This window comes from Nonomuraea sp. NPDC049129, from assembly GCF_040648495.1.
In the GTDB taxonomy this organism is placed as follows: domain Bacteria; phylum Actinomycetota; class Actinomycetes; order Streptosporangiales; family Streptosporangiaceae; genus Nonomuraea.
Genome location: NZ_JBEZDU010000001.1, coordinates 1 through 115343, shown reverse-complemented (window position 1 = coordinate 115343; position 115343 = coordinate 1). Strand labels below are relative to the sequence as shown.

Below are 115343 nucleotides of genomic sequence, written 5' to 3'. Positions count from 1 at the left end.
GCTCGCGTAACGACCCGGCGGTCCTCAACCTTCAGTACAGCCCGCTGCTCGGCAACGTCACCTACCTCACGAAGGACTCCTCGGGGATCGACGTGGACGAGGTCACGCGGACCGTGGGCAAGCTCGACCTCACGCTCGACCCGGCCACGCGCAAGCAGTACGCCAAGGCGGCGCAGGACCTCTTGCTCGACAAGTACGCGCTGGTCAACCCGGTCTACAACCCGGCGCAGGTGATCGCCCACGCCGCCTACGTCCACGGGATCGTCTTCGACGCCCAGTCACGCAACCACTTCGTGGACGCGTGGAAGAGCAACGGGAAGTGACGATGGCCCGCTACCTGGTACTGAAGGCCGGTCGCGCCCTGTTCGTGGTGTGGGCCGCGTTCACCCTGACCTTCGTCCTGCTGTTCGTGCTGCCGGCCGACCCGGCGGACCTGCTCTTCGACCCCGCCGAGATCAACAGCATCCCACCGGAGGTCCGCGAGCAGGTGGCGGCGAGCTACGGCTTCGACCGGCCGGTGCTCCTGCAGTACCTCGCCCGGCTGGGTCACGCGTTGACCGGCGACTTCGGCGACTCGGTGCAGTCGGGGCGATCGGTCACCGCCACGATCCTCGACGCGCTCCCGAGCACCCTCGTCCTGGCGTCCGGCGCCCTCGCGCTGGCGGTGCTGATCGGCTTCGTGATCGCGCTCGCCGCGACCGCGACCCGCCGTGAATGGTTGCGCAACCTGGTCGAGGCACTGCCGTCGGGCGCGGTCTCGGTGCCGGTCTTCCTGTCCGGAATCCTGGTGCTGCAGATCTTCTCGTTCCGGCTGGGCTGGTTCCCGGCCTTCGGCGACAGCGGTGCGAAGAGTGTCGTCCTGCCGCTGATCACGCTGGCCGTCCCGGTCTCCGGTCCGATCGCGCAGCTCCTCGTCCGCAGCTTCGCGACCGAACTCCACGCCGGGTATGTCACGACGAGCCGAGCGAAGGGCGCCACACGCGGCGGCATCATCATCCGCGACGTCTTCCGCAACGCCAGTCTGCCGGCGCTCACCATCGCCGGCATCACGTTCGGCAACCTGATCGCCGGGTCGGTCATCACCGAGACCGTCTTCGCCCGCAAGGGCATCGGCCGGATGACGCAGGCCGCGATCAACACGCTGGACGTCCCGCTGGTGCAGGGGATCGTCGTGCTCGTGGCGGCGGGCTTCGCGTTGATCAACCTGACCGTCGATCTGATCTACCCCCTGCTGGACCCGCGGCTGCGGGCCACCCTGGCTGCCACGTGAGGAGGATCTCATGACCGTCGCACTCGCCACGAACGGCCGGCCCGGCGCCATCCAGCGTTTCGGTGAGCTCGCGCGGCAGCCGGCCCTCGTGGCCTCGTGGATCATCGTGCTGGTCGTGATCGGCTGGGCTGTCGTCCCTGGCCTGTTCACCTCGTACAGTCCCTATGACGGCGACCCCGCCGCGAGCTTCGCACCGCCGAGCGCGGAGCACTGGTTCGGCACCGACCGGCTGGGCCGGGACCTGTTCGCCCGCAGTGTGTACGGGGCGCATACGACCCTGACCGCGACCCTGCTGGCCGTCCTCATCGCCTTCGGCGTCGGCACGGCGGTCGGGCTGGTCGCGGGCTTCGCCAGAGGGGGTGTCGACACCGCCATCATGCGGGTGATCGACGTGTTCCTGGCGATCCCCAGCCTGCTGCTCGCGATGGTGGTGGTCTCGGTCCTGGGCTACTCCACTCAGAATATCGCCCTGGCGGTCGGCATCTCGTCCATCGCGTCGTTCGCGCGGGTGATGAGGGCGCAGGTGCTCGCGGTCGTGTCCCAGGACTACGTCAAGGCGGCGTACGGCCTCGGGGTCGGCCGGCTGGGCGTGATGCTCCGGCACGTCGTACCCAATGCGCTCAGCTCGGTGATCGCACTGGCGGCGCTCGAGGTCGGAACGGCCGTGCTCGCCGTCGCCTCGCTCGGCTTCCTCGGCTACGGCGCACCTCCGCCGCAGCCGGAATGGGGCCTGCTGGTGGCCGAGGGCCGCGACTACGTCGCGGTGCACCCATGGGCGTCGATCCTGCCCGGCGTGGCGCTCGCGATCGTCGTCATCGCCACCCACCGCATCAGCACCTCGTACCGGAAGGAACACCGCCGATGACCGATCCGTCCAAGGACCCGCTGCTGCGGATCACCGGCCTCGCGATCGACTATCGGACGGGGCACCGTCAGTGGACGCCCGCTGTCCGCGGCGCCGGCCTCCATGTGGAGCCGGGGGAGTTCGTCTCACTCGTGGGAGAGTCCGGCTCGGGCAAGACCACGCTGGTCCAGGGCGCGCTCGGCCTGCTGCCGGCCGCCGCGCGGATCCGCGCCGGCTCGATCGCCTACTCGGGCGTCGAGGTCACCGGCTGGAACGACCAGCGAATGGCGCGGGTGCGGGGCAACTATGTGGGCTTCATCCCCCAAGACCCCAACACCTCGCTCAACCCGGTCAAGAAGATCGGCAAGCAGGTGACCGAGGCGGTCCGGTTCAACCAGCGCGCGGCCGGGGACGCGGCTCAGCACGCGCTGGAAAGTCTGCGCACCGCGGGCCTCAAGGACGCCGAGCGGGTGTTCCACCAGTACCCTCACGAACTCAGCGGCGGCATGAAGCAGCGGGCGCTCATCGCGATCGCGCTGGCGGGCCAGCCGAAGATCATCGTGGCCGACGAGCCCACCAGCGCGCTCGACGTCACCGTCCAGAAGGTCATCCTTGACCACCTGGTACGGCTGCGCGAGGAGCTCGGCATCGGCATTCTCCTGGTCACCCATGATCTCGGCGTCGCGCTGGACCGCTCCGACCGGATCCTGGTCATGCGCGACGGCGAGATCGTGGAGGAGGGCCCGGTACACCAGGTGCTGGAGCACGCCACCGACGACTACACCCGCCGGCTGCTCGACGCGGCTCCCGCGCGGCACGCCGGTCGGCTGGAGCCGAGGTCAGGCCCGCGGCCGGTCCTCGACGCCGCGCCGGTGGCGCTGCGGGCACACGCGCTCACCAAGACCTACCACCTGCGCGGCCGGGGCGGGCGGCGTGAGCTGCGCGCACTGGACGGCGCCGACCTGGTCGTACGCAAGGGCACCACGCACGCCATCGTCGGCGAGTCGGGAGCGGGCAAGTCCACGCTGGCGAGCATCCTGGTCCGCTTCACCTCCGCCGACAGCGGCACAGTGCACGTCGGCGACCGGGAGCTGACCGGCCTGCGCCACAGGGAGCTGCGGGAGCTCCGCCGGGACCTGCAGTTCGTGTTCCAGAACCCGTTCACCTCGCTCGACCCGCGGTTCACGGTGGGCAAGATCATCGCAGAGCCGTTGCGCGCCTTCGGGCAGGAGCGGACGGCCCGGGTGGTGGAGCTGCTGAACGCGGTGGCACTGGACGAGAGCTATCTGGATCGGCTCCCGAGCCAGCTGTCCGGCGGTCAGCGGCAGCGGGTGGCGATCGCGCGGGCGCTCGCGCTCAACCCCGAGATCCTCGTACTCGACGAGGCGGTGAGCGCGCTCGACGTGTCGGTCCAGGCCCAGATCCTGCGGTTACTGGTCGATCTGCAGGCGGAGTTCGGGCTCAGCTACGTGTTCGTCACCCACGACCTCGGCGTCGTACGCCTCATCGCCGACGACGTCACGGTGATGAAGGACGGCGCCGTGGTCGAGACCGGTCCCGTCGAGCAGGTGTTCCACGCACCGCGGCACCCGTACACCCGGGAGCTGCTGGAGGCGATCCCGGGAGCCCGGCTCGCCCTCGCACATCAAGGCGCGCATCAAGTGGCGCATCAAGTCGCAGGTCAAGTCGCACGGTAGGTCGCACGTCAGGGAGAGATCGTGCTGCACATCAACGTCAACATCCTCAACGCGGGCGTCTTCGGCGGCTCGTGGCGGTTCCCGGGCACCGACGGCACCGCCAGCTACACGATCGAGCACTACACCTCGATCGCGCGGAAAGCCGAGGAGGCCAAGCTCGACGCGGTCTTCCTGGCGGACGGCCCGTCGCTCGACCCGAACATCAGACACCGCACTGCCAACAACCTGGAGCCTACGACGGTACTGGCGCGGATCGCCGCCCAGACCGAGCGAATCGGGCTGATCGGGACGTTGTCGTCGTCCTACAACGACCCGGTGGAGCTCGCGCGCCGGCTCGGCGACCTCGACCACATCAGCGGGGGCCGCTTCGGCTGGAACGTGGTGACCACCGCCGGGCCCGTGGCGGCGCGCAACTTCGGCCGGACCGGCGAGCCCGAGCAGGCGCTACGCTACCGCCGCGCCGCCGAGTTCACCGAGCAGGTCGTCACCGGCTGGGCGGGCCGGACCGAGCTCGTCTCCCCGCAGGGCAGACCGGTCGTGGTCCAGGCCGGTGGCTCCAGCGACGGCCGCCGGCTGGCCTCGCGGATCGGTGAGGTGATCTTCTCCGCCGACCAGGATCTCGACCACGCCCGCGCGTTCCGCACCGAGATCCGCGCCGGCGCGGCCGAGTTCGGGCGACGCCCTGACGAGATCGTCGTCCTGCCCGGACTGTCCACCGTCGTAGGCGGCACCGAGGCCGAGGCCAAGGCCCGGCGCGAACTGCTGGACGAGATCCTGCCCGACGCCTATGCCCGCGGCCGGCTGGCCGCCCAGCTCGGGATCTCCCTCGACGGGCTGCCCGATGACGAGCCGATCCCGGCCGAGCTCCTCGTCGATCCCGACGAGGCCGGTGGTTCACAGACCTTCTACCGGGTCGTCAAGGCGATCATCGACACGGAGCGGCCGACACTCGGTCAGTTGCTCAAGAAGCTGTCCGGCGGCGGTGGCCACCGGATCGTCGTGGGCACGCCGGAGCAGATCGCCGACGACATGGAGCGGTGGTACCGCGAGGGGGCCGCGGACGGCTTCAACGTGATGCCCGACGTGCTGCCGTCGGGGTTCGCCGACTTCGCCGAGCAGGTGCTTCCCGAGCTGCGGCGTCGTGGCCTGTTCCGGACCGAGTACGACGGGACGACCCTCCGCGACCACCTCGGGCTCGGCCTGCCCACGGCGCCGGCCGGGGCCTACCAGGGCCGTCCCCTTGAAGCGGCTCGCTGACCTGTTCCACAACCGAAGGTGATCTTTTCATGAGCACAACCATCCAACTCGCCCTCGCGGTCGGGGCACCGACCGGCCCGGCGCTGGTGTCACTCGCCGACGCCGTGGTCATCGCGGCGGTGGCCGAAGAGCTCGGGGTCGCGGCGATCCGGCTCGCCGACGGTTCAGCTGATGATGGGGCCACGGGTCGCACGCTCGACCCGACCGTGGTGGGCGCCTACCTCGCCGGCCTCCACAGTGGCATCGGTTATGTCGCCGATGTACCGACCAGCCACAACGCGCCGTACAACGCCGCGCGCAGGGTGCTCTCCCTCGACCGGGCCACCGGCGGCCGGGCCGGCGTCGCGCTGCGGGCGGGCGGGGGCGATGAGGTGAGTGAGGCGACCGCTCCTGACCCCGGCGCGTCCGACCCCGTCCGGCGCTGGAGGGAGTACGCCCACGTGCTGACCCGGTTGTGGGAGTCCTTCCCGCGTACAGCGCTGATCGGCGATCAGGAGGCCGGGATCGTGGTGCGGGATTCGCAGATCAAGCCGATCGGCCACGAGGGCGCCTTCTACCGGGTCGCCGGGCCGCTGGACGGGCCGTCGTCGGTGCAAGGACGCCCGGTCGTCGTCGCCGACCTGGGAGTTCTCGACGCGACGGCGGTCGCTGAGTCGGCAGACGTCGTCGTGGTGGATCGGGAGCGTGCCGCCGGTGCGGACGCCGCGCTGGCGAAGGCGTTGCGGGGAGCCGGCCGGTCCCGGGAGGACGTCGCACTGCTCGGCCGGGTCGAGGCAGCCCTGGACGACCCGGCCGACCTTCTCGCCTGGGCCGCGGAGCACCGGCTGGACGGATTCGAGCTGGTGCTCACAGGCGGCGCCGCGGCGGCGCTCACCACACTGCGGGCGCTGGTGCCGAGGCTGACGGCCGTCGGCTCCGCGCATCCCACATCCGCGCACTCCACCCTGCGGTCCGCACTGGGCCTGCCCGAGCTCGCGGCGGTGGCGGCATGACCGCCGAGCGCGCCGGCCTCGAAGGCGCCATCGTTCCGGGGCCGACCGTGCCGAACTCCATCGTGCCGAACTCCATCGTGCCGAACTCCATCGTGCCGGAGACTCCAGCAGGAGTCGGGTACACCGTCGAAGGCATTCGCGCGGCCGTCGCACCCATCCTGGGGCGCCTGCGCGCCGGAGCCCGTGCGCGGGAGCTCGCCCGCGACTACGCGTTCGACGACGTCCGGGCGCTCGCCGAGCACCGCATCACGCTGGTCGGCATCACCAGGGAGGACGGCGGCGCCGGCGGCTCGGTGCGAGACGTGATCGACCTGGTCATCGCCATCGCCCGGGCCGACTCCAACGTGGCGCAGGCGCTGCGCAGCAGCTTCCTCACCGCCAACCAGGTGGCGAGCCGGCGCGACCTGCCCCACCGGGCGCTGACCCTGCGGCGGCTGCGCGACGGCGACCTGTTCGCCGGCACCGCCAACGAGCGCACCGGCGGCGCCAACGGGTCCGTCAACACCACCATCCGGCGTGACGGTGATGGGTACGTCATCGACGGCGAGAAGTACTACTCGACGGGCGCTCTGTACGCCTCGTGGTTCTCGGGCCTGGCCCAGAAGGAGGACGGCACCGTGCTCGGCTTCACGGTGCCGGTGGATCGTCAGGGCGTACAGCGGCTCGACGACTTCGACGCGATCGGCCAGCGGCTGACCGCGAGCGGCACCACGCGGCTGGTCAACGTGCGCGTCCGCGAGAGTGAGGTCGTAGCCCGCGACAACTCCCTGCTGGACAACCCGTGGCTGGGCTCGTTCGCCCAGCTCTACCTGGCGGCGGTCGAGGCGGGCATCGCCGCCGCGGCGCTCGACGACGCGATCTGGTTCGCCCGTGAGAAGGCCCGGCCGATCAAGCACAGTACGGCGGACAGGAGCGTCGAGGACCCGTATGTGCGCGAGACCGTGGGAGAGATCGCCGCACGGGCCCAGGCCGCCCGGTCGGTGGTGCTGCTCGCCGCCGAAGCGCTGGAGAGCGTACGTGGCCTGACCGGCGCGCAAGCGCGTAGCGCCGGTGCGGAGGCCGCGGTCACCGTGGGGCAGACCGGTGTGATCGCCATCGAGTCCGCGCTGCGAGCCGCCGAACTGCTCTTCGACGTCGCGGGAGGCTCCATCACCAACCGCGAGCTCGGCTTCGATCGGCACTGGCGCAACGCTCGCACGGTCGCCAACCACAACCCCAGGCAGTGGAAGGCCGCGGTGGCGGGCGCTTATCACCTGACCGGCGAGGCTCCGCCCACGACCGGCCTCTTCTAGGACGCCCGGCCGAAGACCGGCAGCCTCTTCCAGAACCCCGACCGAAAGACCGGCCGCTCCTGGAGCAGCCGACTGAAAGGAATCCGATGACCGTCAAGGTCGACCGCATACTGGGCCGCACCGGTGTCCTGCTCAGTCCCCTCACCCTCGGCACCATGAACTTCGGCCGGTGGCAGGAGGAAGGCGAGAGCGTCAGGATCATCCACGCCGCCCTCGACGCCGGCATCACGGCCGTCGACACCGCCGACGTCTACGCCCAGGGCGTGTCGGAGGAGATCGTCGCCAAGGCGATCAAGGGCCGCCGTGACGACCTCTTCCTGGCCACCAAGTTCCACGGGCAGATCGGTGACAACCCCCAGCACGCCGGCAACTCCCGGCGCTGGATCATCCGCGCCGTGGAGGACAGCCTGCGCCGGCTCGGCACCGACCACCTCGACCTCTACCAGGCGCATCGTCCGGACCCGCACACTGATCTGCTGGAGACGCTGCGGACGCTCGACGATCTGATCCGCCAGGGCAAGATCCGCTACTACGGCACCTCGGTCTTCCCGGCCCACCAGCTCGTCGAGGCGCACTGGCTGGCCGAGAAGCACGGGTTGATCGCCCCGCACACCGAGCAACTGCCGTACTCCCTCCTGGTCCGCAGTGCCGAACGGGAGGTCTTTCCCGTCACACGGAAGTACGGCATCGGCGTGCTGAGCTACGGCCCGCTGGCCGCCGGTTGGCTGTCCGGAAAGTACCGCGTCGGCGGCGAGCAGCCGGAGTCGGCGCGCGCCGGGCTCATCCCCGGCCGGTTCGACATCGACCTCGACAGCAACGGGCGCAAGCTGGCCGCCGCCGACGCGCTGGCCCGGCTCGCGGAGGACAGCGGGCTGACGCTGGTCGACCTGGCCCTGGCGTTCGCGCTCAACCACCCCGCCGTCAGCAGCGTGATCATCGGCCCGCGCACGTTCGAGCACCTGGAGGGCTATCTCAAGGCGGCGACCGTCGAGCTCGGCGCGGACATCCTCGACCGCATCGACGAGATCGTCGACCCGGGCACCCATTTCGTCGAGCGCGACACCGGCCGTGACACTCCGTCACTCCAGCCGGCCGCGCTCCGCCGCGACCTCACGAAGAGCGTTCAGTCATGACCTACGGAACTTTTGAGCAGACCTACGCGGCGGCCGAAGATCGCTACAAGAACCTGGAGTATCGGCGGGCTGGAAACTCCGGTCTCGACCTGCCAGCCGTCTCCTTCGGCCTGTGGCAGAAGTTCGGCACCGACCACCCGTACGAGACCCAGCGCGAGATCGTGCTGCACGCCTTCGACCTGGGCATCACCCACTTCGACAACGCCGACCGGTACGGCCCTCCGCACCGCGCCGCGCAGCAGCTCTTCGGGAAGGTGCTCAAGCGCGACCTGGCCCCGTACCGGGACGAAATCCTTCTTTCCACCAAGGCCGGCAACCCCATCGGCCCCAGCCCGTACCACAAGGGCGGCTCGCGCAAGTCGCTGCTCACCTCGCTGGAGCACAGCCTGCGCGACCTCGGTACCGACTACGTCGACATCTTCTACAGCCACAGCCCCGACCTGACCACGCCGCTGGAGGAGACCGTCGGCGCTCTCGTCAGCGCGGTGCGGCAGGGCAAGGCGCTCTACGTGGGTCTGTCCAACTACGCACCCGAGCGGGCACACGAGGCGGCCGAGCTGCTGCGTCGGGAGGGGGTGCCGCTGCTGGCGCACCAGCCGCGGTATTCGATCTTCGACCGTCGGCCCGAGCTCAACGGCCTGCTCAAACTGGCCGCCGAGGACGGGTTCGGCCTGATCGTCTACTCGCCGCTGGCGCAGGGCCTGCTCACGAACAAGTACCTCGACGGCATCCCGGCCGGTGCTCGCGCCCAGAGCAGCACGTTCCTGTCGCCCGACGTCATCGACGACGTCTACCGGCAGCGGGTCACCGCGCTCAACCGGATCGCCGAACAACGCGGCCAGTCGCTGGCGCAACTCGCGCTGCAGTGGGTGCTGCGGCAGCCGCAGGTGACCTCGGCGCTCATCGGGGCCAGCTCGACGTGGCAGCTGGACCACAACGTCAAAGGGCTCGATTTCCCGCCCCTGACGGAGGAGGAGCTGACGCTGATCGACGAGCACGGCGTGCACGGAACCGGACTGAGGCTCTGAGATGACGAACTTTGAGATCAGCGACTTTGGGATCAGCGACTTTGGGATCAGCGACTTTGGGATCAGGGACTTTGGGATCAGGGACTTTGGGATCAGGGACTTTGGGGTCAAGGACTCCGAGACGACAGGGTCGATAGGGGCCGGCGTCGAGGACGGCCGACCGTTCCGCCTGGGCTTCCTGCTGCACCTCGACAGTGACCTGCCGCCGGCGCGGGCCTACCGGGAGGCGATCGACCTGTTCGTGGCCGCCGAAGAACTGGGCTACGACTCCGGCTGGGTCATCCACCGGCACTTCCGGCAGGGCAATGAGCACGTCTCCGCGCCGCTGGTCATGCTCGCCGCGATCGCCGAGCGCACCACCCGGATCCGGCTGGGGACCGGCGTGCTGGTGCTCCCGCTGGAGGATCCCCTCAAGGTCGCCGAGGACGCGGCCACGCTCGACGAGCTCAGCGGCGGCCGGCTCGAGCTCGGGGTGGGCTCGGGTCCCTTCCCGGGAGCGTGGGAGGCGTTCGGCAAGGACCTGGCCGACAGGCACCGGCTCTTCGACGCCTCGGTCGCGCGGCTCCACGAGGTGCTGGAGGGTGTCGCTCTCAACAGCCTCGGCGAGGCGCTCCACCCGCCCGGGGCCGGTGTGCGGCGACGGCTGTGGCAGGCGACCACCGGCGACCCGGAGCTGGCTCATGCGGCAGCGGCCGCCGCCGGTCGCGTCGGTGACGGGCTGCAGCTCTCCCGCGCCACCGGCTGGCGGGGCAGCACTGTACGCGAGGCACAGCGGCAGCAGGCCGAGTGGATCGCGGCCTACCGCGCGGCGGCCCGTCAGCCCCGGGTGCAGGTCTCCCGGGCCATCTATCCCCACCCCGACCGAGCGGAGGCCATCCGGCTGGTCACGCCCGGGGCTCGCCGCTGGCAGAGCTGGCTGTCCTCTCGGCGCGACGTCGCGGGCCTCAGCGTCGAGGAGTACCTGGAGGCCGACCGCGCCCTGCTCGGCCCATCGCAGGAGCTGGCCGCCGAGCTGGCGGACGATCCCGCACTGCGGCAGATCACCGACCTGCTGGTGAGCTTCGCCCCCGGCGTGCCTGACTTCGACGAGCATGTCCGGCTGCTCGCCGCCGGCGCTCAGGAGCTGGCACCCCTGCTCGGCTGGCGGCCCGCGCCATCTCGAAGGACCTCATCGGGCCCGCTGAACGGTGTGGCTTAGCGGCAATGTTGGTAGGAATTTAATGAAATGCCGGCCTGTTGACGCAGCGGCGCGATCGACCCTGGAGGCTTATCCATGAGCGGCCCCACACAGCACACTCCGGCCTACGCCACCCCTGCGGACGTCCAGGTCCATGGCCCCTACGGTCCCGGCCGCCTCGACGCCGCCCCCAAGGGCGTTCGCGCGCTCTACCCCTTCCACGGGCGCATCACCGCCGACGGATCCAGCGGCTACCCGGCAGCGCCCGGCCGCTACCACATCTACAACGCGTGGCACTGCCCCTGGGCGCACCGCTCCGCCATCGTCCGCAAGCTCGCGGGGCTTGAGGACGTAGTGTCGCTGTCGTACGTCGACGACGAGCGCGACGCCCGCGGCTGGGCCTTTCGGGAGCGCCGCGGCCCCGACCCCGTCAATGGCTTCACGCTGCTCGCCCAGGCGTATGAGGCGAGCGAGCCCGGCTTCGCCGGCCACATCTCGGTCCCTACTCTCTGGGACCGCGTGACCGGCCGAATCGTCAGCAACCACTACCCCGACATCACCCTCGACCTGGCCACGGAGTTCGAGGAATGGGCCGATCCATCTGTCCGGCTCTACCCCGCCGAGTCCCGCGCCGAGATCGACGAGCTCAACGAGCAGATCCTGCGCGACGTCAACACCGCGGCCCCCAAGATCGCGGGGGCGGCCACGCAGGAGACCTACGAGCAGCTACGCGGTGAGACCGTCGCCGCCCTCGAACGCCTCGACGAGCGCCTGGCCGACCGCCGCTTCCTTCTCGGTGACGCCATCACCGAGGCCGATGTACGGCTGTGGGTCACCCTGGCCCGATTCGACCTCGCCGACAACCCCGCCGCCCGCATCAGCGAGCGCGGGCTGACCGACTTCACCCACCTGTGGGCCTACGCCCGCGACCTCTACCAGCACCCCGCCTTCCGCGACACCACCGACTTCGCCACCTACCGCCATAGCGCCTTCGCTCGCGCGGAGGGCGTCAAGCGCATAGACGTGGAGCCGTTCCAGGGCGCCTGGGACTCACCCCACGGCAGGGAGAGCCTCGATGTCCAGCGCCGTTTGACGGGCATGGGCCTTGGCCGAAAGGAGCCCGAGAGCCCGGTTACAGCGCTGGGTCATTGACCGTGCGGAAGGTTACTGACACGCGTCGCGTGCGTGGCATGCGGCCTGCCGCAGTGGGGTCGCTCTTGCGTGCGGCAATGCTGTGACGCCAGGTGTATCGGGCAGGTCCTGACATGACGCACAGGCTGCCGGGGGCGAGAGATATCGCCGCCTTCGTGCCGTCCGCAGGATGGGTGAAGTCCATGACACAAGCGGAGCCCAGAGAGATCGCGGCGACGACCGGGCCAAAGCAGGGCACGCAGTCGACGTGTGGGCTGATGCCCTGTCCCGGCTGATACTCGTTGATGATCACTTGGTTCGCTTCGCTTTCCATGATTCCTTCGCGGACCAGGCGCATGGCCTGCTGTTGTGCCCATGCCGGAATCGGTGGAGCGGCGGGAACAAGGGGATTCCTCGCCACACTTCGACGGCCGTAGTCGTAGCGATGGCCGTAGTGTTGCACTCGTCGTCGCAGTTGTGCCGACCACTCGGCGGCGTCGATGAATGAAAGCAACGACGCGCAGGCGTCGGGAGTAAGCCAGTCGGCGATGTAGCGCAATCCCGGCACCATCTCATCGCGAGATGCCGGCGGGAGGCCGTCACCAGCGTCAAAGGACAGTTGTTCTAAAGACTCCGGCATGCCGAAAACAGTAGCCAGCACGACTGTCAGACTGTGCTGTTTTGCGGCGTTCGTATCAGGCCAAGCCTCACTGCGGGCCGCGGTCCATGGCGGGCCGCCAGCCGAGTTCGGGGCCCAGCTTCGTGGCCATGTCGGTGAGGATCTGCACGTAATCGTCGTGCTCGAAGGTGAACGGCAGCGCGAACGCCACCTCGTCGATCTCCCGGAAGGCGGCGTGCGCGTACAGCCGCTCGGCGATCTCGGCGGAACTGCCCACGAGGTCGGGTGCGAACATCATGCGGGCCGGTCCCTGCGGCGTGGTGGTGCGGGGCGTGCGCTTGTCGGCGTACGCCTGATACCTGGCTCGCTGCTCCGGCGTGGCCGTGTCCGTGGGGATGACGACCAGGCCCTGGGAGACGCGGGCCCGCTCGCCCTCGGGGTGCCGCGCGCGGAACGCCCGTACGTGGGAGAGCTGGATCTCGGCGAAGTCCGCCGACTCCTCCGCCTTGACGACGCTGCTGGTCAGGAAGTTCATGGCGTGCTCGCCCGCCCAGGCGGCCGAGCGGAGGCTGGCGCCGCCGTACCACATGCGGGCGCCCAGGCCGGGCGCGTGGGGCTGGACCCGATCGGAGAAGACCTCGAAGCCCTCGACGCCGCTGAAGTCGGTGGCCGGCTCGCCGCGGACGAAGGACAGCAGCCGCCGCACCCGTTCGTAACTGAAGTCCTCCTGGTCGGCGGTGCCGGGATGGAGCGCGTCCTTGACCTGGTCGTAGTGGAGCGGCGGGCCGACGCTGACGCCCGGGTTGAGCCGGCCGCCGGACAGGATGTCCACCGTGGCCAGGTCTTCGGCGAGCCGCAGCGGGTTCTCCCAGCCGAGGGGGATGACCGCGGTGCCCAGCTCGATGCGGGTGGTGCGCTGGGAGGCCGCCGCCAGGACGGCGACGGGGGAGGAGATGCCGTACTGGAGGTGACGGTGGCGCACCCACGCGCTGTCGAAGCCCAGCCGCTCGCCCAGCTCGATGATCCGCAGCGTCGACTCGTGGCCGGGGCGCGGGTCGTCACCGTCGAACAGCCCGATCGTCAGGAAACCCAGCTTGCGCAGCGGTTGCGTGGGTAGCGGCACGGTGGTTCCTCCTCCTCGTCATTCCTGGCAGCGGAGAATAGTCGCGGGCTCAGCGCGTCCGCGTCACCGGGTCGCCGATCGCGGGCCGCTCCGGGCGAGGTCAGAGGCCCGCGTCCACCTTGACCGTGGCGTCATTCGGCACCTTGACCAGGGGCTTGGGCACGTTCCTGACCAGGTTTCCGGTGGAGGCGACGGTCAGTGACGCGCCGCTCTTCTTCTCGTAGGCGCTGCCTCGCGCCGGCCTGCCCGCCGCCTCGGGCCGGCCGAGATCGTAGGCTGGGCCGTTGTGGGAGATGGTCGGCCGGGGTGGCGAGATGTGCTGCTGCCGGGGATCCTGGCCGTCGCGCTGATAGCGCTGACGGTGTCGCATCGCTTACCGGCGGCGCTCACGTGGGTGGCTGAGCCGGGGTCGCCGCTCGCGGCGGACAGTCCTCTCGCGACCACGTACGCGATGCTGGGCTCGGGAGCCGCCTGCGTCGCCCTCGTCTTTCGCCGGATCACGCCGGTGTGGGCCTTCGGGGGCACGCTCGCGGCAGCGGTATTGAGCATCAGCGCAGGTGGCGGTGGCGTCCTGTCAGGGATGGTCACCGTGATGGTGGCGCTCTACGCGCTGTCCCTGCATCGCACGGCTGGTGTCGCCGCGGTCGGAGCCTGCGCCGTAACGCTGGTCGGTGCCGCGCTGACGCTCGCTGCCGGCGCAGGGGCGAAGATCGTTGCCGGGGTCGCGTTCCAGGCGGCCGCCATGGCGGCGGTGGTCTGGGTCATGGGGAGGTCTCGACGGCGGAGGGGAGCCGGCCGATCGGCTGTCTCGGCCTACCACGCGGGCTCGGCGTCGGTGCCTCGCCTCGCCGCCGATGCGGAACGGCGGCGGCTGATCGCGGAATTGCATGACGTGGCCGCGCATCGGCTCACCGGCATCGTGGTGTCGGCCGCCACCGCCACGCGGCTCACCGATCCCGAACTCGCCGCCGCCGCCACCCGGCACGCCGCCGAGGCCGGGCGCCAGGCTGTGATGGAGCTGGACCGTCTCGCCGGGACCGGGCATCGGGCCGCGACGGAGCTCGATCGCCTTGGCGAGGCCGTCGAACCCATGGCTGCCGTCGAACCCATGACCATGGAGGACATCGACGTACTCGTCGCCGAGCACATCGGCCTCGACTATCGGCGCACCGCCGTTGGCGCGCCTCCGGAAGTCATCTCCATCGCCTACCGGGTGGTCCGCGAGGCGCTGACGAACGCGACCCGATATGCCGCGGGTGCTTCCCGGGTTCGGCTCGACATCCTGGCCGGACACCTGGTCGTCACGGTCACCGACGAGGGTGGTGACGCGGCGGCCTCGGACCTCGGGACGGGCAACGGGCTGGCCGGACTGCGCTCCGCCGTGCATTCCGTCGGCGGCACGTTCTCGGCAGGGCTCAAGGACAGCGGCTGGGAGGTGCGGGCCGATGTACCCCTGGACCCGTCTGTTCCTACGCGACGAGTGAGCTATGTGCGACCACGGCTGAGACGTCGCATGAAGGCGGCGGCAGATGCGGCGACAGATGAGCCGGTCATGGCCAGGGCGAGGCGGATGGCCGATTGGCGGGGGCCCAGGGCGCTCGACGGAGCGCTGGTCGTCCTGGCGATCGCGCTGACGCTGGGCGCGAACCTGCTGCCCGGCGATGACCTCGACCCCTTCGCCACGCCCCTCCCCGGCCTGCTGCTGGCGCTGCTGTTCGCCCTGCACGCGCTGCCCCTGGGGTGGAGGACGAACGCGTCCCGCCGCGGCCTGGCGGTCACGCTGGCCTCCGTCCTGGTCTGGCTGTGTCTCGACCTGGCAGGGTGGGCGGGGCCGCCGGTCAGCGACATGTTCCTGTGGTGCTGCTGGATGGAGCTGGCGCTGCTGTACGCGATCGGCGCCCGTACACAGTCCCGGGACTGGCCCGCGCCGATCGTGATGGCCGGGGTCGGCGGCTTGGCACTCGTCAGCGGGGACGGCATCACGGGCGATCGGCCGGCCGCGTGGCTGGTGCTGACTGCCATGCTGGCCGTACCGGCTGTGGCGGCCTGGGGCTTGGGGAGGTTCGTCGCGGCGCGCCGCAGACGGCGCGGGACGGCGGTCACGCGGGAGCGGGACCTGCTCGAACGCGTGGCGGCCGTGGCGGCGGCGGCCGAGCGGCGGCGAATCGTCGGTGGGTTGCGTAGTACGGCACGTCGGCACGCGCAGCGGGTGGTCGACGGAGCCGAGGCGGGGCGGTTGGACGTCGTGCTCGCCGAAGCCCGAGCCGGATTGACCGCTCTGCGGGAGCTCATGGAGCAGGAGCGGGACGATGGCGGCGAGCCGCCGCACACGGTGAGCGGCATCGCCGTCCTGACCGCGCGACGCGGTGGCGCGGCCCGCTACGTCGGGCTCCGCAGGCCGCTGCATCCGGCCGTCGAGGTCACCGCCTATCAGGTCGCGAGGGAACTGCTCGCCGAGGGCGCGGCCGTCGCCGTGACCTTCCTCGACGGGGGCGTCACGGTGTCCGGTCAGTCACCGACGAGCGGGGGGCGACTGCGCGCGCTGGTCGACGCCGCGGACGGTACGCTCATCGTCGCCGACGACGGCTCGGCACGAGTGTGGCTGCCGGAGGTGTCCCCCACATGATCAGAGTGGTGGTCGCCGACGACCAGGCCGTGGTCCGGGCGGGGATCAGCGCCTTCCTGGACGCCGAGCCAGACCTGACCGTGGTCGGCCAGGCGGCCGACGGGGAAGCGGCCGTGGCCCTCGTGACCTCGCTCCGACCCGACGTCGCTCTCATGGACATCCGGATGCCGGGCATGAACGGACTGGCCGCCACCACCAGGATCACCGCCGAGGTCCCGGCGACGCGGGTCGTCGTCCTGACCACGTTCAATCTCGACGACTATGTGTTCGCGGCCTTGCGCGCCGGTGCCGCCGGATTCCTGCTGAAGGACACCGACCCCGAGCGGGTGATCGACGCGGTACGCGTGGCCGCGGGAGGCGACGCGCTGCTGGATCCGGTCGTGACCCGGCGGCTGATCGACCATTTCGCCACCAGCCCGGGTCCGGCCGACGCCGGGCGGCTGTCCGTTCTCACCCCCCGCGAGACGGAGGTGCTCCTGCGGGTGGCGCGCGGCCTGACCAACGCCGAAGTCGCGCTCGCGCTCGGCCTCAGCCCCGCGACCGTGAAGGACCACGTCGCCGCCGTACTCGGCAAGCTCGGCGTGCGCGACCGGGTTCAGGCCACGATCGTGGCCTACGAGACGGGCCTGGTACGGCCGGGGGTCGTCTGACCCGGGAGGCGGGTCCCACTACGGCCGGGAGCCGTCTGAACCACCTGCTCGGAAGCCTGGGCGGCATCCGCCGGGAAGCGGGGTCGGCATCCGCCGGGAAGCGGGGTTCCGGCAGGTGAAAAACGGTTCTGAAGGGCCAGGGAGCGGCCTCTTCCCGCTCCTAGCGTGATCTCCATGGCACGAACCTTTCCGCGCCGCCTCCTCGGAGGCGCTCTCCTCTTGGCCGCTCTTGTGGTGGCGCCGCCCGCCGGGGCCGCCAGCTTCCTCGCCACCGCCGCCATAAGCGCACATATCCCGATACTTGCGGCCGCTGGGCTGGTGACGATGGCCGGCACCGGTTTCCTGCTCGCCGCTCCGGCGTTCAAGCTGCTCGGCGTGCGCCGGAGCCGGATGGTCGCGCTGCCGGCCGCCATCGGCTTGACGGCCGTCATCGCCGGGCTCGCGGCGGCCACCGTCTTCCGGCCAGGCCCGGTCCCGAGCACCGCCCCGGCTCCCGGAGGCGTCCGTTTCTGGGATCTGCCGACCGGGTCCAGGATCGCGTACGTCCACGCCGCCGCGGCCGGCAAGCCCCGCCCGACACCAGTGATCTTCCTCCACGGCGGCCCAGGTACGCCAGGAGAGGGGATACCGGTGGGCGGCGAGGCCCTGGCCGCGGCGGGTTTCGACGTGTACGCCTACGACCAGGTCGGCGCGGGACGCTCCACCAGGCTGGACGACGTCACGGGCTACACCGTCGCCCGGCACGTCGCCGATCTCGAAGCGATCCGCCGCGTCATCGGCGCGGACAAGGTCATCATCGTCGGCCAGTCGTGGGGCGGGTCGCTCGCGGCCCAATACCTGGCCGCTCATCCCGGTAACGTCGCCAAGGTGGTCTTCACCTCGCCGGGCACGCTCTGGCCGGGCGCGAACCCCGACCGCGATCTCTCGCAGCTGCTCACTCCGGCGCAGCGGGAACGCCACGACGAACTGACCGAATCACCCCGGATGCTCACCACGTTCCTCCTGCTGGGCATCAACCCCGAGGCCGCGCACGCCCTGCTCGGCGATCGGGAGGCGGACGAGCGCTTCCACGAGCTCGCTCTGGTGAGCAAGGACACCGGCTCGTGCCCCGGCACTCCCTCACGCGAGCCCCATCACAACCGCCAGGGCTTCTACGTCAACCAGGTCACCAGCGACGACTTCCGCCAGGTCCCCGACCCCCGGCCCAAGCTTCGGCGGATCGGGACGAAGGCGCTGATCATGCGTGGTAGCTGCGACTTCATTCCCTGGGAGAGCACGTACGAGTATCGGCGTACGCTGCCTGGCTCGACGCTCGTGCCCATCGCGGGGGCGGGACACGCCATCGCGGGCGACCAGCCCGCCGCCTACACCAGGCTTCTCCAGGCCTTCCTCACCGACCGGCCCCTGCCCCTGCCCGCCCACGACTCGGCCGACCCACCCCGCTGACCGGGCGCGGCGGCGTTACCGGCCTTCGTGGCGAGCCTGCCTGCGGTGTCTCAGCCAGAAGACGAGCAGCAGCAGGGCGACCGCCGACGGGCCGGCGAGTGCGAGATGGCCGGTGATGCGGTGGATGACCTCCGGAGCCAGGAAGCGGCTCAGGCTCACGAGCGTCGCCGCCCACGCTGCGGCGGCCGGCAGACTCGCGCATGCGAAGGCCCGGTACGACATGCCGGACCATCCCGCGAGACGGGGAACCAGCGTGCGGGCGCTGCCCAGCCATTGACCGGCCAGGACGGCCCAGACCCCACGCCGCACCAGCAGGCGGCGGCCGTGCTCCCAGAATCCCGCCAGAGCGTCAAGCCGCCTTGGGGCCAGGCCGTTGCGCCGCCTTCCCAAGATGCGCCGCCCTCCTAGGGCGCGCTCCCGTCCTAAGGCGCGGCGCCGTCCCATGAGGAAGGACAGTTGCGTACCGGTGATCGCCGCGAACGCCGCCACCGCGACCGTCGTGCCCAGCGGCACCACACCCAGATGAGAGAGATAGCCGAGGGCCACGAGCACGCTCGTCCCCGGAAGGAAGACCCCGATCAGCAGGCCGGCCTCAGCCACGATGAGCAGCCAGCCGACGATGAGCACCAGCGGCGGTGAAAGCTGCCCCAGCAGCTCAGACATCGAGGACCGGCCGCCGGCACACGTACGTCAATCCGGGCGGGAGGTTGCGCCAGACCGGCCCGGTGGTCAAGACCTCCTCGAAGGCGGACCGGAGCCGCCGCCGGAACGCCCTGGACCTCGGGAGCGGCATGGCGTACAGGTAGGTCACCGTGGTGAAGGCGGCGCCCGGAGCCAGCACGCGACCGATCTCGTGCAGGATGCGCGCCTGGCGGTGACCCGGGAACAGTGACCACGGGAGCGTGCTGACCACCGCGTCGACCCGCGTCACGCCGGCCGCCGCCAGAAGGGCGCCCAGCTCCACCGCGTCGCCGTGGATCACCTCCAGCCATGGCTTGGCGCGGCGCAGGTGGGCGACCATTGAGGGCTCGACGTCGATCGCGAGCTGGCGTGCGCCGGGCGGCAGCCTGCGCCGGATGGCCTCGCTGATCGACCCCGTACCCGGGCCGAGCTCCACCACGACCGGGGTCCCCGAGGCCGGCACCACCGCCGTGAGCGCCCGCGCGAGCGACGGCGAACTCGGCGCCACGGCGCCCACCACACCCTGGTTGCGCACGGCCACCGACATGAAGGCCCGCAGGTCGGCGGCCCCGTTGGTAGCTCTTGCCGGCCGCAAGGCAGCTGTCTCGTTCATGGAGCAATGACAGCGGTGGCGACGCCGAGTGCGCAGGGAGAGAGGGCCTAGTCTTCGAGGTAGGGCTGGGTATACCTCCGAAGTGGTGCGGGGCCCATCGGAAGCGTCCCGCCACCCCCTTATCTTTTGGGAGTGCGACCACGACAGGCCTGGCAGGCGCTCGCCCGGAGAGATCTGATCCTCTCCTCCTTGCCATGGCGCGCGATGGCCTACCTCGTCACGGGGGTGGGCGTCGGCGTGATCGTGCTCGCGCTGTGCCTGGGCTTGCTGGTCACCGGTTCCGTGCTGAACCTGGTGCTGATCGGCATCCCCGTGGTGCTGGCGCTCGGGTTCGGTGGCGTACCGGTGGCCGCGCTGGAGCGCAGGCGCCTGCGGATCATCGACGGGGAGCCGGTCACCACTCCCCATCGCGTGCCCGCCCGGCCCGGCCCGCGCGCGTGGCTGGAGTTGCGTTTCAGGGAGCAGGCCACCTGGAGGGAGCTGGCCTACACCGGGCTCCTGGCCGTGGTGCTGTGGCCGGTCGAGTTCGCCATCGTGCTCTACGGGCTGGTGGTGCCCGTCGTGATGATCTGCACGCCGCTCGCCGTCGGTGAAACGGGTGCGATCAACGTGCTCAAGCTGTGGCACGTCGAGGGCTATCCCCAGGCGTTCCTCGTGGCGGTGCTGGGCGTCGTCGTGCTGGTCCTGACCATCTATCCCCTGACGGCGCTGGCGCTGGCCCACGCCATGCTGGCCCGTTTTCTCCTCACTCCTCGAGACGACGAGCAACTGGCCGAGCTCACCCGTTCCCGTACCCGCCTGGTGGAGGCATTCGAGGCCGAGCGGCGGCGCATCGAGCGGGATCTGCACGACGGGGCTCAGCAGCGGCTCGTGTCGTTGACGATGACGCTCGGCCTGGCGAAGATGTCGGACGGCGAGGAGGCCGCCGAGCTCGTCGACGAGGCGCACAAGCAGGCGAAGCTGGCACTGGCCGAGATCCGCGACCTGATCAGGGGCATCCACCCGCGCATCCTCACCGACCGAGGTCTGCCCGCCGCGCTGGCGGACGTGGCCGACCGCTCTCCGGTGCCCGTGGAGGTCTCCGTCGCGTTCTCCGAGCGCCTGCCGGGGCCCGTGGAGTCGATCGCCTACTTCGTCGTCTGCGAGGCGCTGGCCAACGTCGCCAAGCACAGCGAGGCCCGGCGGGCCACGGTCGACGGGCGGTTCGAGGGCGGGCGGCTCACGGTGGAGATCCGGGACGACGGCGTGGGCGGCGCCGACGCCTCGGCCGGTACGGGGCTGGCGGGCCTGGCCGACCGCGTCTCCGTGGTCGACGGCAGACTGATGCTGTCCAGCCCCACCGGGGGCCCGACCCTGTTACGGGTGGAGATCCCTTGCGCGTCGCACGTTCCCTCAAGATAGTCGTCGCCGAAGACGCCGTGCTGCTGCGCGAGGGGCTGTCCGGGCTGCTGGCCCGGTTCGGCCACAAGGTGGCCGCCTCCGTCGGAGACGCCGACGCCTTGATCACGGCCGTCGCCGAGCACCGGCCTGACATCGTCGTGACGGATGTACGGATGCCTCCAGGTTTCTCCGAGGAGGGGTTACGCGCCGCCGTCGCGCTGCGCACCGCCGACCCGAGCCTCGCCATCCTGGTGCTCAGCCAGTACGTCGAGCAGACCTACGCCTCCGAGCTGCTCGACTCCGGAGACGGCACCGGGGTCGGCTACCTGCTCAAGGACCGCATCGGCGACATCGAGGAGTTCTTCGACGCCCTGCACGCCGTCGCGGCGGGCGGCACCGTCGTGGACCCGGAGGTGGTCAGGCAACTGCTGCGGCGGCGTCGCGGCCCGCTTGAGCGCCTCAGCCCGAGAGAACGAGAGGTGCTCGCCCTGATGGCCGAAGGGCGGTCCAACACCGCGATCGCCCGGGAGCTGGTCATCTCGGAGGCCGCCGTGGGCAAGCACATCGGCAATATCCTCACCAAGCTCGACCTGCCCCCGGCCGAAGATGACCATCGCCGCGTACTCGCGGTCGTCACCTACCTACGAGGCTGATGCCGCCACTCGACGTGGCGGCCACCGACCCGGCGGCCCGCCGGCGGCGCTGACCCTGTGCGAGGGCCGAACGCCGCCAGCGCGCCCGCGTCAGCGGAAGTCGGAGACGCGGAACACGGCCATCATGTCCTTGGTCCTGACCCCGGAGTAGAAGGACGCCTCGGCGCCCACCCAGCCGCGGAAGGCGCCGCTGTCGTCGATGATCTGCTCAAGCGGTTTGATGTGGGAGTTGCCCGAGTAGCAGAACTGCTTGGCTTCCATGGCCAGGCAAGTGCACCAGTGCCACAGGGTGTCGCGGCGATCGCGGTTGGAGACTTTGACGAGGTAGTACTGGATGGAGCTGACGTTCGCCTTGGTGCCGCCGCCGACGTTGGGGCAGCCGCCGGACTTCTGGCAGGCGCCCGGCGACGACGGCTGCAGGTATGTCAGGCACCAGGTCGTCGTGGCGCAGTTGCGGAAGGAGGACTGCTTGAAGACCTGGCCGTCCGACTTCACGATGCGGTTGCCCGCCCAGGAGACCAGGTCCTGCTTGAGTGTTCCGGAGAAGGCTCGCACGGAGCTCATCGCGCGGCGGGTGGTGAGCGAGGCGTTGCTCCCGTAGCCGTACCCGTTGGTGGCCAGGCTGCCGCCGGCGAACTGCAGCTGGGCGAGCTTGCCGTCAGGCGACAGCTTCACGCGCCACTTCTCGGTCCAGGTCTGGGCGATCTTCCACCTGATGCTCAGCACGTCGCCGGTCAAGGTGTACGTTCCCGTGCGGGATTCGTCCGGGGCGCCGGTGAAGCCGGCGGCGGTCAGCACGTCGCAGGCGCGTACGCGGGTGCTGGAGCCGCCCGCCTTGGTCGCGCAGCTCGAATCCGGGACGACACCGGTTTTCTGCCTGCCCTCGGGGTTGCGCTGCCACCAGAGGTAGGTGTTCGCGCTGACGGTGCCGCCGGACTTGAACTGGTACGTTCCCAGACGCACCCAGTTCTGGGTGGACCCGGCGCGCAGGAAGCCCTGCGAGACCACAAAGTTGGCCTTCCCGCCGGGCAAGGATGACTGGGATGGTGCGGCGCTGGCCGAACTGGCCACGGTGGCCAACATGGTGAGCGTCGCGAGCACGGCGGTGAGAACTGCGCGCACGGAGAACCTCCTCTAATACGGTCTTTGCCGATTCTTGCCTATGCGGCCCTCCGGTACCTCACTGTTTGACTTATGTTCATAGCCGAAAGTCACGATTGTTGGAACTCCCGGTCTGCGGCTTCAGGCCGGCAGACCGGCGAGCCAGCCGGTCAGGATCTCGTTGACCTCCGCAGGGCGTTCCTGCTGAACCCAGTGGCCGCAGCCGTCGAGGATGTGTGAGGAGAGCAGGCCCGGCAGGGTCGCCGGGAACGCCTTGATGGCGCCGGCCAGCCAGGTGGCGGTGGAGGCGTCCAGCGCGCCGCCGATGAACAGGGACGGCTGGGTGATGGGGGCGCCGTCGAAGCCGGCGAGGTCTTCCCAGTCCCGGTCCATGTTCCGGTAGCGGTTGAGCGCCCCGCTCATGCCGGTCCGTTCGAACTCCGCGGCGTAGACGTCGAGGTCGTCCTCACTGAGCCAGGCGGGCAGCCGATCGGTGGGGAAGCGCTCGCGCAGCGTCCCGCCCCGGGAGACGAGAAGCGGATGGGGGGCGTCAGCGGGCGGCATGGTGTCGGCGGACAGGGCGGCGTAGAGGCCGGCGAGCCAGCCGCGGACGTCGGGCTCGATCTCCGCCTCGGCCCGGCCGGGCGCCTGGAAGTAGCTGACATAGAACTCCTCTTCCCCGCCCATGCGCGCGAACATCTCGCTGGGCCGCGGCCCGCCGCGCGGGGTGTACGGCACGCTGAGCAGCCCGACCGCGCGGAAGACGTCCGGCCTGACCAGGGCGGAGTTGGCGGCGATGGGCGCGCCCCAGTCGTGGCCCACGATCACCGCCGTCCGCTCGCCCAGGGCGTGCACCACGTCGACGTTGTCCTCGGCCAGGTCGAGCATCCGGTACGCGGCTATGTCCGCAGGCTTGGAGGAGCGGCCATAGCCTCGAACATCGATCGCGACAGCCCGGTAGCCGGCCGCGGCCAGCGCCGACAGCTGGTGGCGCCATGAATACCAGGACTCAGGGAAGCCGTGCACCAAGAGCACCAGCGGCCCGGAGCCCTGCTCCACCAGATGGATGCGGCCGGCGCGCGTCATGACCAGCCGATGTGTAAGCTCCGTCATCGATCCTCCAAGGCTTGTGAGCTCCGTGTCCGAAGCGGGTCGCACCATCGATCTTCCAAGACTTTCGGTCCTCCCCGGCCGGCGGCTTTCACGGGAATCATCCGGGAGACCGTGAGGCCACCGCGAATCGTGTTGCCGCTTCGGCAAAGCCGCTCGGGATACCGTGCCCGTGTCGATTCGGGATCAATGCGCTCGGCGCCAGAGAGACGGGCTGACGCCGCGGGCGCGCTTGAAGGCCACGCTGAAGGCGAACGGGTCCTCGTACCCGACCGCACGAGCCACTGCGGCGATGCTCATGTCGGTGTCGCGGAGCAGGTCCGACCCCAAGGTCATCCGCCAGCCGGTGAGATAGGTGAGCGGAGGTTCGCCGACCAGGTCGGTGAAGCGGGCGGCGAAGGCGGCGCGGGACATGCCGACCTTGGCGGCCAGCCCGGCGACCGTCCACCGGTGCGCGGGATCCTCGTGGAGCAGGCGCAGCGCGTCGCCGATGGCGGGCACGGTCAGCGCCCGATACCAGGCGGGGGATGCCGCCTGTGGTGTGGCGCACCAGGCCCGCAGCGCCAGTACGAGCACCAGATCCAGCAGCCGGCCCAGGACGGCGTCCTGGCCGGGTTCCTCGCGGGCGATCTCGGCGGCGAGCAGATCCAGCGCCGCCCGGGTACGGGGACCGGCGGGGATGACCGCGAGCGGCGGGAGCATGGTCAGCAGGCGGTCGCCCACGTCGCCATAGAGGTCGTAACCGCCCCGGATCATGGTCGTGGCCCCGGGCAGACCGTCGCCGTAGGTGCGGGGAGCCAGCCTCCGCTGGGCCCCAGGCGGCACTTCGCTCCCGTCGAGAAGGTGTTTCCTGCCCTGGTACAGCATGACCTGGGGCGGGGTGGACGGGTCGTCGGCGATCGTGTGACGACCGGTGCCGCTGATGAGGGCGAGGTCGCCCGCGGACAGGAGCGCCGGTGCGGCATCGGCCTCGTCGAGGCGGACCGACGCGTGACCGCCGAGCGTGGCCACGATCGTGAGCGGAGGAGCGTCGGCGAAGGTCAGCGACCACGGTGGCCGCTGGATCAGCTGCCTGATCGTCGCGTTGCCGGCGCGGGCCCGATGCAGCAGATCGCTCAGGACGTCCATGGGGCCCACCGTAGACGATCACAAAGGTATCGCGGACTTTCTCCCATGGACCGTCTTGGCCTCCCTGGAGTTCGCTAGGCACATGACGAACATCCTCATCTTGGGCGGCGGCAACGGGAAGACCGGCCGCCGCATCGCCCAGCGCCTCCGGGCCGCCGGCCAGCCGGTACGCACAGCGTCACGCGCCACCGGTGACATGCGCCTCGACCTGGGCGACCCGGCGACCTGGGCACCCGCGCTCGACGGCGTCACCGCGGCCTACGTCATGGAGCCCAGCCTGCAGACCGGCGCCGAGGGCCGGGAGCGCATCCCCAGGTTCGTGTCCGAAGCGGTCGCCGCCGGTGTACGGCGGCTGGTGCTGCTGACCGCCTCCGGCGTCGACCAGATCGACGATCATCCCCTCAAAGCGGCCGAGCAGGCGGTGCGCGGCTCCGGTGTGAACTGGACCATCCTGCGGCCGGACTGGTTCGCGCAGAACTTCAGCGAAGGTCCCTGGCTGCCAGGGGTCATGGCGGGCACCCTGGCCCTGCCCACCGGCGACGGGCGCGTTCCGTTCATCGACGCCGAGGACATCGCCGCGGTCGCCGCGGCGGCGCTGACGGAAGACCGCCACAATGGCCGCATCTACCAGCTGACCGGCCCGCGGGCGATCGGCTTCGGTGAGGCGGCGGACCTGATCGGCAAGGCAGCCGGGCGCACGGTCCGGTACGTCGACGTCGCGCCCGAAGTCTTCGTCGAGCGTCAGGTCTCCGTCGGCGTTCCGCCCGAGGTCGCGCGGCTGCTCGCCGGCGTCCTGGTCGCCATCCGCGACGGCCGGGGCGCTGAGGTCTCCGACGATGTGGAACGAGCTCTCGGTCGTCGGCCCAGGCCCTTCGAGGACTACGTCACCGAAACCGCCGCGGCCGGCCACTGGAACTGATCGAGCGCCTGACCGGACCCTCGGACGGCGCACAGCGCCATGTGCCGCGCTTCGACCCGGATGATCTCCATCTTCCACACCTTCGAGGAAAGCGGAAGCGTCGACTATATTGCAAATGCAGCATAGTCATTGCAGATAATGCAACATGGAGGGTCGATGCGGGTAGTCACATGGGCGGGGGTGGATCGGCTCGCCCAGGAAGAGGTTCCGGCTCCGGAGATCGCGAGCGGTCAGGTGCTCGTCAGGGTGTCGAGAGTGGGCATCTGCGGGTCTGATCTGGCGATCCTGCGCGGCCAGGAGCTGGCGCGCATGCTGAGCCCCGACGCCTGCGAGGGATGAGCGGCCGATGAGACCCGCAGACGTGCTCGCGATCGGCGAGACCATGGTGATGGTCACCCCGACCGCCGGCGGCCGCCTCGACGCGGACAGCAGCTTCATCCTGCGCCCCGGCGGCGCGGAGTCCAACGTCGCCGCGCTGCTCGCCCAGCTCGGCCACACCACGGCCTGGGCCGGCGCGGTCGGCCGCGATCCGCTCGGCGACCTCGTGGTCGACTCGCTCCGCGCCCGCGGCGTGGACGTCGGCCTCGTCCACCGCGACGACGAGCGGCCCACCGCCGTGTACTTCAAGGACCCGACCGCCTCGGGCACCGCCGTCTACTACTACCGGCGTGGCTCGGCCGCCTCGGTCATGACCGCCGCCGACGTCGCGGGCTGGGCCGCGTGGCCGGCGAGGGTGACGCACATCTCCGGCATCACCGCGGCGATCTCCCCGCAGTGCCTGGAGCTGACCCGGCACATCGTGTTCGATCGGCCGCTGCGGCCGTCCGTGGTGAGCTTCGATGTCAACCACCGGCCGCGCCTGTGGGACGGCGCCGACGCCGCGTCGGTGCTGCTGGAGCTGGCGCAGCGGGCCGACATCGTCTTCGTCGGCCGCGACGAGGCGGCGGCCCTGTGGGGCACCACGGACGCCGAAAGCGTGCGTGCGCTGCTCGACGGGCCCACGTACCTGATCGTCAAGGACGCCGCGATCGAGGCGGTCGGCTTCACCCCGACAGGGGTGCACCGGGCGCCGTCCCTGCCGGTCGAGGTCATCGACGCGGTCGGCGCGGGTGACGCGTTCGCGGCCGGGTGGCTGAGCGGCTTCCTGGACGGCCGCGACGAGGTCACGCGGCTGCGCCTGGGGCACTACGCGGCCTCCCGGGTGCTGATGTCCCCGGCCGACCTGGCCGATCTTCCCCCCGCTGACGAGGTCGTCTCGCTGCTCGCAGAAGCAGGAGGAGGGCACCACCATGTCGCAGACCGTCGCTCGTGCCATTGACATCATCGGGTTCGTCTCCGTACGACATCGCACGCTCGGTGAGATCGCCGAGCATCTCGGCGTGCACAAGTCGACCGCGCTGCGGCTGCTGCAGACGCTGGAGGAGGGCGGTTTCGTGCGGCGCGTCCCCGGCGGCATGTACGGCATGGGCTTCCAGCTCATCGCGCTCGGCCAGCTGGCCCTCGACCAGGTCGAGGCCCGCTCGCTCGCGCACCCGATCCTGAATGAGCTGAGCGAGCGCTACGGCCACACGGTCCACCTCGGAGAGCTGGCCGGAGACCAGGTCGTGTACGTCGACAAGATCGACGGCCGGGGCAGCGTGGCCATGGGCTCGCGCATCGGGCTGCCCGCCCAGGCGCACACCGCGGCCGTCGCCAAGGTCATCCTCGCCTACCAGGACGACAGGACCCGCGCCCGCGTCCTGGAACACGCCGCCTTCACCCGCTTCACCCCCACGACCATCACCGACGCCGCCGCCTTCGAAGCCGACCTCGCGCTCACCAGGGAGCGGGGCTGGGCCGAGGACGACGGCGAGCACGAGGACTACATCAACTGCGTGGCCCTGCCGCTGTTCGACGCCCGCGGCAAAGTCATCCACGGCATCTCCATCACCGCCCTGCGCGCGGTCGCGCCGCTGGGGCAGCTACGTGCGCACATCGACGACTTCCGCCAAGCGGCCCACGAGATCTCCAAGACTCTGGGCTGGACAGGAGATGACCATGGACGCCGCTGAGTTCTTCGGCAGCCACCTCGACCGCAACCCGGTCCTCGGCATCTTCCGCAACCTCGACCCCGAGGCCACCGTGCGGATGTGCGAGCGCGCCTGGGAGACCGGCATCGAGCTCATCGAGGTGCCTGTGCAGACGGCCGACGCCTACCCGTCGCTGCGCGCGGCGCTGGACGCGGCCAGGGCCAACGGAAAGAGCGTCGGCGCGGGCACGGTGACCACGGCCGAGCAGTTGGCGGCCGTCAGCGAGCTGGGCGTCGCCTTCACGGTCGCGCCAGGGCTGCATCCCGAGGTCGCGACGGAATCGCTGCGGCTCGGACTGCCGCACCTGCCGGGTGTGGCCACCTCCACGGAGATCGCCGCCGCGCTGGCCCGCGGCTTCACGTGGCTGAAGGCGTTCCCCGCGGCGCAGCTCGGCGCCGATTGGATCAAGGCGCAGCTCGCGCCGTTCCCCGGAGTCAGCTTCGTCGCGACGGGGGGCATCGACGCGTCCAATGCCGCCGCTTTCCTGGCGGCCGGATGCCGGGGTGTCGCCCTGGGCTCGGCGCTGAACGACCCGGACGCCCTGGAACGGCTGCGCAAGGTGACGGATGGTTGACCGCCGTACTTCTCCCAGCCTCTAGGGGCTTGACCCATGACCGGATGCGGATGCCGAGTCCTGGGCCGGGCCGCCGGGAGGCGCGGTGGAGCGGCGGACGACCAAGGTCGGCGTGACGGAGAAGTGCACCGCCGCCGTGCGGCCTTCGATGCGTTCCAGCAGCAGTCGTCCCGCCGTCCGGCCCATGACCGCTCCGTCCTGATCGACCGTGGTCAGCGCGATGTTGGGGTGGGCGGCCAGCCGGGTGTTGTCGTAGCCGGCGACGGAGACGTCGCCGGGGACAGAGAGAGCGACCTCATGGAGGGCGGCCAGGACGCCGAGAGCCGCCTCGTCGGAGCCCGCGAAGATCGCGGTGGGGCGTGGCGACCGGCTCAGCAACTCGTAGGCGCCGCGATGGCCGCCCTCCTCGGAATATGAGGTCGCGACCACGGCGATCTCCTCGGCCAGGCCGTGATCGCGCATCACGCGCTCGTAGCTCTCGGCCCTGATGTGCGGCACCTGGTCGGCGGGCTGCCGCTGGTCCTGCTGGAAGGTGATGTGCCCGATGCGCCGGTGGCCGAGTGCGATCAGGTGCTCCATGACGAGCTCGGAGCCGGTCCGGTCGTCATCGACGATCGAGTCGTACGCCGGCGACCGGTCGTGCCTGCCGAGCACCACGGTGGGGATGTCGCGGGCGACCTGCTCCAGCCGGGTGCGCCTGGCGAGCGGGGCGATCATGAGGATGCCGTCCACCTGCCGATCTATCAGGGCGTCGATCGCTCGTTCCTCGGTCTTGTCCTCGGTGCCGCCCTGGATCATGATCGCCTGATAGCCGGACTCCGCGAGGTGCTCCACCAGGCCGGTCATGATCTCGGCGTAGAACGGGATCCCGATGTGCCGCAGGAGCACGCCGATGGTGTACGCCCGTCCGCGCAGCGCTCGCGCGGCGGCCTGGGGCCGGTAGCCCAGCTCCTCGATGGCCCGCTGGACGCGGTCGCGCATGGCCTCGCTGACCCCGTAGTCGTTGCGGATGACCTTCGAGACCGCCGCCTTGGAGACCCCGGCGTGTTTCGCCACGTCGGAAATGGTCACTCGTCGTCGTCGCTCGGGCGCGACCATGGGGTATCCCTTCTCGCCAAGTCCTGCGGACGTCAGGATGGCCTGGTGCGCGGGGCCAGTGCCGCCTGGATGCGGTCATGGATCCCGGCCGCCTCGGCCGAGAGCGGTGGCCTGCGCATCGTGGGAAGACGGCCGGCGTGTCGCAGCACCAGCATCGCGAACCGCTCGGCCTCGTGTTCCTGCGGCTCGGAGTATGTCGTCCGGCCGAGCACCGAGCGGACCATGGCCGGGTCCAGCGTCGGCAGCAGGATGCGCAGCAGGTCGTCGGGGGCGATCGGCGCCGAAGCGTGCTCGCACAGCATGTGGCCCAGTTCGTGCAGGATGATGTGCTCCTGATGGGAGCGGCTGGTCCGCTGCTCATAGCAGATGTAGTCGACCGTGTCGGTGGCCAGCCACATGCCGCTGGGGCCGTCCGCGGCGGTGTCGACGGGCCTGAGCTCGATGCGGCGCTCCCGGGCCCGGGCCACCTGGTGGGTGAACTCCACGATGTCGAACGGGTGCGTGATCTCGAACCGCTCGACGATCTCTTCCAGGCGTTCGCCGCTCACGAACCTCCTCATGGGCGCACCGGCCACAACACCCACATCATAAGCGCTCGCGATGCTTCAACAGATGTTTAAGCGCATCTGCGCCCTTCGTAGCTTAGATTGATAGGGCGGCGGCTTCGCGGCCTCGTGGCGCACAACTGCCGTTTATCCACCATCCATGCCTCGGCAAACGTAGCTCGTCCCCGTGGGAGGTCAGGCATTGGCAGGCGCGTCATCCGGAACGGCTGTGGAAGCACATGGCGGCGATGTCAGCTTCGGCGTCCTGGGGCCTTGGGAGGTGCGGGTCGGTCAGGGCGCGGTGGCGGTGCCCGTCGGGCAGCTGCGGACGGTCCTCGCGTCGCTGCTGCTGTCGGTCGGCCAGTCGGTCTCGACGTCTACACTCGCCGAGCGGCTCTGGCCGGGCGAGGGGCCGGGCTGGCCGCGCGGCGCGGTGCACACCTATGTCACCAGGCTGCGGCGGCTGATCGGGGCGGACCTCATCCAGACCGAGCCGGACGGCTACCAGCTCCAGGTCGAGCCCGACGCGGTGGACCTGCACCGATTCCGCGGCCTCGTGCGCCGCGCCGACGACGCCGGCTCCGCGCAGGAGGAGATGGCCCTGTTACGCGAGTCGCTGCGGTTGTGGCGCGGTCAGCCCTTCGGCAACGCCAGCGGGCCCTGGCTGGAACACGAGGTGATACCACTCCTGACCGAGGAGTGGTTCGGCGCCACCGAACGCCGGATCGACCTGGAGCTGGCCAGCGAGCCGCCGGGGCGCCTCATCGCCGAGCTGACGGAGCTGACCAAGCGTTACCCGACCCGCGAGCCGCTGTGGACGCGCCTGATCACCGTGCTGCACCGCAGCGGCAGGCGGGCGGAGGCGTTGAGCGCCTACCAGCGCGTACGCACGGTGCTGCGCGAGGAGCTCGGCCTGGACCCGAGCGAAGAACTGGTCCAGCTGCACCAGACGGTGCTCCTGGGCGACACCGACGACCACCCGGTCGGCACGGCCGTCCGGCGAAGGACGCCGAGCCCTCGGCAGCTGCCCCACGGCATCGCCCGCTTCACCGGCCGGGAGGAGGAACTGGCGGCACTGGACCGGCTGCCCTCAGGCGTGGCGGCATCGGGCCGGAGCGGGGGAGGCGCGAACGCCCCGATCATCGTGACCATCGACGGCGCTCCGGGGACCGGCAAGACGACGCTGGCCGCGCACTGGGCCCACCGGGTCGCCCATGACTACCCCGACGCCCAGCTCTACCTCAACCTGCGCGGCTACGGGCCGAGCGAGCCGATGACCCCGGCCGCCGCGGCGGAGAGCCTGCTGCGCGGTCTCGGCGTGGAGAGCGACGCCATCCCCGTCGACGTGGACGAGCGGTGCGCGTTACTGCGTACCATCCTCGCCGACCGGCACGCGCTCATCCTGCTGGACAACGCCCGCAACGCCGACCAGGTGCGCCCGCTCCTGCCGGGCGCCAGCGGCCTGGTCATCGTGACCAGCCGCGACCAGCTACGGTCTTTGTCGATCCGGGACGGCGCGCACCGCGTCACGCTGGGCGCGATGCCGGAATCCCAGGCCGTCGAGCTGCTGGCGGCGGCCGTCGGCCCCTCGCGGGTCGCCCGGGAGCCCGCGGCGGCCTCCCGGCTGGTCGAGCTGTGTGACCATCTGCCCCTCGCGCTGGCCATCATCGCCGAACGCGCGCAGCGCGCCGCCACGCTCGCCGAGGTCGTCGACGGGCTGGCGGACGAGAAGGCCCGCCTCGACAACCTGGGAACCGGCGAGAACGATCCGAACATCGACCTGCGCGCCGTTCTGTCCTGGTCCTACGGAGCGCTCAGCCCGGCGGCGGCCGCCACGTTTCAGGCGCTGGGCCTGCACCCCGCCAGCGACATCGCGCTGGAGACGGTCGAGGCGCTGGTCGACCTTCCGCCCGCCGAGGTCAAGCGGGGCCTGGACCAGCTCGTGGCGGCCCATCTGGTCGAACAGCGCCGCCCCTGCCGCTACCAGCTGCATGACCTGATCCGGCTGTACGCCGTCGATCAGGCGCGGTTGCACATGCCGCCCGGCGAGCGGCAGGCCGCCGTACGGCGATTCCTCGATCACTACCTCTTCGCCGCCGTGAGCGCCGACCGGCACCTGGTGCCGTACCGCCGCCGCGACTTCCTCGCGCCGCTGCGGCCGCGCCGGCGCCCGCTCGCGTTCGCCGACGCCGACGAGGCGATGGCCTGGCTGGAGCTGGAGTACGACTCCCTCCGGGCGGTGATGTCGTGGGCGGCCACGAACGGGTGGGCGCACTACTCATGGCGTACGACCATGGCCATGACCAGCTTCTACGACGCGCGCATCCCGTGGTCCGACGGCCTGGACAGCCTGAAGTCGGCGGTACGCGCGGCTCGGGCCGCGAGCGAGCCCATCGGCGAGGCCTACACCCTCAACTCCGTGGGCTGCATCTACTCCGACAGAGGTGACGTCGATCTGGCGGAGCGGCATTTCCGCGAGGCGCTCATTCATTTCAAGCGGAGCAAGAGCCCGTACGGCGAGGCCATGGCGCTGTGCAATCTCGGCATGACATATGGCGAGGCCGGAGAATACGAAAAAGCCCAGCGGCATTTGATGCGCGCGCTGGATCTGCACGTGCGCAACGAATATCCCCGTGGCATCGCCCTGGCCCTGGATAACATCGGAATCGCGCAGACCGTGGCGGGCCATTACCGATGCGCGGTCAAGGCGTTCAAGCAGGCACACCGGATCAACCTGCGGCTCAGGGAGTACACCTCCGACGCGATGTGCCTGCGCCACCTGGGCCGCGCCTACGTCATGACGGGCGACACCCGCGAGGCCGTCCACGCCTTCCGTCAGTCCATCGACCTGTTCCGCCGTACGAGGAACCAGCGCTGGGAGGCGATCACCCTCGCCGATCTCGGCCACGCGCTCAACGGGGCAGGCCACGACGTGCTGGCCCGCGGCATCCTGCGGACGGCGCTCGACCTGATGACCGGGCTGGCCGACCCGCGAGCCCACGACATCGAGGCCGTTCTCGCGTCCACCGGGTGAGAGCGGCCCTTTCCAAGGAGCGTTTCAGCGCGCCGACAGGTCGGTGACAGGTCGGCGAAAGGCGGTTCTCCGTGCGTCGGGATTAGCCTTCTGTCGGAAGCCATTAGCCGCATGTTTTCCTGGCGGATTATTCGCGGCTATGGGTACTGCGATTTTCTCCCGAGAAAGGCTGAAAAGAGAATGAGCGTTTCCCAGAAGCTCGACTTCGACCTCAAGAACCTGCCGATGGACGTTTTCGACCTCGCCGACAGCGGCCTCGCCATCGAGTCGCTGACCGCGGGCCACGGGATGGCGGAGAACGGCGCGTCCGTCCTCTGCCCGAGCGTCTGCAGCACCTCGACGTCGTCGACGAGCTCGAGCAGCAGCTGACTCCCGGCCGGGCCGTCGGCGTGGCGCGGGCGGCCCGGCTCTGGCGCTTCCGGAGGAAATGGTGATCTTAACGAGCGGCGCCCACGTGGAGTCGTCTGTCGTGGTGCGGGTCGCGGGTGTGCCTGTGGCGGCGTTGTCGCGACTGCGCCTGGACAGCGCGTACGGCCGGGCGGAAGAGCTGGCCCGGCAGGCGGCCACGTTACGGCGCGACGGCGAGGCGTTGGCGGAGGCACTGTATCCCCTGATCGGAGCGCTGGATCCCGGCACGGCCAAGCCGGCTCTGGTCGGCCTGCGCCGGGCGCTGCACCAGCGACGACTGCCCCGCGACACCGAATGGAACGCGCGTGTCGCCGCGCTCGTCCCCGCCGACATCGGCGACGCGATCGAATCCTGGATCGTCACCAGGCACCGCCTGGATGAGGGGCGACGCGCGCTCGACGACGTGTTCGCCGCCGAACTGCGGGAGAAGGAGCTCGTCCTGCGTGACGTGGCCGGTCATCCGGGCTTCCGCCGGGCACTGTCCCAGGCCAGCCCGGCCCTGTTCGGCGAGCTGGCCAAGTGGCTGGCGGACCCGCGGCGGCGACCGCGCAGGCAGTCCATGGCCCGCCTGGCGAAGTACCTGGCGAGAGCGGCCGCCAAGACGAGCCCGTACGGCACCTTCATGGCCAGTGGCACGGGGACGTGGGCGGACGGTGAGTCACCCGTACGGTTCACCCCCGCCGAGGTCCATGGAGTGCTCGAGATCCACACCTTCCTCCTCCAGCGGATCGGCGAGACGCTCACCCGCGATCCCCGCCTGGCCCGGCACCTGGCCCTGCGGGTCAACCCGAGCGCGACCTTCCGGGACGGAACCGTCAGCTTCATCGGGCGCTCCGCCGAGGAACCCATCGTGACCCTGCCGGCCACCGCCGCGGTCGAGGCATGCCTGAACCTGGCGGCGCGCCGACCGGGATCCACGCTGGCCGAGCTCCGCTCCCGCCTGGCGGGCGGCGCCACCGACGAGTCCCCGGTCGAGGCGTTCCTCCAGGCGTTGGTGCGGGCCGGGCTCCTGGAGGAGCAGCACCCCGTCGCCGACCAGTCGGCCGATCCGCTGGGCGACCTGGCCGAATGGGTCGCCGACCATGGGGGAGCCGAGTTCGCGGACGTCGTCCAGGCGTTGCGGCGGGTACGCCGGCAGGCGCGGCTGCCCGTGGTCGTGGACGATGTCGAGGGGCATTGGAAGCGGCAGCACGAACTGGAAGCCGCGCTCACCGACCTGGCGGAACCGCTCGGCTTCGAGCCGGCCGCGCTCGACGGGCAGGGCCGGCACACCTTCCGCGAGAACGCCGTCTTCACGGGTTCGGTGGCGGAGGCCGGGTCGGCGGCATGGCGTCCGGCTCTGGAGGATCTGGACGTGGTACGGCGCTGGCTGGGCGCCTTCGACCTGACGCTGCCGTTCCGGATCGCCCTCGGCGCCTACTTTTCCGAGCGCTTCGGCCCGGATGCCCACGTGCCCCTCCTCGTCCTGCACCGAGCGCTCCAGGAGGTGCTCGCCCAGGACGGCGAGTCCGCCGAGCCGAGCGACGCGGCGCGCGAGGTCGCCCGGCTGATGGGCCCGTCCATGGGGGCGGGCGGCGCGCTGTCCGAGAGCCCGCTCCCGCGGCTGCGGGAGCTGGCCGCGATCCAGCGGGAGGCCCGTCAGGCGGTGCTCGCCCAGCCGGAGCGGGACGGTGTCGTGAGCGTCCCCGCGGAGCTGATCAGGAAACTGGCGGACGACTGGCCGTCATGGGTGGTCCCGCCGCGCTCCCTCGCCTGCTATGTGCAGGTCGTCCCCGGCCACGGCGGGATCGGCTTGGTGCTCAACGCCGCGCACACCGGTTACGGCCGTGGACGGAGCCGGGTGCTGGCCCTGATGGCGGAGGCCACGGGCGAGAGCCGGGCCACGGAGCACCGGCCGAGTGGCCGGGTGCTCGCCGAACTGGGCGGAGTGGCCGCCTCGGCGTTGAACAGACGCGTGCCGCACGTGGCGTACGAGATCGACTATCCGTTCGCGGTCAGCAGCCGTCCCACGGAGGAGCGCATCCCGCTGGGAGACCTCGGGATGGTCCTCGATCCGCGCAATGGCCTGCTCAAGGTGGTCTCGGAGCGGCTGGGCGCCGATCTGTCCGCACTGCATCTGGGCATGATGTCCGACCTGCTGCTCCCACCGGCGGCTCGCCTGCTGATCCAGGTCTCGGGAGAGACGCACTACGTACATCCCAGCATTCCGCTGCTGGCGGATCCGGCCGATCTGGACCTTCCCTCGTCGTTGGTGGCCTATCCCCGCGTGGAGATCGGCGGCGTGGTGATCCAGCGCGCCCGCTGGATCGTGCCGAAGGAGACGCTTCCGGAACGGGCCAAGGGCGAGACCGACGCCGCCTATCTGCTGCGCCTGGCGTCCTGGCTGCACGAGCACGACATCCCGGTGCGATCCTTCGTCCGCTTCGCCCGCCCGGACGGGGGCGCGGGCGAGGGGACGGGGGACTGGACGCAGTGGATTTTCGACAAGTCCCGCAAGCCCGTCTACGTCGACTTCGCCAACTGGTTCCTGGTCACGGCCTTCGAGAAGATGCTGGCGAGTTCGGGGCCGATGGTGATCTTCGACGAGGTGCTGCCCGACTTCGAGGACGCGCTGGGGCCGGACCCCGATGACCCCAGCGTCACCGAATTTCTCATCGAGATCTCTGACCAGGACGGCCGGCATGCATGAATCGGACTGGGTGAGCGCCCACGTCTTCTATCACGAGAACCTGGACCCGCTGCTGACGAACGCGGCCGGTCCGCTGATCGCCGAGCTGGCCGGGAGCGGGCTCGCGGAGGCCACGTTCTTCCTGAGGTACTGGGACGGGGGACCGCATCTGCGCTTCCGTGCGCTGCCTGCCGACCCCGCGCACCGGGCCGAGGTGGAACGGGTCATCGCGGAGCGGTTCGAGAAGTATCTCGCCGAGAATCCGGCGGGTCGCTCCATGAGCCAGCGGGACTATGCCGGCATAGGCGAAGCCCTGGCGCAGTGGGAGGGACTTCCCGGCCATACCGAGCGGCTCTTCCCGAACAATTCCGTGGCGTTCATCCCGTACCGGCGTGAGCACGACCGCTACGGCACCGGGGCCTCGATGGAGGCGGTGGAGCGGCACTTCGCGGAGTCCAGCCGCATCGCCCTCGGCCTGCTGCGCGACGGCCTGCGGCCGGCGGACCGCACCACGGCGGGAGCCGCGATGATTCTGCTCACCTGGTTCTGCGGTGAGCGGGATGTGGTCCGGCTGGCGCCGTGGGTCAGCGTCGACCAGGACCGGCGCGGCGACATGACCGCCGATCTCGTGCAACCGACCGCGCAACCGACGGGGCGTCAGCGTGATCGCGTCATCGGCCTCGCTCGCCGGATGAGAGGGCTCGCCACGCACCTGGAGCACGTCTCCGGGCCGGGTTCCCTGGCGGAGTGGGCCCGATCGGTGTCCACGCTCCGTGACGCGCTGGCCGCCGAGGCCGCCGCCGGCCGGTTCGAGCCGCCGCCCCGAGGCTGGGAGGGGGCGGGCGCGGTCAAGACGCGGCAGGTCCTCACCGTTCTCGACATCTGCGCCCACCTGGTCTGCAACCGGCTGGGTGTGACCGTACAGGAAGAGGGGGCCGTCCGGCTGCTGTGCGCGGACGCGGTGGCCGTGCTCGCGGGGGAGGGGAGATAGTCCGTGCGCTGGAACAGCATTCACGTCCGCTACTACGACCACGACAAGGATCCATTGATCCTGCACGGAGTACGCCCGCTCTTCCGTGAGCTGGCCGGGCAGGTGGCGGGGCTCTCCTACACCCGGCACTGGCGCCAGGGACCGCACCTGCGGCTCAATTTCCGCACCGACCACGACACCTTCACGCACGTGGTGCGGCCGGCCGCGGAAAAGATCATCGGCGACTGCCTGGCCGAGCACCCTTCATCGCTGCCGCTCGACCCCCAGCAGGAGCTCTCCTCACATCAGCGGCTGGCCGAGCTGGAACGGGACTCCGGCCCCCTGACGCCGTGGTTTCCCGACAACACCCTCCGCGTCGCCGAATACGACGACCGGACAGAGGTGCTGGGCGGGCCGCACATGGCCGACCTCGTGGCGGACTTCTACGCCGACACCACCGACCTCGCCTTCGCGATGACCGAGGCCGGGGGCGGCGCGCGACGGCGGCAGCTGGCGTTCAAGCTGATGGTGGCGACGGCGCACCGCCTGTCGGGCACCGACATCTCCCAGGGATACTTCACCTTCAGGTCCCACGCCGAGGCGTTCCTGTCGACCTTTCCCGAAGCGCGCGGGATGAGGCCGATGTGGGACGGCTACTACGGCGAACACCGCCTGACCCTCCTCGCCCAGCTGCGGGCGGTGCTCGGCGGCGACGACGTGGACGCCGCGCTGCTGGCGGACTGGGAGGCCGCGCTCGTCCCGTATCAACGGCGGGGGGCGCGGCTCCTCGAACAGGGCGCGTTCGTCGTGCCGACCGTCAGCGCCGAGCAGGAGTCGAAGCTGGCCGAGTCGAGTCCCTTTCATCGGGCGGGTTACGCCGACCCGGTGTGGGCGGAGATCCGGGACGCACCCGAGTTCCTTTTGTACAGGCTGATGCTCAACCTCACGTATCTGCACATGACCCGGCTCGGCCTCGTGCCGGTCGAGCGCTTTCTCCTGTGTCATCTGCTCGCCAACACCGTGGAGGCGTACCTGGAAGGAAATGGATCATGAGCGGCGAGGCTCCGGCGTACGAGGAACATCTGCGGCTGCGGCCGGGGGTCTACAGCGCGACGGGCGCGAACGGCGAGCTGCACCTGTTCCGTCATGATCTGTGGCGGAGGGTGGCGTCGTTCGGGCCGGTGGGCGCGGGCGGTCGGGCCGTACTGCGTCGCCTGGCCGAGGGGCCGTGCCCGCCGTCGGAGCTGACGGAGATCGGCGCGTCCGACCCGGAATTCCTCGGGGCCCTGCGGAGCGGGGGATGGGTGACGACCACGCTGAGCCATCTCGGCAGGCAGCTGTACACGGTGCAGCCCGTCCGAGCGCCCGACCCCGACGTGGAGCAGGACATCGACCACGAGGTGAGGCTGTCCGGTTTCGCGGTGTTCCGGCGTGAGGGGGAGGACATCCTCGCCGAGGCGCCGACCTCGTGGGCGCAGGTGCTGATCCATGACCCGGAAGTCGCGGCCATGCTCACGGAGATGGCGCGGCCACTCTCGGCCGCCACGTTGAAGGGCCCGCTGCCCGAAGAGCTGATCGCCAGGCTGCTGCGGGACCTGCGCTGGACCGGCATCGCGATCCCCGCCGGGAGCGACGCGGAGTCCGAGTGGCGACTGCGCCAGTGGCGACCGCACGACCTGTGGTTCCACTCGCGCAGCCGCAACGGGAACGGCGGCTACTTCGACGCCGGATTCGGCCGGACGAAATGGGGACAAGGACAGTTCCCGCCGCTCCCCGCGCGCCGGGAACCCTATCCGGGTGCCGCGATCGACCTGCGGGTACCGGACCTGGACGAGATCCGCGTACGCGACCTCGGGCTGACCGACGCCATCGAGGAGCGCCGCTCGATCCGCGAGCACGACGACGAGCACCCGATCACGGTCGATCAGCTCGCGGAGCTGCTCTACCGATGTGCCCGGGTACGCCAGGTCAACGTGTGGGAGGGCGTGGAGTACGTCGACACGCCCCGTCCCGCCGGCGGCGGGGTCGACGAGCTGGAGTTGTACCCGGTCGTCCGGAATGTCGCGGGCCTGGCGCCGGGCATGTACCACTACGACGCGCACGAGCACCGGCTGCGCCTCGTCAGCGACCCCGGCCCGGCGGTCGGGCGGCTGCTCTCGACCGCGAGCCGGGCGGCGGCCACCACCACGTGGCCCCAGGTCCTGATCGTGGTGTCAGCCAGGTTCGGGCGGGTGATGTGGACGTACGAGGAGATGCCGTACGCCCTGATTCTCAAGCATGTCGGGGTGCTCTTCCAGACCATGTACCTGGTCGCGACCGCTATGGGGCTGGCCGCCTCCGGGCTTGGCGGAGGTGACGCGCCGGCCTTCAACGAGGCCACGGGAGCCGATCCGGCGGTCGAGGCCAGCGTGGGCGAGTTCATGCTCGGGAGCCGGCCGAGCCCGGCCGCCGACGAGGAACAGGAGTAAACGAACGTGGGCCTACTGCTACGCCCGGATGCGTTCCATGCCCCGGATTCGGCGGGGATGTACCTGCTCACGTATCGGGGATCCAGCCATCTGAAAGGCCGATCCGTCGGTCCGCTGCTCGACCTGCTGAAGCCCTACCTCGATGGGCGACACACGCTGGCCGAGCTGACGGAGGAGCTGCCGCCCGAGCGCCGGGCCGCCGTGGAGAGCCTGCTCACTGCGTTGGTAGAGCGGGATGTCGTGAGAGAGGTCGGCGCGCTGCCGGAGCGGGACGTGGTGAGAGACGTCGGCGCTGTGGGTCCGGAGGCCGCCCTGGAATATCCGGAATATCGCCATGAGGTGGCTTTCATCGGGCATTTCCGAGACTCGCCTATAAGTATATTTCGGGCATATCGGGATAAAGTGGTGCTCGTTCTGGGGGCGGGGGACATGGTGCCGTGGGTGGCGCGTGCCGCCGTACGGACGGGATCGCGCCTGGTGAAAATGGCGAGCCTGGAGCACTTGGCCGTCGAATGGGTCGAGCGCGGGCGGCGTACCCCTGACCAGACGGTCGAGCGGCACTTCCTCGCCGACTTCAGCGAGGAGGGGTTGCTGCCCCTGCTCGACAGCGCGGACCTCGTTCTGCACGTCTCCGGCGACGCGGCGCATGAACGGCTGCTCGACCGGCTCTGCGCGGAGCGGGGAATCCCCCTGGCGCAGGCGGTCGTGCTGGATGCTGAGGTCTGGCTCGGCCCCGAGGACCTTGGCACGCGGTCGGCGGCGAACTGGACGGCGGGCCGCCGCCGGGTGGCCGCCCGGCCCGCGCCACGCCCGCCCATCGCCGCCACCGAGCCGGGGGCCGCCGCCGGGGTTGTCGACGAGACGCGGGCCGCCGCCATCGCCGCCGCCTTGGTCCAAATGGCCTTTCGGACCGCCACCGGGTTGCTGGACGACCGCCGTGCCCGGCTGACCAGGATCGACCTTTCCACGCTGCGCCGGACGTCACATGCCTTCGTCCCGCACCCCTACGCCCGGTCGGCCGAACCCGCGCTTCCCGGGTCCGCGCTCTCCGGATCTGCGCTCTCCGAACCCGCGCTCTCCGAACCCGCGCTCTCCGGATCTGCTGACCCGGCCCGCGACGGTGCGGTTCTCGGTCGGGAGGCGTTCTCCCGGCGGGCGGTGGTGTGTACCGACGATCTCCTGGGTGTGTTCGGGGAGCCGACCGAACGCGATTACGCGCAGATTCCCCTGCACGTCAGCGAGGTGGAGGTGCCCGACCCGGTCGGGCTGCTCGGTGGCGCTGTCTCAAGGGTCGTCGGCACGGGTCTCGACTTCGAGTCCGCGCGCCACCAGGCCGCCCTGAAGGCGTTCGCCGTCTACGCCTCGCTGATGGTGGATCCGCGCCGGCTGCTCTCGGCGGACGGCCGCACTCCGCTGGCCGCGCCGGAGTCCGACCCCGATGTCCTGCTCGCGGACCTGCGGGCCGGCAGGATCAGCGGGTTCGTCCTCGGCCACCGGCTCGCCGACGGCGGGACGCTAGTCGTCGCCGCCGACGTCGCCTTCCCCGTGCTGTCCGGCACGAGCCTGGCCGACGGCCGGGCGCCGAGCCGGACTGTGGGAGTCACTGGGGGCATAGCCGGGGGAGTCCCTGTGGGAGTCACTGGGGGGATTGCCGCGGGAACCACTGCGGGAGCCGCTGCGGGCATTGCCGCGGGAACCACTGTGGGAGTCACTGCGGGCATTGCCGCAGGAATCACTGCTGGAACCACTGCGGGCATCGCCGCCGGATACAGCTGGCAGGAGGCCGTCGACGTCGCGCTGGCCGAGCAGGCGGGACGGCTGGCGCTCGCCGATCTGGAGCACCGGACGACGCCGTTGCCCCGGTTCGACCTGGACAGCGGGTGGCTTCCACCGCGCGGCGAACGGTACAGGTCCATGATCCAGGCCACGGGCGAGGCGGTCACCTGCTACGACCTCACCGGGCCGGCGGAGATTCCGGCCGCCATGAGTTACCTGGGTGACATACCTGTCGGATACGCCGGTGGCTTGTCGGCGGCCGAAGCCGTGACCGGCGCGCTCGAACAGGCCCTCCTCCATTACCAGGCGCGGCAGAACGCCCAGCCCGCCTACGCACCACCCGCGCCGCCGGGCATACCGCCCGAGCTGCGCGGTTCGGCGATCCGACGCCTGCCCGACGCCTCCCGTACCGACTCGGCGAGTCTGGTGTCCGCGCTGGTCAGACGCGGCCTCTCGCCGGTGGCGGTGCCCCTCGACCACGATCGTGAGGTTCATTCGATCATGCCGTACACCGTCCACGTGGTGCTGACCCATGCATGAGATCGCCGTCCTCGGTGAAGGGCTGCTCGCGGAGAGCATCGTCGCGGCGCTGTCCGGCGGTGGATTCTCCGTCTCGCCCCTCGTGACCTCCGGTGCGGTCGCGGCCGTCGTGGCCCATGACCGCTGGGACCTGTCCGGCTATGCCGAGGTCAGAGCCGCCGCCGCAGAGGCGGGCGTGCCCTGGTTGCCGGTACGGGCTGAATTGGGGCGGGTCGTCCTCGGTCCCCTGGAGGAGGCCGGGCTGCCGGGCTGCGTGGACTGCGGCGAGTTCCGGCGGCGACTGGCCCATCTCCAGCCAGACGGGCACGAGACGGTGTGGCGAGAGCAGGGGGCCACCCTGTCCGCGCTGCCGTCGGCCTGGCTCACTGGACTCGCGGCCGACCTCGCCGCCACCTTGGTCACCGAGGAGATCGCCCGGCTGGTCAACCGGGAAGCCGTGGTCACCGCGCGCACGAGAAACCGGGAGACCGCGCGCACGAGGTCCGCCTTCGTCTACCTGGATCTGGAGACGCTGGCCGTCGAGCCGCACCCGTTCCTGCCCGACCCGCTCTGCGGCACCTGCGGGACGCTGCCGCCCGACGACCGGTCGCGGGCGAACATCTCCCTCCAATCCCGCCCCAAACCGGCCCCGGACGTCTACCGGCTCCGCTCGATGACCGGCGAGGTGGACACGCTCAAAGCCAGGTACGTCGACGGCGAGAGCGGTCTCATCCGATCCGTGCTCAAGAGCACCGAAGGCGGCATCGTGGTCGCCGCGGCGCCCATGGGCCTGCGCCAGGGCTCCACCGAGTACGGCTTCGGACGTACCCGTAACTACCAGGGCAGTCAGGTCACCGCCATGCTGGAGACGCTGGAACGGCACGGCGGCATGGAGCCCGGGGGAAAGCGCACCACGGTGTCGGCCGGTTACGCCGAAGTCCGCCACGACGCGATCGACCCCCGGACGCTCGGCCTCTATCCGGCGGAGCGGCATCGGCTCCCCGGTTTCCCGTACCGTCCGTTCGACGAGGAGCAGGTATGCCGCTGGGTCTGGGGGTACTCCTTCGCCCGCAGCGCTCCCGTGCTGGTCCCCGAGACCTACGCCTACTACCGGGCCCGCCACCATGACGCCGAACGCCCGCCGTTCGTCCAGGAGGTCTCCAACGGCTGCGCCCTGGGCGGCAGCCTGGAGGAGGCCGTCTTCCACGGGATCCTCGAAGTGGCCGAGCGCGACGCCTTCATGATGACGTGGTACGCGCGCATGCCGGTCCCGCGGATCGACGTGACCTCCGCCCGCGACTCGATGATCCCGCTGATCATCGAAGCCATCGAAACCGAGAGCGGCTACCAGGTGATGCTCTTCGACACCACCCTCGAACAGGGCATCCCCTGCGTCTGGGCGATGGCCGTCGACCCCGGCGACGACGAGAAACGCCCGAAGGCGGCCTGCTCGGCGGGCGCTCACCCGGTCCCGGAACGCGCGATCGAGAACGCGCTCAACGAGCTCGGCCCGCTCCTCGCCGACCTCATCAAGCGCTATCCCGACCACATGGACGAGGCCGGCCGGATGGTGGACGACTCGTCGCTGGTGAAGGAGATGGAGGACCATCGCCTGTTGTACGGCGACCACCGGACGTACGACCGGCTGCGCTTCCTGACCGAGACGCCACGGCGGCGGCACATCGACGACCTTCCGTCGCCGGCGCGACTCCGCAACGCCGATCTCCGGGACGACCTGATCGAGCTGGTCGACCGCTACCTGGTCACCGGTGCGGACGTCATCGTGGTGGATCAGACGACCCCCGAGCACGAGGTGTCCGACCTGGCCTGCGTGAAGGTCGTCATCCCCGGCACCCTGCCGGTCACCTTCGGCCACGACTACCGGCGGGTCGACGGTCTGCCGAGGTTGTACGAGGTGCCGTACCGGCTCGGCTACCGGGATCGGCCTCTGGAGCCGCAGGACGTCAATCCGTATCCGCACGCGTTCCCGTAGAAGGGCCGGCCATGTTCGTATCGATCGTCGCCTGGGATCTCAGCAGGTCAACGGAGACCGTGGAGAGCCTGCGCGACTACCTGCGGGACTACGCCGTCGACGCCTACGCCACGCTCGAGGGGATGCGGCTGAAGGCGTGGTTCTCCAATCCCGCCCGCCAGACCTGGGGGGCGGTCTACCTCTGGGACTCCGCCGAGGCCATGGACGGGCCCGCCCGGGTGAGCCGCGTCATCGAGCTCATCGGCTATCCGCCCACGTCGGTGAGCGTCTTCCAGCTCGAAGCCATCGCGGAGGGCATCAGTGTGTACGAGAGCCTCGCAGGGCTCGGCGCCGCGCTGGAAGGAGACCACTTGACCGCAGGCTGAGCGGGTTCGCCTGCCGTTCGTCGGCCCTGACTGCCGCTGCCAACCGGATCAGCCAGTCGAGTTCGGCGTCAGGGTCGGCCGGGCTGTTGCCGGGGATCGCCGGTCCGGGCGGGTCCGGCCGCTCGCCGAGCCTGCTGCGGCGCAGGGCGGAGGTGATCAGCGCGGCCTCGACGGCGATCGCGCGCGCGTCATCGGACAGGCCGGTGGCCCGCGCCCCTCGCGTTTCGGCGACGCGTGGGTCGAAATAGGGGAGGAGCAGCAGGCGGCCGTCCCAGATTTCCACGATCCGCCGGTACAGGGCCTGCTCCGGTTCCCGGAAATCGACGTGCCGGGTCCCCGGCGGATCGAGGGCGATGGCCGGGAATTCGTCGTACAGCACTTTCCAGAGCGGGAAGAGCTTGCGATAGGAGCGGTCGAGCGACCACCACCGCGCGAGATGGTCCATGCCCAGTCGCGGGCCCGTGACGGGCAGCAGGATGCCGGCCACGACGAACAGGATCGCGAGGCGGAACACATCCCCGATCAGGTTGCCGTACAGCCACGGCACGGCCCATCCGAGAAGGTGGGCGGACATGGCGGCGAACCGCAGCCCGGCGTAGGCGATGGTGCAGGCGAGACCGAGCAACAGCAGCCGCAGGCCGTTGCGGAGGGAGAAGCCTCTCGCGGCGCTCGCGCGGTAGTGCGTGGCGCGCGCGATCTCGGTGACGGTCAACGCCAGATAGGCGACATAGACGTAGGCGGCGGCCGAGATCACCGGGACCTGCACGGCCAACACCTGACTGGCCAGAGCCTCCGCGTAGTTCGACGGGGTCGTCGCGTGCAGAACGCCGATCAGTGCCAGGACGCCGGTCAGCTGCCGCAGACGTAGCCGGGCGCTCCGCATGGCCTGCTCCGCCGGATAGACCATGTGGAGGAACGCGCATTGCCCGGATGTCGCGGCGATCAAGGTCAGGCAGTTGGAAAGGGTGCCCGCGGTGTTGAGCGCCGTGTGGCCGTCGATGACCTCGTGGACGGTCTGGTCCTGCAAGCAGATCGACACCGAGAGCGCCAGCAGCGCGGCACACAGCCAACGCGTCGACCGGCAGCCGGGTTTGGCGCGGAGGTGGAACAGCTTGATGCCCACCGCGATCCAGCCGGCGACGGCCAGGCCGATCAAGATAGGCGCGCCATGGCCGGCGGCGGATATCGAAGATCGGCCGCCAAGAGATCATTCATCGGAGGGATTCTCCAGCTTCCAGAGCTGATTGACCATTTCGGTGATGGCGGCGCGGCTGCCCTGGGTCAGCTCGGCGCTGCGCAGGGCGATGTGCGTGACACCCGCCTTCCGCATGCCGGCCAGCAGCTCCAGATCCTTGTCGATCTTGGCGGTCTCCGCGTCGTCCAGGAAGTAGGCGACCGGCACCCCGAAGAACGTGGCCAGCGCCGTCAGGTGCATGATCGTGGGATTGACCCGCCGGCCCGTGCGCAACTGCCAGATGTAGGTGTGCGAGATCTGTACGTCCTGGCCCTTGCTGATGGCCTCCGCGACCGCGACGTTGCTGTATTCGGCCTCACCTTGGCGCCGGACCGTCTGGAACAACCGGTTCAGCTTGTCGGCCAGCGTCCGGGGAGTCTCATCAACGCTCATCGGAGTGCCGATCCTTAACAGCCAGAATTTAGCGACTTTGTCGTCATCCTACACAGAGGTTGACGGGCGGGTCCTGGCAAGATAGCGGCATGGAACGTGTGCTTGGAATCGGCGGATATTTCCTGCGGGCCGCCGATCCGATGGCCTTGGGCGCGTGGTATCGCGATTGTCTGGGCTTGGAGGCCGATGAGAACGGCCTGTGGCGCCAGCAGACCGGGGAAACGGTGTTCGCGACTTTCGAGTCCGAGACCGAATACTTCGGCTCCCGCGCCCAGCAGACGATGCTCAATTTCCGGGTTCGCGACCTGGACGCGATGCTCGCGCAATTGCGCGACAAGGGCGCGGACGTGGCCAAGGAGACTCAGGACATGGAGGGTGTCGGCCGGTTCGGCTGGGTCACCGATCCTGAGGGCAATCGGATCGAGCTGTGGCAGCCCAGCTGACGGCGTCTCACGCAGGGGGAATGAGCTCGTAGTTCGGGATCGTGGGTCTCACCCGCTGATACTCCTGCTCCCCCGAAGCCGCCGCGGCGGCTTCGGGGATCTCCACGCGGTCGAGGTACGGCCCCTGCAGGCAGTGGTCGCACCAGAAGTGGGCGTCACCGATGAGCAGGTGGGGGATCCGGAGCCGATACACCAGGCGCAGGCAGGCCCGTCCACAGTTCGGGCAACGCCTGGTGATCGGTCCGGGCAGCTCGTCCCGCGCCTGCTCATAAGCGCGCAGCCAGCTCTCCCATCGGAGCGCCTCGTCATGAGTGTTCGACACTGGGGCCACCTCGGTGCTCGAGCCGTTTCGCCTATGGTCCCTTACTGGTTACGTGGATGGTTGTCCCACCAGTCGTCCTCGAAGGCATAGGCCCGGTCCTCCCATGGTCGCGCCTCTTCCAGCGTCTTCGGGAAGTCGCCGCCCCCGCGTATGTCCTCCACGTGGAACCGCTCGTGGGCGAGGGTACGGGCCAGCAGTTCCTCGCTGCGGAAGGCGGCTCGCCGCAGCAGGACCGTCTGGTTGGGGAAGGTCACGCCGGCCAGCCCGTCCTTCACCTTGTCGATCTTGATATCCAGGTCGTCGATCCGGATGTCCCAGTCCTGGGCCACCCGCCGGACCGTGTCCATGTTCATCGGGAGCCTCTCGCTCCACTTCGGCCGATCGCCGGGGCGGCGGGCCAGCGTCAGGAAGTCGTCGCCGAAGCCGGCGCCTTCGCTCCCCAGGGCCGCCGCCGTCTCCTCGGAGGAGGAGCAGGCGGCGCCGGCGCCCGTCACGCCACGGCAGGGGGCCAGTTGCACCGTCGGGTCCGGCGGGACGCCGGGGCCCGGGTCGACGCGGCAGTCCTGCATCGCGTCCGCGCCGAACACCCCCGAGCACTGGCCGACGACGTGCGGGGCTGGGTCGAGGCCGCCGTTGGGCTGCCCGTCGCCGGCCCTGGCCTCGATCGGCGTGAAGGCCACGCCGACCTTGTCCAGGATCTTGTCGATGGCGTTGTCGACCCGGTGGTTGAGCCCCTTGTCGAGCGCGTCGGCGAGCGAGGTGCCCGCCGGGCCGGGCAGCCGGTCGTGGTCGATGGGGCCGGGCCTGGTCGCGCGCGTCTTCGCCGCGATGTCGGCCAGCTCCTGGGGCGTGGGCGGCGGAGGCGGCGGCGGATCCGCCTTGGGCGGGCCGTTCGTGCCCTTGCCGGGCGAGGCACCGGGATCGCCGTCGTCGCCGGGCGTGCCGTCGGACTTGCCCTTGCCGGGCGAGCCGCCGCCGTCCGGATACTGGATGTACGGCCCGCTGCCGTCCGGCCAGCCCTTCCACCAGTTGTTCTTCCACCACTTCGCCGCGTAGTAGGCCACGCCGGCGGTGACGCCGGCCGCCGCGAGGCAGTAGAGCCAGGCCGGACCGCAGAACCGTGAGCCGCGCGCGGCCGCGCCGAACTCCCCGCCACCGGTGAGGACGTAGTCGGCCGCGCTCCAGGCCGGCCTGGCGATGTCCCGATAGACGACCTTGATCGCCTGCTTGGCGGTGCCGCACACGAAGGCGGGGCAGCCGAAGTGACCGGTCGGGTCCACCTGGTTGAGCGGGTCACCGTCCGCGTAGGTGAAGCGGTTGCCCTTCATCGACGGCATCGGGTTCACGTCGAGCGTGTCCCTGCTGGGGAACGCGCCGGTTCCGGGGTCGTACCAGCGGGCGGCCATGTTGACCTTGCCGGTGGCCGGGTCGGTCCAGCCGCCCTGGTAGCCGACGTCCCGCTTGGTGCCCGAGTTCGCGACGACCTTTCCGTACGGGTCGTAGGCCGCCGAATCGGTCAGCGCACCCGCGCCGGTGAAGGTGGCGGTGAGGTCGCCGTGCCGGTCGGTGTAGGCGTACAGGCCCGCGACGGAGACGATGTCACCCGCCGGGTCCCTGCCGTAGAGCTCGGCACCCGCCGCGGCCGGGGTGTTGCCCAGGCCGGAGTAGCTGAACGTGCGGCCCGCGGCGGACGCGAGCCGGTCCAGCCCGTCATAGGCGTAGGTCGAGGCGCCGTCGGTGATCATCCGGTCGAACGCGTCGTAGCTCGTCGCGCTCGCGCTCCCGCCGTTCGGCGTCCTGGACTTCAGGGTGCCGCGCGCCGAGTAGGCGTAGCCGGCCGATCCGTCGGAGACCAGCTGGTTGCGCGCGTCGTAGACGGAGGCGGCCGCGTCGGCCTTGGTCCGGTTGCCCGCGTCGTCGTACTCGTAGGCGGCCGAGTTCCACGATGTCAGCCGGCCCGCCAGGTCGTAGCCGTAGGTGTTGGCGGCGGCGCCCGCCGTACCGGTCGTGGTCTTGGTGGTGAGCCGGTCGGCGTCGTCGTAGCCGTAGGTGATGCCGGCCAGCGCCGTGCCCGTGGTGGTCTTGAGCGTGTCGGAGGTGGGCCGGTGCAGCGCGTCGTAGTCGAAGGAGCGCTTGGCGCCGCCGTAGTCCACGCCCTTGAGCTGGTCCATCGTGTCGTAGGAGTAGATCGAGGTGCCGCCGGTGAGCGGGTCGCGGACCGTGGTGAGGCGGCTGCCCGCGTCGTAGTCGTAGGCGGCCGTGCCCGCCTTGTCGGTACGGGTCTTCATGCGGCCGTCGGCGTCATAGGTGAAGGACGCCGTGCCGGACGGCCCCGCCGTGCTGACGAGATGATCGCGATCGTCGTAGCCGAAGGTGTTACCTCCGGCCGAGGTCAGCCGGCCCACGGTGTCGTAGCCGAAACTGTGGGCGGTCGTGGCGGTCTCGGCGCCCGCGCCGGTCTCCGCGGTGAGCCGGTTCAGCGGGTCGAAGGTGCGGGCGATGGTGACCCCACCCGGCTTGGTGACCTGGACGGGGCGGGCGGCCGCGTCGTAGTCGGTGATCGTCTGGCGGTCGGCGAGCGTGGTGTAGGCCGTGGTCGGCGGCACGAACATCGCCACCTGGAGATTCCACGGGTTGAAGGCGTAGGAGGTCGCGTTGCCGTTGCCGTCGGTGAAGCGGGTGCGGTTGCCGACCGCGTCGTAGCCGAAGGTCGTGTTGATGGTGTGCGTCGCCGTGGTCTTCTCGTGCTGGCCGGTCAGCCGGTTCAGCGCGTCGTAGTCGTAGGTGGTGACTCCGCCGCCGGGTCTGCTGACGGTGACCGGGTTGCTCGCGTCGTCGTAGCCGATCGTCGTGGACCGCAGCTGCTTGCCCGCCGCGTCGAAATCGGCCGTCGCGGTCGCCCGGCCGGCGCCGTCGAAGGTGAGCGTGCTGCTGGTGCCGTCCGGGTTGGCGATCTTGGTCGCCCGGCCGGCGTGGTCGCGGGTGTACCAGTGGGCCTGGGCCAGCGGGTTGACGTCGACCACGACCTCGCCCGCCGCGTTGTAGCCGTACTGGCTGCGCGCGCCCGACGGTGTGGTGACGTAGGTCAGGTTCCCCGCGTCGTCGTACTCATAGGCGGTGGTGTATCCCGCCGCGGCCGGTGTGCGGTCGACGGCGGTGCCGGAGATCCGGCGGCCGAGGTCGTCGTACGTCGCCCCGGTCACCCGGCCCGCCTGGTCCCGTGTCCAGAGCCATTCCCCGGCCACGTCGAAGCCCGAGCGCGACTGGTTGCCCGCCGCGTCGGTGGTGGCCACCAGGTTGCCCAGCTGGTCGTAGGTGTGGGTGTCGCCGTGGCCGAGCGCGTCCTCGACGTGCGTCACGCGGCCCAGCGCGTCGTACGTCGTGGTGGAGCCCGCCGTCACCGTGGCACCGGCGCCGAGCTGCCGGTACGAGGGCAGGGTGACGACGTGCGGCCGGCTCATGCCGTCGTAGGTGATCGTGGTCCGGTAGCCCTCGGCGTCCTCGCTCGTCACGACGTCGCCGAAGCTGTTGTAGCCGGACCGCGTCGTCGGCCTGACGTTGTACGGCGTGCCGCCCGAGTGCTCGATGGCCACCGTCGGCGCCTTGGTCGTGGTGAGCCGGCCCGCCTCGTCGTAGGTGTAGTCGGTCACCGCGCCACGGGGGTCGGTCATCGTCTTCGGCAGGCCCCGCTGGTCCCTGGTCCACGACGTCGTGAGCCATTCGTCGCCGTCCCAGACCTTCTGCGACAGGGGCCGGCCCAGCGCGTCGAGGTCGAACGCGGTCCACGTGTAGCCGCTGTCCTGCGCCTGGACCAGGGAGACCACACCGCCGTCGGCGTCGTAGCCGTATGTGGTCTTGCGCTTGATGCCGGCTGGGTCCAGCAGCGCCTCGGTGACCCGGTTGGCGGCGTCCACGGTGTAGGCGGTCGTGCTCTTGCCGTTACCGGTGACCCGCTTGATGAGGTTGCCCGCGCTGTCGTAGGTGTTCTGCTGGAGCGGGATGTCCCGGGTGGTTCCGTCGGCGTTGTGGAAGCCCTCGGCCCAGACCGATTCGAGCAGGTTGTCGTCGTAGTAGCGGTAGCGGGTGGTCCGGCCCATGGCGTCGGTGACCGTGGCCAGGCGCCCGGCCGGGTCGTAGGCGCGGGATTCGAGGACCAGTTCCTTGGGGGCGTCGGTGTCCAGCGGGTCGCCCACCCAGTTGGCCAGGCTCGTGGTCAGCGGCAGGCCGGTCGGTCCGTAAGTGTGCCGGAAGTCGGCGCCGGTGGCGTCCACGGTGCTGGTGAGGTTGCCGTAGACGTCATAGCCGTAGGTGGTGGTCTTGCCCTCGGGGTCCTTGACGGACGAGACGCGGGCGGCGGCGTCGTAGGTGTAGTCCGTGGTGCGGGTGACGTCCTTGCCGGTGGGGTCCGTCCGCTCGGCCTTGGTGACGTTGCCGTCCACGTCGTAGGTGTAGAGGACCCACGGGAGGTGCTTGACGCCGTTGATCACGTCCGTGGTCGCCGGGCCGACGGTGGCGGTGAGGTGGTTGAGGGCGTCGTAGCCCATGGAGGTGCTGACGCCGTTCGGGAACGTGTCGGAGATCTTCGTCTCGGAGATGGGGCGGCCGGCGCTGTCGTAGTCGTACTTCGTGGTGAGCCCCGCGGCGTCCACCACTTGGGCGAGGTCGCCGTTCTGGCGGTAGCTGTAGCGGGTGGTCCTGCCGCCAGGGGTGGTCGTGGAGGCGAGCAGCCCGTCCGGGACGGTGCCGCCGTCGGTGGCGGTCTCGTCGCCATCGGTGTAGGCGTACTTGGTGGTGCCGCCGTTGGCGGCTCCGGCCACGGGAGGTGTGGTGACGCTGAGCAGGTCGCCCGAGATGTCGTAGGTGTAGCTGGTGCGGTGCGCCGCGTCGTTCCCTGCGGTGGCGCGGGCGTCGTACGCGCCGGTGAGCTTGTCGTTGCGGGGGTTCAGCGGGTCGCCGGCGTCCAGGTAGTAGGTGAAATAGGAGGTCTGGCAGGAGCGCGGTCCGCGGCAGGTCACCTTCATGACCGGGTTGCCGCGGTCGTCGTTGTACAGCTGCGTGGTGTGCCCGTCCGGGTCGCTCACCGTGGCCAGGTTGCCGTTGAGGTCGTAGCCGTAGCGCGTGGTGCCGCCCGAGGCGTCGTACAGCGAGGTCGGCCGGCCGCCGTGCTGCGGGTCGTAGCTGTAGACCATCGCCTTGCCGCGCGGGTCGGCGGCGAGCACGGTGGTGGCGGGGATGCCGAACGTGGCGACGTCCTTGTAGTGCGCCTGGATCGCGTCGGTGTGCAGACTGTTCCAGTAGATCGCCACCTCGTCGATGGTGCCGTTGAAGTGGCCCAGCGTGTCCGAGGGCTTGGCGGGCCAGTTGCCCGCGATGAAACCGGCGCCGACGTAGACATGGTTCTGCGCGATCGTGGACACCGGGCCCTTGGACCTGGTCCCGACCACGGCACCGTCCAGCCAGAGCCACTGGGTGTCACCGGAGGCCGTCAGGACGGCGTGGTGCCAGCTCGCGTCGGTCACGGCCGCGCTCGTGGTGATCGGCGCGACCGCGGCGCCGTCCCAGAACTGGCCGCGCAGCTTGCCGTCCGTCCCGACGTACAGCGCGGGCGTGTAGTTCGCCTGCGGCCCGGCCGGGTCGGTGATGGCCTGGGCCTGGTAGGCGAGCAGGACGCCGGGCTTGGCGGTCTTGAACCACAGCTCCGCCGACAGGTCGCCGCCGCCCTTGATCTCGCCGTCGGGCAGCTCCAGATAGGAGCTGGAGCCGTTGAACCCGGCGGCCGAGTCGCCGCCGGTGGCCAGGACGATGGGTGCGCTCTGGCCCAGGGTGACGTTGTGGTAGGTCGCGCCGGTGTCGCGCCCGTCGCCGTAGGCCGCGCTGGCCGCCCGGGTGCCGGAGAACTCGGCGAGGCGGTAGTACTCGCGCGGCCGGGCGCTCAGGACCGCGTTCGGGTAGTACTCCGTGCTGGCCTGCGTCTGGGCGGGGTAGACCCGCCACTGCCCGCCGTTGGCGTCGGTCATCGAGGCGACGCGGTCGCTCTGGGTGTCGTAGGCGAGCGCGGCCTGCAACTTGCCCGACGGCAGCTTGACCGTCTCCAGCGCGCCCGTGTACTGCCCGGCCGCGTACTGGGCGGCGACGGACGTGGGGCCGAGCGGGTGGGTGTAGAAGGCGGGGTCGTCGATCTGGCCGGTGAAGTGGCCGCGCGTGTCCGTGGGCGCGGCGGGGCACCAGCCCGAGGTGTTCACGTAGCCCGCCCCGATGCTGGCGTTCGGCAGACGGGTCGCCTTGACCTGGTTGAAGCGGCTGCCCACGATCGCGCCGTCCAGGTACATGCCCTGCCAGGTTCCGCTCGCGGTCAGCACCACATGGTGCCAGGCCCCGTCGCTCACCGCCGCGGTCGACGTCATCGAGCCGCAGCTGCCGTCGTCGGCCATCTGGCCGTGCAGCTTCCCGTCGGTCCCGACGTAGAGCATCGGCAGGAAGCCCCAGGGGAGCGGGCCCCGGGAGTCCTCCAGCGTGTTCATCTGCGCGCCGTACAGCACGCCGGCCTTGGTGGTCTTGAACCACATCCCGACCGCCGCGTAGGTGGTGTCGTCGGTGATGTTGTACGGCATGCGCACGTAGGAGCTCGTGCCGTTGAACGTCGCCGAGCCGTCCGTGGTCCCGGCCGGGGCGCCCGCCGCGCCGTAGGTCAGGTTGACCGCCTGCGCGTCGTCCTGACCGACGAACATCTGGGTCTCGTTGGTCGTGCTCTGGTGGAGCCGGTAGTACATCGCGGGGGCGGCGTCCACGACGGCCGTCCGATGGTGGGACAGCATTTTGTAGGTGTACTTCGTACAGGCCGTCGTCGTGCCCGGCGGGCAGACCTGGGCGAGCAGGCCGTAGCCGTAGCCGTACCTCCACGCGGGCGCGCCCTGGGCGGGATCGGTGGCGACCGAGGTCACCACACCGCTGGTCCAGGTGAAGTAGAGGCCGCGGCCGCTGACCTTGTTCACGACCTTGGCCAGGGTGCCGTCGCCGTTGTAGGTGAGGAACTCACCGTGCTGGTCGTCGTCGTAGATCGCGGTCAACCGGCCGTTCGTGTCGAACACGTACGCGCCGCCGGACTTGTCACGCAGGAACCACGCCGTATCGGCCTTCACCAGGCTCACCGACCGGCCCTCGGGCGGCGCGTACGTGCCGTCGGAGTTGCGGCCGAAGCGCGCCTGCCGCCCGTCCGGGTAGGTGACCACGACGTTGCCCGTCAGGTCGCTGTCAGTGACGATCTTCATGTCGTAGGCGGTGGTCCAGCCCACGCCGAACAGCCCCGAGCGGGAGTTCAGGCTGCTGTACGAGCGGGTGATCGCCAGCGCGGGACCGGCGGTGGTCAGGCTCGCGTCCGTGGTGGTGGCCGCGTACTGGCCGGTCAGCGGGTCGATGCCCTTGACGGCGGCCGTGCCCGCGCTGTCGGAGACGTGCGAGGAGACCAGGGGCTGCGGCACGACCGTGCGGAAGGTGCTCCATCCGGTCGCCGGGCTTGAGGTCTTGCCGTCGGTGACCAGGGCCTGCCACATGTACTGCTCGCCCCATTTGAGCTTGCCCTGCGGCACCGTCCAGTTCGCGGTCTGCTCACCGGTGTTGGAGTCGCCCTTGATCAGGCCGGTCGCCGGGCACGTGCTGGGGGCGGAGACCAGGCAGATGTTGAAGATGAAGTTCAGCTCTCCGCCGGGCCACTCGTCCTGGTCATGGCCGGTGACCGTGAACTCCGGCATCAGCGTGGACTCCACGTACCCGCTGCCCGGCCACATCGAGTCGATCTGGGGTGGCACGTTGATCACGCTCAGGCTCACGCACCAGACGGGTACGCCCCAGTCGGAGAAGAACTGCCCGTTCGCCACCATGTCCCAGCAGACCTGGTACGAGCCCGGGTTGAGCGGGTCGATCGTGGCGCTCACCTTCGCCGAGCCGTTGTTGCCGATCGTGGCGGGCAGCGTGGCGGCGGCGGTGGAGCTGCCCACGAAGCTGCCGCCGAGGGTGTACACCTTGTAGCCCAGCTTCACCGAGCCGGGAGACCAGGAGTTCATCCCGTTGTTGATCACCGTGACGGGCAGCCTGCCGAAGCTGTTGGCCGTCACCGGCGGGTCGATCGTGGCACCGGAGTCGATCGCGTACAGCGCCCGCCAGGGGCTGTAGTCCACCTGCAGGTACGGCGGGTTGGCCGAGTTGGCGCTGGCGAACTCCTTGAAGCTGTCGGCGGTCAGCGCCAGGCCGTTGTTGCCCGCGCCGTTGGACCAGTCCGACAGGGCCGACAGGCCCGCGCTGTTGATCCCGATCCACGCCCAGCCGGCGCCGCCGCAGGTCACGCCGCCGCTGAAGCTGGCCGACCCCCAGGTGTCGCCGAGACTCACGCCGGGATAGGAGGAGATCGTGCCGACGTTCCAGCCGCTGGTGATCTGCTTCACCGTGACGGGGTTGGCCGCGCAGGAGTTCGACAGGGTGTTGTAGAGGAAGAGCGCGGCGCCGGTCACATAGGCGTGGGGGATCTGGGAGGCGAGGTTGAAGTTGATGTAGGCGTTGTTGCGCTTGGTGCCGTCCTGGGAGCCAACCAGGAGCTGGTCGCTGCCGGAGTGATTGGCGCCGGAGTGGTTGTCGACGTAGGTGTCGGAGGAGGCGCCGCTGGTGGTGCGTACATAGGAGGAGGGGTCGATGACCACCGGGAACGCGCGGTCCTTGGCGTGCAGCCACTTCTGGTCGGCGCTGACCCGCAGGACGTCGCCGGCGAGGGTGTAGTGGACCGCGTCGGAGCGGGCGCCCTTGGCGTCGCTCATGAATCCGGCGGGGACGGTGATGCGCACCGCGCCCTGCTCGTCGACGAACTCCACGCCCTGCGGCGTGCTTCGCGGCGTCAGCCCCTTGGCCTGGAAGGGGAAGTCCCAGGGGCCCGTCGCGGCTTGGCGCGAGGTCAGGACGAGCGACTCCTTGATCCCGTTCCAGGCGGCCTCGACCTGGAGGTCCGTCCCCGGCAGCACCTCACCGTACTTCGCGATATTTCCCGAAATATCGGCTTTTGTGCTTTTTGCCCCTTGGAGGGCGAAGGACAGGCTGTGCTCGTTGTCCAAGGTGAGCGACTGGAGCCTGGGGTCGGCGGCGTCGTCGGCCAGCTCGGCCGCGACGTCGTTGGCCGCCGGCCGCCAGCGTCCGTCGGCGCCGGTCAGGTTGAGGTCGATGTCGGCCCACTCACCGGTGGCCGTCCGGTACCTGACTGGCCTGGAGTACGTGCGCACGGTGTAGGTCTGATCGGGGTTCTGGAACACCTTGGACGTCGCGTCGCCCAGCTTGGGGGCCACCCGGCTCTGCTTGGCGTCGAACCCGTGCACTTCCCCGTTGCCCGGCTTGCCGGTCGCCTTGCCCACCCGCTGCGTCTTGTTCGACAGATGGGAGACCAGCTTGGGCGGCTGCTGGGCCTCCCGGGGCACGACCCCCTTGGGTAGCTTGGCGGCCTTCTTCTCCGGCAGCTCGGTCTGCGCCCGGGTCGCCTCCGCCGCCACCTGGTGCGTGCGGTTCGCCGCCGAGCCCAGGCGCTGCTCGGGGAGCGTCGGCTCCTTGGCAGCCGCGTGGGCTCCCTGACCTGCCATGCTGATGACAAGGGTGGTCACTGTCAGTGCCGAGCAAAGACGAGTGGCCCAACGATTCCTCATGCCGACCTCCGGCGGCGACCGTAGTCCCCGCCTATCCGCACCACATCTGTACGGATGACCTGGTTCGAGGGTGTCGGAATGCTCCGGGTTAGGTATGAGATCAACTCCGAGTCCGGTACTCTCGCCTGGTGCTGCACGGGCGCATCGCGGAGCAGGCCAGGATCACGCGACTTCTCGCTGGTGAGAGCGGCGCCCTGATGGTGCGCGGGGAAGCCGGGGCGGGCAAGAGCGTGTTGCTCGCCTTCGCGGCGGAGCTCGCGAGTGATCAAATCGTGCTGCGCGCCTCCGGCAGCCCCGAGGAGTCGCACCTCCCGTACGGCGGCCTGCACATGCTGCTGGCGACCACCCGTCCGCGCTGGAAACACCTGCCCGCCCAGCAGCGCGACGTCCTCGGCCAGCTGGGCGAGCCGCAACCGCGGAGCCTTGTGCCCGATGTCGTCGACCGCCAGGGCGGCCCGGAACCGTGGAGCCTTGCGCCCGGCATCCGCGCGGTAGGCGAACCCGCCTGGCCGCGCTCGCCGTACCTGCCTGTCTGGAACCTCCTGCGCCACCTGGCGGGCAAGCGGCCCGTCCTCTGCCTGATCGACGACGCGCACTGGCTGGACCGGGAGAGCCTGGCGGTCCTGTCCTTCTGCGTCCGGCGCCTCGCCGCCGCGCGCGTGGTGATCCTGGTGGCCGCCGAGGGCGAGGTGCCCGCGCTCCTGGGGATCGACGAGCTGGATCTGCCCGGTGTCGACAGGCAGGCGGCGCTGGACATCGTCGCCGAGTGCCGGCCGGGCATCGTCCCGCAGGTGCGTGAGCGGATCGTCGAGGACGCCCGCGGCAATCCGCTGGCCCTGCGCGAGCTTGCCGCGGGGATCAGCCCGGCCCAGGTCGAGGGCAGGCTGTCGCCGCTGGGCCTGCACACCGGCTGGGCCGGGCGTTCGCGACGGGCCGATCAGTTGTACGGCGCGTGCTTACGGGCCCTGCCTGACCGGACTCGCTTCCTCCTCCTGCTGGCCGCCGCCGACCCCGCGGCCTCCCTGCCCGAACTGCTCGCCGCCACCGGAGCGACACCGGCTGATCTGGAGCCCGCCGAGACGGCTGGGCTGGTGGAGGTGCGGCCGGGCAAGCTCACCTCTCGCCACCTGCTGATCCTGGTCGCCGCCTATCAGTCCGCGCCGGTCTCGGCCCGCATCGCCGCGCACCGGGCCCTGGCTGAGACGGCGTCCGAGCGGCGGGTCTGGCATCTCGCCGCCGCCGTGCTGGGGCCGGACGAGGAGATCGCGCGTGAGCTGGAGGCCGTCGGGACGTCGTCGGCGCTGGAGCGCGCGGCCGAGCTGACCACCGACCCCGAGCCCCGCGCCCGGCGCTATGCCGCCGCCGCGGTCGCCGCGTGCGACGCCGGTCAGTTGCGCCGCGCGGCGGATCTGGCGACGTGCGCGACCAAGCTGAGCGCCGAACCCTCGACGCTGGCCTCGGCCGCCCGCGTGCTGGCCACCGTGGAGTCCGAGATCGGTTCCCCGACCAAGGCCGCGCGGATGCTGCTGGACGCGGCGGCCAGGATCGGCGACGACGACCACGCCATGGCCATCGTCATGATCGCCGACGCGATCCGCCTGTTCGGCTACAGCGGCGACGAGGGGCTCGCGGCCGAGATCGCCGCCGCCGTCTGGTCGGCACCGGCGACTTCACGAGGTTCCGCGCGAGCCTCGTCACCAGCTTCTTCGCAGGTCGTGCGATCAGGCGCCCAGCCCACCTGGTCCGCTCCGCTGGCCCGGTCGCTGCCCACGCTGGCGAAGATCATGGCCGGTGACCCGTTCAGCGGCTTCGCCGCCATCGGTGAGCTGGTCGAGCACACGCCCGCCCTGGCGACCCAGCAAGCCATAACCGCCACCTCGTTGGGCCTGATGGCCGCCGACGCCGGCTCGGCGTTGCGCCTGACCTCCACGCTGGTGGCCGACTGCCGCCACCAGGACCTGATGGGCCTTTTGCCGTACGCCCTGCAACTCCAGGCCCAGGCCCTCATGCTGAGCGGCCGCATTGCCGAAGCGCTCAGACTGGCCACCGAGGGGCTGAAGCTCGCCGGTGACCTCGGCCAGACTCACCGAGTCGGGCATCTGAGCGGCCTGGTCGCGCTGATCGCCGCGTTGAGCGGCGATGAGAAGCGCTGCCGGGCCTACGCCGAATCGAGCCTGGACTACTGCGCCGACCACGACGCGCCGGCCAGCGCGGCGCTGGCCACCTGGGCGCTCGGCCTGCTGGAGCTGGGGCTGGGCCGGGCGGGCATCGCTGTGGCGCACCTTGAGCGCGTGGTCGCGGGCCCCGCGCACCACCCGGTGATCGCGGTCCACTGCGCGGCCGATCTGGTGGACGCGGCCGTACAGGCCGACCTGCCCGGCGCCACCGTCGAGCCGCTCGCCGTGCTGGAGCGGTGGGCGGGGGACACGCGCCAGCGCTGGGTGGGCGCGGTGGCGCTGCGCTGCCGGGCGCTGACCGCGCCGGACGGCGAGGCGGAGCCGCTCTTCCTCGGCGCGCTCGACCTGCACGGCCCGTCCCTGACCGCCTTCCAGCGGGCCAGGACCGAGCTCGCCTACGGGCAGTGGCTCCGCCGGATCCGGCGCAGGTCCGAAGCCCGCTCTCATCTGCGGGCCGCGCGCGCCGCGTTCGAGCAGCTGGGCGCGACCCCCTGGGCGGAGCGCGCCGCGGCCGAGCTGAGCGCCTCGGGGGAGTCGAGCCCCGCGGAGCCGCTGCCGGAAGCGCTGCGCGGGCTGACGCCGCAGGAGCGGCACGTGGTGTTCCTCGCCGCGCAGGGGTCGTCCAACCGGGAGATCGCCGCCCAGCTCTTCCTCAGCCCGCGGACCGTCGGCTTCCACCTCTATCGCGCCTTTCCCAAGCTGGGCATCACCTCCAGGACCGAGCTGGCGGATCTGGTACGGCAAGCCGCCACCGGCATCGGGACGATCACGCCGGTCGCCGAGTGACGCCCCAGGGTGGACAGGCTCGTACCGAACCCTTGACTGCGCTGGTCAGATCGATTAGACCTCAGGAAACCCAGCGATCATCACGCAGTGGAGGACAGATGTCCGGCAGAGCATTGGTACGACTCGCGGCCCGCGCCGCGTTATCCGCGGTCACGACAGGCTCGCTGATCGCGATCGGTGCGCTGCCGGCCTCGGCGGCGGCCTTGGACAAGCCGCCCCGAACGACCAAGGGGCCGTGCCAGTACACCGAGACCCCCGACGACCCGGCCGTGCGTGACGTGCCGCTGCCGCCGGACCCGCGCCGCACGCCCACGCGTCCGGTCTCCGCGGTGCTCCGGACCAACCACGGCGACATCGGGCTCGCGCTCGATCCGGCCAAGGCGCCGTGCACGGTGCAGAGCTTCGTGCATCTGATCCAGCACCGGTTCTATGACGCCACGTCGTGCCACCGGCTCACCGCGTATGACCGGCTGAAGGTGTTGCAGTGCGGCGACCCCAGTTTCACCGGTGAGGGCGGGCCGGGCTACAAGTACAAGGACGAGCTGCCCACGGACCTGCCGCCGTGGCCGGGCGATTCGACCGGGGTGCGCAAGACGTACGCGCGCGGGGTGCTGGCCATGGCCAACGCCGGCCCGAACACGAACGGCAGCCAGTTCTTCCTGGTCTACGGTGATTCCGGGCTGGCGCCCAACTACACGATCTTCGGTACGGTGGACGCCGCCGGGCTCGCCGTCCTCGACCGCATCGCCGCCGGCGGCATCCAGCCGGAGCCGGACGGTCCCACACCTCCGGTGGACGGCAAGCCCGTACTCCCGGCCGACATCCGAGACGCCCGGGTGTGCCGCCGGTAGGCGGTCGCGAATTCCGGGCACCTGACCCGTCCTGATCACATATCCGCATTTTCCCCCTAAGATGCCGTCATAGATGACGAAGGGTGAAGCGTGACCGAGCCTGAGCGGCCTCCGGGGAAGATGGATCCGACCGTCCCCACGGTCGCCCGAATGTACGACTATTTCCTCGGCGGGAAGGACAACTTCCCGGCCGACCGCGAGGCGGCCGAGCGGGTCCTCGAACTGAGCCGCGCGGGCGGCGCGGACGTGCGGGAGATGGCCAGGGCGAACCGCGGTTTCCTGATCCGCGCCGTGGAGACGGTCGCCAGGGCCGGTGTTCGGCAGTTCCTCGACATCGGCACCGGCCTGCCCACGCAGGACAACGTGCACCAGGTCGCGCACCGGATCATCCCCGACGCCAAGGTCGTCTACTCGGACAACGACCCGATCGTGCTGGTCCACGCCCGCGCGCTGCTGGCCGACAACCCCGACACGGTGATCATCGACGGCGACGCGCACGACCCCAAGGGGCTGCTGGCCGCCGCCGCCCAGCACCTCGACTTCAGCCAGCCAGTGGCGGTCCTGGCCGTCGCGCTGTTCCACTTCTTCAGCGGTGACGACGAGGTGGCCGGCATCGTCCAGACCCTGCGCGAGCCGCTGGTGCCGGGGAGCCATCTGATCATCTCCCACGCGTACGTGGAGCAGGGCCAGAGCACCCTCGACCGGCGGATCGAGACCGAGGACGTCTACCGGCGGACGACCTCCGGCGCGCTGCACTGGCGCGACCGCGACATGGTGCGCGCCTATTTCGACGGGCTGGAGCTGCTCGAACCCGGCGTCGTGCCGGTACAGGACTGGCGCAACGACGACCCGTTCATCGTCCCCGGGCTGGAGAAGGGCGGCATCCTGGGCGGCGTCGGCCGGGTCCCCTGACCTAGCGGAGGGCCTTCAGCGCCGCGGCGACGTGCTTGGCCGCCTGGTCAGCGGTCCCGTAGCCGGGCCGTGGACCCAGGTAGTTGACGTACGCCAGCACGTTGGCCAGGCAGAACGACACCTGCGTGTTGTGGAAGCCCGCGGCCACATCGGGGTCGCGGCGGGTGTAGGCGGCCGTCCTGTCGCCGACGACCCGCGCCGAGCGCAGCTTGGTGCCGGGGTGGCGCGCACGTTCGTCCTTCCCCACGGTGACCATGCCATCGAGGTTGAGCCCGCAGCTCTTGACGGTCGGGTTACGGTACGTCGTCACCATCACACTGGTGTAGCCGGTGCCGTGCCACTGGCACCGTGTGGTGCCCAGGACGTCGCGTCGCGCCGTGCCTCCGAGCAGCGTGCGCGCCTGCGCGTTGGTCAGGAGCTTGCAGGCGTCGGGCAACTGGCGGAACAGCTTCACGGCGCTCTTCGTCGGAGACGGCTTCGCGGACACAGGGGACTTCGATGACGGCTCGGCGAGCGCGTCCGGAGTCGCGGGCGGCAGATTGAGCCAGATCGCCGTGGCGGCCGTGCCGCACACCGCCAGCGCCAGCGCGCCCGCCATGACAAGGGTACGGCGGCGCTTCACAGGGGCTTCGCGGGGTGCGGGGACCGTGGACGGGGTGTCGCCTTGGGCGATGTCGTGGAGCCAGTGGGCCGTCTGCTCGGCCGTACACCGGCGCTGGGGATCCTTCTCCAGCAAGGCCGCGAGCAGGGGCGCGAGCGGACCCGCCAACCTGGCGGGGGCGGGATCGCGCATCAGCACGGCGGCCATGACCGCGGCCGCGTTGGGGCCGGAGAACCCAGGGCTGCCCTCCACCGCCGTGTAGAGCGTGGCGCCGAGTGACCATAAGTCGGCGGCGGGCCCATCGTCCTCGCCACGTAACCGCTCTGGGGCGATGTAGCCGGGCGAGCCGTTGAGCAGGCCGGTCTGGGTCAGCGCGGCGTCCCCGGCGACCGTGGCGATGCCGAAGTCGGTCAGCAGTACGCGGCCGTCGTCGGTCAGCAGCACGTTGCCGGGCTTGACGTCGCGGTGCAGCACGCCCATCGCGTGCGCGGCACCGAGCGCGTCGAGCACATGCCGGCCCACCCAGGCGGCCTGGCGCGGCGACAGCGGGCCGTCCGTACGCACGATCTGATCGAGGGAACGGCCGTGGATCAGCTCCATCACGATCCATGGCCGCCCTCCATCCATGACCACGTCGTGCACGGTGACGATCGAGGGGTGTGCGCGCAGTCGCGCCGCCGCCCTGGCCTCGCGCAGCGTGCGCTCGGTGAGCTCGGCTCGGGCCGTGTGGTCGAGCTCCGGCGGCAGGCGCACCTCCTTGACCGCGACCTCCTGCCGGAGCAGCTCGTCCACGGCCCGCCAGACCGTGCCCATGCCACCCTGACCGAGCGGTGCCAGGAGTCGGTAGCGGCTCGCGACGATGGTCATCACGCGATTATACGGACGTATATTCTACAATGTTCGCCTCTTGTGCCGCAGGGGCCCCTGGGGTCCCGGCCGTCCGTACGGCCCGGTCAGCCGAGGGCCTTCTCCAGCTGTGCCTTGCTCATCTTCGAGCGGCCCTTGATGTTGCGGCTCTTGGCTTCGGCGTACAGCTGATCCCTGGTACGACCGCCCGCGCCGGAATGGGAGCGCAGCCCGCCCCGGCGGCTCGACGAGATGTCATCGGTGGATGTACGGCTCGCGGTCCGGGACTCACCGGCCCTGGCCCGCTCCTTGTTCACGGTACGGGCGGCGATTTCGGTCGCTCGCTTGTTGCTTTCCCCCCGCTTCTTGGCGCTGTCCTTGATGTGCTCGTATTGCCGTTCCCGCTTCGGGCTCGATCCGCGAGGCATTTCTCCTCCTCATGAGAACCGTCAGACCTTACGGCCCCTACCCAGACGGGAACCACGAAACAGCCGGGTCACATCGCCGGCTCTTCGTAAGGGATGCGGCTCAGGTGCAGGATCGAGCCCAGCGTCCCCCACTCGTCGCCGCCGAGCTTGGTCAGCGGGCGCAGCCGCTCGGCGTCGGGCCGGCCGTCGACGATGTAGTCCTCGTGCACCGCCGCGAGGAACACCCGTCCGAAGACCAGGGTGGAGTTGCCCATGTGCAGGGTCGTGTGCGAACGGCACTCCATGACCACGGGCGAGACCGCCACCCTGGGCGGCCGCACATGACGGCTGGGTTCGCGTTCGATTCCCGCGTAGTCGAATTCGCTGAAGGTCCGCGGGAAGTCGGTCGCGGTGGCGTTGATCAGCTGTAGCAGCGGTTCGGCGGAGAAGTTGATGACGAACTCGCCGGTGTCCTCCACGTTGCGCAGGGAATCCTTGCGGCCGATCGAGGTGAACTGCACGATCGGCGGATCGGTGCTGGCGATGCTGAAGAACGAGTGCGGGGCGAGGTTCTCGACGGTTCCGTCCGGCGTGACGGTGGAGACCCACGCGATGGGGCGCGGGACGACGACCGAGGTCAGGAACCTGTAGAAAGCCGGCCCGCCCATCTCCGCAGGATCGAAGTCGACGCGCATGACGATCAATATTCGTCGTATGCGCCCTGTTCGCCAATCGCCACGCGGGCGGCGGACTTGAAGTTACCCCGCCAAAACCCGTTCCCAGTCCACCGTTTTGGCCCAGTCGGCGTAACTGTGCCAGCGCACGGCCGGGAACCTGACGCGTAGCGCCTCGATGTCGATGAAGTCGGTGTTGTTCTCGAAGCTCTCGAACATGGTGGCCACCTCGTCCCCGGCCCATTGGCGCACCATGTCCAGAGGCAGCTGCTGGTAGGGGATGTCCCGGCCGAGGACCTCGCTCAAGATCCGGGCGGCCTCCTCCCCGGTCACGCGGTCGGACGCGAGGTCGACGCGCTCGCCGACGAGTTCGGCGGGGTGCTCGATGGCGTACACGGCCATGCCCGCGATGTCGAGGACGGTCACCTGGGCCACTTCCGCGTCCATGCCGCCCTCGCCGAACGGCACCGACAGGCCGAAGACGGCGTCCGTCCCCGCGCAGGCCCGCTCGAGCGCGCCGGGGTCGCCGAGGTCTCCGGGGGCGTTGATCGCAGGACACGGGGGCGCGGCTGAAGCTCGCGTGAAAGCCGCGCCCCTAGAGGTCCTACGGCGTGACGACCACCTTGCCGCGCACGTGTCCCGACTCGACCGCCTCGCAGGCCGCCGCCGTCCGCTCCAGCGGGTACGTCGCCTGCACCGACACCCTGATACCCAGCTCAAGCAACTCGGCCAGGCGCTCGGCCGAACGGGAGGTGCCCAACCGGCGGACGCCGCGCTCGTTGGCGAGCGGGGAGAAGGCGATCGTGCCCACCCGGTCGGGGTCCTTGACCAGCTCGGCGGAGGCGTCCAGCGAGTCGGGCGTGGCCACGCAGTCCAGCGCGGCGTCCACCCGGCCGCCCAGCTCGCGCACCCGCTCGGCCAGCCCCGGCCCGTAGGTCACCGGCTCGGCCCCGAGCGTGCGCAGGAAGTCGTGGTTGCCGGCGCCGGCCGTACCGATGACCCTGGCGCCCCACGCGATGGCGATCTGCGCCGCCAGGTGGCCGACGCCCCCGGCGGCGGCGTGGATGAGGACCGTGTCACCCGCGCCCACGCCCAGCTCGCGCAGCGCGGTGTGGGCGGTCTGCCCGGAGGCCGACAGAGCGCCCGCCTCCTCCCACGGCAGCCACTCGGGCCTGCGGACGAGCTGCTCGGTGTCGGCCACGGCGTGTTCGGCGAACGCCGCGAGCGTGACGGGCCCGAGCAGTTCGTCGCCCACGGCGAAGTCCGTGACGCCGGGTCCGACCGCGTCCACGATCCCGGCCGCCTCGTTGCCCAGGCGCTGGGGGAAGGTGGCGGGCGCGTACCGCGCCGCGGAGCCGTCGCGGAAGAGATTGTCGAACGGCTGGACGCCGGCCGCCCGTACGCGCAGCCGCACCTGGCCCGGTCCCGGGACGGGCGGTTCGGTGTTCACGAGTTCCAGGACGTCGGTGCCGCCGTAGGTGTTGAAGACGATGGCCTTGCTCATCGGGTGATCCCTTCGGTCGCGCGGGCCCGCGGGCCCGTCGTGGTGTGCAAGGGCAGCTCCTTGATCAGGAGCGCCATCAGGAAGCCCGCCGCCGCGAGGATCGCGACCAGCAGGAAGACAGGGCGTACAGCTGCCGCGAAGGAGCCGGCGAAGGAGGCGGTCATGGCGGAGGAGTCGCCGATCTCGCCGGTACGGCCGAACACCACCGCGACGCAGCCCGCGATCCCGGCGGTGCCGCCGAGCTGGCGGGTGAAGGTGGCCGCGGAGGTGGCCACGCCCATGTCCCGCACCGGGGCCGCGGCCTGTACGGCGAGCGTCAGCGGCTGCATGGACGAGCCGAGTCCGAGACCGAGCACGGCGGCCAGGCCCATCACCGTGATCAGCGGCACGTCGGTGTCGAGCAGCGGTGACAGAGCCAGGGCCGCCACGGCGACCAGCGCCAGACCGGTCACGAAGAAGGCCTTGTAGCGACCGCTGCGCGCGATCACCCGGCCGGACAGCGCCGAGGCCAGCACCAGCCCGGCCATCAGCGGCAGCATCATCAGGCCCGAGCGCGTCGGGGAGGCGCCGCGGACGATCTGGTAGTACAGCGGCAGGGTCATCATGGTGCCCAGCATCGCGGCGCCGAGCGCCGCACCGGCCAGAGCGGAGAGGCTGAACGGGGCGGCTCGGAACAGCCGCAGCGGGATCAGGGCTTCCTCTCCCATCCGCCGCTCGATCAGCAGCCAGGCCCCCAATCCCGTCAGGCCCAGCGCGTAACAGGTCAGCGCGGCCGGCGAGCCGTACCCCCAGGTCCTGCCCTGCTCGGCCGCCAGCAACAGCGGGCCGCAAGCACGCTCGACAGGCCGAAGACGGCGACGAACCAGCCCTGGTAGCGGGCCCGTTCGCGGGGCGGCAGCAGGTCGGCCAAGATCGCGAAGGCCAGTGACATCAGCCCGCCCGCGCCCAGCCCCTGCACCGCGCGGAAGGCGGCGAGCGCGCCCATCGACGTGGCCGTCGCGCACAGGAGCGAACCGGCGACGAAGACGGCCACGGCGGTGAGGTAGAGGGGCTTGCGTCCGTACAGGTCGGACAGCTTCCCGTACAGCGGCATCGTGACCGTGGAGGCGATCAGGTACGCGGTCGTGACCCACGCCTGATGGCTGAGGCCGTGCAGGTCGTCGGCGATCGTCCGCATGGACGTCGAGACGATCGTCTGGTCGAGCGCGGACAGGAACATACCCGCCATGAGCCCGCCGATGACCGCCGAGATCGGGCGTCGTGTCATGAGCCAAAGACTCACTCATTCAGATGAATTTTGTCAACTGAATGATTGAATCGCTAGGATGGCGGCCATGACAACGCGGCGACGTGCGGTGACCGAGGACGAGCGGGGGACCGCCGCGGAGCGGACCCGGGAGCGGATCCTGCGGGCGGCGCTGGAGGAGTTCGGGGCCAAGGGCTACTCCGGAGCCCGCACGGCGGCCATCGCGGCCAGGGCCGGGGTCAATCAGCAGCTCATCAGCTACCACTTCGGCGGCAAGCAGGGCCTGCTGACGGAGCTGCGCAGACGGTGGACCGAGACCGGGGCCGGGCTGCCGCCGCCGGAGTCCTCCTTCGCCGACTCCTTCGCCGCCGTCCTCGACGCCACGCTCGAACGGCCCCAATGGGCGCGCATGGTGCTCTGGCAGGCACTCGGCGACGATCCCGGCGAGGGCGGCGGCATGTCCAATGCCCAGCGCGAGCAGCTGCGCGACGGCATCGAGCGGCTGCGCCGACGGCAGCGCGACGGGGAGATCAGCGACGCGCCGTCACCGGAGTTCGTGATGCTGCTCGCTTACGCGCTGACCTTCGCGCCCCTCGCGCTGCCCGACCACGTCAAGGCGATCCTCGGCGTGGACCCGCTGTCGGAGGACTACCGCCGCATCGCGCACGACCAGCTCATGACCCTGTTGCGCGGTCCCGCGCCGGATGATCCCTGCCGGTAGCCGAGCTGGATTTCACTGTGGGTCGGCTGGGGCGAGCCGAGGGCCGCGGCTACGGGCCTCGGCGACCCGTTTGATACCGGCGGCCCACCCGTCCAGCGCGGCCTGGAGCTTGCGGCCGTTCATGAACAGCCCCAGCAGCGGTCCGGCCATGGATTCGGCGACCATCAGTTCGGTGGAGCCGTCCTCGAGCGGGGTCAACACGTGCCGGTGCACGGCCTTGGCGCCGAAGGACAGCCCGGTCCAGGTCAGCTGCCGGCCGGGGACGACCACGGCGAACCTGGAGGCGATGGCCGCCTTGCCGTTGCGCCAGGTGAAGGCCCCGTCCACGGCGACCCCGGCCGTCAGGCGTACGTCGCCGATGGCCGGATCGATCCGCGACCAGCCCTCCGGGTCGGCCAGCACGCTCCACACGACCTCTGGGCCCGTGTCGACGATGACCCGGGTGACCGCCCGGACGGGGGCGGTGGCATCGATGCGGTCATTCTTGGCGTACTGCTCATGCAGGACCTCCAGCGGAGGACCGGAATAGAACAAAGATCTCAGCACTGGGACTCCCGGAAGGAACGGTTATTGGGCAGGTGCTCTGTGCCGCAGGTGCGGCCGCGCCTCGGCCCAGATCGCCGCGGGCTCGAAGCCGGCGGCGTTCCAGGTGGTGGACGTCAGCCGCCCCCGCCCGCGGTAGCGCCGCACGATCGTGACGTGCTCCGGCCACCCCACGAACCGTCGTAGGGCCTGCTCGTCCTGCCAGATCGACACCGAGCCGCACCTGAGCTCCAGCGGTCGCGTCCACAGCCACATCCCGACCGCACCCTCCAGCTGGGGCCAAACTCGGCGCAGCGCGATCCCGGCCCGGTAGATACCGGGCAGGTCGCGTGCACTGTCGGCCTGGTACGCGGTCACCGCGACCAGCACGGGCCCGGCGAAGTCCACGGCCGGCCCCGAGGTCCAACGGCTTCTCAGCATGCTGATGACACCTCCTTTTTCAGCACGAACGTTCGTGCTTGGATGGGACGGTATCACGGTGCGGCATAATTGATCGAACGTTCGTGCGCGAAAGGAGCGGCAATGGCGGGCCGGCCACGAGACGAGGGGATACGGAACGCGATCCTGCGCCGAGCGGCGGACATCGCCTCCAAGGACGGGCTGGAGGGCCTGTCGATCGGGCGGCTGGCCGCCGACCTCGGCGTGAGCAAGAGCGGGCTCTTCGGCTACTTCGGCTCCAAGGAAGAGCTCCAGCTCGCCACGATCCGGGCCGCGACGGGTGTCTACCTCGGCGAGGTCGTCCACCCCGCCCTGACGGTGCCGCCGGGCCTGGGGCGGGTGTGGCAGTTGTGCGAGCGCTGGCTGAGCTACTCGGAGCGGCGGGTCTTCCCCGGAGGGTGCTTCTTCTTCACGGTCACCGCCGAGTTCGACGCCCGCCCTGGTCGTGTACGGGACACCGTCGCCGCCGCGGGTCGCGAGTGGAACCTCCTGGTCGCGAGCGCCGTCGGCGACGCGCGCGGGCTCGGAGAGCTCACCGAGGACACCGAACCCGATCAGCTCGCCTTCGAACTGATCGCGTTCATGGAGACCGCCAACGCCGTCTCACTGCTGCACGACGATCCCGTCGCCTACCGGCGGGCCAGGAACGCCATCCAGAGACGCCTGCACGCGTCCGCCACCGATGCGGCGTCGCCGCCCTGGCTCTCGGCCCAGGGCTGAAGGCGTCTCGTACGAGGCCTCGCCGGCGCTCAGGCGTCTTCGACCGGAACGGGAATCCGGGCCTCGACCTTGAACGACGCCCGGTCCGCGCGGTACACGTCGCGGGCGAACTCGATGCAGCGCCCATCGGCAGTGTAGGTGCGCCGGGTCAGCAGGATCCCGTTGGAGGCGCTGCGGATCTTCAGCCGGGCGCAGGAGGCGTCGTCGATGACGATGGACTCGATGACGGCGGAGGCGTCTGCCGGTACGACGCGGTAGTGGGTGCGCAGGATGTGCCAGAGCGACCCGGTGAGGGGCTGCTCCAGCAGTCCGGGCGTGAGGGCGCGGGGGAAGTAGGTGGTCTCCAGCGCGATCGGCTCGTCGTCGGCGAACCGCAGCCGGTGCAGAGCGTGCACGGTCTCGTCGCCGGCCAGGTCGAGCGCCTCGCGGGCTGAGGGGGTGGGCGGGCGTTCCTCGGCCCAGATGAGCTGGGCCGATGGGCGCCGTCCGGCAAGGATGATCTCGTCGGAGAAGCTGCCGATGTGGAAGGGCACCCGCGCTTCGGCCACGAACGTCCCGCGCGGCGGACGCCGGTAGACGTACCCCTCCTTCTCCAGCAGCGCCAGGGCCTGCCGGGCCGTCATCCGGCTGACGCCGTAAGTCTCGCTGAGCTCCCGCTCTGACGGCATGAGCGTGTGCGGGCCGAGCTTCTCCCCGGTGATGCGGTCGCGGAGCTCCGCGGCGATCGTCACGTAACGCGGCGAGGCTGCGGCCTTGTGAACTTTCGTCCCCATGGGTGACACCCTAGCCCGTTTGGTCAATACCTTGTGGGCTAAGCCACATGGTATATACCAAAGAGGGACTTTCGTGCAGAAGGAGCAGATCTGACGATGTACATCCTCGCGATCGACCAGGGGACGTCCGGGACCAAGGCCATCGTCGTGGACGGGGGCGGGGCCGTCCTGGCGATCGCCGAGGAGGCCCTGCGCCCGCGCTATCTGGAAGGCGGCGGCGTCGAACAGGACCCGCACGCCCTGCTCGACTCCGTCCTGACCGCCGGACGGCGGGCCGGCGCGGCGGCGGGCGTGCCGCTGGACGCCGTCGCCCTGGCCAACCAGGGCGAGACCGTCCTGGCCTGGGACCCGGCCACCGGCGAGCCGCTCACTCCGGCCATCGTCTGGCAGGACCGCCGGGCCGAGCGGCTGTGCGCGGCCCGGGCTCCGTACGCCGACCGGGTCGCCGCACTCACCGGCCTCGTGCTCGACCCCTACTTCTCCGCGCCGAAGATGCGCTGGATCCGTGAAGAGCTCACCACCGAAGGCGTCGTGACGACCACCGACACCTGGCTGGTGCACCGGCTGTGCGGGGCGTTCGTCACCGACGCCGCCACCGCCAGCCGGTCGCTGCTGCTCGGCCTGGCGGACGGGCAGTGGAGCGGTGAGCTGCTCGACGTCTTCGGGCTCGGCGCCGAACGGCTCCCCGAGATCGTCGCCAGCGACGCCGTCGTCGGTACGACCACCGCCTTCGGGCCGGAGATCCCGGTGACCGGCCTGATCGTCGACCAGCAGGCCGCGCTCCTGGCCGAGGCGTGCCTGGAGACGGGCACCGCCAAGTGCACCTACGGCACCGGGGCCTTCCTGCTCGCCCAGCTCGGCACGTCCCCCTCTCGATCGACGTCGGGCCTGGCGACGTCGATCGCCTGGCGGCTGCGCGGGGAGACCCGCTACTGCGTGGACGGCCAGGTCTACACCGCGGCCTCGGCCGTACGCTGGCTCGCCGACCTCGGCCTCATCTCCGGCGCCGAACAACTCGACGCCGTCGCGGCACCCTCCAGCGACGGCGTGCTGTGCGTGCCCGCGCTCGCCGGCCTGGCCGCGCCGTGGTGGGACGCCGCCGCCACCGCCTCGTTCACCGGCATGACGCTCAGCACCGGCCGCGGGCATCTCGTACGGGCGCTCCTGGAGGGCGTCGCCGCCCAGGTCGCCGCGCTGACCACGCTGGTCGGCGCGGACCTCGGCGCGCCGTTGTCCCGGCTGCGCGTCGACGGCGGACTGACCCGCTCGCGCGTCCTCATGCAGGCGCAGGCCGACCTCGCCCAGCTCCCCGTGGAGGTCTACCCGTCACCGCACGCGACGCCGCTCGGCGCCGCCGCCTGCGCCCTGATGGCCCTCGACCCCGCGCTGGACGCGGCCACGGTGGTCGGCGGCTGGCGGCCGTCGGCCGTCTACGAGCCCGCCTGGCCCGCCGCTCGCGCCGCCTCGTACCTGGAGAGATGGCAGGCCGCCATATTGCTGTCGAAGGAGATTTCGTGAACGCTCCCCGTACCTACGATGTGGCCGTGATCGGCGGCGGCATCGTCGGCTCGGCCATAGCGCGGCTGCTGGGCGGCACCGCCCTGTCAGTGGCGCTCCTGGAGGCGCGCGACGACGTGGGCGACGGCACCAGCAAGGCCAACACCGCCATCCTGCACACCGGCTTCGACGCCAAACCCGGCACCCTGGAATCCCGCCTGGTCGCCCGCGGCTACGACCTGCTCGGCGACTACGCGGAGGCCACCGGGATCCCGGTCGAACGTACCGGAGCGCTGCTCGTCGCCTGGACCCCCGAACAGCTCGACGCCCTGCCCGAGCTGCGCGCCAAGGCCGAGCGCAACGGCTACACCGCCTGCGAGACCGTCGACGCGGCCGAGGTCTACCGCCGGGTCCCCGCCCTCGGCCCCGGCGCGCTCGGCGGCCTGACCGTCCCCGGCGAGTCCATCATCTGCACCTGGACCACCAACCTCGCCCTGGCCACCGACGCCGTCGACCGCGGCGTGACGCTGCTGCGCGGCCACCGCGTCACCGAGGTCCACGTCGGCGCGGACACCACCCGGCTGGCGACCACCGCGGGCGAGATCACCGCCCGCTGGGTGGTCAACGCCGCCGGACTCGGCGCCGACACGCTCGACACCCTCTTCGGCCACGACCGCTTCACGGTCACGCCGCGCCGCGGCGAACTGCTGGTCCTCGACAAGCTCGCCCGGCCGCTGGCGCCCTGCATCGTGCTGCCGGTGCCCTCGTCGGCGGGCAAGGGCGTGCTCGTCAGCCCCACGATCTACGGCAACGTCATGGTCGGCCCGACCGCCGAGGACCTGACCGACCGCGGCGCCACCGGCACCTCCGAAGCGGGGCTGGCGTTCCTGCGCGAGAAGGGCGCGGCGCTCATGCCCCGGCTGATGAAGGAGGAGGTCACCGCGACGTACGCGGGCCTGCGGGCCTCGATCGGGCGCGACGACTACCTCATCGACCTCGACGCCTCACAGCGCTACCTCCTGATCGGCGGCATCCGCTCCACCGGCCTGACCGCCGGCATGGCGATCGCCGAACACGCCGGGGACCTGCTCGCCGGCCATCTCGACCTCACCGCGCGCGCCGGTCTGCCCGCGCCGCCGCATATGCCCAATCTGGGCGAGGCGTTCGCGCGCCCGTATCAGGACGCCGCCGCGATCGCCGCCGACCCCGAGTACGGCCGCATCGTCTGTTTCTGCGAGCGGGTGACGCGGGGGGAGATCCGCGACGCGCTGGCGTCGGTGATTCCGCCCGCCGGGCTGGACGGCCTGCGCCGCCGCACCAGAGCCATGAACGGACGCTGCCAGGGCTTCTTCTGCGGAGCCCGGGTACGCGAGATCTTCGAGGGGGAGACGGAATGACCGAGCGGGTACGCGTGGCCGTCATCGGCGGTGGACCGGCGGGACTGACGGCCGCCGCCGCGCTCGCCCCGGCGGTGGACGGCGAGGTCCTGGTCCTGGAGCGCGAGCCGGAGACCGGCGGCATCCCCCGGCACAGCGACCATCCCGGCTACGGCATCCGTGACCTGCGCCGATTCGTCTCCGGCCCCGAGTACGCGCGCCGAATGACCCGCGCCGCCCGCGAGGCCGGGGCCCGTCTGGAGACGGAGGCCATGGTCACCGGATGGGCCGGAGCGCGGACCCCGGAGGTGACCTCGCCGCGCGGCCGCCGCCTCGTCCAGGCCGACGCGGTGGTCCTGGCGACCGGGGCGCGGGAGCGGCCTCGTTCGGCCCGGCTCATCGCCGGCGACCGGCCCGACGGCGTCTACACCACCGGGCAACTGCAGAACCTCGTACACCTGCACCATCGCGAGGTCGGGCGGCACGCCGTGGTCGTCGGCGCGGAGCTGGTCAGCTGGTCAGCGGTGCTCACCCTGCACGAGGCGGGCTGCCGTACCGTGCTGATGACCAGCGAGTACGCCAAACCCGAGGCCTACACCGCCTTCCACGTCCCGGGCCGGCTGGCCTTCGGCGTGCTCGTCCGGACCCGCACCCGGCTGGTCGCCGTCAACGGCAAGGGCCGGGTGACCTCGGTCGACATCGAGAACCTCGACACCGGTGCACGCCACCGCGTCCCCTGCGACACCGTGATCACCACCGGCGACTGGATCCCCGACCACGAGCTGGCCCGTACGGGCGGCCTGGACATGGACGAGTCCACACTAGGGCCGCGCGTGGACACCTCCCTGGCGACGAGCCTGCCCGGCGTGTTCGCGGCGGGGAACCTCCTGCACCCGGTCGACACCGCCGACATCGCCGCGCTCGACGGCCGCCATGTCGCCGCCGCCGTCCTGCGGCATCTGGCCGGCCACCCCGCCCCGGCCGGCGGGGTGCCGCTGGTGGCCGAGGCGCCGCTGCGCTGGGTCGCGCCGCAGATCGTACGTCCCGGCGGGCCGCCGCCCTCGCGGGGCAGGCTCCTGCTGTGGTCGGACGCCTTCCGGAGGTTCCCGCGGATCGCCGCGACCCAGGACGGGCGCCTCCTCGGCCGTACCCGCCTCCCCTGGCCCGCCGCCCCTGGCCGGGTCTTCCGCGTACCTTTCACCCTCGTGACGGGCGCCGACCCGGCGGGCGGGCCCGTACGACTCGCACTGGAATGACTGCCTAGCACCTGATCACGGAGTAGCTGTCAGGGCGGTGCGCGCGGTGGCGAGGATCTCCTCGGACAAGGGGGAGTCCTTGGTGGCGCGGGCCAGGACGAGTGCGCCGAGCATGGTGCACAGCCGGGTGATGCCGTCCTGGTCGGGGGTGGCGAGCGCGTCGGCGAAGTCGCTGACTCCCTGGGTGTAAACACGGTGGGCCTCGTGGTTACCGGGTTCGCGCGCCATGTCGCCGGCCAGCGCGGCGACGGGGCAACCGTCCGAGGGGTTGTCACGGTGCTCGACGGAGAGATAGGCGTCGATCAGCGCCTGCTGGGCGACGGTGTCGGATTGTCCGGTGTGCTGGTCGAGCGCGGCGATGTGGTGTTGGGCGAGTTCGGCGAAAGCATGGCTGGTGGCCTCGTCGATGAGCGCCTCTTTGGAGGCGAACTGCTTGTAGAAGCCGCCGTGGGTCAGTCCGGCCGCCTTCATGAGGTCGGCGACGCTGACGTGTGTGCCCTGCTCGCGGAACAGCCGGGAGGCGGTTTCCACGATCCGCCTGCGGTTCTCCTGCGCTTGCGCCTGTGACACGCGGCCCATCGGCCACCCCCTCATTTGGATGTCGGCTGTCATCTATCCTATGCTCCAACTTAGATTACAAACGTAATCTAAATGGATCTGCAACGCTGGGAGCAGACATGGAACTGAAGAACGCGGTCGCCGTGGTCACGGGCGCCAACCGAGGACTGGGCCGCCACCTGGCCGTCCAGCTTCTGGAGCACGGAGCGAAGGTGTACGCGGCGGCGCGCCGCCCGGAGAGCGTGGACGTGGCCGGCGCCATCCCGCTGCGCCTGGACGTGACCGACGAGGAGTCCATCCGGGCCGCGGCCCGCCTCGCCTCAGACGCGACCCTGCTGGTGAACAACGCCGGGATCTCCACCGGCACCCCGCTGATCGCCAGCGACATGGAGGCGGTGCGGCTGGAGATGGAGACGAACTACTTCGGCCCGCTAGCCGTGACGCGCACCTTCGCCCCGGTCATCGAGGGCAACGGCGGCGGCGCCGTGGTCAACGTCCTGTCCGTGCTGTCCTGGTGGCACCCGGCCGTCACCGGGGCCTACGCCGCGGCCAAGGCCGCCGCCTGGGCGCAGACCAACGCGGTCCGCGAGGAACTGGCGCCGCGCGGCATCACCGTCTCGGCGCTGCACGTCGGGTACATGGCCACCGACATGGCGGCCAGTATCCCCGCCGACCAGAAGGCCGACCCCGCCGACGTCGCCGCCCAGGTCCTGCGCGGCATCGAGAACGGCCGGCCCGAAATCCTCGCCGACGAGGTCACCCGGAACATCAAGCAGAGCCTGTCCACCACGCTGAACCCGGCCTGAACCCAGCCGGAATCCCGCCTGAAGCGGCGGTCAAGGACGGCGACGGAGCGGTCAAGGACGGCGACGGAGACTGAGGGCGGCGCCCTCACTCCCTCGTCCCTTACTCCGGCACGACGCCGATGACCATGCGGTGATCGAGGTGGTCCGGCAGATCAGGGGCTTTGGTGAGCGCTCCGGTCCGTACGTCGATGATGAGGAAGCCGCGGGTGGAGTCCACGATGACGCGCCGGTCGTCGAGCCACTGGGCGACCTCATCGCCGCACGGGGCGGGGAAATCCCTGATCCGGGCGCCGGTCGTGGCGTCCCAGAAGGTGATCAAGCCGTGGCAGCCCATCAGAAGCTTCCCGTCAGGGGAGAGGCTCTTCACATCGTCGGCGTCGATGTACTCGGCAACCGTCCTGGCCTTGCCCTGGTTGTCGACGGAGATGATCGCACCGTCGTAGTGGCACTCCCGGGAGCCGACGACCTTGTCTCTGGTCACTCCGAACACCACGCACAGCTTCGGGATGGTCCGGGCGCCGCCCGTCTCGAAGTCCGTGATGATCATGCGTTTCTCCGCCACGACGGCGGCCGCGAACAGCCTGCCGTCCGCGGAGACCGCCAGGGGAGTGGGGCCAGGACTCTGCCTGTCCAACTCCCAGGCGGTGAGCCGGCGGGTGAGGGGACGCGACCGGCCATCGCGCAGGTCCAGGGCGACGTACTGGTTCGTGGCGGAGTCCAGGTAGGCGAGGCGATGCCCGTCGAGGCTGACCACGATCTCCTGGTCGGCATTCTTGATCAGCATGTCCTCGCCCGTCGCGAGGTGGACGCTCCGACCGCCCTCCGCGAAGTCGGTCCAGCGGATGGGCGCCGCCGTCGGATGGAAGGCGACGACACCCTTCTCCGGAGGCGCGCTCGGTTGGGGCGTGCAGGCTGCCACGGCGAGCACTAGGAGGATCACCGCGCGCTTCATACCGCTCCGATGGTCAGGTCTTTTGATGACATGTCCGGCACGTACGGCACACCGCGGGCCGCGCCGGTGGCCAGATTCACCACGTAGACGGCCACCGAGTGGTATCCCGGCGCGAAGACCACCACCTCGTTCGCTCCCGCCCACCGGTAGAGGTGACTCAGTACGGCGGTCGGTGGCAGCTGCGGGCGGATCTCGCGGATCGTCTTGCCGGTGGCCGGATCGAACAGGCGGATCTGGTTCTTCGCCTGGGAGAAGGCCACCATGGACCTCCCGTCGGGAGAGGCCGTCACATCGCCTCCTCCGTCGAAGGGGTCGCGGATGGCGTGTTCGCCGATCCGGAAGGTGGCGCCGTCGTAGAGGACGAGTTGGTGGCCCGCCCAGCCCTGCAGGTATTGCTCCGGGCCGGTCACGCGCCGGAGCTCTCCCGTCGAGGTGTCGGCGATCACGACGGTCAGCGCTGGGGATCCCTGGGCCGCCAGGTAGCGGCCTTCGGCGGAGAAACGGAGCGTGTTCGCGGTGAAGCCGGTGGGGACTGGTACGACCGAGCCGGTGGTGAGATCGCGGACGATCACCTGATGGCGGGAGAGGCTGTAGTAGGCGAGCTTGTGCCCGTCCGGGCTCACCTCGACACCGGACAGCCCGTCGGCGTCGGGGATCCGCCACCGGGCTCCGGTCACGTCGATCACCGCGCAGCCGCTCCTGTCCGGGAAAGCGTTCCACGGGGCGGGCGCCTCGGGGAAGGAGTCCTCGACCCGCAGGCCGTACCGGATGGGCGTCTTGGTGGTCGCGGCCAGGACGGGCGAGAGCGGCGGAGTGGCCCGTTCCGGTTCGAGCAGGTCGTACTTCGGCCACAGCACCGTGAACACCACCGCTCCGGCGACGAGGAGGCAGGCGCTCGCCACAAGCTTGCGGTGCAGGCGGATCAGCCGTTTGCGTCGCGGCAGGCCCGACGGGTCGACTTCGGGGGCGGCTTCCAGCGGGGCCTCCCCTGCCAGCGCCCGGACCTTCGCGATGCTCAGCCCGGTCAGGTCGGCGGTGTCTTCCTCGCTCCACCCGTCATAGTGCAGCGCCACCTGGACCGCCCGCTCGGCCCGCGCCTTCCGATAGAGCGTGAAATATGCGCCCTTGTTGTCTCCGTGCTTGAGCAGCGCGATCGCCGTGAGCTTCTCCGCCTTGGCCGGGTCGCCCACCAGCAGCGTCGCCGTGCGCAGCAACGGCGTCTCCCATTCGCTCACCACTCCACCCTCCCGAGTACGAAACCGGTGCCCCAGCTGGCGGGCGCCCCCGTGACGGTCCGGCTGGTCGCCCGCGCGATGTCGATCGCCTGGTAGCCATTCGATCGCTCGCACAGCACCTCGCGGTCGTTGAGCCATCTCTCGACCCGCTCGCAACCGGACCTCTTCACCCGGGCCAGCCTCTTTCCGGTGACGGCGTCGACGGCCTCGTAGTAGCCGATGTCGACCAACAGCAGCCGCCGGCCGTCGGGAGAGGGGAAGGCTTCCTCGTCATCCAACCCCGGCACGAGGAAGCCGCTGCCGTCGGCGCGGATCGCGACAACCCGGCGGTTCTCCCCGCTGCCGGGCCTGCACCGTGGGACTCCCCAGATGAGGTCCTTGCTGAGCCCGAACACCTGGCAGATCCCGGCGATCGTCCGGACCTTCCCGGTCCCGAAGTCCATGATCCGGCTGTCGGGCTGAGCCGAGTAGGCGACGAGGCCGCCGTCGTGGGAGAAGACGAAACCGCCGATGTTCACGGCCTGATCCGCGGTGAGCTCGGGCGAGAGGGGGCGGACCGTGCCGTCTCGCAGGTCGCGGGCCATCACCCGGCGATCGGCCAGATCCAGGTAGACCACCCGGTGCCCGTCGTCGCTGATCGCGATCCCGGGCTCCTGAGCGGCGTACGGAAGCGGGTAGACCTCGCCGGAGGCGAGATGCAGGCTCCATCCGTGACACGTCGCGTCGCCGCAGTGGGACGCGTCGCCGTACACGATGGGCTGGCCAGTACTGCGCGGCCAGAGGAACAACAGAAGGAGGACGCCTCCGGCTGTCGCGAGAAGAACGGCGGCCACCCGAATGCGATAGCGCACCCGGGACCGCCTGGCTAATTGAGACCAGGTGCCCGACACGAGATCGAATACTAGGAACGACCGATTGCGATCAGATTGCGGTCGTCCTCTTGCTGCCCTGGCGCGCGCCCAATGACTTACGGGATGATGTCCGCCACGATCCTGGCGGCGGCCTTCTGGCACGAGGAGAGCCGCCCGCTCATGCTCGCCTGCGCGGCCGAGTTGCTGGCGCACCGCCAGCCACCGACGGTCGCCACCCCGGCACTGCCCTGCTTGGGGGTGTCCGGCCGGTAGTAGGTCCGGAAGACCTTCAGTGCCGTACGGCAATCGGCCCGCCCCGCGGACACCGCGACCGCGGCCATGGGCCCGCCGCCGGGCGGCTGAAGCTCACCGCACACGGTCCCGGGCCCGGCGAGCTTCCGCGAGGGCGAGGGCGAGGGCCGAGCTGTCGGCGGCGCCGTCTCCGGTGCTTTCGTCTCGGGGGATTCCGGTGCCGATGTGGTGGGCGTCGCCAGGGCGGAGGACGGTGCCGGGGTAGAGGACAGTGCCAGGGTGGTGGACGGTGCCGCCTCCGGCTCGGATTTCTCCCCGCAGGCGCTCAGGAAGACCAACAGCACCGGAACACAGGCAATGACTCGCGACCGCACGAAACAGAACTCCACAACTCGACGTCAAGGTCGGCGTAGTCTCTCACGCCCAGCGCGTCGCTCCACCCTGCCGACGATCTGTCGTCGTCGCTGAAACTTTCACCGCCGCACCGCATGAGGATGAGGCTCTCCCCATGCTGTCCACCGCCCGTGACCTCGGCTGATGTGCCGCCTCCGGGTTGAGGCCGCCGGGTCGTCCGCGTACGTGAGACCTTTCCAGGCTCAGCGGTGCGTGCTTAGCTTCGCTCATCCATCGGAAAGCGCTTACCGAGCTCACGGAGACGAAGGATGCGCCTAAAAGCCGTCATGGCGTGCGCCGGCCTGCTGGCCGGCGTGCTCGTCGCACTGTCACCATCCATCGCGAATGCCGCGACCACCCGGTACGAGGCCGAAACCTCGCCGGCGGTCTGCACCGGGACGATCGACTCCAACTGGGCGGGCTACTCCGGCAGCGGCTTCTGCAACGGCACCAACGCCGCGGGCGCCTACGTCCAGTACACGGTGACCGCCTCGGCGGCCGGTACGGCGACGCTCGGGGTGCGGTTCGCCAACGGCACCACCAGCGCCCGTCCCACCAGCCTGCTGGTCAACGGTACGACCGTGCAGTCGGTGTCGTTCGAAGGCACGGGTACATGGGACGCCTGGACCACCAAGACGTTGACCGTCAACCTGGCCTCGGGCAGCAACACCATCCGGCTCGACCCCACAGGCAGCACCGGCCTGGCGAACATCGACTACCTCGAGGTCACGACGGGAAGCACGCCGCCACCCACCGGCACGCTGTACGCCTCGCCGAACGGCAGTGCGAGCGCGCCCGGAACGGAGTCGGCCCCGACGACACTCGCCTCGGCGATCACCCGCGTCACCGCGGGCGGGGTGATCTACGCGCGCGGCGGGACGTACAACCTCTCGCAGACGCTGACCATCGCGGCGGGCAACAACGGCACCTCGAGCGCCCGCAAGAAACTGTCCGCCTACCCGGGGGAGACTCCGGTGCTGAACTTCTCGGCCATGAGCGAGGACTCGGCCAACCGCGGTCTTGCCCTGAACGGGTCGTACTGGCACCTCTACGGCATCGTCGTCGAGCGGGCCGGTGACAACGGGATCTTCGTCGGCGGCAGCAACAACATCATCGAGCGTACGGTGACGCGCTTCAACCGTGACTCGGGGCTGCAGATCTCGCGGATCGCCTCTGACACTCCCCATGATCAGTGGCCGGCCAACAATCTCGTCCTGAGCTCGGAGTCGCACGACAACGCCGACTCCGACGGTGAGGACGCGGACGGCTTCGCCGCGAAGCTCACCTCCGGCCCCGGCAACGTCTTCCGCTACGCGGTGTCTCACAACAACATCGACGACGGCTGGGACCTCTACACCAAGACGGACACCGGAGCCATCGGCCCGGTCACCATCGAGGACTCCCTCTCCTACAACAACGGCACTCTTAGCAACGGCACCCAGAACGGCAACGGTGACCGCAACGGCTACAAGCTCGGTGGCGAGGACATCGCGGTCAATCACGTGATCCGGCGCAGCATCGCCTACCGCAACGGCAAGCACGGGTTCACCTACAACCGCAACCCCGGCTCGATGTCGATCTCGGACAACGTCAGCATCGACAACACGGAGCGCAACTACTCCTTCGACGCCGGCACCTCGGTGTTCCGCAACAACGTCTCGTGCCGCAGCGGCAGCGGGACCAACGACAGGATCGTGGGTAACGCAGACAGCTCCAATCAGTTCTGGTCCGGTTCGAACGGGTCCCGATGCTCCTCGTACTCGGGTGCCCTGCACTGGTCCTTCGCCGCGGACGGCCGCCTCGTGGTCACCTTCGGCTAGCCGGCGACGCCATGCCCCGCCTGGTCGCAGCCCATGATTCATGGGCTGCGACCCACGCGACGTCAGCGGATCGTGCGGCGGGTGACCGCTCAGGGCAGGGCTTCCCAGGCCCCGAACGGACTGTCGGCTCCCGGAGCCGATTGCCTGCGGGCATGGACAACGCCATCGGTCCCCACGGCGAACATGACGGCGGCCCCGTTCGCATCAAGGGTGGCCGCCGGGTAATCGACAATGGTCCCGCTGAGGTCGGCCCACGCGTCATAACCGCTGCCGTTCGCGATCAACTGCTTGGTCATGCTGACCCCGGTCGCGGCGTTGCGCTCGAACATCAGGATCCGCGAGTCCAGACCAGCCGGCGTGGCGACGAGTGCGGGCTCACCGACCCCCGCGTGTCCCCCGATCACGGCAGGCGTGGTGCTCCAGGCGAGGCCGGCCACGAGCTGGTAGCTGACGACCATCGCGGCGGTGCCGGCGCGGCGGTAGGCCACGTGGAGGCGCCCGTCCTGGGACAGAGCGACCGAGGGCGGGCTGGCCGGGGTCATCGACGGGACGGTGGTGTCGCGGGTGAAACCGCCGTTGGGGGTGGACTGATACCAGCGCAGCAGCCGAGTCCTGGAACTGGCGAACAGCTCGATGCGGCCCAGTGGCGTGGTGATGGCGCTGAGGCCGTCCTGCACGTCAGTGCCGCCCTGGTTCTGCCATGCGCCCCAGCCGCCGTTGGCCGCGGTCTGGACGCGGCTGCTGACCCCGCCATTGCCGTTCTTGACGAACATCTGCATGCGGCCGTTGGCGTTGGAGGCGACAACGGGCAGACCGATCTGTTCCTGGACTTCCCAGTTCGTGTGGGGATTGCCAAGGTCGGTCCAGCTGCCGGTCCAGGCGCCATTGGCCGCGGTCTGGGACATGGTGACGATGTGGTGGTCGGTCATTCGCCTGGCGAAGATCGCCAAGCGGCCGTCGGCCTGTTTGCCCACGCTGATCGCGGGTGCCAAGGCGCCGCCCGCGCCGGCCAGCGTGTACGGGCCGTCCCACGCGCCGGCCGGGGTCTGCCCGTAGGTGGTCACCACACCGTTTCGGACCACGAAGATCTGGGGTCTGCCGTCAGCGTTCCGGCCTGCCCAACGGGTTCCCCTGGCCCAGCGGTAGTACATCCGCGTCGGCCACACGTTCGGGTCGAACGCGTGGTCGTACTGGATGTAGTGATCGATGATCGCGCTCTTGCGGGCGCTGATCGCGGTCGTCAGGTTCATGGGCGCGTCGGCGATGTTGTAGTCGCGGTAGTTCACCAGCAGAATCGGTAAGCCCGACGCCGTGGCGGCGTCCCCGGCCAGCCGTCCCGCGGCCACGTGGTCGCCGTGGCCCGGGTCGTAGCGGCTGTCGACGATGGGGTCCTGGGCGCGGAGCACGTTGGGCTGGTAGTGGTTCATCAATCCCGCGAGTACGGCGATCACGTCGGCGCGCTCGTACGTGTACGACTCGCTCACCAGGCCGTTCTCAGGGATGATCGTGTGATCGACGAAGTCGTCCACGACGTTGAACCAGCCGATCTCGTTGTCCCGCATGTTCATGAACACCAGCTGGATCTGCGGATGACTCGTGAGCGTGTATCGCTCGACCTGTCGATCCGCGATCGTCCAGGCCACCCCGGTCCACTCCTCCTGGGCGGCCGGATCCACATCCGGCGCTCCCGCCATCCGGGCGTAGGCGTCCAGCATGCCGCGCTGCCGATTACGGGCCCGCTGCTCGTCGGTATCACCGTCTCCGGTGACCTGCCCCGCGGTGATGAAGACCGTCACGTTCGCCGCCCCCGACTGGATCGAGTCGTCGATGTCGGGGTTCATGAACAGGATGTCGTCGTCCTCATGCGCCACGATCTGCATGAACGCGCCGGGTGCGATGGTGGGCGTGGCGACGGCCACCCCGCCCATCGGCACCAACACGACGAGCGTCGCGAGCACGGCTAACAGCCGCACCCAGAACGAGGTAGTTCTGCCTCCGCGCATGTTGTTCCCCCCACGCAGGCCGTACCGGACAAAAGGTTCTAGGGTCCAGGGTCGAATAGTGAATAGTTCTTGGGCCGAGAGCAAGGGGAAACTTGATAACAACTGCGTAACGCGCCCAGAATTTCTCGAGAAGGTGGCTCTGGCCTGGGAAGACGCACTGGGGTGGTTGCGGATCCAGTGCTCCGACCGCCTTCTATGTGAACGAATGGGCGCGCTTTTGCGATCGACTTGGTCGCCAATATAAATTCGTTATAAAATCTACGGGGAAAGGAATTGGGCGAAGGATTCGAAGCCTTGCCGCTGTTCGTTTAAATTTGACGGCCGGTCAGAATTCGATGAAATGCCCGGCCGGGCCCGATGGGGGAGCCGGACCGGTGCCGCGGTGTCGTGCGAGGTCGTGCCGGTCCTCAGGTCGAGTTCCCGGATTCCGCCTTCGGCGCCGATCTCAGTCAGCTTGCAGTATTACCCGGTGCGACTACGGTCGCAGGCGGAGATCATCATGAGTGTGGACGAGGGCGACCAGAGTGGAGATCGTTCCCACGACCTCCGCCAAAGGAAAGGCATATGTCGCCAAGGAACGGTAAGCGCATCGCGTAGCGGGACCGCCGATCTGGGCGCCCGGAAGCCGGTGCCGCGCGAGGCGCGCTTCCGGGTCGCCAGCGTGACCAAGAGCATGGTCGCCGCCACCGTCTTGCAGCTGGTCCAGGAGGGCAGAGGCCGAGCGACTGCCCCAGCCCGAGCGGGGCCGCTTCGCCTACTCCAACACCGGCTACTACCTGCTGGCCGCCGTTGACGCGCTCAACCGCTACTTCTGCGACGAGCCGTACAAACTGCCTGGTGGGGCCGCGAAGTCGCGATGACCGATCCCGCACGTGCGCCCGCCGCGCCGATCACTCCAGGTTCGCGAGTTCGCTCTCAAAACGCCTGCGCAGCGCGTCCTTCTCCGGCTCCGGCAGCCAGCACGCCTCCACCCCGGCCAGCGCCATCGCCCGCAACCGCTCATCCGGTACGGCGAGCTGATCGGACAGGATCCGATACTCCTGAGCCAGCGACGTCGGGAACATCCCAGGGTCGTCGGAAGCCGGAATGACGTTGAGCCCGGCCTCCAGCATCGCCGCGATCGACGCCCGCCGCCACGGCCGCCACGAGCGCCGCGAGGTGGTCGAGATGACCGTGAACGGGACCTGCTCGTCCCTGACCCTGGCGACGACTTCGTCGTCCTCGAGGACGAAATAGCCGTGGTCGATCCGGTCGCACCCGAGCACGTCGAGGCAGGTGACCGTGTTGACGGCGACCGGCGCGTGCTCGGAGGAGTGAGCGGTACGGCGGAGCCCGGCCTCACCGGCGAGCCGGAAGGCGGCCTCGAACCGCTCGGGCGGCCCGGCGGTCTCCAGGTTGTCCAGCCCGATCCCGGCCACGTAGTCGTGGGGGTTGTCCACCACCGTACGGATCCAGGAGAGCGCCTCCTCGCCCGATGTGCTCCGGTCGACGGCCGCGATGAGCCGGCCCGACATGCCGAAGTCGCGTTCGGCCATCCTGATGCCCTCGGCGTACGCCTCGACCACCGTGGCGTAGCCGAGCTTCTCCTGATGTTCGGTCAGCGCGTCGAAGGAGACCTCGAGATGCCTGGTCGCGCTGGTCCGATGGGCGTCCTCGAACGCCTCATAGGTGATCCTGGTGAGATCGTCGGCGTCGCGCAGGACCTGGAGAACCCACGAGGACACCTGGAACAGCGAGTAGGGGACCGCGGGCTCGTCCGCGCTCCTGCCCTGCGGAACCGGGATCCGGGTGTTCAGGTAGAGCGCCGGGTCCGGGGGGAGCGAGTTCACGTCCGCGTAGATCCGCTCGGGCGTGTCGGGCAGGTCGAGCCCCTCCCGCCTGGCCAGTTCGGCGAAGGTCGAGGCGCGCACGGTGCCGATGAGGTGGCAGTGCAGATCGACCTTGGGCATCAGGTCGAGGTTCACTTGCCGGCCACCTCGCGGGTGAAGCGGTCGACCCAGGTGGTGCGGGTGTCGACGAGCTGGGCGGGGTCGAGGGTCTTGAAGCCGGCGGCCACGGGGTCCTTCGCCGCCTCGCCCGTCACCTTGGCGACGTCGGCCGGGATCTCGGCCTTCGGGTTCGTGGGCAGGTCACCGGCGGCCTTCGCCATGGCGCTCTGCGCCTCGGCCGACAGCATGTAGTCGATGAACTTCGCCGCGCCCTGCTGGTTCTGCGCGCCCTTGGGGATCATCGCCCGGTTAGTGGCCATGTAGCGGCCCTTGGCGGGAGCGGTCCAGGCGATCGGCTCGCCCGAGGTGACCAGCTTGGTGGCGAAGCCGCTCAGCGCGTCGGCGGCGACGATCTCGCCTTGGGTCAGCAGGTTCGTGACCTCGGTCGAGGAGGTGTAGAACTGCAGGACGTTCGGCGCCCAGCCGGCCAGGGTCTTCAACGAGGTGTCGATGTCGTAGGGGCCCTTGCCGTACGACTCACCCACCCCCGAAATCATGAGTTGTCCGGCGGTCACCGAAATATCGGGAAGAGCGACCTTGCCCTTGTTGGCCGCGTCCGCGAACAGCGCCCAGTCGGCGGCCTGCTTCTGGCTCAGCTTGCCGGTGTTGTAGATGATCCCGTTGAGCTGGTGCGTGTAGGCCGGTCCCTCGAAGGCGCCCTCGGTCGCGAACGGCGCGAGCTCCTTGATGTTGGGCACGTCCACCTTCTGGAAGAGGCCGTCCTTCTGCCCGAGCGCGGCGAAGTAGTCGGAGATCAGCACCACGTCCGCCTCCGGCTTGCCCTTGGCGAGCCGCAGCTTCGACAGCCGGTCGGAGTTGGACCCGGTGTCCAGCTCGACCTTGATCCCCGTCTGCTTGGTGAACGGAGCGACGACCGCCTGCTCGAACTCCTTCACCCCGAAGGGGAAGGTGCTGACGACGATGGTGTTCTGCTTCTCGGCGGAGCTGGAGCCGGAGCCGGAGCATCCGGCCGCGGCGAGCAGCGTCAGGGCAGCGGCCAGTACGGCACGGCGCGTTGGCATGGAGTTCCTTCTTTCAGCAGGGGAGGGAGACCAGATGGTCGTCCGGCGCGATGACCGAGACGCTCGATCCGGGAGTCAGGGGCGTGCCGCTGCGTACGTCGGCGAGCAGCCTGACGGTCGCGCCCGACGGGTCGACCACGTCGAGCGAGACGAGCAGGTCGACGCCGCGGAAGGCCACGTCGACCACCTTCGCGTCAAGGCCCTGACCCTGCTCGGCGAGGCGCAGATGCTCGGGCCGGATGGTCAGCGGAGTGCCGTCGGCGGCGGTGAGGAAGTTCTCGTAGCCGAGGAACTCGGCCACGAAGCGGTCGGCCGGACGGGGGAAGATCTGCTGCGGAGAGCCCTGCTGCACGATCCGGCCCTCGTTCATGATGACCATCTCGTCGGACATCTCCAGCGCCTCGTCCTGGTCATGGGTGACGAGGATGACGGTCAGCTTGGTCTCCGCCTGGATGCGCCGGATCTCGGCCCGCATCTGGACGCGCAGGCGGGCGTCGAGATTGGACAGCGGCTCGTCGAGCAGCAGGAGCTTGGGCCTGATCGCGATGGCCCTGGCCAGTGCCACGCGCTGTTGCTGACCGCCGGAGAGCTTCTTCGGCTTGCGGTCGGCCAGGTGCGCGAGCCCGACGAGCTCGAGCGTCTCCATGACCCGCGACCGTCTTTCGGCGGAGGGCACCTTGCGCAGCTTGAGCCCGTAACCGACGTTGTCGGCCACCGTCATGTGCGGGAACAGCGCGTACGACTGGAAGACCATCCCCAGATTCCGCTTCTCCGGCGGCGTCCGCGTGCTGTCGACCCCGTCGATGCGGATCGTCCCCGACGTCGGCGCCGAGTAGCCTGCGATCATCCTCAGCGTGGTGGTCTTGCCGCAGCCGCTCGGGCCCAGCAGCGTCGTCAGCTGCCCTGGCGGCACGGTGAGGTCGATCTCATCGACGGCGGTGAAGGAGCCGAACCTCTGGGTGACTCCGATCAACTCGGCGGCGGCGGTCATTGGTTGATTCCTCCGAAGATCTTGGCGAATCCGACCGTGCGCTCGGCGATCACCGCGATGACCACGGTGGCGGCCAGGACGAGGGTGGAAGCGGCGGCGACCATCGGGTCGTAGGACTGCTGGACGTAGTCGAGCATCGTCACCGGCAACGTACGGAAGTCGCGTCCCTGCAGCAGGAGCGACAGCGGCACGTTGTTGAAGGACGTGACCACGCTGAGCAACCCGGCGGAGAAGATGCCCGGCCGCAGGATGGGCAGCGTCACGTTGAAGAACGCGCGCAGCGGCGAGGCGCCGAGCCCGCGGGCGGCCTCCTCCAGCCCGGGGTCGGCCAGCGCGAGTGAGGCGCCGGTCACGCGCACCGCGTAGGGCAGCATCAGTGCCGTGTGCCCGACCAGCAGGGTGCTGAAGTTGTCCAGGTCCAGGCCGACCATCAGCTGCTGGAACAGCGCGAGCCCGACGACCAGCTCGGGGACGATGAGCGGCGACAGGAACAACCCCTCGACCAGCCCCTTGCCAGGGAGCTTCCCCCGGTGGACGGCGAGCGTGACAGGCACGCCGACCAGCAGCGCTAGCGCGGTGGCGAGTACAGCGAGCTCCAGGCTGGAGAGCGCGGCCCTGATGAACGGCTCGTAGCCGAGCGCCTCGTCGAACCAGCGCAGCGAGATCCCGTCGGGCGGGAACCTCAGGGTGCTGCCCGCCGTGAAGGCGGTGGCGACCACGAAGATGATCGGCACGATCATGATGACGTAGCCGATGACCGCGAGCGCCGCGGTGATGGGCCGCTTCATGAGGTGGCCCCCTTCCGCCCGATCAGCGAGGACAGCCCGGAGACCAGGAAGACCAGCACCGTCATGATGAGCGCCGTCGCCGAGGCGGAGGCCCAGTCGACCGTGGTGCTCGCGTAGTTGAACAGCTGCGTCGAGAGCATCCGCTGGCTGGACCCGCCGAGCAGATAGGGCGTGGTGTAGGCGGTGACGGACCCCGCGAACACCAGGGTGGCGGCCACCACGATGCCCGGCATGGTCAGCGGGATGACGACGCTCCACATCGTACGGATCCTGCTCCCGCCGAGCCCGCGCGAGGCGTCGTCCAGGCCGGGATCGACCTGGGCGACGGCCGAGTAGCAGGAGATGATCGCCAGCGGCAGGAACAGCTGGGTGAGACCGAGGATGATCGCCAGCTTGGTGTAGAGCAGCTGCGGCGCCACCTCGACGATGCCGAGCTGGACGAGCAGCTGGCCGAGCGCCCCCTTGGAGCCGAGGATCACCAGCCAGCCGAAGGTTCGCACCACGTTGCTCAGCATCAGTGGGAAGATCGCCACAGCCAGGAAGACTCCGCTCCACCGGGACGGCGAGCGGGCGAGCCAGTAAGCGATGGGGAAGCCGAGGACGACGCAGATGATCGTGACAGCCAGTGCCAACCCGACCGTGCGCCCGATCACCTCAAGGTCGTAGGGGTCCGTGAGCATCTCGCCCAGGCGCGCGAAGATCTCGCTGGTCGCCACGTCCGGCGGCGCGAAGAGCATCGCGGCGGAGGGGATGAGGAAGCCTGCGACGAGAAGGACGAGACCAGGCACCAGTAGAAAGGCCGATGTGCGGGAGATGTCGGCGTCCTTTCTCAGTGGCGTACGCTTACCTGGAACCGGTTGCGGAACCGGTTCCACGAGCCCTGACCATAAGTTATGAGCGGCCTCGCGCACAAACCCCAGTGTGAAATTCAGGTAACGACTCAAGGAGGATGAGTGCCGACACTCGCGGACGTCGCCGCGCTGGCCGGGGTTTCGAAGGCGACGGCCTCCCGCGCGCTGGGCCGGCCGGACCAGGCCGCCCCGGAGACGGTGGCCCGCGTCCGTGCGGCCGCTGAGCAGCTCGGCTTCGTCCCCAACCGGGCGGCCACCCAGCTGGCCCGCGGGCGGACCGGGGTGGTCGCCGTCGTGGTGCCCACGCTCGACAATACCTTCTTCACCCCGATCATCGGCGGGGCCCAGGCGCGCGCGGCCGACTCGGGGATGCAGCTGACCATCTCGGTGCACTCTCTGGAGCACAAAGCCCAGATCGCCGCGATCGAGCAGCTCGCGCACCAGGTGGACGGCTTCCTGCTCACCGCGCCCCGAGGTTCGGACGAGATCGTCCGCGCCGCCGCGTCGTTCAAGCCGACCGTGCTCATCGACCGTGAGATCGAGGGCATGACCTCGGCGGTCGCCGACACGGCCAGCGCCTTCGGCGCGCTCGTCTCCTGGTTCGTCGAGAAGGGTCACGAGCGCATCGTCTACATCGGCGGCCCGGCGGGCTCGTGGCAGGATCGCCAGCGCCAGGCCGCCGTCCGCGCCGCGACCGAGTCGAGCGGCGCGACGCTGACCATGCTCGGCCCGTACCCCTCGACGTTCGCCGCCGGAGTGGGGACGGCGGAGGCCGTGGTGGCCGCCCGCGCCACCGCCGTGGTCCCCTACGCGACCTCGATCGGCCTCGGCCTCATGTTCGCCCTGCTCAGCCGGGGAATCCGTGATGTCGTGGTCAGCTCGGAGCGCATGATCGTCGAGAGCCTCGGCCTGGACGACGTCCCCGCGATCGACGTGGACGGCGAGAAGCTCGGTGAGGTGGCCATGGACCAGCTCATGACCCTCCTCGGCGAGCGCAAGGAGCCACCGCCCACCAGACGCCGCCTCACGGTCCCGATCAGCTAGGGCGTTGCCCGATATCCAGTCCGCCGCAAGGGACACCGCAGGATCGCGATCCGGCAGAGCACCGCTCCGCCCGCAGGCGGCTGACCGGGTCTCAGTCGAGCCGCCTGGGGAGGACCGCGTCAGACGCCGACGGCCATGACCTCGAGTTGAATGTTGTCGATGTCCCGGAAGATGACTACCGAGTAGACGAAGGGTTCCTTCACGCTCTGGATGCCGGAGTGCGCGACGCCGAGCCTGTCGAGCCAGTCCGACCAGGCGAGCAGTCCCTCGCGGCCGTCCACCTTCAGGGAGATGTGGTCGAGGCCGGTCCGCACCTCGTCGAACTCCTCGCCCTGGTTGGCCGCGTTGTGGTGCAGGCCGATGGCCAGGCCGGTGCGGGGCTCGATGACGAGCTCCGCGTATCCGGTCCACTCGCGGCCGTAGTGCGGCAGCTTGCCGTTCACGAGTTCGGCCTGGAAGACCTTCTGGTACCACGCCACGCTGGCCTCGAGGTCCCTGACGGTGAAGGCGAAATGGGCCAGGCCGGCGAAGGAGGGTGCGGTGGCATCGCTCATCTGTGGTTCCTCATCCGTGAGTCGAGTTGAAGGGAGGGCTAGGCCGCGCTCTTGCCGACCAGTGCGATCAGCTCGAGTGCGGCGGGTCCGGAGGAAGCGGGGTTCTGTCCGGTGATGAGCAGTCCGTCGGTCACCACGTACGACTCGAAGTCGCCGACCTTGGAGAAGTCGGCGCCCTTGGCGATGAGCTCGTCCTCCACCAGGAAGGGCACGACCTTGGTCAGGCCCATGGCCTCTTCCTCGCTGTCGGTGAAGCCGGTCAGCCTGCGGCCGGCCACCAGCGGGGTGCCGTCCGGCTTCTTGGCGTGACGCAGCGCGCCCGGCGCGTGGCACACCATCGCGAGAGGCTTGCCCGTGTCGACGATCCGTTCGATCAGCCCGATCGACGCCTCGTCCTCGGCCAGGTCCCATAGCGGACCGTGACCGCCCGGGTAGAAGACCGTGTCGAAGTCGTCGGCCGACATCGAATCCAGCCGCACCGTCTGGGCCAGCTGAGCCTCGGCGGCGGCGTCGGCCTCGAACCGGCGGGTCTGGTCGGTCTTGGACTGTTCCTCGTTGCTCTTCGGGTCCAAAGGCGCCCGCCCGCCCTTCGGTGAGGCCAGCGTGATCTCCCACCCGGCGTCCTTGAAGTGGTAGTACGGCGCGGCAAGCTCCTCCAGCCAGAACCCGGTCTTACGCCCGGTGTCACCCAGCTGGTCATGCGAGGTCAGCACGATCAAAACCTTCACGGTTCCCGCTCCTCGTGTCGTTCGTCGTCTACGCCCGAAACATACGAGGTACGTGCTTGACAGCTACTGGACGGCAAGTGAAACCCGCGCGCGCACCCTTGTTGATGAGATGTGAAGACGCACTGGACTCATCACTGGGCGCGATCAGCGCCGAGTTCCGCCAGGAACTCTTCGGCGCGGCGGGTGAACAGGTGGGCCGCACGTTCGGCGGACAACGCCCGGGCCTTCTCGGCGGCGGCCCGGACGACCGCGACGGGCTCGCCGAGAGCCTGCAGCAGCCGCGCTCGCAGCAGCAGGATCAGCCCTTCCGAGTAGCGCTGGCCGTAGGCGTCGAGGTAGTAGTCGGCCCGGTCCAGCGCCGCGGCGGCCTCGGCCGGCATTCCGGCGGCGAGCCGCATCTCGCCGAGCAGCCCGTACCAAGTGGCGACGCACGAGAGCGGCGGGTCGACGAGGTGCGCGACGATGATCCGCTCGGCCTCCGCCGCGGCGCCGGCCGGGTCCTCGCCGGTCATGGCCTGCGCCCAGCACCGGGCCAGCCGCTGGTAGGTGCCGAGGAAGACGAAGGAGAACTCGGGGTCCACGGCGATCCCCCGCTCCGCCGCGCGCGACGCCTCGGCCGGGTCACCGATGATCGCCGCCATCCGCACGGCGATGGCGGACCAGATCGTGACCGCGTAAGGGGCGTCGCCCGTCTCGGTCTCCAGCGTGTCGAGCAGTGCCCGCCCTGTTTCGACGTCGCCGTGGAGCGTGGTTATCTCCGCGAGCATTCCGGCCATGAGGAGCTGCAGGTCGTGCCGGACCGGGTTCTCCTCGCGCCTGGCGAGGCCGTTCAGCATGATCTGATGGGATTTGTTGAGGAAGTGGAAAGCCTCCCCGATGTTGCCCACATCCCACTGATGAAGGCCCCAGGCTTCCAGGCCGTACGCGTACACGATCGGGTCGCTGGACGCCTGGCCGTGATCGAGCAACTGGCGCGCCAGCGTGCCACTGCGGTCGAGCTGAATGCCCTGAGCGTGCACGACCCAGCGGGAGAAGAGGAAGTCGGTGGCCTCCAGCTCACGGCCGAGGTCACGGGCCAGGTGCTCGGCGCGTTCCAGCAGCTCGAGTGCCGCGGCCCCGTACATCGAACGCATCCCGACGACCGCGGTGAGCTGCGACAGCGCCGACAACTCCAGTTCGGCCAGGCCCGCCGTCCGCGCTACCTGCGCGGCCATCCGCAGCTGCCGCTCGGCGGCCTCGAACGCGGACTTGGCCGCCGCGCGGCGGCCCGCGCGCACCAGGGCCCCCGCGGTCCGGGCCGGGTCCGCCAGCGGGCCGGCCGCCCAAAGGTGGTAGGCCAGGCGCTCGGCGACGGACTCGCCCTCGGAGCCGATGCCCTCCAGCGCGTCCGCGACGCTCAGGTGCAGCCGCGGCGTACGCCGCCGCGGGGTGGTCCCGGCGACCGACTCGCGGACCAGGTCGTGCGCGAAACGCAACGAGTACGGGTCATCGAGGGCCGGCCCGAGCAGGCCGAGCGCCTCCAACGGTTCGAGGCGGTCCAGGCAGGTCGGGACGTCGAGGCCGGCGGTGCGGGTGAGCAGGCGGAGATCGACGTCCCGGCCGATGAGCGCGGCGACCTGGAGCAGGCCCCGGGCGCCGTCGTCGAGACCGGCCATCCGGTCGCGTACGACGTCACGCACGGTGGACGGCACTCCTGCCCGGGCCACGGCGTCCGCGGTCAGTACGCCGCCGTCGGCGAGCAGCCGGGACAGTTCCCGGACGAAGAACGGGTTGCCGGCGGTACGGGCGTGGATGCCACTGGCGGCGTCCGGGCCGGGAACCTGGCCGATCTCGCCACGGACGATCTCGGTCACCTCGGCCAGGTTGAGCGGGCCGAGGTGGACGCGGCGCTGGCCGGACACCCGGCTCGCCGCGGCGAGCATCCGCGACAGCTCCGTGCCGGGCACGGGCGCGCGGTCGCGGAGGGCCCCGATGATCACGGCGCCACCCGGCAGCCGGGCGGCCAGATGGCTGAACAGATGCAGCGAGGCGACGTCGGCCCACTGCAGGTCGTCGATGACGAGCAGCACCGGCCGCCGCGCCGAGAGCTCGCCGATGGCGGCCACGACCCGTTCGAACAGGCGGAACTGGGCGCCGCCTTCCGACAACGTCGGCGCGTCGACGCCGTGCTCGCGCGGGTCGACGAGCCGGCCGAGCGCGCCGGAGAGCCACTTCGCCCGCGCCGCCGTGGGCAGCGCCTCCAGGACCGTGCCGACCACCTGCACCCACGGCCACATCGACGGCGTTCCCTCGCCCTCCAGGCACCGGCCCCAGACGACGAGCGCACCACGCCGATCCGCCTCGGCGGCGATCTCCTCAAGCAGGCGGGTCTTGCCCACCCCCGGCTCGCCATCGACGACGACGAGCCCCCTGCCTCCGGCCATCGCCGACTCCGCCGCCTGCCGGAGCACCGCGAGTTCCTCGGCCCGGCCGACCAGGCCACCGGCAGGCTGCGTCTCGGCTGCCGCGGCCGTCTGCCCCGTCGCCAACGGCTGCCCATCGGCCATCGTCGAAGTCTCGCTCAGCACCCGCTTGTGCGCGGCCCGCAACGCCGGGCCGGGATCGATGCCGAGCTCCTCGACCAGGCGCGTACGGACCGTCCGGTATACCGCCAGCGCCTGCGCCTGTTGTCCGGCGGCGCCCAGGATGGAGATGAGGCTCGCCTGCACGGGCTCGTGGAGCGGCGCCATCGAGGCGGCCAGTTGCACGTGGGGCAGCACGCGCTCCGGGCGGCCCAGCGACATCGCGAGTTCGGCGGCCGCCGCGCAGGCGGCGAAGAACTCGTCATCCAGCCCCGCGAAGATCGACATCGCGGCCGGTCCGTAGGCCAGCCCCTCGCCCGCGGAGCCCTGCCAGAGCTCCAACGCCGCCACGTATGAGTCCAGCGCCGCCTCGCGCCGCTGCTCCGCGAGTGCCGCGCCGGCGGCCTGGACACGCTGCCGGAAGACGACCAGATCCAGCATGCCGGTCCCAGCGGCGAACAGATACCCGTTACCCTTCCGCCGCAGGTACGAGCCGGTCCCGCGGATCGGGAGCGCGGGCTCGAGTAATCGCCGCAGCGCGCCGACATACTTGTGGATGACGTTGACGGCACTGGCGGGATCGCCGCCGTCCCAGATCAGCTCGACCAGCTCGCTCGTGCTGACCAGCCGGCCCTCACGGGCCAGGAGCAGTGCGAGCAGGTACGCCTGCTGCCGGGGGCCGGTATCCAGCTCGACACCATCACGCCAAAGTCGCAACGGACCGAGAATCTGCAGACGTACGCCGGAGGCCGGCCCGGCCTCGCCGCCCCCCGGACGAACTGGCACAGCCACGCCTGCCAACCCCCTGGATTGATATGACGGATCGCCGACTGTGCGGGCCACGGTCGCACGTACCCACTCCTGCGCGGGATGAGTTTACGACGCTGAACCCGTATAGGAAATCCATGACTATTGGCGGTCAGTGCGGCCGGTTCGCGCTGCCGCGGGCGGGATCCGGCCCTACTCAACGTCTGAGCGCATCCTGCGCAGCTCTGCCTCCAGGTTGTGCGCGTCGACGTAGGCCGCCGGTGTATCGCCGAAGCGGTTGCGGAATTCCTTGATGAAATGCGAAACGCTTGCGTAGCCCACGTGACGGGATACTTCGGAGACCGTCATCCGGCGGTCGACAAGCAGTTCGCGCGCCCGGTCGAGCCGGTAGTCCTTGAGAAACTGATACGGCGTGCGGCCGGTGGTCTCGCGGAACAAGGCCGAGAACGCGGACGGGCTCAAGGCCACCTGTCTGGCCAGGTCATTGACCGTCAACGGCTCCGCGTAATGCGCTCGGGCGAACGTGAGCGCGGCGGAGATCGGGGCCCGCGAGGCCTGCCTTGCCGCGAGGTGCAGCATCCGGGAGAACTGCTCGCGGCGTAACACGCGATAGACCATCTCCTCCACGCACATCGGCGCCAGCACCCGTCGATCGGCGCCGCTGTCGAGCGAGCGCAGAAATCGCAGGACCGCCGCCATGAGTTCCGGATCGAGGGGGGAGACGACGCACCGGTCGGCCTCGCCCGGCTCCGAAACCACGTCGAACGCGCTGGAGCGCCGCCCGAGCATGTCGGTGGAGACCTTTCGCACCAGCGCCGGATCGATCTCCAGGACAAAGGACAGGAACGGCTCGCGGGGGCTGGCCTGCAGGATCTCGGCCTGGAAATGCAGGTTGCCGCCGAGCACAAGGTAATGGAACGGGTCATAGACATAGCGGCTGCCATCCACGATCACTGCCTTGCTGCCCTGCGAAACGATCCCGAGCGACAGTGACTGAATCTCCTCCCATGCGGGAGCCACCGGCTCGGTGAAGCGGTAAAGAGTCAGACCGGGCCAGCCGCCGTCGTTGCCGCCGGTCTTGGGCGTGCGCGCGTCCAGCACCGAGATGAGGTCCGCCGAACTCTCGCGGTGCTCGATCTCCGAGGTCGTCATGGTGAGCCTTCCTGCGGCCACGAATATGTCAAGCGCATCTTGCGTCCCGATCCCGACTCCAGCACGTGCTGTCAGATCAGCGCAACGCCTGGCGAAAGCGGGAGACGCGGCCCTGGCGAGTGAGCTTCAGGCAAGTGAGATCGTGTCCCCGTCGACCCTGATCTGTACCTCCGGCAGCGGTTTGGTGGCCGGACCGCCCATGATGACGGCACGCCGACAGGCGTCCGCGTCGCCTCCTGTGGGCTGCTCTTCCCGCTGGTCATCCACCACGACACCCCGTGCCTGGCAGCCCTTGGCAAGACTCGTGCACCTACGTTCGCCTTTCGGGTTTTTCCCCTTCCGTCGGGCTCGGCGGGTGCTGGAGCAGCGTGCCGTAACAGCCCAGGGGGAATCTCGGATAGTCATTTCGGGCCCTCGTTCGAGGACGTCGCCCAGATCGCGGCGCCTGCGCGGAGCCCGCGAGGAGCTTGCCGTAGCCCCTGCGGGGATGACGCCTTCCGACAAGCCGGCGGAAGCCGGGATGCCGGTGCCCAGCTGAGCGACCCGGCCCGCGATTTCGTGGCCGGGAATGTAGGGGAACGTGAGCTCCACCGGGAAGTAGCCGTCGAGGAGTTGGTAGTCGCTGCGGCACATTCCCGTGGCCTGGACCCTGATGAGAACCTCGTCCGGGTTCGGTTCGGGAATCGGAGCCTCTTCGACTCGCAACGGCTGCTTGTAGCCGTACATTCGCGCTGCGCGCATCTTCAAGACGTCTCCTTACTCCTTGTCCGCTCTTTTTCTCCCATCATCAGCAACGGTAATTTCGGCCAGTGGATGACATATTTACGATGAGTGAATCGCCTTGTCTGGATGCTCGGTGCCAGAGGGCATTCGGGTGGTGGGTGCGGGCGCTTTGCTTCGAGGTTCTTACAGGTTGCGAACGTCAGTCCCCGCCTCCTTCGGCCGACCGGTTCCGATCATTACTGTCGGTGAGGTGAGGGTAATGGTCACCGGCTCGGCCGGTTTCATTGGAAGTCATGTCGTCGAGTCGTTCGAGGCGGCCGGGCATGAGGTGTCGGGACTCGATCTGCGCGACGGGGCCGATCTTCGCGATCGGGACACCCTGGATCGGCTGCTGCCCGAGGTGGATCTGGTGGTGCATCAGGCGGCGAAGGTCGGGCTCGGCGTGAACGTGGCCGACCTGCCGGACTACGCCTCGGTCAACGTGTACGGCACCGCCGTGCTGCTGGCCGCGATGGCCACACATCACGTCGGGCGGCTGGTGCTGGCCTCCTCGATGGTGGTCTACGGCGAGGGCGCCTACGACTGCGCCGAACACGGCCGGGTCCGGCCCGGCCCACGCTCGGCGGCCGACCTGGAGCGGGGGCGGTTCGACCCGTCCTGCCCTGTCTGCGGCGAGGCGGTGCGCTCGGCCGTGATCGGGGAGGACGCGCCGATGGACCCGCGCAACGCCTACGCCACGACCAAGCTGGCCCAGGAACACCTGGCCGCGAACTGGGCGAGAGAGACCGGCGGGAGCGCGGTGGCGCTGAGATACCACAACGTCTACGGGCCGCGGATGCCGCGCGACACTCCCTACGCGGGTGTCGCCGCCATCTTCAGGTCGGCTCTGGAAGCCGGGCGGGCGCCCCGGGTGTTCGAGGACGGCTGTCAGATGCGCGACTTCGTGCACGTACGCGACGTGGCGCGGGCGAACCTGGCGTCCGCCGAGGCCGAGCCGGTCGCGGGCGGCCTGGTCGCGTACAACATCGCCAGCGGCGTCCCGCACTCCGTCGGGCAGATGGCCGCCGCCCTGGCGGCGGAGCGCGGTGGGCCCGAGCCCGTCGTCACCGGCGAATACCGGCTGGGCGACGTCCGGCACATCGTCGCCGCGCCCGGCCGGGCCCGCGCCGAGCTCGGGTTCGAGGCCGAGATCGGCTTCGAGACCGGCATGAAGGAGTTCGCCACCGCCGCTCTGGGGACGCCATGACCCGCTCTGGGGACGCCATGACAACGACCATCGATGTAGTGCTGCCCTGCCTGAACGAGGAAGCCGCCCTCGCCTGGGTGCTCGAGCGGATGCCGCCGGGCTACCGCCCGATCGTGGCCGACAACGGCTCCACCGACTCCTCGGCGAAGATCGCCGCGGAGCTGGGCGCGCTGGTGGTGAGCGAGCCGCGGCGCGGGTTCGGGGCGGCCTGCCACGCGGGGCTGCTGGCCGCCACGTCCGAGCTGGTGTGCTTCATGGACGCCGACGCTTCCCTCGATCCGCGGCAACTGCCCGAGGTCGTCGCCCCGGTCCTGGGCGGGGAGAGCGATCTGGTGCTCGGCAGGAGGGTGCGCCGGCCTGGCGCGTCGTGGCCCTTGCACGCCAGGCTGGGCAACGCGGTGCTGGCTGCGAAGCTGCGCCGCCGTACCGGTGCGGCCCTGCACGACCTGGGGCCGATGCGGGCCTGCCGCCGGGCCGAACTCCTGGCGCTCGGGCTGCGGGACCGCAGATTCGGCTACCCGCTGGAGATGGTGCTGCGGGCGGCGGGCGCCGGGTGGCGGATCGCCGAGGTCGACATCGGCTACCTGGCCCGTCGCGGGCGGTCGAAGGTCACTGGGACCGTTCGCGGGACCGTTCGGGCGATCTCCGATATGCGAGCCGTCCTGCGAGACGGATGACGGCGGCGACGAGCCCGGTCCCGGCCAGGACGATCAGCAGGTTGAGCGCGTAGTCGTGCGGCAGGATCGACGGGTTGTCCGCCCGCCTGCCCAGCGCCAAGACCGTCGGCAGAGTCGCGAGCGTCACCATCCCCGCCACGATCAACCATGCCCTCAGCGCCGCGCCTGCCCTGGCCACGAGTACGCCGGCGAGCAGCACCGCGGGCGCCAGCACGGCGTCGTGCGCGATCAGGACGCCGCCGAACCACAACGCCCAGCCGGGCGGGTCGCTGTCCATGAGCAGCCCGGCGAAGCCGAGCGCCACCAGGGCGCCGCCGAAAGCGTATCCGAGCCACCTCATGACACCCTCACCCTCGTGACCCATTTGGTCTGCATGACCCCGGGCCGGTTCGGTGCGATCAGCCGGACCGGGTAGCCGTGGTCGGCGTCCAGGGTCCGGCCGTTGATCTTCAGTGCGAGCAGGGTCAGCGGATCGTTCCAGTGCGGTGGCCGGACCTCGCTGCTGCGGTAGTAGCCGCTCTGTTCGAGTGACTCGACCGTCAGGAACGCCTCCGGGGAGCCGCCTGCCTGGGCGATCAGGTCGCGCAGCCGGATTCCGGTCCATTCGCACTCCACGCTCCAGCCCTCCACGCACGAGATGGGCAGGCTGACCGTGTGCTGCGGCAGTCGTACCAGATCGGCGTAGGTGAGGGAGAGCGGCGTGCGGACGGCGCCCATCACGACCAGTCTGTAGCTGCCCGGATCGCTGATCGCCTCGGTGATGCCGGCGGCGAGCGCGGACCTGTTCACGGGCACACCCTGGGAGCCGATGCGCGGGTTGCGCGGCGCCAGTACGGCCAGCCGGTCCAGCGGGGCGACGGTCTCGCCCACGGTGACCAGGGCGGCCACGCCGCAGGCGGCGGCGATCGCGTACAGGAAGCGACGGCGGTCAGGGTCCTGAACCCTGGTCCACAAGTGTCGCCGGAGCTTGGCCCACTCGTTGACGACGTGGACGACGAGCGCGCCGTAGACGATGAAAGCCGTCCAGTAGTGCGCCTGGATGAATCCGAACGGCCAGGCGTAGTCGTAGGCGATGTTCATCAGACCGGTGACGAGCTGGAACAGCGCCCCCGCCACGAGGAGCAGGACGAACAGCCGCTCGGCCGCGTGGCCCGCCGAGCGCAGCGGCGGCCACTGCCACAACTTCGGGTAGACGGCCCACAGTTTCGCCAGGAGCAGCGGCACCGTGGCGATGCCGCCGATGACGTGCAGGCCCTGCGTGACGCGGTACAGGTTGACCGGCCGCGACGGCCACAGCAGCCAGGTGGGCGGATGCTGGGTGAAGTGGCTGAACAGCCCCGTCGCGAAGGCGAGCGTGAAGCTGATCCCCAGCCACATGCCCAGCCGGGCCGACACCTGCTCCGACCTCAGGCGGCTGGTGAACCTGGCCGAGAGCGTCTGGATGAATATCATCGTGCTCCTGCCTCCTCGAGGCTGCCGGCCGCACGCCTCTGTCGTACGGCCCAGCCCGCGACGACCCCCACCGTGGCCAGGGCATAGGCCAGGGTGGACGGGCCGAACAGGTAGGCGGCCGCACCGGCCAGCGCCACCCCCAGCCACTCCCATCGCCCGTCCATGGCGGCCAGCGCGACGACCAGGAGCGCGTACCAGGAGTAGGCCGGGGTGAGCAGGAGCAGGAGCGATCCGCTGACCAGCAGCGCTCCCTCCCATGGGCGGTCCGGGTCACCGTGGCGTAGCACGAGCCAGATCACCAGACCCAGGACGGCGACGGCGGCGAACGGCGTCCAAGAATCCGGCATGACCAGCCGCAACACCCCGTACCGCGCTCTCGCCGACGGCGCCTCGTAGCCCTCCTCCTGGAGGTAGCCGAACAGGTAGCCCAGCACGGAAGCCCGCGAGGCGAGCACATACGGCAGATAGGCCAGCACGACGACGGCCCCGGCGGGCAGCACGACGGCCAGGACACGCCGCCAGGCGACCCCGTCGCGCAGCACCCCGGACAGCGCGCCGGGAAGCGTGACGGCCGGCAGCAGCTTGGCCGCGATCCCGGCGCCGAGCAGCGCTCCTCTGCCCCGGACCACGCAGAAGGCGAGCACCACCAGCAGTACGCCCAGCATGTCGACGTGCGCGTTGTTGACCGCTTCCGCGGGCACGGCCGGGCACCACGCCCAGCACGCCGCCTGTCTGACACCGATCCATCGCAGCAGTGCCAGCAGCACCGCGATCGCCATCAGCGCGCCACCCACCTGGTACGGCTTGTGCCGCGCCCCATCCGGCGACAACCAGTGCACCAGCCGGAAATAGCCCTCGGCCAGCGGCGGGTAGATGGTGTGCACGAGCGGTCTGTTGATGCGCGTGCAGACTCCCTCCGCCAAGTGGGCGAGGCCGGGCGCGGCGCAGTCATCGGGGAAGAGCCAGCCATCGCGCAGCGGGCCGAGCGCCGGATCGGCGGGCGCGTAGTCGTACGGCGAGTGCCCGGCTGCCTGTACCCGGCCGTCCCACGCGTACCGGAAGGAGTCGGTGCTCGTGCTCGGCGGCGCGACCAGGCCGGTGGCGGTCACCACGATCCCGCCCGCCACGACCAGCAGGGTCAGCTCCCGCTTCGGCACCTTGCGCGCCCACCAGAAGGCGGCCGCGAACAACCCCCATGCCAGCAGGTACCAGTCGAGCAGGCCGGGCCCGCCCAACGCCATCCTGATCAGGACGAGCACCAGGGCGACCAGCGTCGCGCCGGCGAACACCGTGTGTCTGCTCACGAACCGAGCGTGTCACCCTCTGCCCGCTTGGGGCCGTCGCCACGGCGACCCGTAACAACCCCGTAAGAGACAGCGTAAGAGACGGCCACCCGTAACAATCCCGTAAGGGTCGCCCCAGGTCACCGGCCCTACTGTCGGACCATGAAGATCACTCCAGGGGCGGCGCAGCTCGTGGTCATCGCCAAGGAACCGGTCGCGGGCCGCGTCAAGACCCGCCTGACGCCACCGTTCACGCCGAGCCAGGCGGCCCGCCTGGCAGAGGCGTCGCTGGAAGACAGCCTGACCACCGTGGCACGGGCGCCCGCCACCCAACGCGTCCTGGCCCTGGACGGACTGCCCGGCACCTGGCTGCCCGACGGCTTCGTGGTCATCCCGCAGCGCGGGAACGGCCTGGACGAGCGCTTGGCCGCCGCCTTCGCCGACACCTACCGGCTGCGCCCCGAGCCGGTCGTGCTCATCGGCATGGACACCCCGCAGGTCAGCCCCGCCCTGCTGGACGCGGCCACCAGCGCCCTGGTCGAGCACGACGCGGTCTACGGTCCGTCGGCCGACGGCGGCTTCTGGCTGCTCGGCCTGCGGCGGCCCGATCCGCGCCTGCTCCTCGGGGTGCCCATGTCCCAGCCGTACACCGGCCGCGCCCAGCTCGACCGGCTCGCGGAGGCCGGCCTGAGCGTTCGGCACCTGCCCGAGCTGACCGACATCGACACGGCCGCCGACGCCTTCCACGTCGCCGCCGAAGCTCCCGGCTCCCGCTTCGCGGCGACACTGGCCGAGATGGCGCCGCCTTCGGCGCAGGTGACACCGCTGGCTGAGGTGGCGCCATTGGCCCAGCTGACACAGCCGGCCGAGACGGGCGCGCGCCGATGATAGGTGAGATCTACGCCGAGGCCCTGTCCGGCGCCACCGTCGAGATCGAGCACGCCGACGGGACCCGTCGGCCGCTGAACGTGGCCGGCTGGTTCGAGCCGATAGACGGCGACGAGGCGATGCTGAGCCGGTGCGCGGGCCCCACACTCGACATCGGATCGGGTCCCGGCCGGCTGACCGTCGCGTTGAACCATCGGGGCGTGCACGCTCTCGGCATCGACATCGCGCCGCGCGCCGTACACCTGACCCGGCGAGCGGGCGGCTACGCGCTGCTCCGGAGCGTCTTCGACGTGATCCCCCGGACGGGAAGCTGGCAGACCGCGTTGCTCGCCGACGGCAACATCGGCATCGGCGGACATCCACGTGTCCTGCTGCGCCGGGTACGCGAGCTCGTACGGCCAGGCGGCGAGGTCGTCGCCGAGGTCGAACCCCCGGGCGTGACCAGCCGGGTCGACCGCGTCCGCCTGCGCCGTGCCGACATCGCGGGCGACTGGTTCGCCTGGGCCGTGGTGTCGGCCGACGACATCGGACGGCTCGCCGAATCCAGCGGCTTCGACCTCGCCGAGAGCTGGCAGGAGCAGGGCCGCTGGTTCGCCGCCCTGCGCCCAGCACGCCCGCTGGGGTGACCAGCTGAACCGATCCACGCCGGGGTCGTGGAGGGCGGTCAGGTTCGGCGAGCATGGGACGCGAGCCGGTCGGCGAGCGCGACGACGAGGTCGCGTAGTTCGCCGGGACGCTCGATGACGAACGGCCGGTCGAGCGCGGCGAGCAACGCGGGCAACCAGTCGAGCCGTTCGGCCCGTAGCTCGACGCGCAGCCACCGCTCGGCCGCCGGATCCTGGCCCGCGGTGGGGAAGGTTTCCGCCACCACGGCCTGGCCTGTGGTGGCGGCGATCTCCGCCACGCTCGCGAGGCTCGCGGGAAGGCGAGCGCGGATCTGCTCGACCGTCCCGTGTATCCGCAAGGTCACCTCGTACCGGTAGGAGGCGGTGGCGAACCCCGACAGGACACGCTGCGCCGGGTCCGGTCCGGCGGGTACCTCGAAGGAGCCGGGCAGCGTTCTGGCGTCCGTGACGCGGTCGAGGCGGAAGGTCCGGTTCTCGCCGATCGAGGGATCCGCGCCGGTGACGTACCAGCGGCCCGAGTGGTTGACGATCCCGTACGGGTGCAGCGTGCGGTCGCTGCGCCGGCCGTCCCGATCGGTGTACCTGATCGAGACGGGACGGTGGTGGCGTACCGCGTCGGCGATGGTGAGCAGGATCTCGGCGTCCGGCGTGACCGGCTCGCCGGACGGCTTGGTGAAGGCGAGGGATTCCAGGACTGTGTCGAGCCCGCGGGTGAGACGTTCGGGAAGCACCCGCCGGATCTTGGCCGCCGCCGTCTCGCTCGCGGTCCCGGCGGCCGTCGCCAACCCCGTACGCCGACCGGCGATCAGGCCGAGCAGCACGGCCAGCGCCTCGTCGTCGTTGAGCATGAGCGGCGGCAGACGGTAGCCGCGGCCGAGACGGTACCCGCCGTAACGGCCACGCACCGCCTCGATGGGTATGCCGAGGTCGACGAGCTGGTCGACGTACCGCCGCACGGTGCGGCCGTCGACGCCGAGCCGGTCGGCGAGCTCGGCCATCGTCCGGGTGCCGCCCGACTGCAGTAGTTCCAGGAGGGTGAGCACGCGGCCGGTAGGACGGGACATATCTGCGAGCCTACGGCCGATAGTGGACCGATTCTGTCCAGTATTGCCCTTAGCGTGCGAAGCGCCAAGGCTCAAGGACTTCAGGAGGAACGCCATGGACTTCGTTTCGATCCGCATCATCACCGGTGATGTCGCTCGCCTCGTCTCGTTCTACGAGAAGGTCACCGGGGTGGGGGCGGTCTGGTCCACCGAGGACTTCGCGGAGCTCAAGACCTCCAGGGCCACGCTGGCGATCGCCGGCACCCGCACGGTGCCGCTGTTCGCTCCCGGGTCCGCCCGCCCGGCCGACAACCACAGCGTGATCATCGAGTTCCTCGTCGACGACGTGGACCGCGTGCACCAGAACCTGACCGGGTTCGTCACCGACGTCGTCACCGAGCCCACCACGATGCCCTGGGGCAATCGGTCGCTGCTGTTCCGCGACCCGGACGGCAACCTCGTCAACTTCTTCACCCCGGTCACCGCCGCCGCCATCGCCAGGTCGGGTCGTCACATGGTGTAGGCCTTGATGACGGAGATCCTGGTGTCGCCGAGGAACAGCCAGTCCGGTGGGGCGATGAAGCCGGGAAGCGCGGACATCTCACTGGGATTCCGGCTCGTATCGGTGACCCGCAGCCGCATCTTGTCGCCGGGAGTCTTGATGGTCAGCGACGCCTCGACCCCCGCCGGCCCCGGGGCGTGGAAGACGAAGCCCGCCGGATCGGGCGTGATGGAGCGGCCCTCGACGGTCAGCGAACCTACCGTCGCGGTGTCCCCGTACACCCGCAAGCCGACCGTGTCCGCTCCGCGCTCGGAGCGGATCCGGACGCGCAGGGTTCGCACGCCCTGCTGGGTCGTGTCCGCGAGCACCCGCAGCGAGGGCGCCGGTAGCGCGGCGGCCTTCGCCGGGCTGAGGAGCTTGGACCCGCCGCCCCACAGCTCCGCGAGCTGGCCGGTCGCGTTGGCGCCGCCATAGCGGCGGGCCCACTGGTCGGGCGCCTTCGAGGTCAGCCAGACGGCCTTGCCGGTGTCCGTGTCGAGGCCGTACGCCAGGCTGGTTCGCCGTGGGTGCTCCTTGTCGATCGGCTCGACCAGCAGGCCCGCCGCCACCAGGGCGAGGGAGACGACCAGCGCCGTCAGCGGGATCAGCGGGGTACGCCTGCGCGGCCAGATCACCTCGATCAGCGGTAGCAGGAGGCCGCCGAACAGGATCATCAGCGGCATGGGGGCGTAGCCCGCGTACTGCAGGCCGGTCGGCAGGGTGTTCCACGCGCTGGGCAGCAGGATCAGGGCGCCCGGTACGAGAGCGGCGGCGAGGATGAGGACGCGCCACCGCGGCGGGCAGCGGAGTGCGGCCAGCCCGCCCAGCGCCGCCCCCAAGGCGGGCCACGCGGCGAGGTGCGAGGCGCCGGGCGACACGATGCCGAGTCCGAGACCGATCAGGGCCGCCCAGGTCAGCATGCCCAGCGCCAGCTCGGCGGGGCCGACGCGACGGCGCAGCAGCGCGTACCAGGCGATGAGGATCGTGCTCGCGAGCATCAGTACGGCGAGCCACAACAGCTCCGGGCGATACGGCGTCGTGGTGGCGGTTCCGCTGAGTTCGGGGCGGATCGCCTTGAGCAGGTCCCAGAAGTAGACACCGGCGCCCACCCCGAGCGCGATCGGGATCAGGGCGAGCGCGGTGCCGAGGAGCGTGCGCCGCAACGTGACCACGCCCCGGCGGCGGGCCAGGAAGATCAGTGCCAGCGCCGCCACCAGGGCGACGCCGCCCAGCACGGAGGCCGCCCAGGTCGGATAGCGAACCAGCAGGCCGGGCGGGACGTTGAAGTAGACCAGGTCGTTCCCGGTGGTCAGCCGCGCCAGGTCGGTGCCGCCGAACGCGCGCACGAGGGCCAGCGTGTTGTCGCCCATCTGCTGCAGTGCCGCCAGATCGACGTGCGCGGGGTCGTCGAGAACGCTGTGGTACAGGGTCCCCGCGTTGGCGTAGGCGGAGTCCAGCACGGCCATCCCGCCGGGTTTGAAGGCGGTGAAGTCGGTGTCGTTGTTGAGCAGTTTCATGAGCTCGGCGTACACGGAGTCGGCCACGGGCATGGGCGCCGCCGATCCGAACATGGAGATCAGGCCGGAGTTCGACTCCGTGCTCCGGAACATCAGCACCGGCCCCTTGGCCCCGCGCGCCTCGTTGTTGAGCACCACGCTCCGCCCCCGTGCGAGCGGGTGTGCTTTGACGAACGCCTCCGAACCCAGGAGCCCGGCCTCCTCGGCGTCGGTGATGAGGAACACGACGTCGTTGCGCAGCCGTTTACCGTCCGCGACCAGCGCTCTGGCCGTCTCGATCGCGCTCGCCGTACCGGCCCCGTCGTCGTTGGCACCCGGACCCTCGGGGACCGAGTCGTAGTGAGCGGTGACGAAGACCCGGCCCGTGGGAGCCGTCCCGGGTATCACGGTGACGATGTTGAAGACGCGCCCGGCGGTGATGGGGTCGCCCCGCTCGTCGATGGGTGAGACGCCCACCGCCTCCTGCACTTCGGGCCGCAGGCCCAATCGCCGCAACTCGCCGACCAGGTAGTCGCGGACCCGGGTGTGTTCGGCCGTGCCGACGGGGTGGGGTTTGACGGCGAAGCGCTCGACCTGGGTGAAGGCCCGCTGCGCGCTGAATTCCCGGTCGGGCGCGGTGGCCGGGCTCACGGCGGTGGGGGTGGTGTCCCAGATCGCGCCGACGGCGATCAGCAGGAGCACGCCCAGGGCCAGAAGTCCGGCAGCGAGTGAACGCCGTCTCGATACGTGCTCGTCCGCCTGCTCGTCCGCGGCCACTGATGTCATCGGTCACTCCTTGTCGCGTCGGTCATGGCAACGGGGGTCACCGCGACGGAGTATTGCAGAAGAAATGCTGCAGCGAAAATTCTGCAATGTGAAGGCGAGGGGCGGTAGGCTCACAGCGTGGCGAACAGACCGTCGATCCGGCAGCTCAGTGATCCAGGTGCGCACAAGGCGCTCGGCCATCCGCTACGACAGCGGATCCTGCGGCATCTCGGCATCCACGGCCCGGCCACGTCCACCACGCTCGGCCGGGCGCTCGGTGAGAACACCGGGACGCTCAGCTATCACCTGCGCCAGCTTGAGCGCAACGGGTTCATCGAGGAGATCCCCGAGCGGTCGAACGGAAAGGAGCGCTGGTGGCGCCAGATCAGCGCCGACCTGAGGTGGCCCCCGCCGGGTGAGATGGACGAGGAGTCGCAGAAGCTCCTCGACGAGATCACCGAGTTCAAGGTCGAGCAGGAGCTGGAACTCGCCCGGCGCTTCTTCCGAGACCACCAGCGGTACGGGGAGTGGGCGAGGGCGTCCCGCGGGCTCACTCACCTGACCCGGGAAGAACTCGACGAGTTCTTCGAGGCGTACATGGAACTGCTGTCCAGATTCGGCCGCGCGCAGGAGGACGCCTCGCCGGGAGCGCGGCCGGTGTTCCTGAGATTCTTCACGATGCCCGCCTCCGAGGACCCGCCGTCCTGACGACCGGCCTCGTACGGTCAGCGCGGGGTTGCGGGACCGACCGAGCCTCGGACCACGATGTGGGTGCCCAGGACGACGTGCTGGGGTTGCCGGCGGTCGAGCGCGAGCCTGACCGCGGTCCTGCCCAGCTCTTCGGTGGGGATGCGTACGGTGGTGAGGCCGGGGGAGAGGTCGGCGGCGAACGGAATGTCGTCGTAACCGGCCAGCGACACGTCTTCGGGCACGCGTAGTCCGGCCTCGCGCAGTGCGGCGAGCACGCCGATGGCGACCATGTCGGTGGCGGCGAAGACGGCGGTGAACCGGGCGCCGAGGGTGATCAGCCGGCGGGCGGCGGCCTGTCCGTCGGCGCGGTCGAAGCCTGCCGGGACGATCAGGTCCGGGTCGTAGGGCACCCCGAACGACTCGTGGGCCCGGACGAAACCGCGCACCCGGTCGAGCTTGGTCGTGCTCGCCTGGCCGGGGTGGTCGGCGCCGATCAGGGCGATGTGCCGGTGTCCCTGGGAGAGCAGGTGGCTGGTCATGGCGTAGGCGCCGCCCTCGTTGTCGTACTCGACCACGGTGGTGGGCACGTCGTCGCCCAGCGGCGGCCGCCCGCACAGCACGAGCCGGGAGCCGGCCTTGTCCAGGGCGTGGGCGAAGTGGGACATGCGTTCGCGGTAGGCGTCGTCCAGCGCGCCGCCGCCGACCAGGATGACCGCGTCGGCGCGCTGCTCGCGCATGGCCTCGACCACGGCCAGCTCCCGGGCGGGGTCACCGTTCGTGGCGCACACCATGCACAGGCGTCCCTCAGCGGTGGCCTGCTGCTCCACGCCCTTGGCGACGTAGGCGAAGGACGGGCCGGTGACGTCGTCCAGCACGAACGCCACCGTCTTGGTGCTGGCCCCGGACAGGGCGCGGGCGTGCACGTTGAGCACGTAGTCCAGCTCTCGCATGGCCCGCAGCACCCGTGTCTTGGTGGACTGGGCGACCGGGTAGTCCCCCTTGATCACCCGGGACACCGTGGAGGGGGAGACTCCGGCCCGGGCGGCCACGTCGCGGACGGTGGCACGATCGACATTCATCAAGCCACCCGGTCCAGGTCGTCACCGGTCACTCGGTGCGCCAGAGGCTGCCCCGCGGTCAGGCGTTCCAACTCGTCCAGGACCAGAGCCCCCATCCGGGCCACCTCGTTGCCGTGCGAGCCGGCGATGTGTGGAGTGAGAAAGGCGTTGGGCAGGTCGAACAGCGGCGAGCTGGGCGGCAGCGGCTCGGGCTCGGTGACGTCGAGGATCGCCGACAGCCGCCCGGACTTCAGCTCGGCGACCAGCGCGTCGGTGTCGACCAGCGATCCACGGGCGGTGTTGATCAGCACCGCGCCGTCCGGCATCAGCGCCAGCCGGGTGCGATCCAGCATGTGCCGGGTCTCCGGGATGGCGGGCGCGTGCAGGCTGACGATGTCGCTGCTGCGCAGCAGCTCCTCGAGGGAGGCTCGCCGCACTCCGGGAACCCGCGTGTACGGGTCGTACAGGCACATGTCTAGATCGTACGGCGCCAGCAGCTCGATCACCCGGCGTCCGATTTGCGAGGCGCCCACGATGCCGACCCTGCGGCCGTTGTTGCCGACCAGGGGCTCGATCTTGGCCAGGGTGAAGCCGCGTTCGCGCCGGTAGCGCTCGCTCAGGGCGAAGACCCCCTTGCCGGCCAGCAGGATGGTGCCGACGGTGTACTCCGCCACCGGGACGGCGTTGGCCGCGGCCGCCGAGGAGACCAGCAGGCCGCGTTCCCAGCACGCGGGGGTGACCAGGCCCTTCACCGAGCCGGCGGCGTGCAGCACGGCCCGCAGGTGGGGGGCGGCGGCCAGCACCGCCTCGTCCACCGGCGGGCAGCCCCAGCCGGTGATGAGGATCTCGGTGTCGGCCAGGTCCAGCCGCGGATCGTCGAAACGCTCGGCGACCATTGTCACGTCGATGTCGGCCAGCGTGTCCAGCCGCCGCAGCAAGGGCGCGGGGAAGAGCAGTGCGAGGTGTTCCTCGCGCATGGCGAACAGCGCCTTCGGGCGTGGGGACACGGGGGAAGCCCTCCATTCGATAGACATCGGTTTCTACGCTAGAGGCGCGGCCACTTCCGGTCAACGGATGGCGTCGCAGCAGTACATACACTCGTATGTAACGTATTCGTAACGCGACCTTGTAGGCAGACGTCCCTCAGTCGTAGCGTTCGCAGCGACCGGTTTCTATCGAACTTTGAGAGTCAGCTGCTGCCCCTCAGACGGGACCTAGGTGATGAGCACGCTACAGACGAGGCACGAGTCTCAGACGAGTCCGCCTTCCGGGCCGGCCGCCCGCAAACGCCGTACACGTGGCAAGGTGACGGGACGGACGGGTTGGTCGGTCGGGCTGCTCGCGCTACCGGCGGTCGTCTTCTTCCTGGTCTTCAACTACCTGCCGATGGCCGGGCTGGTGGTGGCGTTCAAGGAGTTCGACGTCAACCTGGGGATCTTCGGCAGCCCGTGGAACGGGCTGGCGAACTTCGCCTACTTCCTGGAATCCGGGGACGCGGCACGGATCCTGTTCAACACGCTCTTCCTCAACGTGCTGTTCCTGGGCGCGACGCTCGCCGCCGGGATCCTCCTGGCGATCATGCTGAACGAGATCCGCGGCACCTTCTTCAAGCGGGCCTCCCAGTCCGTGGTCTTCTTCCCCTACTTCGTCTCCCCGGTCGTGATCAGCATCATCCTGCAGGTCCTGCTCGCTGGAGCCTCCGGCGGGGGAGGAGCGGTCAACGACGCCATGACCGGCCTCGGACTGCCCACGGTGGACTGGTACAACGAGCCGGGACCGTGGCCGTGGATCCTCACCCTGGTGAAGGTCTGGCAGCTCGGCGGCTACCTCAGCGTCATCTTCCTGGCCGCGATCACCGGCATCCCCGAGGAGGTCTACGAGGCCGGGATGATCGATGGAGCCTCGCGGGCCCAGATGGCCTGGCGCATCACCCTGCCGCTGCTCAAGCCCACCGCCGCGGTGCTGCTGGTCCTGGGAGTCGGCCGGATCTTCTACGGCGACTTCGGCACCATCTACGCGATCATCGGCGACAACGGCACCCTGTTCGAGAACACCGACGTCATCGACACCTATGTCTTCCGTGCCCTGCGTCAGCTCGGCGACTTCGGCACCACCGGCGCGATCGGCCTGTTCCAGTCGGTCGTCGGCTTCATCCTCGTGGTGATCGCGGTGCTGATCCAGCGCAAGTACTCCAAGGAGACCAGCATCCTATGAGCGGCAGAAAGCTGGAACCGTTCACCGTCTTCAGCATCGTCGGCGTCGGCCTGGCCGTGCTGGCCTGCGCCATCCCCTTCTGGATGATCATCTCGGGCTCGTTCACCAGCGAGTCCGTGCTGGCCACGACCGGATACAGCCTTTTCCCGGATTTCGATCTCACCGCCTACAAAATGATCTTCACAGGTCCCGCGGTGCTGGACGCCTACCTCGCCAGTGTCTTCATCACCGTGGTGGGCACGGCGTTGTCCCTGGCGGTGACCTCGGGCCTGAGCTGGGTGATCGCCCGCCGGGTGCCCGGCATCAGCCGGCCGCTGACCGTCTTCTCCTACCTGCCGATGCTGTTCTCCGGCGGCCTCGTCCCCTTGTACCTGCTGGTCACGCAGTATCTGCACCTGCAGAACAGCTACTTCTCGGTCATCCTGCCGCTGCTGGTCATGCCCTTCCTGGTCTTCGTCCAGGTCAGCGCCTTCCGCCAGCTGCCGGAGTCGATCTTCGAATCGGCCAAGATCGACGGCGCGGGCGAGCTGCGCATGTTCTTCACGATCGCGTTGCCGCTGTCCAAGCCGATCCTGGCCGTCGTGGGCCTGTTCTACGCCGTGCACTACTGGAACGACTGGTTCATGGCGCTGCTGTTCATCGACGACGTGCACAAGTTCCCGCTCCCGCTGGTGCTGCAGAACCTCATCTCCAACATCTCCTTCACGCAGATGCTGCCGCAGCTGGCCGAGACGGCCACTCCCGTCTACCAGCTCCGGCTGGCCCTGACCACCGTCGCCATCGGGCCGATCCTGCTCGCCTACCCCTTCGCCCAGCGCTACTTCGTCAAGGGCATCACCCTCGGCGCCACCAAAGGCTGATCCCCCCACCTTCTGGAGTCACCGTGTCCAACCCCACCATGTCCCGGCGCGGCCTGCTGGCCGCCGGCGGCGGCCTGTCCGTAGCCGCCTTCCTCGCCGCCTGCTCCTCCCAGCCGAAGGCCGCCGACAATCAGGCCGCCGGCGCGCTCGCGTTGAGCCTCCTGCTGCCCGGCGACGTGCCGGCCGGCTGGGACGCCGTACTGGCCGAGGTCAACAAGAAGCTCCAGGCCGACCTGGGCTTCACCATCAAACCGCAGTTCATCCCGTGGACCAGCTACGGCCAGCAGGCGCTGCTGAAGTTCACCGCGGGGGAGAAGTTCGACACCGCGCTGCAGGCGCGCTGGCTCAACATGACCCAGCTGGCGGCGAGCGGCTCGATCGTCGAGCTGAGCAGCCTGCTGTCCAGCGGCAAGTACCCCCACCTGACCGCCACGATCGACCCGAAGATCATCGAGTTGAACCGGTGGAGCGGCAAACTCTACGGCCTGCCCCAGATCAACTCGGTCGCGCGTTTCCACCACTTCAGCATCCGCCAGGACCTGGCCGACAAGTACGGCATGAGCGACATCACGGATTTCGCGGGGCTGGAGAAGTTCTGGTACGACGTCAAGCAGAAGAACAAGGACATCACCCCGATCGGGCTGAACTCCCGGCTGCCCAAGCTGCTGGTGGCGTGGAACCCGGTCGGCTGGCTCAACCCGTACATGTGGGAGAACCCCAACATGAGCCTCGCCTCCTTCACCGGCGAGTCGCTCAACTTCGTGCTGGCCGCCGACGGCAAGCAGACCGGCTCGTCCCACCCGATCCCGTTCTGGGAGGCTCCGGGGATGATGGACGCGCTGCGCCTGGTCCGGAAGTACTACCAGGACGGGCTGTTCAACAAGAACGCGCTCACCCTCGACTCGAAGGCGCTGGACTCCCAGTTCAAGGCCGGCCGCGTCGCCACCGCCTGGGCCATGACCGACGGCCTGTCCTCCGCGGCCCTGCCCGAGCTGACCAAGAACGTCCCCGGCGCGATGATCGCGAACGTGATGCCGCTGAAGGGCGGTGCGAACGCCAAGCCGTACCAGACCTTCCAGAGTGACAACTTCGTCGTGCTCAACGCCAAGGGCCAGAGCAATGAGAAGGCCATGCAGCTGCAGGACTGGGCGTCGATCAAGGAGAACCACGACCTGCTCAACTACGGCATCCCCGGCAAGGACTGGAAGCCCGTCGGCGACGACAAGTACGAGAAGGTGTCCACCTACACCTTCCCCGGCTTCGCCCTCGCCTGGCGGGCCAAGTTGGAGCGCCGGATCAAGGAGATGACCGAGTCCGAGGCGAAGTGGTTCGATTGGGCGCAGGACATCGACAATTTCACCATCGACCCGTACGCCAGCTTCGTCCCCGACCCTGAGCCGGTGAAGCGGGAGAACGCCCAGGTCACCGCCGCCATGACGCAGTTCGCCAACCCGCTGTTCATCGGCGCGGTGGACGTCGACCAGGGCCTGGACAAGCTGAAGAAGGCGCTGGACCGGGCGGGCCTGGCCAAACTCCAGGCGGAGATGGCCAAGCAGGCCGACGCGTATCTCAAGGGTCAGTGAACAGCGAGGTAGCACTCATGCTTTTCTCGGAGGAATGAGCTTGATTCGCAATCCCGTCCTACCCGGCTTCCACCCCGACCCGTCGATCGTGCGGGTGGGGGAGGACTACTACCTGGCCACCTCGACCTTCGAGTGGTATCCCGGTGTACGCGTCCACCACTCCCGCGACCTGGTGAACTGGCGCCCGCTCGGCGGCATCCTGACCGAGCGCGGGCGGCTCGACCTGTCCGGCGTGCCGGACTCCGGCGGCGTCTGGGCGCCCGACCTGACCTACCACGACGGGCTGTTCCACCTGGTCTACGGCGTGATGGACAACTACGCGCTCGGCTACAAGGACATCGCCAACTACCTGGTCACCGCGCCCTCGATCGAGGGGCCGTGGTCCGGCCCGGTCCGGCTGCCCGGCCGCGGCTTCGACGCCGCCCTCTACCACGAGGACGGCCGGAGCTGGCTGCTCAACATGGTCTTCGACTCCCGCCCCGGACGCGGGTTCGCCGGGATCGAGCTGCAGTCCCTCGACGGCGGCAAACCCGAGCTGATCCTGCCCAACCGCAACATCACCGAAGGTCCGCACCTGTACAAGATCGACGGCTGGTACTACCTGATGGTGGCCGAGGGCGGCACGGGGTACGAGCACGGGGTCACGGTGCTGCGTTCCCGTTCGATGGCGGGGCCGTACGAGGAGGACCCGGCCGGGCCGATGCTCACCTCGCGCCACGACCCGAGCCTGGAGCTGCAGAAGGCGGGCCACGGCTGCCTCGTCGAGACGCCGGCGGGGGAGTGGTACGTCGCCCACCTCGTGGCCCGGCCCTACCACAACCGCACCTGCGTGCTCGGCCGCGAGAGCGCGCTGCAACGCGTGGAGTGGGTGGACGGCTGGCCGCGCGTGGCGGGCGGCGTGCCCGCCGTGGAGGTGGCCGCGCCCGCGCTGCCCGCCCACCCGTGGCCGGCGGCCGACGGCTGGAACGGGCTGGAGCAGGACTGGAGCACGCTGCGGCGACCCCCCTCGCCGGACTGGCTGACCGCCGACCACGACGGCCTCACCGTGCACGGTGGTCAGTCGCCGTACGGACTGCGCAGCCCGAGCCTGGTCGCCCACCGGGTCACCGCTCAGAAGTGCTCGCTGGAGGCGGTCATGCGATTCGAGCCCGGCACCGTCCATCAGTCCGCCGGCATCACCGCGTACTACAACTCGCGTAACTGGTTCTATCTCGCGGTGACCACCGAGGGGCTCGTGCTGACCAGCAGTGACCGGGGCGCTCGCACCGAGCACCTGCTGGGCCCCGCGGCGGGCGAGGTCAGGCTGCGCGTGGAGTTCGACGGGCCGGTCGTGCGCTTCAACCACGGCCCCGAGCTGGACGCGACGATCCTGTCGGATGAGCATGCGGACGAGCGCGTTGACGGCCAGATGCGCGCTTTCGGCTTCACCGGCGCGTTCGCCGGGTTCTGGGTGCAGGACCTGGCGGGCGAGGGCTGCACGGCGCGCTTCGAGCGGATTCGGTATGAAGCTGTACGTTGAGACCCGGGGCCACGACGGGCCTGCGCTGCTTCTGGTGCACGGCTGGGGCGGAGACCACCGGACGTGGCGCGCCCTGGACTTCGGCGAGCGCCGGGTGATCGCCCCCGACCTGCGCGGCCACGGCAGGTCCCCGGCTCCCGCCAGCGGATACCGGCCCGTCGACCTGGCTGGCGACCTCGTGCCGCTGCTGGACGGGCCGGTGGTGGCCATCGGGCACTCCATGGGCGCCCAGGTGGTCACCGCGCTGGCGGTCGAGCATCCGGAGTTGGTCAGCGCGCTCGTGGTCATCGCTCCCGCCTATGGCGCGGACGAGGCGGAGGAGCCTCTCATCCCGCAGCGGTTGGCGGCGTTGCGCGCCGAGGGCGCGGACGCGGCGTCGCGTTCGTCGACGTCGTGCTGTCCGCGTGGGGCCGCTGACAGGATCGATATCCGGTCGGCGGGTGAGGCGTTCGGGCGGCCGTCACACCCGCAGAAGGGTGATCTGGCGGCCGGACGGTGTGGCCGCCTGCTCGAATCCGCCGCGTTCTTTCCAGGGTGGGGCTTCGGGGCGCCGGTCGAAGATCACCAGCACGCCGGTGGTGAGGGTGAGGCGGTCCAGGTATCGGTCGAGCTGCGCGAGTCCGTCAGGCTTAGGGTCGTTTTCGCTGGCTCGCCAGACCTTCAGCTCCATGGCTTCCCGTTGCACCTGTCGTTCGCCTTCGGGGCCGGTGTAGGGCCAGCGGACGAGCACGTCCAGGCGCTTGGTGCCGGCGGCGTACTCCCGGTCGAGGTGGCCTCCGCCGTTGACCAGGCGGTGCAGGAAGGCCATGAGGATGATCTGGCAGGCGGCCTCGTGGTAGCCCTCCTGCCGGATGAGGACTTCGCCGTGTTCGCGCCAGAACACGACGAACTCCTGCAGCAGGCGCGGCAGGTCGAAACGGCCGTCCGGCAGCACGAAGCTGCGCGGATCGGCCCTCACGAACCGCTCCGTGCGAGCGCCCAGAACCCGTAGCAGGACTTCTCGGTAAATTGGGTTGGCGATCTCCACTCCCCCTGTCCGATGGCCCTCTGGCCGTGCGTTGTGGCCGTCGCGGAGCTGGCTGAGAATGCTGACCAGGCTGTTGCAGGGCGTCGATCTCGTCGAGGAACAGCACCACCCGGCGCGGGCACGGCGACACCACTCGCTCAGCGCCGAACCGAACCGGCTGCCCGGCGTGACCTGCGGCCACGGATCCGGCGGCAGCAGCTCCTCCGGCCACCCCGAGCGCGCGGCGGCTTCGCGGAGGGAATCCAGCAGAAGTGACTCCGCCCAGCCTACGTCGTCGCCGGCTGGCGGCTTCATGCGGATCAGGTGGTCCGGAAGGCGTCGGCGTTGCGTGCGCACCAGTCGGCGAAGGTGCGGGGCTTGCGCCCGAGCAGGCGTTCCACGGTGTCGGTGCGGAATCCGGCGGTGTCGGCGCGCATGAGGTGGAACCCCTCGATGATGGCCTCGGCCAGCGCCGGAGGTGCCCCGTTGGGGAATCGGGAGGCTACGACCTCTTCCGCGGTGGTCACCGGCCGGATCGCGATGTCCCGGCCGGCCGCCTCGGCCAGGATCTTGACCTGTTCGGTGATGGTGAACAGCTCCTCGCC

At 70.2% G+C, this 115343-nt stretch carries 101 protein-coding genes and 2 pseudogenes (1 of these 103 running past the window's edge); 54 read left to right on the top strand and 49 right to left on the bottom strand.

Annotated elements, in window-relative coordinates; translation table 11 throughout:
• From AB0B64_RS00515 to AB0B64_RS00465, 11 genes are all read left to right on the top strand, one after another.
• A protein-coding gene (locus AB0B64_RS00515) for an ABC transporter substrate-binding protein (protein WP_357952430.1) crosses the window boundary here: on the top strand, positions 1-323 show its 3' end. Its footprint begins 1393 nt before the window's first position; 323 of the gene's 1716 nt are visible here — the last part of the coding sequence; its start codon lies off the left edge, out of view; its stop codon occupies positions 321-323.
• Positions 302-1270: an ABC transporter permease gene (locus tag AB0B64_RS00510; RefSeq protein ID WP_357952431.1), complete on the top strand. Its 969-nt coding sequence runs from the start codon at positions 302-304 to the stop codon at positions 1268-1270. The genes AB0B64_RS00515 and AB0B64_RS00510 overlap by 22 nt, the downstream gene beginning before the upstream one ends.
• Positions 1271-1280: 10 nt before the next feature.
• Complete coding sequence (locus tag AB0B64_RS00505; RefSeq protein WP_357952432.1) at positions 1281-2135, top strand: ABC transporter permease; 855 nt, start codon at positions 1281-1283, stop codon at positions 2133-2135.
• Positions 2132-3811 (top strand): ABC transporter ATP-binding protein, encoded by a 1680-nt coding sequence (locus tag AB0B64_RS00500; protein WP_358173434.1) that lies wholly within the window; start codon positions 2132-2134, stop codon positions 3809-3811. Before AB0B64_RS00505 ends, AB0B64_RS00500 begins: the two co-directional genes overlap by 4 nt.
• 21 nt (positions 3812-3832) lie before the next feature.
• Positions 3833-5068 carry an LLM class flavin-dependent oxidoreductase gene (locus tag AB0B64_RS00495; protein WP_358173431.1) on the top strand — a complete coding sequence of 412 codons (1236 nt, stop codon included), beginning with the start codon at positions 3833-3835 and terminating at the stop codon, positions 5066-5068.
• 29 nt (positions 5069-5097) lie between these two features.
• The gene (locus AB0B64_RS00490) at positions 5098-6060 is read left to right on the top strand and encodes an LLM class flavin-dependent oxidoreductase (protein ID WP_357952436.1); all 963 of its coding nucleotides are present in this window, start codon (positions 5098-5100) and stop codon (positions 6058-6060) included.
• Entirely contained in the window at positions 6057-7352 is a 1296-nt protein-coding gene (locus AB0B64_RS00485) for an acyl-CoA dehydrogenase family protein (RefSeq protein WP_357952437.1), read from the top strand. The genes AB0B64_RS00490 and AB0B64_RS00485 overlap by 4 nt, the downstream gene beginning before the upstream one ends.
• An 86-nt stretch (positions 7353-7438) precedes the next feature.
• A complete protein-coding gene (locus AB0B64_RS00480; protein WP_357952438.1) occupies positions 7439-8485 on the top strand; it encodes an aldo/keto reductase in 1047 nt (348 codons plus the stop codon).
• Positions 8482-9513 (top strand): aldo/keto reductase, encoded by a 1032-nt coding sequence (locus tag AB0B64_RS00475; RefSeq protein ID WP_357952439.1) that lies wholly within the window; start codon positions 8482-8484, stop codon positions 9511-9513. Before AB0B64_RS00480 ends, AB0B64_RS00475 begins: the two co-directional genes overlap by 4 nt.
• A 1-nt stretch (position 9514) precedes the next feature.
• On the top strand, positions 9515-10711 hold the full coding sequence (locus AB0B64_RS00470) for an LLM class flavin-dependent oxidoreductase (RefSeq protein WP_358173427.1): 1197 nt from the start codon (positions 9515-9517) through the stop codon (positions 10709-10711).
• A 75-nt stretch (positions 10712-10786) separates the two neighbouring features.
• Positions 10787-11842, top strand: a complete 1056-nt coding sequence (locus tag AB0B64_RS00465) for a glutathione S-transferase C-terminal domain-containing protein (protein ID WP_358173424.1) — start codon at positions 10787-10789, stop codon at positions 11840-11842.
• On the opposite strand, the gene AB0B64_RS00460 is transcribed toward AB0B64_RS00465, so the two are convergent.
• From AB0B64_RS00460 to AB0B64_RS00450, 3 genes are all read right to left on the bottom strand, one after another.
• Complete coding sequence (locus tag AB0B64_RS00460) at positions 11823-12482, bottom strand: alpha-ketoglutarate-dependent dioxygenase AlkB (protein ID WP_357952442.1); 660 nt, start codon at positions 12480-12482, stop codon at positions 11823-11825. The two genes, AB0B64_RS00465 and AB0B64_RS00460, sit on opposite strands and share 20 nt — an antisense overlap.
• A gap of 46 nt (positions 12483-12528) precedes the next feature.
• Positions 12529-13563 carry an LLM class flavin-dependent oxidoreductase gene (locus AB0B64_RS00455; protein ID WP_357952443.1) on the bottom strand — a complete coding sequence of 345 codons (1035 nt, stop codon included), beginning with the start codon at positions 13561-13563 and terminating at the stop codon, positions 12529-12531.
• A 100-nt stretch (positions 13564-13663) separates the two neighbouring features.
• A complete protein-coding gene (locus tag AB0B64_RS00450; protein ID WP_358173422.1) occupies positions 13664-13933 on the bottom strand; it encodes a hypothetical protein in 270 nt (89 codons plus the stop codon).
• Positions 13934-13957: 24 nt separating this feature from the next.
• Between AB0B64_RS00450 and AB0B64_RS00445 the strand changes: the two genes are divergently transcribed.
• The 3 genes from AB0B64_RS00445 (at position 13958) to AB0B64_RS00435 (ending at position 18285) form a co-directional block, all read left to right on the top strand.
• Entirely contained in the window at positions 13958-16189 is a 2232-nt protein-coding gene (locus AB0B64_RS00445) for a histidine kinase (protein WP_358173419.1), read from the top strand.
• Positions 16186-16839: a response regulator transcription factor gene (locus AB0B64_RS00440; protein ID WP_358173416.1), complete on the top strand. Its 654-nt coding sequence runs from the start codon at positions 16186-16188 to the stop codon at positions 16837-16839. The genes AB0B64_RS00445 and AB0B64_RS00440 overlap by 4 nt, the downstream gene beginning before the upstream one ends.
• Before the next feature lie 174 nt (positions 16840-17013).
• Positions 17014-18285, top strand: a complete 1272-nt coding sequence (locus tag AB0B64_RS00435) for an alpha/beta hydrolase (RefSeq protein ID WP_358173413.1) — start codon at positions 17014-17016, stop codon at positions 18283-18285.
• Positions 18286-18300: 15 nt separating this feature from the next.
• On the opposite strand, the gene AB0B64_RS00430 is transcribed toward AB0B64_RS00435, so the two are convergent.
• Both AB0B64_RS00430 and AB0B64_RS00425 read right to left on the bottom strand, forming a co-directional pair.
• Complete coding sequence (locus tag AB0B64_RS00430; RefSeq protein WP_358173411.1) at positions 18301-18948, bottom strand: VTT domain-containing protein; 648 nt, start codon at positions 18946-18948, stop codon at positions 18301-18303.
• Positions 18941-19579 carry a methyltransferase domain-containing protein gene (locus tag AB0B64_RS00425; RefSeq protein ID WP_357952449.1) on the bottom strand — a complete coding sequence of 213 codons (639 nt, stop codon included), beginning with the start codon at positions 19577-19579 and terminating at the stop codon, positions 18941-18943. The genes AB0B64_RS00430 and AB0B64_RS00425 overlap by 8 nt, the downstream gene beginning before the upstream one ends.
• A gap of 132 nt (positions 19580-19711) precedes the next feature.
• Here AB0B64_RS00425 and AB0B64_RS00420 point away from each other — a divergent pair, with 132 nt between their 5' ends.
• Both AB0B64_RS00420 and AB0B64_RS00415 read left to right on the top strand, forming a co-directional pair.
• Positions 19712-20980 (top strand): sensor domain-containing protein, encoded by a 1269-nt coding sequence (locus AB0B64_RS00420; protein ID WP_357952450.1) that lies wholly within the window; start codon positions 19712-19714, stop codon positions 20978-20980.
• A complete protein-coding gene (locus tag AB0B64_RS00415; protein WP_358173408.1) occupies positions 20953-21612 on the top strand; it encodes a response regulator transcription factor in 660 nt (219 codons plus the stop codon). Before AB0B64_RS00420 ends, AB0B64_RS00415 begins: the two co-directional genes overlap by 28 nt.
• Before the next feature lie 90 nt (positions 21613-21702).
• Here AB0B64_RS00415 and AB0B64_RS00410 read toward each other — a convergent pair whose 3' ends face one another.
• The 3 genes from AB0B64_RS00410 to AB0B64_RS00400 form a co-directional block, all read right to left on the bottom strand.
• The gene (locus AB0B64_RS00410; protein ID WP_357952452.1) at positions 21703-22734 is read right to left on the bottom strand and encodes a hypothetical protein; all 1032 of its coding nucleotides are present in this window, start codon (positions 22732-22734) and stop codon (positions 21703-21705) included.
• Between the two features lie 120 nt (positions 22735-22854).
• Positions 22855-23826, bottom strand: coding sequence for an alpha/beta hydrolase (locus AB0B64_RS00405; protein WP_358173406.1), 972 nt, complete (start codon positions 23824-23826; stop codon positions 22855-22857).
• Positions 23827-24009: 183 nt separating this feature from the next.
• Entirely contained in the window at positions 24010-24951 is a 942-nt protein-coding gene (locus tag AB0B64_RS00400; protein ID WP_358173403.1) for an AraC family transcriptional regulator, read from the bottom strand.
• 82 nt (positions 24952-25033) lie between these two features.
• Here AB0B64_RS00400 and AB0B64_RS00395 point away from each other — a divergent pair, with 82 nt between their 5' ends.
• The 5 genes from AB0B64_RS00395 to AB0B64_RS00375 all read left to right on the top strand — a co-directional run bounded on the left by AB0B64_RS00395 (position 25034) and on the right by AB0B64_RS00375 (position 28513).
• On the top strand, positions 25034-25870 hold the full coding sequence (locus AB0B64_RS00395) for an NAD(P)H-binding protein (protein WP_358173400.1): 837 nt from the start codon (positions 25034-25036) through the stop codon (positions 25868-25870).
• A 156-nt stretch (positions 25871-26026) separates the two neighbouring features.
• Positions 26027-26209 carry an alcohol dehydrogenase catalytic domain-containing protein gene (locus AB0B64_RS00390; RefSeq protein WP_358173397.1) on the top strand — a complete coding sequence of 61 codons (183 nt, stop codon included), beginning with the start codon at positions 26027-26029 and terminating at the stop codon, positions 26207-26209.
• 7 nt (positions 26210-26216) lie between these two features.
• Positions 26217-27188: a sugar kinase gene (locus tag AB0B64_RS00385; RefSeq protein WP_358173394.1), complete on the top strand. Its 972-nt coding sequence runs from the start codon at positions 26217-26219 to the stop codon at positions 27186-27188.
• Positions 27160-27921, top strand: coding sequence for an IclR family transcriptional regulator (locus tag AB0B64_RS00380; protein ID WP_358173391.1), 762 nt, complete (start codon positions 27160-27162; stop codon positions 27919-27921). Before AB0B64_RS00385 ends, AB0B64_RS00380 begins: the two co-directional genes overlap by 29 nt.
• Positions 27908-28513: a bifunctional 4-hydroxy-2-oxoglutarate aldolase/2-dehydro-3-deoxy-phosphogluconate aldolase gene (locus AB0B64_RS00375; protein WP_358173388.1), complete on the top strand. Its 606-nt coding sequence runs from the start codon at positions 27908-27910 to the stop codon at positions 28511-28513. The genes AB0B64_RS00380 and AB0B64_RS00375 overlap by 14 nt, the downstream gene beginning before the upstream one ends.
• A 21-nt stretch (positions 28514-28534) precedes the next feature.
• Here AB0B64_RS00375 and AB0B64_RS00370 read toward each other — a convergent pair whose 3' ends face one another.
• Both AB0B64_RS00370 and AB0B64_RS00365 read right to left on the bottom strand, forming a co-directional pair.
• Complete coding sequence (locus AB0B64_RS00370) at positions 28535-29569, bottom strand: LacI family DNA-binding transcriptional regulator (RefSeq protein WP_357952460.1); 1035 nt, start codon at positions 29567-29569, stop codon at positions 28535-28537.
• Between the two features lie 74 nt (positions 29570-29643).
• The gene (locus AB0B64_RS00365) at positions 29644-30159 is read right to left on the bottom strand and encodes a hypothetical protein (RefSeq protein ID WP_357952462.1); all 516 of its coding nucleotides are present in this window, start codon (positions 30157-30159) and stop codon (positions 29644-29646) included.
• A 226-nt stretch (positions 30160-30385) separates the two neighbouring features.
• On the opposite strand from AB0B64_RS00365, the gene AB0B64_RS00360 reads away from it, so the two are divergent.
• The 9 genes from AB0B64_RS00360 (at position 30386) to AB0B64_RS00320 (ending at position 44357) form a co-directional block, all read left to right on the top strand.
• Entirely contained in the window at positions 30386-33190 is a 2805-nt protein-coding gene (locus AB0B64_RS00360) for a BTAD domain-containing putative transcriptional regulator (RefSeq protein WP_357952463.1), read from the top strand.
• Positions 33191-33370: 180 nt separating this feature from the next.
• A complete protein-coding gene (locus AB0B64_RS00355) occupies positions 33371-33559 on the top strand; it encodes a thiomuracin/GE37468 family thiazolyl RiPP peptide (RefSeq protein WP_355448036.1) in 189 nt (62 codons plus the stop codon).
• A gap of 58 nt (positions 33560-33617) precedes the next feature.
• The gene (locus tag AB0B64_RS00350; RefSeq protein WP_358173385.1) at positions 33618-36287 is read left to right on the top strand and encodes a lantibiotic dehydratase; all 2670 of its coding nucleotides are present in this window, start codon (positions 33618-33620) and stop codon (positions 36285-36287) included.
• Entirely contained in the window at positions 36280-37257 is a 978-nt protein-coding gene (locus AB0B64_RS00345; protein ID WP_358173382.1) for a lantibiotic dehydratase C-terminal domain-containing protein, read from the top strand. The genes AB0B64_RS00350 and AB0B64_RS00345 overlap by 8 nt, the downstream gene beginning before the upstream one ends.
• A gap of 3 nt (positions 37258-37260) precedes the next feature.
• Entirely contained in the window at positions 37261-38289 is a 1029-nt protein-coding gene (locus AB0B64_RS00340) for a thiopeptide maturation pyridine synthase (protein ID WP_358173379.1), read from the top strand.
• Positions 38286-39704, top strand: a complete 1419-nt coding sequence (locus tag AB0B64_RS00335) for a SagB family peptide dehydrogenase (protein ID WP_358173376.1) — start codon at positions 38286-38288, stop codon at positions 39702-39704. The genes AB0B64_RS00340 and AB0B64_RS00335 overlap by 4 nt, the downstream gene beginning before the upstream one ends.
• Positions 39705-39710: 6 nt before the next feature.
• Positions 39711-42020: a YcaO-like family protein gene (locus tag AB0B64_RS00330; protein WP_358173373.1), complete on the top strand. Its 2310-nt coding sequence runs from the start codon at positions 39711-39713 to the stop codon at positions 42018-42020.
• Positions 42013-43992, top strand: a complete 1980-nt coding sequence (locus AB0B64_RS00325; protein WP_358173370.1) for a TOMM precursor leader peptide-binding protein — start codon at positions 42013-42015, stop codon at positions 43990-43992. Before AB0B64_RS00330 ends, AB0B64_RS00325 begins: the two co-directional genes overlap by 8 nt.
• 11 nt (positions 43993-44003) lie before the next feature.
• On the top strand, positions 44004-44357 hold the full coding sequence (locus AB0B64_RS00320; RefSeq protein WP_357952470.1) for a hypothetical protein: 354 nt from the start codon (positions 44004-44006) through the stop codon (positions 44355-44357).
• On the opposite strand, the gene AB0B64_RS00315 is transcribed toward AB0B64_RS00320, so the two are convergent.
• Both AB0B64_RS00315 and AB0B64_RS00310 read right to left on the bottom strand, forming a co-directional pair.
• Positions 44290-45513, bottom strand: a complete 1224-nt coding sequence (locus AB0B64_RS00315) for an MAB_1171c family putative transporter (RefSeq protein WP_358173367.1) — start codon at positions 45511-45513, stop codon at positions 44290-44292. The two genes, AB0B64_RS00320 and AB0B64_RS00315, sit on opposite strands and share 68 nt — an antisense overlap.
• 51 nt (positions 45514-45564) lie before the next feature.
• Complete coding sequence (locus AB0B64_RS00310; protein ID WP_357952472.1) at positions 45565-45984, bottom strand: helix-turn-helix domain-containing protein; 420 nt, start codon at positions 45982-45984, stop codon at positions 45565-45567.
• A gap of 89 nt (positions 45985-46073) precedes the next feature.
• Here AB0B64_RS00310 and AB0B64_RS00305 point away from each other — a divergent pair, with 89 nt between their 5' ends.
• Positions 46074-46427, top strand: coding sequence for a VOC family protein (locus tag AB0B64_RS00305; protein ID WP_357952473.1), 354 nt, complete (start codon positions 46074-46076; stop codon positions 46425-46427).
• 7 nt (positions 46428-46434) lie between these two features.
• On the opposite strand, the gene AB0B64_RS00300 is transcribed toward AB0B64_RS00305, so the two are convergent.
• Positions 46435-46749, bottom strand: coding sequence for a hypothetical protein (locus AB0B64_RS00300; protein WP_358173364.1), 315 nt, complete (start codon positions 46747-46749; stop codon positions 46435-46437).
• 41 nt (positions 46750-46790) lie between these two features.
• Positions 46791-56360, bottom strand: a complete 9570-nt coding sequence (locus AB0B64_RS00295) for a LamG-like jellyroll fold domain-containing protein (protein WP_358173361.1) — start codon at positions 56358-56360, stop codon at positions 46791-46793.
• Positions 56361-56551: 191 nt separating this feature from the next.
• Here AB0B64_RS00295 and AB0B64_RS00290 point away from each other — a divergent pair, with 191 nt between their 5' ends.
• The 3 genes from AB0B64_RS00290 (at position 56552) to AB0B64_RS00280 (ending at position 61149) form a co-directional block, all read left to right on the top strand.
• Positions 56552-59386, top strand: coding sequence for a LuxR family transcriptional regulator (locus tag AB0B64_RS00290; protein WP_358173358.1), 2835 nt, complete (start codon positions 56552-56554; stop codon positions 59384-59386).
• Positions 59387-59484: 98 nt separating this feature from the next.
• Positions 59485-60237: a peptidylprolyl isomerase gene (locus tag AB0B64_RS00285; RefSeq protein ID WP_357952477.1), complete on the top strand. Its 753-nt coding sequence runs from the start codon at positions 59485-59487 to the stop codon at positions 60235-60237.
• A gap of 90 nt (positions 60238-60327) precedes the next feature.
• Positions 60328-61149, top strand: coding sequence for an SAM-dependent methyltransferase (locus AB0B64_RS00280; protein WP_358173355.1), 822 nt, complete (start codon positions 60328-60330; stop codon positions 61147-61149).
• A gap of 1 nt (position 61150) precedes the next feature.
• Here AB0B64_RS00280 and AB0B64_RS00275 read toward each other — a convergent pair whose 3' ends face one another.
• The 7 genes from AB0B64_RS00275 to AB0B64_RS00245 form a co-directional block, all read right to left on the bottom strand.
• Positions 61151-62617 (bottom strand): protein kinase, encoded by a 1467-nt coding sequence (locus AB0B64_RS00275; RefSeq protein ID WP_358173352.1) that lies wholly within the window; start codon positions 62615-62617, stop codon positions 61151-61153.
• A gap of 86 nt (positions 62618-62703) precedes the next feature.
• Entirely contained in the window at positions 62704-63024 is a 321-nt protein-coding gene (locus tag AB0B64_RS00270) for a plasmid stabilization protein (protein WP_358173349.1), read from the bottom strand.
• Positions 63025-63092: 68 nt separating this feature from the next.
• Positions 63093-63698 carry a flavin reductase family protein gene (locus tag AB0B64_RS00265; RefSeq protein ID WP_357952480.1) on the bottom strand — a complete coding sequence of 202 codons (606 nt, stop codon included), beginning with the start codon at positions 63696-63698 and terminating at the stop codon, positions 63093-63095.
• Positions 63699-63761: 63 nt separating this feature from the next.
• Positions 63762-64124 (bottom strand): NmrA family NAD(P)-binding protein, encoded by a 363-nt coding sequence (locus tag AB0B64_RS00260; RefSeq protein WP_358173346.1) that lies wholly within the window; start codon positions 64122-64124, stop codon positions 63762-63764.
• A 157-nt stretch (positions 64125-64281) separates the two neighbouring features.
• Positions 64282-65181 (bottom strand): NADP-dependent oxidoreductase, encoded by a 900-nt coding sequence (locus AB0B64_RS00255; RefSeq protein ID WP_357952483.1) that lies wholly within the window; start codon positions 65179-65181, stop codon positions 64282-64284.
• Positions 65178-65999: an MFS transporter gene (locus AB0B64_RS00250; RefSeq protein ID WP_358173343.1), complete on the bottom strand. Its 822-nt coding sequence runs from the start codon at positions 65997-65999 to the stop codon at positions 65178-65180. The genes AB0B64_RS00255 and AB0B64_RS00250 overlap by 4 nt, the downstream gene beginning before the upstream one ends.
• On the bottom strand, positions 65945-66448 hold the full coding sequence (locus AB0B64_RS00245; RefSeq protein ID WP_358173340.1) for an MFS transporter: 504 nt from the start codon (positions 66446-66448) through the stop codon (positions 65945-65947). The genes AB0B64_RS00250 and AB0B64_RS00245 overlap by 55 nt, the downstream gene beginning before the upstream one ends.
• Before the next feature lie 67 nt (positions 66449-66515).
• Between AB0B64_RS00245 and AB0B64_RS00240 the strand changes: the two genes are divergently transcribed.
• On the top strand, positions 66516-67148 hold the full coding sequence (locus tag AB0B64_RS00240; protein ID WP_358173337.1) for a TetR family transcriptional regulator: 633 nt from the start codon (positions 66516-66518) through the stop codon (positions 67146-67148).
• Positions 67149-67160: 12 nt separating this feature from the next.
• Here the strand turns inward: AB0B64_RS00240 and AB0B64_RS00235 are convergent, their stop codons facing one another.
• Both AB0B64_RS00235 and AB0B64_RS00230 read right to left on the bottom strand, forming a co-directional pair.
• Positions 67161-67694: an SRPBCC family protein gene (locus AB0B64_RS00235; RefSeq protein WP_358173334.1), complete on the bottom strand. Its 534-nt coding sequence runs from the start codon at positions 67692-67694 to the stop codon at positions 67161-67163.
• Positions 67695-67715: 21 nt separating this feature from the next.
• Positions 67716-68111 (bottom strand): hypothetical protein, encoded by a 396-nt coding sequence (locus AB0B64_RS00230; RefSeq protein WP_357952488.1) that lies wholly within the window; start codon positions 68109-68111, stop codon positions 67716-67718.
• A gap of 102 nt (positions 68112-68213) precedes the next feature.
• On the opposite strand from AB0B64_RS00230, the gene AB0B64_RS00225 reads away from it, so the two are divergent.
• The gene (locus AB0B64_RS00225) at positions 68214-68849 is read left to right on the top strand and encodes a TetR/AcrR family transcriptional regulator (protein ID WP_358173331.1); all 636 of its coding nucleotides are present in this window, start codon (positions 68214-68216) and stop codon (positions 68847-68849) included.
• A gap of 29 nt (positions 68850-68878) precedes the next feature.
• On the opposite strand, the gene AB0B64_RS00220 is transcribed toward AB0B64_RS00225, so the two are convergent.
• The gene (locus AB0B64_RS00220) at positions 68879-69622 is read right to left on the bottom strand and encodes a GntR family transcriptional regulator (RefSeq protein ID WP_358173329.1); all 744 of its coding nucleotides are present in this window, start codon (positions 69620-69622) and stop codon (positions 68879-68881) included.
• Positions 69623-69718: 96 nt separating this feature from the next.
• Between AB0B64_RS00220 and AB0B64_RS00215 the strand changes: the two genes are divergently transcribed.
• Genes AB0B64_RS00215 through AB0B64_RS00205 form a run of 3 tightly spaced genes read left to right on the top strand, consistent with a single transcriptional unit; the run spans position 69719 to position 73751 of the window.
• Positions 69719-71140, top strand: a complete 1422-nt coding sequence (locus tag AB0B64_RS00215) for an FGGY family carbohydrate kinase (protein WP_358173326.1) — start codon at positions 69719-69721, stop codon at positions 71138-71140.
• Complete coding sequence (locus tag AB0B64_RS00210; protein WP_358173323.1) at positions 71137-72516, top strand: NAD(P)/FAD-dependent oxidoreductase; 1380 nt, start codon at positions 71137-71139, stop codon at positions 72514-72516. The genes AB0B64_RS00215 and AB0B64_RS00210 overlap by 4 nt, the downstream gene beginning before the upstream one ends.
• Positions 72513-73751 (top strand): FAD-dependent oxidoreductase, encoded by a 1239-nt coding sequence (locus AB0B64_RS00205; RefSeq protein WP_358173320.1) that lies wholly within the window; start codon positions 72513-72515, stop codon positions 73749-73751. The genes AB0B64_RS00210 and AB0B64_RS00205 overlap by 4 nt, the downstream gene beginning before the upstream one ends.
• A 15-nt stretch (positions 73752-73766) precedes the next feature.
• On the opposite strand, the gene AB0B64_RS00200 is transcribed toward AB0B64_RS00205, so the two are convergent.
• Positions 73767-74330 (bottom strand): TetR/AcrR family transcriptional regulator, encoded by a 564-nt coding sequence (locus tag AB0B64_RS00200; protein ID WP_358173318.1) that lies wholly within the window; start codon positions 74328-74330, stop codon positions 73767-73769.
• Positions 74331-74428: 98 nt separating this feature from the next.
• Here AB0B64_RS00200 and AB0B64_RS00195 point away from each other — a divergent pair, with 98 nt between their 5' ends.
• The gene (locus AB0B64_RS00195; protein WP_358173315.1) at positions 74429-75115 is read left to right on the top strand and encodes an SDR family oxidoreductase; all 687 of its coding nucleotides are present in this window, start codon (positions 74429-74431) and stop codon (positions 75113-75115) included.
• Positions 75116-75215: 100 nt separating this feature from the next.
• Here AB0B64_RS00195 and AB0B64_RS00190 read toward each other — a convergent pair whose 3' ends face one another.
• The 4 genes from AB0B64_RS00190 to AB0B64_RS00175 all read right to left on the bottom strand — a co-directional run bounded on the left by AB0B64_RS00190 (position 75216) and on the right by AB0B64_RS00175 (position 78749).
• Positions 75216-76055, bottom strand: coding sequence for a hypothetical protein (locus tag AB0B64_RS00190; RefSeq protein ID WP_358173312.1), 840 nt, complete (start codon positions 76053-76055; stop codon positions 75216-75218).
• Between the two features lie 8 nt (positions 76056-76063).
• Entirely contained in the window at positions 76064-77302 is a 1239-nt protein-coding gene (locus tag AB0B64_RS00185; protein ID WP_358173310.1) for a hypothetical protein, read from the bottom strand.
• Positions 77299-78153: a hypothetical protein gene (locus AB0B64_RS00180; protein ID WP_358173307.1), complete on the bottom strand. Its 855-nt coding sequence runs from the start codon at positions 78151-78153 to the stop codon at positions 77299-77301. The genes AB0B64_RS00185 and AB0B64_RS00180 overlap by 4 nt, the downstream gene beginning before the upstream one ends.
• Before the next feature lie 116 nt (positions 78154-78269).
• A complete protein-coding gene (locus AB0B64_RS00175; protein ID WP_358173304.1) occupies positions 78270-78749 on the bottom strand; it encodes a hypothetical protein in 480 nt (159 codons plus the stop codon).
• A gap of 318 nt (positions 78750-79067) precedes the next feature.
• Between AB0B64_RS00175 and AB0B64_RS00170 the strand changes: the two genes are divergently transcribed.
• Positions 79068-80618, top strand: a complete 1551-nt coding sequence (locus tag AB0B64_RS00170; protein WP_358173302.1) for a carbohydrate-binding protein — start codon at positions 79068-79070, stop codon at positions 80616-80618.
• Positions 80619-80707: 89 nt separating this feature from the next.
• Here AB0B64_RS00170 and AB0B64_RS00165 read toward each other — a convergent pair whose 3' ends face one another.
• Entirely contained in the window at positions 80708-82621 is a 1914-nt protein-coding gene (locus AB0B64_RS00165; RefSeq protein ID WP_358173299.1) for a PIG-L family deacetylase, read from the bottom strand.
• A gap of 340 nt (positions 82622-82961) precedes the next feature.
• On the opposite strand from AB0B64_RS00165, the gene AB0B64_RS00160 reads away from it, so the two are divergent.
• The gene (locus tag AB0B64_RS00160; protein WP_358173296.1) at positions 82962-83414 is read left to right on the top strand and encodes a serine hydrolase domain-containing protein; all 453 of its coding nucleotides are present in this window, start codon (positions 82962-82964) and stop codon (positions 83412-83414) included.
• Positions 83415-83511: 97 nt separating this feature from the next.
• On the opposite strand, the gene AB0B64_RS00155 is transcribed toward AB0B64_RS00160, so the two are convergent.
• Genes AB0B64_RS00155 through AB0B64_RS00135 form a run of 5 tightly spaced genes read right to left on the bottom strand, consistent with a single transcriptional unit; the run spans position 83512 to position 88198 of the window.
• The gene (locus AB0B64_RS00155; RefSeq protein WP_357952503.1) at positions 83512-84585 is read right to left on the bottom strand and encodes a hypothetical protein; all 1074 of its coding nucleotides are present in this window, start codon (positions 84583-84585) and stop codon (positions 83512-83514) included.
• Positions 84582-85631, bottom strand: coding sequence for a polyamine ABC transporter substrate-binding protein (locus AB0B64_RS00150; protein ID WP_357952504.1), 1050 nt, complete (start codon positions 85629-85631; stop codon positions 84582-84584). Before AB0B64_RS00150 ends, AB0B64_RS00155 begins: the two co-directional genes overlap by 4 nt.
• Positions 85632-85644: 13 nt before the next feature.
• Complete coding sequence (locus tag AB0B64_RS00145; RefSeq protein WP_358173294.1) at positions 85645-86622, bottom strand: ABC transporter ATP-binding protein; 978 nt, start codon at positions 86620-86622, stop codon at positions 85645-85647.
• On the bottom strand, positions 86619-87410 hold the full coding sequence (locus tag AB0B64_RS00140; RefSeq protein WP_358173291.1) for an ABC transporter permease: 792 nt from the start codon (positions 87408-87410) through the stop codon (positions 86619-86621). Before AB0B64_RS00140 ends, AB0B64_RS00145 begins: the two co-directional genes overlap by 4 nt.
• A complete protein-coding gene (locus AB0B64_RS00135) occupies positions 87407-88198 on the bottom strand; it encodes an ABC transporter permease (RefSeq protein ID WP_357640695.1) in 792 nt (263 codons plus the stop codon). The genes AB0B64_RS00140 and AB0B64_RS00135 overlap by 4 nt, the downstream gene beginning before the upstream one ends.
• A gap of 165 nt (positions 88199-88363) precedes the next feature.
• Between AB0B64_RS00135 and AB0B64_RS00130 the strand changes: the two genes are divergently transcribed.
• Entirely contained in the window at positions 88364-89305 is a 942-nt protein-coding gene (locus tag AB0B64_RS00130) for a LacI family DNA-binding transcriptional regulator (protein WP_357952507.1), read from the top strand.
• Between the two features lie 119 nt (positions 89306-89424).
• Here the strand turns inward: AB0B64_RS00130 and AB0B64_RS00125 are convergent, their stop codons facing one another.
• The 5 genes from AB0B64_RS00125 to AB0B64_RS00105 all read right to left on the bottom strand — a co-directional run bounded on the left by AB0B64_RS00125 (position 89425) and on the right by AB0B64_RS00105 (position 95809).
• On the bottom strand, positions 89425-89859 hold the full coding sequence (locus AB0B64_RS00125) for a VOC family protein (RefSeq protein ID WP_357952508.1): 435 nt from the start codon (positions 89857-89859) through the stop codon (positions 89425-89427).
• A 38-nt stretch (positions 89860-89897) separates the two neighbouring features.
• Positions 89898-90587, bottom strand: coding sequence for a type 1 glutamine amidotransferase domain-containing protein (locus tag AB0B64_RS00120; RefSeq protein ID WP_357952509.1), 690 nt, complete (start codon positions 90585-90587; stop codon positions 89898-89900).
• A gap of 131 nt (positions 90588-90718) precedes the next feature.
• The gene (locus AB0B64_RS00115) at positions 90719-93865 is read right to left on the bottom strand and encodes a BTAD domain-containing putative transcriptional regulator (protein WP_358173288.1); all 3147 of its coding nucleotides are present in this window, start codon (positions 93863-93865) and stop codon (positions 90719-90721) included.
• A gap of 243 nt (positions 93866-94108) precedes the next feature.
• Positions 94109-95068 carry an AraC family transcriptional regulator gene (locus AB0B64_RS00110; protein WP_358173286.1) on the bottom strand — a complete coding sequence of 320 codons (960 nt, stop codon included), beginning with the start codon at positions 95066-95068 and terminating at the stop codon, positions 94109-94111.
• A 126-nt stretch (positions 95069-95194) separates the two neighbouring features.
• The gene (locus tag AB0B64_RS00105) at positions 95195-95809 is read right to left on the bottom strand and encodes an alcohol dehydrogenase catalytic domain-containing protein (RefSeq protein ID WP_358174768.1); all 615 of its coding nucleotides are present in this window, start codon (positions 95807-95809) and stop codon (positions 95195-95197) included.
• Between the two features lie 241 nt (positions 95810-96050).
• Here AB0B64_RS00105 and AB0B64_RS00100 point away from each other — a divergent pair, with 241 nt between their 5' ends.
• Positions 96051-97037 carry an NAD-dependent epimerase/dehydratase family protein gene (locus AB0B64_RS00100; RefSeq protein WP_358174765.1) on the top strand — a complete coding sequence of 329 codons (987 nt, stop codon included), beginning with the start codon at positions 96051-96053 and terminating at the stop codon, positions 97035-97037.
• 17 nt (positions 97038-97054) lie between these two features.
• On the top strand, positions 97055-97714 hold the full coding sequence (locus tag AB0B64_RS00095) for a glycosyltransferase family 2 protein (RefSeq protein WP_357952512.1): 660 nt from the start codon (positions 97055-97057) through the stop codon (positions 97712-97714).
• Here the strand turns inward: AB0B64_RS00095 and AB0B64_RS00090 are convergent.
• Genes AB0B64_RS00090 through AB0B64_RS00080 form a run of 3 tightly spaced genes read right to left on the bottom strand, consistent with a single transcriptional unit; the run spans position 97647 to position 100470 of the window.
• Positions 97647-98054, bottom strand: a complete 408-nt coding sequence (locus AB0B64_RS00090; protein WP_357952513.1) for a hypothetical protein — start codon at positions 98052-98054, stop codon at positions 97647-97649. The genes AB0B64_RS00095 and AB0B64_RS00090 overlap by 68 nt on opposite strands.
• Positions 98051-99166, bottom strand: a complete 1116-nt coding sequence (locus AB0B64_RS00085) for a molybdopterin-dependent oxidoreductase (RefSeq protein WP_358173283.1) — start codon at positions 99164-99166, stop codon at positions 98051-98053. The genes AB0B64_RS00090 and AB0B64_RS00085 overlap by 4 nt, the downstream gene beginning before the upstream one ends.
• A complete protein-coding gene (locus tag AB0B64_RS00080) occupies positions 99163-100470 on the bottom strand; it encodes a hypothetical protein (RefSeq protein ID WP_358173280.1) in 1308 nt (435 codons plus the stop codon). Before AB0B64_RS00080 ends, AB0B64_RS00085 begins: the two co-directional genes overlap by 4 nt.
• Before the next feature lie 141 nt (positions 100471-100611).
• Here AB0B64_RS00080 and AB0B64_RS00075 point away from each other — a divergent pair, with 141 nt between their 5' ends.
• Both AB0B64_RS00075 and AB0B64_RS00070 read left to right on the top strand, forming a co-directional pair.
• Positions 100612-101337 (top strand): TIGR04282 family arsenosugar biosynthesis glycosyltransferase, encoded by a 726-nt coding sequence (locus AB0B64_RS00075; protein ID WP_358173277.1) that lies wholly within the window; start codon positions 100612-100614, stop codon positions 101335-101337.
• Positions 101334-101963 carry a methyltransferase domain-containing protein gene (locus AB0B64_RS00070; RefSeq protein ID WP_357952517.1) on the top strand — a complete coding sequence of 210 codons (630 nt, stop codon included), beginning with the start codon at positions 101334-101336 and terminating at the stop codon, positions 101961-101963. Before AB0B64_RS00075 ends, AB0B64_RS00070 begins: the two co-directional genes overlap by 4 nt.
• A 38-nt stretch (positions 101964-102001) precedes the next feature.
• Here the strand turns inward: AB0B64_RS00070 and AB0B64_RS00065 are convergent, their stop codons facing one another.
• Positions 102002-103027, bottom strand: a complete 1026-nt coding sequence (locus AB0B64_RS00065) for a YafY family protein (RefSeq protein WP_358173273.1) — start codon at positions 103025-103027, stop codon at positions 102002-102004.
• A gap of 94 nt (positions 103028-103121) precedes the next feature.
• Between AB0B64_RS00065 and AB0B64_RS00060 the strand changes: the two genes are divergently transcribed.
• Complete coding sequence (locus tag AB0B64_RS00060; protein WP_357952519.1) at positions 103122-103529, top strand: VOC family protein; 408 nt, start codon at positions 103122-103124, stop codon at positions 103527-103529.
• On the opposite strand, the gene AB0B64_RS00055 is transcribed toward AB0B64_RS00060, so the two are convergent.
• Complete coding sequence (locus AB0B64_RS00055; protein ID WP_358173270.1) at positions 103517-105829, bottom strand: M20/M25/M40 family metallo-hydrolase; 2313 nt, start codon at positions 105827-105829, stop codon at positions 103517-103519. The genes AB0B64_RS00060 and AB0B64_RS00055 overlap by 13 nt on opposite strands.
• 117 nt (positions 105830-105946) lie before the next feature.
• Between AB0B64_RS00055 and AB0B64_RS00050 the strand changes: the two genes are divergently transcribed.
• On the top strand, positions 105947-106516 hold the full coding sequence (locus tag AB0B64_RS00050; RefSeq protein ID WP_357952521.1) for a helix-turn-helix domain-containing protein: 570 nt from the start codon (positions 105947-105949) through the stop codon (positions 106514-106516).
• Between the two features lie 17 nt (positions 106517-106533).
• On the opposite strand, the gene AB0B64_RS00045 is transcribed toward AB0B64_RS00050, so the two are convergent.
• Both AB0B64_RS00045 and AB0B64_RS00040 read right to left on the bottom strand, forming a co-directional pair.
• Positions 106534-107577, bottom strand: a complete 1044-nt coding sequence (locus tag AB0B64_RS00045) for a LacI family DNA-binding transcriptional regulator (RefSeq protein ID WP_357952522.1) — start codon at positions 107575-107577, stop codon at positions 106534-106536.
• Positions 107577-108563: a hydroxyacid dehydrogenase gene (locus AB0B64_RS00040; protein ID WP_358173267.1), complete on the bottom strand. Its 987-nt coding sequence runs from the start codon at positions 108561-108563 to the stop codon at positions 107577-107579. The genes AB0B64_RS00045 and AB0B64_RS00040 overlap by 1 nt, the downstream gene beginning before the upstream one ends.
• Before the next feature lie 298 nt (positions 108564-108861).
• Between AB0B64_RS00040 and AB0B64_RS00035 the strand changes: the two genes are divergently transcribed.
• From AB0B64_RS00035 to AB0B64_RS00015, 5 genes and pseudogenes are all read left to right on the top strand, one after another.
• Positions 108862-109770 carry an ABC transporter permease subunit gene (locus tag AB0B64_RS00035; protein WP_358173264.1) on the top strand — a complete coding sequence of 303 codons (909 nt, stop codon included), beginning with the start codon at positions 108862-108864 and terminating at the stop codon, positions 109768-109770.
• A complete protein-coding gene (locus AB0B64_RS00030; protein WP_357952525.1) occupies positions 109767-110630 on the top strand; it encodes a carbohydrate ABC transporter permease in 864 nt (287 codons plus the stop codon). Before AB0B64_RS00035 ends, AB0B64_RS00030 begins: the two co-directional genes overlap by 4 nt.
• A 23-nt stretch (positions 110631-110653) precedes the next feature.
• Positions 110654-112213: a DUF3502 domain-containing protein gene (locus tag AB0B64_RS00025; RefSeq protein ID WP_358173261.1), complete on the top strand. Its 1560-nt coding sequence runs from the start codon at positions 110654-110656 to the stop codon at positions 112211-112213.
• A gap of 40 nt (positions 112214-112253) precedes the next feature.
• Complete coding sequence (locus tag AB0B64_RS00020) at positions 112254-113732, top strand: glycoside hydrolase family 43 protein (RefSeq protein WP_358173258.1); 1479 nt, start codon at positions 112254-112256, stop codon at positions 113730-113732.
• A pseudogene (locus AB0B64_RS00015) lies at positions 113716-114123 on the top strand (alpha/beta fold hydrolase); the annotation flags it as partial. The gene AB0B64_RS00020 and the pseudogene AB0B64_RS00015, both read left to right, overlap by 17 nt.
• 69 nt (positions 114124-114192) lie before the next feature.
• Here AB0B64_RS00015 and AB0B64_RS00010 read toward each other — a convergent pair.
• On the bottom strand, positions 114193-114690 hold the full coding sequence (locus AB0B64_RS00010) for a hypothetical protein (RefSeq protein WP_358174798.1): 498 nt from the start codon (positions 114688-114690) through the stop codon (positions 114193-114195).
• Positions 114691-115058: 368 nt separating this feature from the next.
• Positions 115059-115343: pseudogene (locus AB0B64_RS00005) on the bottom strand (hypothetical protein); the annotation flags it as partial.

Coding starts and splice junctions, on each gene's coding strand:
- AB0B64_RS00090 (WP_357952513.1), bottom strand. CDS start 98,054: ATGAGGTGGCTCGGATACGCTTTCGGCGGCGCCCTGGTGGCGCTCGGC.
- AB0B64_RS00165 (WP_358173299.1), bottom strand. CDS start 82,621: ATGCGCGGAGGCAGAACTACCTCGTTCTGGGTGCGGCTGTTAGCCGTG.
- AB0B64_RS00100 (WP_358174765.1), top strand. CDS start 96,051: ATGGTCACCGGCTCGGCCGGTTTCATTGGAAGTCATGTCGTCGAGTCG.
- AB0B64_RS00110 (WP_358173286.1), bottom strand. CDS start 95,068: ATGACGACCTCGGAGATCGAGCACCGCGAGAGTTCGGCGGACCTCATC.
- AB0B64_RS00105 (WP_358174768.1), bottom strand. CDS start 95,809: ATGCGCGCAGCGCGAATGTACGGCTACAAGCAGCCGTTGCGAGTCGAA.
- AB0B64_RS00385 (WP_358173394.1), top strand. CDS start 26,217: ATGAGACCCGCAGACGTGCTCGCGATCGGCGAGACCATGGTGATGGTC.
- AB0B64_RS00305 (WP_357952473.1), top strand. CDS start 46,074: ATGGAACGTGTGCTTGGAATCGGCGGATATTTCCTGCGGGCCGCCGAT.
- AB0B64_RS00425 (WP_357952449.1), bottom strand. CDS start 19,579: ATGAACGAGACAGCTGCCTTGCGGCCGGCAAGAGCTACCAACGGGGCC.
- AB0B64_RS00195 (WP_358173315.1), top strand. CDS start 74,429: ATGGAACTGAAGAACGCGGTCGCCGTGGTCACGGGCGCCAACCGAGGA.
- AB0B64_RS00125 (WP_357952508.1), bottom strand. CDS start 89,859: ATGAGCGATGCCACCGCACCCTCCTTCGCCGGCCTGGCCCATTTCGCC.
- AB0B64_RS00255 (WP_357952483.1), bottom strand. CDS start 65,181: ATGAGCAAGGCCATCGTCTTCAACACCTACGGCGGCACCGACGTCCTG.
- AB0B64_RS00430 (WP_358173411.1), bottom strand. CDS start 18,948: ATGTCTGAGCTGCTGGGGCAGCTTTCACCGCCGCTGGTGCTCATCGTC.
- AB0B64_RS00355 (WP_355448036.1), top strand. CDS start 33,371: ATGAGCGTTTCCCAGAAGCTCGACTTCGACCTCAAGAACCTGCCGATG.
- AB0B64_RS00435 (WP_358173413.1), top strand. CDS start 17,014: ATGGCACGAACCTTTCCGCGCCGCCTCCTCGGAGGCGCTCTCCTCTTG.
- AB0B64_RS00205 (WP_358173320.1), top strand. CDS start 72,513: ATGACCGAGCGGGTACGCGTGGCCGTCATCGGCGGTGGACCGGCGGGA.
- AB0B64_RS00400 (WP_358173403.1), bottom strand. CDS start 24,951: ATGGACGTCCTGAGCGATCTGCTGCATCGGGCCCGCGCCGGCAACGCG.
- AB0B64_RS00480 (WP_357952438.1), top strand. CDS start 7,439: ATGACCGTCAAGGTCGACCGCATACTGGGCCGCACCGGTGTCCTGCTC.
- AB0B64_RS00045 (WP_357952522.1), bottom strand. CDS start 107,577: ATGAATGTCGATCGTGCCACCGTCCGCGACGTGGCCGCCCGGGCCGGA.
- AB0B64_RS00350 (WP_358173385.1), top strand. CDS start 33,618: ATGGTGATCTTAACGAGCGGCGCCCACGTGGAGTCGTCTGTCGTGGTG.
- AB0B64_RS00475 (WP_357952439.1), top strand. CDS start 8,482: ATGACCTACGGAACTTTTGAGCAGACCTACGCGGCGGCCGAAGATCGC.
- AB0B64_RS00470 (WP_358173427.1), top strand. CDS start 9,515: ATGACGAACTTTGAGATCAGCGACTTTGGGATCAGCGACTTTGGGATC.
- AB0B64_RS00335 (WP_358173376.1), top strand. CDS start 38,286: ATGAGCGGCGAGGCTCCGGCGTACGAGGAACATCTGCGGCTGCGGCCG.
- AB0B64_RS00465 (WP_358173424.1), top strand. CDS start 10,787: ATGAGCGGCCCCACACAGCACACTCCGGCCTACGCCACCCCTGCGGAC.
- AB0B64_RS00060 (WP_357952519.1), top strand. CDS start 103,122: ATGGACTTCGTTTCGATCCGCATCATCACCGGTGATGTCGCTCGCCTC.
- AB0B64_RS00390 (WP_358173397.1), top strand. CDS start 26,027: ATGCGGGTAGTCACATGGGCGGGGGTGGATCGGCTCGCCCAGGAAGAG.
- AB0B64_RS00345 (WP_358173382.1), top strand. CDS start 36,280: ATGCATGAATCGGACTGGGTGAGCGCCCACGTCTTCTATCACGAGAAC.
- AB0B64_RS00440 (WP_358173416.1), top strand. CDS start 16,186: ATGATCAGAGTGGTGGTCGCCGACGACCAGGCCGTGGTCCGGGCGGGG.
- AB0B64_RS00485 (WP_357952437.1), top strand. CDS start 6,057: ATGACCGCCGAGCGCGCCGGCCTCGAAGGCGCCATCGTTCCGGGGCCG.
- AB0B64_RS00220 (WP_358173329.1), bottom strand. CDS start 69,622: ATGGGGACGAAAGTTCACAAGGCCGCAGCCTCGCCGCGTTACGTGACG.
- AB0B64_RS00295 (WP_358173361.1), bottom strand. CDS start 56,360: ATGGCAGGTCAGGGAGCCCACGCGGCTGCCAAGGAGCCGACGCTCCCC.
- AB0B64_RS00380 (WP_358173391.1), top strand. CDS start 27,160: ATGTCGCAGACCGTCGCTCGTGCCATTGACATCATCGGGTTCGTCTCC.
- AB0B64_RS00170 (WP_358173302.1), top strand. CDS start 79,068: ATGCGCCTAAAAGCCGTCATGGCGTGCGCCGGCCTGCTGGCCGGCGTG.
- AB0B64_RS00150 (WP_357952504.1), bottom strand. CDS start 85,631: ATGCCAACGCGCCGTGCCGTACTGGCCGCTGCCCTGACGCTGCTCGCC.
- AB0B64_RS00215 (WP_358173326.1), top strand. CDS start 69,719: ATGTACATCCTCGCGATCGACCAGGGGACGTCCGGGACCAAGGCCATC.
- AB0B64_RS00285 (WP_357952477.1), top strand. CDS start 59,485: ATGTCCGGCAGAGCATTGGTACGACTCGCGGCCCGCGCCGCGTTATCC.
- AB0B64_RS00140 (WP_358173291.1), bottom strand. CDS start 87,410: ATGAAGCGGCCCATCACCGCGGCGCTCGCGGTCATCGGCTACGTCATC.
- AB0B64_RS00070 (WP_357952517.1), top strand. CDS start 101,334: ATGATAGGTGAGATCTACGCCGAGGCCCTGTCCGGCGCCACCGTCGAG.
- AB0B64_RS00320 (WP_357952470.1), top strand. CDS start 44,004: ATGTTCGTATCGATCGTCGCCTGGGATCTCAGCAGGTCAACGGAGACC.
- AB0B64_RS00275 (WP_358173352.1), bottom strand. CDS start 62,617: ATGACCATCGTCGCGAGCCGCTACCGACTCCTGGCACCGCTCGGTCAG.
- AB0B64_RS00065 (WP_358173273.1), bottom strand. CDS start 103,027: ATGTCCCGTCCTACCGGCCGCGTGCTCACCCTCCTGGAACTACTGCAG.
- AB0B64_RS00490 (WP_357952436.1), top strand. CDS start 5,098: ATGAGCACAACCATCCAACTCGCCCTCGCGGTCGGGGCACCGACCGGC.
- AB0B64_RS00160 (WP_358173296.1), top strand. CDS start 82,962: ATGCCCGGCCGGGCCCGATGGGGGAGCCGGACCGGTGCCGCGGTGTCG.
- AB0B64_RS00325 (WP_358173370.1), top strand. CDS start 42,013: ATGCATGAGATCGCCGTCCTCGGTGAAGGGCTGCTCGCGGAGAGCATC.
- AB0B64_RS00270 (WP_358173349.1), bottom strand. CDS start 63,024: ATGCCTCGCGGATCGAGCCCGAAGCGGGAACGGCAATACGAGCACATC.
- AB0B64_RS00500 (WP_358173434.1), top strand. CDS start 2,132: ATGACCGATCCGTCCAAGGACCCGCTGCTGCGGATCACCGGCCTCGCG.
- AB0B64_RS00055 (WP_358173270.1), bottom strand. CDS start 105,829: ATGACATCAGTGGCCGCGGACGAGCAGGCGGACGAGCACGTATCGAGA.
- AB0B64_RS00505 (WP_357952432.1), top strand. CDS start 1,281: ATGACCGTCGCACTCGCCACGAACGGCCGGCCCGGCGCCATCCAGCGT.
- AB0B64_RS00310 (WP_357952472.1), bottom strand. CDS start 45,984: ATGAGCGTTGATGAGACTCCCCGGACGCTGGCCGACAAGCTGAACCGG.
- AB0B64_RS00085 (WP_358173283.1), bottom strand. CDS start 99,166: ATGATATTCATCCAGACGCTCTCGGCCAGGTTCACCAGCCGCCTGAGG.
- AB0B64_RS00265 (WP_357952480.1), bottom strand. CDS start 63,698: ATGCGCGTCGACTTCGATCCTGCGGAGATGGGCGGGCCGGCTTTCTAC.
- AB0B64_RS00225 (WP_358173331.1), top strand. CDS start 68,214: ATGGCGGGCCGGCCACGAGACGAGGGGATACGGAACGCGATCCTGCGC.
- AB0B64_RS00075 (WP_358173277.1), top strand. CDS start 100,612: ATGAAGATCACTCCAGGGGCGGCGCAGCTCGTGGTCATCGCCAAGGAA.
- AB0B64_RS00395 (WP_358173400.1), top strand. CDS start 25,034: ATGACGAACATCCTCATCTTGGGCGGCGGCAACGGGAAGACCGGCCGC.
- AB0B64_RS00200 (WP_358173318.1), bottom strand. CDS start 74,330: ATGGGCCGCGTGTCACAGGCGCAAGCGCAGGAGAACCGCAGGCGGATC.
- AB0B64_RS00095 (WP_357952512.1), top strand. CDS start 97,055: ATGACAACGACCATCGATGTAGTGCTGCCCTGCCTGAACGAGGAAGCC.
- AB0B64_RS00245 (WP_358173340.1), bottom strand. CDS start 66,448: ATGACACGACGCCCGATCTCGGCGGTCATCGGCGGGCTCATGGCGGGT.
- AB0B64_RS00030 (WP_357952525.1), top strand. CDS start 109,767: ATGAGCGGCAGAAAGCTGGAACCGTTCACCGTCTTCAGCATCGTCGGC.
- AB0B64_RS00450 (WP_358173422.1), bottom strand. CDS start 13,933: ATGCGACACCGTCAGCGCTATCAGCGCGACGGCCAGGATCCCCGGCAG.
- AB0B64_RS00260 (WP_358173346.1), bottom strand. CDS start 64,124: ATGGACGCGGAAGTGGCCCAGGTGACCGTCCTCGACATCGCGGGCATG.
- AB0B64_RS00240 (WP_358173337.1), top strand. CDS start 66,516: ATGACAACGCGGCGACGTGCGGTGACCGAGGACGAGCGGGGGACCGCC.
- AB0B64_RS00405 (WP_358173406.1), bottom strand. CDS start 23,826: ATGACGGAGCTTACACATCGGCTGGTCATGACGCGCGCCGGCCGCATC.
- AB0B64_RS00230 (WP_357952488.1), bottom strand. CDS start 68,111: ATGCTGAGAAGCCGTTGGACCTCGGGGCCGGCCGTGGACTTCGCCGGG.
- AB0B64_RS00375 (WP_358173388.1), top strand. CDS start 27,908: ATGGACGCCGCTGAGTTCTTCGGCAGCCACCTCGACCGCAACCCGGTC.
- AB0B64_RS00145 (WP_358173294.1), bottom strand. CDS start 86,622: ATGACCGCCGCCGCCGAGTTGATCGGAGTCACCCAGAGGTTCGGCTCC.